Below are 114,603 nucleotides of genomic sequence, written 5' to 3'. Positions count from 1 at the left end.
TCGGGCAACACGGCGTAGCCTGCGGTTGCATTGAAGCGGACATCCAAAACTAGTCTTTGCAATTTCCGAGATGCGGGATGATTTCAACGGACAAAGCAATCATTTGCATTAGCCAATTACTCAGACAATTCGCGACGCAAACCAATTATCCCGTGACATTAGATAACTTGCCCACGCAGGATTTTGAAATCCAAGCCGGACGTCGTTCGCCACTTGGGTTCTAATGTCCTCGACTTGCGCCAGTACGTCTGGCAGCGCTTCTGTAATTCTCTTAACCGCCACTTTGAGGTTCAAAAGATCTTCCGCCGCCAACTGGCCAATTCTTATCGAAACTTGGCGCAGCGTCTCATCGAAACCGTCGCCTTGCAAATTGGATGCTCGCCACAGGTCGAAATCTAGCACTTCCTGCATCCGGGCTTTGCCAAATGTATCTTGCAGCGTATGCCGTTCCGCAGGGGCAAAACCCAGCCGACGTTGAACTGCGTCGCTCGCTGGGTTCAATTTTGGCCATACACGCGTGTAGATCCCATCGGCGTCAGAGGTTTCGAAAACGTGTCCACATAGTATTCGGGATGAATCGCTTGATACCCCTTTCCCCCAATAGGAACGAGCGACTGCAACAAAAGTCACCACAGTATTATGGGGCAATCCCGGCGCAACAAATACGCCACGAATTCCTACAAATTGGTTATCGCTGGCTTCGTCCCGGACGGTCCACAGACCAATGTGTGGGGCATTGTTGGCGCTCCGCACTCCATCGACGGCAAGAGTGTCGATCCAAGCATCGGTTGCCGCCAGTGCACCTTTTCGCGAAGAGACGTTGTGAACGAGAGTTTTGGCGACCTCTGCGTCCCCAAATATGTACTCTGCCACATCTGATCGATCCGATACCATACTCGGCCGCAATCGGTATCCAGAACGATTGAGATTAGCTTCCAACTTGCCGCCCTTTCTCTGCGCAAGCATCTTGCAAGAAATCGGGTCGGGTCAAGGATCGTTATCGAAAACCATGCTTCTCGAATGGGCCGCTTCCGGGCTCAGAACGGTCATCTGACGTTTGCAGTAGCACATTGAGCCGGTTCTGGCGACTTCAAGGTCTGCTCGGCGGGCAATCGGCCTTACAAATTTTGATTAGCTGCCAGGTGAAAACGATCATATGCGCGGCTCAGGTGTCCTTGGATGCCGAAGCCTCCTCGTCGAGCCTTGGCCCGACGGACTCAAGCCAACTAATAAATGCAGCGACTGCCGGCCGAGGCTTCCATGGCGGCGTGACTATGAAATATCGAGACATGTTAGTGACTGTGATGGGGGCAATTTTCAGCGTTCCAGCCTCGATCTGAGCGCGTACGTCAATTTCGGATTCAACCACAAGCCCCATACCTTCCTCCGCTGCGCGGATTTCGAGAGACGGGTCGCCAATCTCCAAAGTTTTGATGGCGCTCGTGTCGATACCGGATTCTTTTAGTGCTTCGCGTTCCCAGAGACTGCCGCTCGGGATCAGCCAAGGAACTTCATCCCAATTGGTTGCGGGATTATCGACAAGCGAAGGTGCAGCAAAGGCCCGGGTTGGGCTTTCTATCAACAGCCGACACTTTAAGTCTGGCCAGTTTCCGGCACCTGCCCGGATGGCGAGATCGAAGCCTTCCGCGACAAGGTCGATAGCCTCGTCCGTCGGGGCGAACGAGATTTCGATTCTTGGAGCCTTACTCCAAAATTCCGCGATCTTTGGAAATATAACCGCCTCGGCAAAATATGCCGTTGTAGTCACGCGCACAGGTCGGTTCCTATTTTTTTCTTGAAGAGTTTCGATCCCTTCAGCGATTGCGGCAAATCCATTCGCCAAAGCCTTCGCAAGTTCTTGCCCCTCAGACGTCAGACTCACACCTCGCGCAGAGCGCTCAAGCAATTGCATACCAATGAACTCTTCCAGTGCACGGACCTGTTGCGCTACGGCCGCATGAGTTACATTGAGCGATCGTGCCGCTGCTGAAAAGCTCTTTGCCCGCGCTGCAGCCTCGAACGCCCTAAGCGCGGTTAAGGATGGCAGCTTTGTCCAGTCTAGTGTCATGCTGAAAGATCACCTTTCATCCCAATAGTATTTCTGACTCTCAGAATTACCGAAATATTACCATACTCCAATTGTAAATCACCCATTGATGGAGAAATTCGATGTTTTCCCCAAACACAGACCTGTTACGTGCCATTTCAATGTACGATGCCAACGGTCGCCCGCGCCCTAGCCATTTCCCGAGTTACAGAGTGCCATCGGAGAAGCAATGCACGGGGCAGCGGCGTAGCCTTGCATCTCTGTTTCAGTACTTTCTAACTTGGACTCGGCCGCGACACACGCACATAGAGGCCGGTCATCGGTGACACTGTGGAGCTACTGTCCTTGTCTCCGACATGGTCGTGATCGGAGCACCTTCACTGGTGGAAGGCCGAGATCTGCGTGACCCGGCCTCTTTAACGAAGTTGCCCTGGTTGCAGGAACTGGGCACCAACGAGGCGGCTGACTGGTTCACCTATCATGGGGTCGTACCTCCCGAGCCATTGACGATAAATCACATGCCTGGGAACCTGATCATGACCGCGGTTCGCCGAGGTTACGGGATCACGTATTCTGCCAGAGCTTTTTTTGAGGACGATCTGTCATCTGGTCGGATGATTGAATTGTTCTCTGAGCCACTCTTCGGCGTCTACTACATCCAGACTCAAGCAGTATTTCAGCGTCCTGAGGCTAAGGTGTTCGTCAAGTGGCTTAAATCTCAATCACAAGTCGTATCGACGCATACGTCCGAAAACTGACCACGTTCCGGAAGTGTCGCAAACTTTTTGTCTAGATTGACGAGCACGCAGGTTCCGACGTTTGTTCTCAGCGTAACCAAATCGCTGGGACATAGAGTGTTGACGACATCCTACTTCATCGCGCGGGTCACAGCTTGATCAATATCAATATGATCACGCTGTCACTCGTTTTTAGTTGGAAGAAAGTGTTCCCTGAAACCTGCTGCGGGCAGATTTTTTCGAGACCGTAAATTCCCAAACCAGCGGGATCGCCGAGTCCGGGGCAAGTGCCGATCGATCGCTTGTTTTGTCTAATCCGGCTTGCAGGCGGTCATGATGTAGGCCGTCGTCGGGAAGATCGCCTTGCCCGAAGGCGTGGCGTATTTCGAAAGTTTCACATCGGATTCGATCAGAACTTCTGCGATTTTTTCTTCACTGAGATGTATATCAAACAGCGGCAGCCAACCCCGTAGTTCGACTTCCACCATTGTCCGGGTGCTGGGAAAGGTTGCCTGCTCGCTTTTGGTTTCAAAGGCAATGTCATCGAAGCCCACTTGCGACAAGATGTTCGCGACTTCGTCGGGGTTGCCCAAATTGAATGGCAGCCTCACAGAATTTGCTGCCTCTGGTGATACGTGTGCCCCCAACACAGCGACGATGTCTCGATACGCAGGATTCTGATCGATAGAGTGCCAGATCGCCACCCCCAGCCTGCCGCCCGGTTTGGTCACCCGGTACATTTCGCGTGTCGCTTTCCGCAGGTCCTGAAAAAACATCATTCCAAATTGAGAGATCACGCAATCAAACGAGTCATCCGCGAAGGGCAGCTCTTCGGCACTGCCCAGAACCCACTCGATATTGGGTTCAACTTCTCTTGCCGCTGCAATCATGCCGGGTGCAGGATCAAGTCCGACCACGCGACCAGTATGTCCAGAACACTCGCGTGCTGCTCGCGTCAACACGCCTGTACCACACGCAACATCCAAAACGTGCGCACCTTCGCGTATTCTTGCGCCGCCAGTCAAATGGTCGCACCACGGTGCAAATAGCGCTGGCACAAACAGAGCTTCGTATCCACGACCCGCTTGGAGTTCTTCTTGTGTTACTTCGGCAGCCATTTGCGCTACTCCACAAATTCGTAGTGTTTGATTGATCTGGATTCGACCAATTCGGCTTCTGAAGGATCCACATGCGGCGATTGGTAATCATCGCCTACAAACGCCTTGAGAGAAGCGAGATCTTTCCAGATCATCACGAAACTGAATTCTCCTGGACTGTCAGCCCGCGCTGCGCCCGGAAGGACCTGCACGATCCCTTCGGTTCCCCGCATCAATGGTATGGCCGTGTTGTGGAAGAAGTCACCGAACTCCTCCTCTTTGCCTTCTTTCGCTGTGACTTGAAATATCCGCATGATCATAAAAGCCCCTCCGATTGGTAGGGTTGCTGCCTGCATGATGACCTCAAGAATACCTCATATCACATCACTAGCCCTTTGTCGTTTTGACTCATTACCAACTGTCATCAATAAACAGAACCAGTACCGAACCTGTCCTGAAACAGACCAATGGCTCAAGACCCTTGGACGGAAGCTACGCGACTCAAACGACCAGCCCTGCTAGATTGAGCCCTTCACGTAGTATTTCGATCGGGTCTTTCGGCATGTCACGTGCGCGGAAAGGGGCCAGTGGGTCTTTGATTGCTTCAGGAAACTCTTTTCTTAGTTCATTGATCAGGTTTCTCGCTGCGTCCAGTTCGCCGTTTAACGCCAAAGCCGCGGCAGTGTATGCCATGTTCATGAGGCGACGTGCACCACCCCTACCGGCTATTTCGGCCAATGCTTCATCGTAGTCGCCCCGCACGATTGCATGCAGGTGAAAGGCGTTGCCATATCCGGGATGAAGCTGAGGATTGAGTTCCCGCGCCCGAGTGATCCAGGTTTCACCAGCCTCCCATTCTCCCGAATATGCCAGAAAGATCCCCAAATCGGCGAGAATCCAGGAGTCGTTTGGATGAGATCGATTGCGCGTTGCGCGTAATTTCGGAAGATATCTGTGCTCTCACCAACCCTACGGATGTGGATCGCCAGTGCGTAATACGCATCCGGGTTGTCCCGGTCAGCCTCAAGTGCCTTATTGGCGGCCCGCCGCGCCCGCTCCGACCAGTCCGGCTGCGTATCCAATTGGCGCTTCTTGGACTCCAAATAATTGTAGGCGAGCCGTAACCAAGCCAGTGAATAATCAGGTTCCTCCTCAACCGTGCGGAGCTTCATGGCCAACGCATCCCCATCACGGGCGAAGCGGGGATCGGATATGTGCTTGACGATGGCTATGACATGCCGCCCCTGATGCTCACGGCAGATGAGTTGGAGGCTGCGGCCCTTGGTGCGCATGGGTGGCCTCTGAGGCAGACCCCTCGCTCGCTCGGGCTGCGCGTGATCTTGTGTCAAAGCTCTCCTCGGTCATCCCGAAAGAGCTTCGCCCTGTCGTGCCGGACGGAAGCACAAAGCCCATCCAAACGCGCGCTAGGGTGAACCAGCCAACACGCGAGCACCTAAGGGTTCTGTAAGGGCAAGCCTTTGCTGACTTTGAAACAAACCACCATACGCTGCAGTGACGGACGTAATAGAATCGATTCACTGCGCATTCAGAGTCAACTCAAACATCCCGGAGAAAAACCCGTTGGAATCTTCGAGTACCATCTGTGACTTTTGCGCTGCTATACAGTTTAGCACCGCACTTGATGCGCAAGAGAATTTTTTGCGAACGTTTTAGAAAGGCGACGGATGCACCGTATTTCCAAGGTTAAGATTCAGAACTTCAAGTCCATTCAAGAAGTCGAGCTGCTGCTTGCAGCCTATACGCCTCTAATCGGCTACAACAACGCCGGGAAAACAAATATCCTGCAAGCGTTATCATGGGTGATCAAGAAATCGGCTCTACAATCATCGGATTTTCTCGACCCCGGATTACCACTTGTTGTAACGGCCGAGATTACGGGCATCGACGCTGATTTGCTCGATGCTTTGGAAGACAATCATCGGAATAGGATCGAACCGCACGTAATAGACGGGACGATTTCGCTGCGCCGAACACAACCACAACCAAATGTGCCGGTTGGGCAGATCCGTCTGGAAGTAAGGAAGATGGAAGATGGCCAAGAAACATGGATCGTTAATCCAACGGGAATAGACCAAGCCATTGCGAGGATTTTTCCCGATCCGATATTCATCGGCGCGATGGAGAACACGACAGAGGACGTTGGGAAGTTTGCTTCAGGTACGACAATTGGGAAATTAATCAAAGAAATCATCGGGCCTGTCGCCGAACGAAACGCAGGTCCAGTCACAGATGCTCTCGCACAAGTCGCTTCGCGGCTATCTGCCGACGGTGACGAGAAGGATGAGACACTAGTTGAACTCGACACACAAATTCAAAATGAACTTGGCCGTTTTTTCCCCGGGGTCGTCGCCAAAACTCACATCCAAACGCCTGAATTCTCGGATTTTTTGAGAAACGCGACTATCAAGATCTATGACGAGCAATTTGATCCAGAGACCGGTCGGGACGCATCATCTTTCGGGCACGGAGCGCAACGTTCTGTTCAAATCGCCCTAATCAAGTGTTTGTCCGAGATCCGAAGGCAGGCAGCGGCCAATGAGGCGCGGACAACCTTGCTGTTAATAGATGAACCCGAGTTATACCTGCACCCTCAGGCCATTGAGATGGTGCGTGCATCGCTGAGCCGCCTCTCTGCGGAGAGCTATCAGGTCGCTCTTTCGACCCACTCGGCCAATATGATCGCAAGAGCAGATGCACCAAACGCTCTCTTGATCCGTCGAACAGCGGCGGATGGTACGATATGCTTTCCCAGGATGGTAGACGCCGTTCACGACGCCATAGCCGGAGCGGAGCACCAATCGGCAACTCTTTTCGCGCTCTCTAACTCAACCCAGCTACTTTTTTCCGAGAAGGTAGTCCTAGCAGAAGGCAAAACCGAACAGACGCTGCTTCCAGAGCTGTTTCAGCATGAAGCAGGTTGCTCACTTGAAGAAGACAAATTGGGCTTGGTCTCGCTCGGAAGTTCAAGCGATGTGCCTAAAGCGCTGCCCGTACTTGCTGCGATGGGAATTCCTACAAAGGCTGTCGTCGATCTTGATTTCGCGTTTAGACCCGCCATCCAGCACGGTTTGATCACCGACACCAACGCGGCTGTTCAGGGGTGCATTGCGGTGCTCACGCGCCTGCAAGGCGAAGGAAGAATCGACTTGGCAGAGGACGGTTTTCCCAAAAAATTTGGCGACGTCTCGACTGCCAAGGCATACGAGATTATGGCTGCGGAGGCAGACGCTCGTGGGCACATCGATGCCATCCATGAACACTTGAAGGCCCAAGGCATCTGGGTTTGGACGGATGGCACGATTGAAACTCATTTGGGCTTGGAAGGTAAAACAGCGTCTGTTCATAGCAGCTTCTTGTCGTCGTACCCAACCGAAGCGTTTCGCGACGGCCTGCCCAACTATGGAAACGTACAAGCTATGTTGGCATGGCTCAGACAGTAGGCCATCGAAGCGCATTGCTATGCGGAGAAAGCAGTTTCTGCAATTTAGAGGAAGGGTACTTTAGAAACGATGTTTAAGTTCATTCACACTGCGGATGTTCACCTAGACTCGCCCCTCAAGACTCTGGCGATGCGCGATCCTGATCTTGCTCAGCTTGTTGGTGGTGCTACCCGAAGAGCATTCGAGCGGATCATTGATATCTGCATCGAGGAAAGCGCCGATGCCCTAATCATCGCAGGCGATTTATACGACGGTGACCTCCGAAGCATGAAGACGGCCGCATTCCTTGGACGTCAAATGCGCCGATTGGACGAGGCTGGCATTCGCGTCTTCATGATCCGGGGAAATCACGACTCCGAATCCACGATCACGCGCTACTTGGATCTCCCTTCAAATGTTCACGTCTTTACCGGGCACGGAGGGGTCGAGGAGATTCCCGATGCGGGTGTCGCAATCCACGGCGTTAGCTTTGCACGTCGTCATGCACCGGATAGCCTTTTGCCAAAGTACAGGCCTCCGGTTGACGGGCTTATCAATATTGGGCTGATGCATACGAGCCTCGCTGGTGCATCAGGGCATGATGAATACGCCCCGTGTGCGCTTAACGAACTTAGTAGTCACGGCTTCGATTATTGGGCACTGGGCCACGTCCACGCACGACAAGTGCATTCGGAGAACCCTTATGTCGTCATGCCCGGCATTCCGCAGGGTCGGGACATTGGAGAAGCTGGTCCAAAGACGGTGACTGCGGTGGAGATTTCTGGCGGCGAGCTCAGTGTGAGCGAACGCAATGTATCCATCGCCGAGTTCGAACGCGTGAACCTTGATCTATCTGGCACCGATAGCTGGCAGGGTATACTTCAGACACTTCGAGCTGCGCTCAAGAATGCGCGCAATTCTGCTCTCTCGGAATATGTCATCTGCCGCTTGGAGCTTTCCGGAAACTCGAACCTTGGCTGGCGGCTCCATCGTGACGTCGATCTGCTTTTGGCTGAAGCGAAGGATGCAGCGGATCAGGTTGGCGGAATTTGGATCGAGAAAATCGAAATCAAGGTCGCTTCACCTGTTGCTAGTGCTGAAGATGCCGACCCGGTAGACGAGCTAGCGTTGCTCATGAAAGAGGTCGCATGGGACAGTGCATTTCGGTCGGAAGCCACATCCCACCTTGAGCAAGTCGTTCGCGCCCTGCCTGCGGAGCTGCGTGATCGCTTCGGTTCGGATCAGAATGGCACGAAGGGCGTTCTTGATCGCCTGCTTGAAGCAGGAGCAGCGGACGTCGTCGCTTCGCTGAAAAGCGGCCAGAGCCAAAAGGAGGCTTCGTGATGCGGCTGCGCAAGCTCAATTTAACACGCTATGGACGCTTCACAGATTTCTCGATTGATCTCGGAGATCGGCCTAAGAATGGATCCGATCTGCATATCATTTTCGGCGAAAACGAGGCCGGTAAGTCGACAGCCTTCAATGGCTATCTCGACCTTCTGTTCGGTATTGAAGACCGGAGCAAATACAACTTCCTCCACGATTACAGCGCCCTTCGTGTGGGCGCCGTTCTCGAGATTGACGGCCAAGACGTCGAGCTCTCGCGCATTAAACGACGGGACGGAAATCTTTTGGATGGAGCGGACAACGGGGTCGATCCAACCCTATTGTCAGCAACTTTGCACGGTTTGTCCCGCGATGCGTATCGCACGATGTTTTCATTGAATGACGAGACGCTTGTACAAGGCGGCGAAGAAATTCTGGCAAGTCGTGGTGATCTTGGTCGTCTGCTCTTTGCAGCAACTGCTGGGCTCGGTGATCTAAGCGATGGCCTCGACGCGTTGCGTGAAAAGGCTGCCAAGTTCTACATGCCTCGGTCGCGATCGAGCGAACTGAAGTCCTTGAAGGACGAACTCAGTATTATGGACGAGCGCCGCCGCACGTTGGACATCCATGCCAGTGGCTTCGAGGCTCTCGTTGAAAGTCGTCGGCAAGCGGAGGAAGCCTATCAGGTCGCACGGGACAGTCGCGACAATCTCCGGGCGGAGCAAATCCGGTTGTCCGCGTTGAAAGATGCCTTCGCAATCCGTGATGGTCTTCTCAGACTGGAAGAACAGCTCCAGCCCATTACCCACTTGCCTGACGCTCCTGCGGGATGGTCAGCGGAAGTAGGTGCTCTCAAGGAAGAGCTTGCGGCAGCCATGGCAAAAAAGGGAGACGCCGAGGCCGATATCAAGGCTGCGGATGATCGACTTGAAGCCCTGGTACCTGACCCCGAGATTGATTCTGTGCGCGCCGAAATCACTTCGCTGGAGATACCTGCAGCCCGTGCTCGCACAGCACAGGAAGACCTGCCAAAACGGCGGGAAGAGCTCCAAAAGGTTGACGCCAAGCTCGACGAAATTCGCGCCCGACTGGGCGCGATGGAAGACAGCGATCTGACTACCCTAATTGTCCCGGACGACCGGCTCGCGCGGTTGGATGAACTTTCCGCCCGAGAAGCCGCTTTGGCTCAAAGAGTGGCGTCCGCCCGAGACGAAGTGAGCGCGGCTGAGGATGCCCTCCAGTCTGCGGTCGAAGACCTCGAGGCTGCACCTGCCCAGAGCGCGGAAATGGCCTCGCTGACCTCCCTGCTCGACCAGTTCAACCAAGACAATCCCGAACAACGCGAGCAGCATGCCGCGGAGGCGCTTGAACGCTTGAGCAAATCGATAGAGCGGGATCTCAAAAGGTTGGCTCCTTGGTCAGCGACAGAAGCAGACCTCGCACCAGCGTCATTGCCCGATGCCCAACAAACTGATCGCTGGTCCAGAACCGCGCTCGAACTGGCGCAGAAATTGAGGGAGTTGGAAGATCGTAGGGCGCAACTTCAAGAAACACGCGCCCGAAATGTGAACATCGTGTCTGCTCTTTCTTCGCAGAGTGATGGCATAGCTGATGCCGAGGCAAAGCGTGTGCGTGTTCTGCGCGATAAGGCTTGGGCTTCGCATCGATCCCGCCTGGATGACGCTTCGGCAGACGTCTTTGAAGTCGCGCTTGGAGAAGACGACCGAGTTCGTGACGATCGTCTAGCTGCGGCAGACCGGCTGGCTGAACTTCGATCAGCAGAAATCGAGATTACAGCAACTGATGCAAGCCTCGAGACCGTCGCAGCCAAGATGAAAGAAACCCAGGACGACCTATTTGCGCTCCGCAAAGAAATGGCGCCGGTTCTCTCCGAGGCTGGCTTGCCGACAGAATACCCCGCTGAGGACCTGCCGGGTTGGGTCGAGCGGGCTGAGGCATTGCTAGACGTTGTCGCCGAGGCGGACGCTCAGCGATCGGCACGGGAACGCGCCGCTGCAGATTGCGAGGTCACCAAAACCGCGCTCATTGAGGCGCTGACGGCCCTAGGTGAAAGATCCCCTGATGCTCCGACCCTTCGACAGCTTCAGGCACGGTCGAACAACCTGAAAGACCGCGCAATCGAAGACGCGGCAAAGCGCTCGGCGGCTGAAAAAGCTGTGGCGGCGGCGAAGGCGCAAAAACGACAGCGGGACCGAGCCCTTTCAAACGAAGAACAGGCATTTGCCAATTGGCAGAGCGAGTGGACAGATGCGCTGGAAGGACTCTGGTTGACCGAGCGCAACACAACACAGGTCCGCGCGCTCCTTGATCCGCTTCGCGGTCTGGCGACGCAAGCCAGCAAACGCGTCGAACTCGTGGCGCGCGTCGAGGCTATGGAGCGTGATCGCGCCGCCTTCAAGGACGCCGTAGACCGGCTTTCTGTCAGGCTCGAGGTTGCCTCGGAGCAGAACCCGGCATCGACGTATGCTGAGCTTAAGACGAGGTTGAAGGCAGCTGACGATGCGAACACGGCCTTGCAGGCAGCGGAAGAGGCTCGCCTGATCGCTGAAGAAAGATTTGCAAAAGCGGACGTGGAACTCTCGCGTGTAGAGACACGGCTAAAGCAAATGGCTGGACACTTTCCAGAGATCGAGACCATCACAAATCTCGACGAACTGGCAGATGTACTTAACCGATCGCAGCAGAGAACCGATTTGGCTAAGACCGTGGAAGAAAAGCAACGCGATCTCTTCGAACGCCTGGGCGCTGAATCCAGAAAGGACGCGGATGAACTGCTCGACGCAGAAAATCGCAACGACGTTGATAGTGGTCTAGCTGAAATCGACAGTGATCTTTCAGAAGCCGAAGGTGAGCTTGAAGACCGGATTGGTGGGCGGCGTGATGCAATAAGAGCGATCGAGGAAGTCGGTGGAGACGCGGCCGTTGCGCTTCTTGAAGAAGAGCGCCGGAGCGTCTTGATCGAGATTGCGGAGAAAGCCGATCGGGCGCTCTCTCTCCAGCTTGGGGTAATGGCAGCCGATCGTGCCCTTGCGGTTTACCGTGATCGCCATCGTTCAGAATTGCTGGCGCATACAGCCGATGCATTTCGTACTATCACTCGTGGGGAGTTCCATGATCTCACAACACATCCAGACAGAAATGGTGATCGTCTGATTGCTCTGCGATCCAACGGTGGGGGGTCCCTAGGGGCTGATGAGATGTCAAAGGGGACGCGTTTCCAGCTCTATCTTGCCTTGCGTCTCGCCGGATACCGTCGGTTCTGCGACGTCGCAGGCCCGCTTCCATTCATCGGCGATGACGTAATGGAAACCTTCGATGATCGGCGTGCGGCAGCGACACTCGGTCTTTTGAGCGAAATTGCGCAAGACGGGCAGGCTCTCTACTTCACCCACCATGAGCATCTCTGCGAGATTGGGAAGAAGGTTTGCGGCGACAAGGTAACAATCCACGAGATCCCCAAGTTGCAATTCGTCAGCGGCGCAGCTTGATTGGCAAGAAAATGTCATCGCAACCACTAGTTGGAGACAACAAGTACTTAGCCGGAGCTTCTTAAATGCTTCGCACCTCCTCTGTCGGACTCGGTCAACAGTCGGTTGTACTCTACAGATCTCTAGCCGGTCGAAGACAACCGATCTTCGGAAATGCTGGCCGAGCCTAGCAGAACGAATTTCAATGCATTTTCTGGTTGGCTGCTCTTGAACCTCAAGCGGCAACGCAATGTTGGGGGCGATAGAGCGGATTTGGCAAGGTGCAATGTCTGCTTACGCCGAGGTTACGTTTTCTGCGCGCGTGTGCAGCGAAGGTCCGGAATCCGCCGTCTGTGCAGAAGCTAGAGGTCGAATAACAAAACAGGTTCGGTTGCTTGCCCCCTACCCCGCTCGCTATATACCACCAGTATTCAAACCCTGGTTTCAGTAATCCGCGCCTTGGCGGGTATCCCAGAGACGCAGAATTTCTATCTGGGTGGGCATTACACGATAGATCAGCGTGAATGGGGTTCGCGGCACTGAAAGCTCCCGTATGTCTTGGCGTGTGTCACTTGAGTGACCTGCATAAGGGTTGGCTGCAAGAGTAAGCTGAATGGCTTTGAGCTGAGCTCGTGCCCTTTCGCTGCCTTCAGGAAAAACTGACGTGAAGTAGTAACGGAACCATTGAATGTCCCGGGCCGTATCTTCGAGAAATACTATCTTCATTGGCTATTGGATTGCCCGCTTGCTACCGGAGCCGAAAGTTCATTCTCGGTATCCCAGCTGTCTATCCAGGCATTCATTTCGTCTGCCGTGATGAACTTGCCTTGGTCTGCTTTTTCAACAGCCGCATCAATGGCTGCACGTTTAGCGGCTTTGGATTCTAACATCATTCTAATTGCCCGTACGGCGAGTTGTGCAGGCGGTCGATCTTCGATTGCAGCTTCCCGTTCCAGGGTCTTTCTCAGGTCTTCATCGAGACGGATTGAATATGGGCTGGTACTCATCGCAATCACCTGTTTCCGTATTGTAGTACAATGTAATACATTGCCATTATATTCACAATAGACCGATGGCATGTACTGCACCTATTGTTCTGAACTCATGAGCGTGAGGAGATATCATGGGTATGGCCTGCACTTCCGCGGACTTTTGAACTATGCGCCAACAATGTGGTTGGTTGCATATCTCCCCGATCGATTTTCGAGATCAGTGAGATCAAATAAGCTTGGTGAGATTTTATGTTCTCAGCTCGTTGAAAGATATATCCAAGCACCATGAAACGGAGAGCTGGGCCATGTGTCGATTTCATAGCATACCAGGTCTGACCAAATCGTAAGTACTCGGCGATATCGTCCATAAGCCGGTCACAATGTGACTGATCCCGGGCAAGGCGAAGTTCCGAGCACAAACGTGGAAAGCTGCGCTCCATTTGATCTGGAGAAACTTGAACCTGAGAATGTTTTCCTTTCTTAACTATCGGATTCAAAGAGTCCTCTTTGTGCCCCTCAATTTTATGGTCATAGGCCCTCATTTTTTCGGTATGAGCCGGTGTTATCTCTGAGATTTCCACAGAGATTTCAGCCAGAAGTTTCCGGAGGACACGCGCATCCGGCTTGCGGCGCAGCGCATTGCGCACGGAGGTCATCAAATCTGTGATAGAGCCATCGTCTGCTACAAGCTCTTTCAGACGAGCCAGAGCGGCCGATACCTTGTCGCGGAGTAACGTGAATTCGAGAACGCGGTCAGCATGCTTCTGGGCTTCCTGGAGGAACTCAGCATGCCTTTCAGACAATGGCATCAGGGAAAGACCGGTCGCTGTGACCACCCTGCCCTGTCGGTCTCGGCGTGCCCAACGTTTACCATTTGAGCTCATTACGCGTCGGACAATCCCAAGCTTGGCCAGAGTCGAGATATGACGTTCAACAGTTGGAACGCTGACATGGGCTCGTTTGGCAATCGCGGCGTTGGATGCGAAGCAGATATGCTCATCATCCTGATCGACTGAAATCTGATCTCCTTGCAAAAAGGAAATCATTGCTCTTAGGACGTTGAGAGAAGTGGACTTCAGCCCAAGCGACTCTCTCGCCTCTTCAACGGCTCGAAGAAGAATCCATTTCTTGGGCGTATAAGTCCCCTGCCCTGTCGCGCTCGACAAGGTTGCTCCTGACGGAGCCATTGCTGTCACTGTTTTCATGAGTTTATGTCAGCAGACAAAAAATACCCGTTCGCTCAGGAGCGTTTTTTCTTGTATGGCGATTCGGGGACTGCTAGATTCTAGGTGTCTAATCTAAGAATTGCGCTTAGCGCAGCGGCCCTCGAAGCTCCGGTTTCGGGGGTTTTTCTTTGCTTGCCTTCCTCCTTTCTGCTCGTCCTCAGTTATTTTGCTTGTTGTTTACAGCTGTAAATTCGGCGTGTGTTCTCTTGATGATTTTCGTCAGATTTTTGTCCAACCACTCAGCAAAATCCGCGTTCGAACCTGTCTTTCTAACTGACAATGTAAGAGACCCGCTGCCGGACTTGATAGTCACGCCATCAATGGGGCTGGTTTCACCAACGCCGTCCTTTTGTCGGGCACCACGTTTTGCGGCCGCTTTAAGTAGGGTTTCCAGCCGGTCATCTGAGGAAACCGATGGCTCGACGGCTTGAAGCAAGTCCGTTGCGTCGTCAATTGTCAGCTTGCCTGCCAAGAAGTGCTCAGCAAGTGCAGTCCACTTCGGGCGGCCTGACTTTGGAGCTGCGCCGATCATTTCTCCGACCTCAAAAGGAACGTTTTGCGTGACCTTAGTAAGGTGGGACAATCCTGATGCTGACAGGTTCAGAACTCGTTTCACCGTGGCTGTATCATGCCCAGCGGTCTGAATTGCTTCCGCAAAGCGAGCTTTTTCGTAGAAGGACAGGTTGCGCCTCGCTGCGTTTTCAAGGCCTTTGGCAAGGAGCGCCGACGCATCGTCGATATCTTGAACATTGGCGCGAACTTTGATTTTGAGCTCACGACATGCTTTGAGCCTTCTCCTCCCATAAATCGCCTCGTAACGACCTTCGGTTTTCGACTTCCGAACGAGGATGGGTACTTGTTGACCGCCGTCTTGGATGCTCGATTTCAAACTCTCAAAGCTGTCGTCATCTTCATCAGGGTTTACAGCTGTAAACTCACCAAGCCGATCAATCGGTCCCCAATCGTCTATGAGAGATGGGTCAATTTCCCTAATTGCGGCAAGGGATCCTTGAAGCGCACCGAGAGCAGGGGCGTTGGCTCTTACCGGTCTGTCTGCGGTCTTAGATCCGGAACGTGCAATCGTGCTCGCTATACCCGACATTTCTTGAAGAGATTTTCTAGCCATTAGCTACGTCCCCATGCTTGGTGGATCATTTGCTCTACCTCAGAGCCGATCGCATCCATTGAGTTCTTTGCCCGGTCATAGGTTGCGCGTGTCATTTCCGAACGCACAACCTCGTAGATCGACTGCTTGAGCATTGTTGCGTCACTGATCGCAGTGCTCTTCAGAGCCGTTGCTGACATAACGCGGTCCTGAAACAGTGCTCGCATGAATGAAGCCAGCTGTTGAGATGGAACGTCTGTTGGCTCGTCACGTGTTATAAGGAACTTGAAGCTGTCGTATTCGAGAGTGGCGCCGGCGTCTTCAATGACAGCCATATAAGCACCAGCAAGTTCGAGAAATTGAGCTGTCGAAGACACGTCCAACATAGAAGGTGTTAAGGGCACGAGCAAAGAACTGGCGGCAGCCATCCCCGCGATGGTTAGGAACCCGAGTTGTGGTGGACTATCAATAAGAACAAGGTCAAAATCGTCTTCCACTTGGGCCAGAGCATTCCGTATTCTCGTAAAAAACGGATGGTCAGGGTTAGAGTGGACGGCGGATTCCGTCTCAAATTCAGAAAGAACAAGCCGTGACGGTGCCACAGACAATCCGGGGAAATATGTCGGAAGCACGACATCTGCCATATTAACCGGGTCTTCATAGCGAATGGCATCGTATATAGTTAGCCCATCGAACTCGATTTCAGGGCTGATGCCGCACATGGATGTAAGCGAGCCTTGGGGGTCTAGGTCAACGGCCAGCACACGGTATCCGCGAAGCGCGAAAAAATGAGCCAGATGAATTGTTGTAGTGCTTTTGCTGCTACCGCCTTTGAAGTTCATCAACTGCCAGACTTGAAGTTTCTCTCCTTCCGTCCGGCGAGGGATGTAGCGTCCTTGTTTGCGCGAGGTCTTCTCAAGCGTTTCACGTGCTTCCCAAAGCTCTTGCGCAGTATAGTAACGTCGACCGCTTCGCACGTCTTTTGGTTCAGGAATTGTACCTTCTGAGTGGACCTTGCGCATGAATTGACCCGAGACGCCCAAAAGTTCGGCCGCTTCTGGTGCTGCGAATGTGCGTAGTGATTTTGTGTTGTCAGGTGCAAAGGCAGCAAGAAGATGCTCTCGGATAGCCGAGTTCAATCTCTCGGAAATTTCCGTGGCGAGTGCCGATGGTCGATCTGCCGTAAGTGGTGTCACGGGAATCATGTAGTTGCCTCAAATTAAAGAATGTGGTCATTTTCGCGCCACTTGAGACAAACAGCCGTGATTCACTGCCCTAAGTCAAGAATTTTCGCCTATATTGTGGGCTGCGCTGACCGGCAGACTACATGCGCTTTGTATCAGAGCAGGGTGGTTTACAGTTGTAAACCCGGTAGAAGAGAATTGTGGGCTCTCAAATCAGAGGTGGATCTTCCGCAAATCAATCAGGCATGCGCGTGAAACTTCTCTAAATGCTCCGCTTTGAGTGGAGCATGTCCTGCCGAAGGCTGTGTCATGAATGAGCGAGGTGCGTTGTAAGAAGGGTATCAGGGAAGGGTAGGGGGTTAGTTGAGCTGATTGGTTGAATCACACCCCAACAAATCCGCAGCCGGGTTCTGGGCGATATCGACGCCGTCATAGCATTTCTGAGCCAGTGCGATAGGTGCAAACCGGTCTTGAGCGGTGCGCCGTCCTGCGCGGCTTGGGTCAGGAAGCCCGAGCGCAGCCAAAGCGGTGAGGCATAATCCTTCGGTAGTCCTGTCACCTTCAGTCGGTGTTTGACGATCTGGGCTATGGCGCCCGGGTTGAGGTGGCGTTTCCATATCCAGCCAGATTTCGAGACCGTGTGAAACAGGGGGCTGTCCTCGACCTGACCCACTTCGATCCAACGCGCCAGCGGCCTAGCTGCGCGACCTTTGCGCACCAACCGTGAAGCCTCGCCCTTTTGGGTGGCCTCGACTACCAGCGGCGACAGCAAAATTAGGTCATTCTCGTCGAATTCCTTCAGCGACACATCCTCCAAAAAAATCCCGCCGATCACCGAACGCTGCCATCTACCCGAGGTCAGCCCAGTAACAGGATGATCTGGTCACGGCTGTCCCGGCACGAACCTTGAATGGTGACCATCTGTTGTTCGAGAATATCACGGGTAATCGGATGGGCGGTGTTCGGGGCAAGGAGGTCGGCCCTGTGTTTGGAATTTGCGAAAGCGTAGGGGTGATGGTTAACCCTGCCACGGCGGTGAGCACTTATTTGCTCTGTCAGGCCGGCAATAAGAACGGTTTGATTAAACTACCGGGTGTGGAAACTTCAATTGTTGAACAAGTACCTTCGTTGGCATATATTGCCAATCAGGAGGTTCATGCCATGGTAACCCGCAATGTCGTACTTACAGAAACGCAGGATCAACTGGTGCAGAATCTGGTTGCATCTGGTCGCTATCAGAACGCCAGTGAAGCGTTGCGCGCCGGTCTTCGTCTTCTGGAGCGGGAAGAGGCGGGACTGGTGTCTCTCAGACAAGGCCTGCAGGAGGGCGTAGCCCAGGCTCAGGCAGGAGATCTGGCAGAAGGCGGCGGTCCGGATGCGATCCGTCGTGCCTTTGCAAGGGCACGAACCAAAGCGTGACCAAACCCTTTCGACTGACACGCCATGCTGAAGCCAGCCTGGTGGAAATTGCCCGATGGACCATCGACAAGTTTGGACGGCATCAAGCCGATCTTTATGAACAAGAACTGATAGCGCGCTGTCAGGCCATCACGGAGGGCAGGGCGGCCAGCCGCAGCTGTTCTATATTGGTAGAGGAGGCAGCTGATCTCAGATATGTACGGGCGGGAGAGCACTTCCTAGTCTACCTGGATCAGCCTGACGCGGTGATCATAGTCGATATCCTGCATTCCCGCTGCGACCTACCGCGACATGTTTCCGCGCTGGCCACGTTAACGGATGCGACAGGAAACAAGACATAGGCACAGCAGCCGGAGTTTCCCTCAAGCTGGGAATTCTTTAAGTAGGCAGTATGTGCTCACCCCAATAGATCAGTCGCCGGGTTATCCGCGATGTCCACATCGTCGTAATACTTTTGCGCCTGGGCCATCGAGCGGTGCAACGAGAGGCGCATTGCGGCTTGGATTGGGGCACCGTCCAGGGCCGCCTGGGTCAGGAAGCCCGAGCGCAGCCCGTGCGGCGACGCAAAATCCTCTGGCAGGCCCGCCAGTTTCAATCGGTGTCTGATGATCTGGTAGATCGCATCCGGGGACAGGCGGCGCTTCAACACTCGATCGGCTTTTGAGACCGGTCGAAACAGCGCTCCATCCGTGATCTGCCCGACCTCGATCCAATGCACCAACGCCTGTGCGGCGCGGCCCTTCAGCACCAGCCGCGGCGTTTCACCTTTGGTTGTCGTCTTGGTCTCCAGCAGTGAAATCCAAACCAGTCCTTTCTCGTCGAACTCTTTGAGAGAGACATCCTCGCGCATCAGAGCAGTGATCTCGGAACGCCGCCGTCCGCCCGAAGCCCAACCCAGCATCAAGATGGCGCGGTCGCGGCAATCCCGCCGGGACCCCCGACAGGTGGCCAACAACTGTTCCAGCACGTCCCGCGTTATCGGGTGTTGCGATTTCGGAGCCGGTGGCCGGGCCGCAGCTCGCCGCGCCTTGGCGCGGGCCTGCTTCACCTGCGGCGCACCGAAAGGGCTGGTCAGGTTCTTCATTCGATGAAAGGCCAACCAGGAGGCGATGCGCCGGTCCAGCGTCGAAGGGGCAGGGCAGGCGAGGGATTTGCGCAGCCCCTGCGCAATCAGCACCTCCGCGGTTTGACGCGCAATATCCTCATCGGGCGCATCACCCAGATCGCGGGCGTGATCGAGAATGAAGGCGAGGGCGGTGGCCTCAGATTCGGGCCAGCCCAACGTGGCGCTGAACCGGGCAGCCTTCCAGGCGGTGATATAGAGCAGGTCGCGTTCATAGGCCCGCAGCGTATTGGCAGGCGTGCCACGGATGTAAAGATCGGTGAGCGCCTCCTGATCGGCCTCGGAGAGGGCAGGGGTTGACGCGGGAAGATAAGGGGCAGGGGCTGTCATGGCAGCTATTCTGAGCCCATTTCCCGGGAAAATCAAATACTCCTGATAAGGGATACTTATCGGGTGTAATAGTGATTTGGGAATGCGCCCTGAATAACGCTTAAAAACTGAAATTAATGCGTATAGTGTGGGTTAATGGATTGTAATAGTGCAAAATTTAGGGGTTGTGTCGCAAACTTTTACCGGCGTGTTGCGGTTCCGTTGCGAAGTTTCGATTGGAAGAAGTGAACGCGCTGTAGCAGCAGGTTTAGGAGGCAAGTTCTACGAACTGACGAAACGGACAGAGTCCAGTTGTGAGTTGACCTTTGCGGATCATGTGCGCCACTTCAATTCCGTCCAACGTTGTTGCTGCTGAGGCGAAAGCCTTGAACCCCAGCATTGGCCGGATGCGTCTCTTGATGAAACGATGGTCCTGTTCGACGATGTTATTGAGGTACTTCCGCCTCACCATCTCGATCGGGATCGGACAACCAAAGCCCTTGAGCATTTTGTTGATCGCCTTAATGCCGGCAGTATTGGCGCCACTTTTGTCGATGACGATCTTTCGCGGAATCCCGTTGACCTCCAGCATCCTGGCGAAGAACTTTGTAGCAGCCGGTTTGTTTCGACGTTGTGAGAGCATGAAATCGAGAGTTTTGCCGTGTTTATCGACCGCCCGGTAGAGGTAAACCCATGATCCCTTTACTTTAATATAGGTTTCGTCCATTCGCCAGGAGCGGTCGCATGGTCCTTTGCGCCTACGCGCTGCTTCAGCAATGGCGCCAGAGTACCGTGCCACCCAACGATTTAGCGTGGTGTGGTCCACCGAAACACCTCGCTCCGCCATGATCTCTTCCAGATCGCGGTAGGAAACACCGTATCGAACGTAGAAGAATACTGCGAATAGGATCACATCTTTCGGATACTGTGCGCCTTTGAAGGAAATCATGAGCTGGCTTTCGACTTGGTATGACCGACAGTCATTCACTCGTTAATTCCGAAAGCGTCAATGGCCAAAAGTTTGCAACGGAACCGATCTGGAATGACGCCTTTCACTTTGTTCATTTTGCGTGTCCGAATACTGAAGATAATCCCATTCCGAACACGGCGGTCAACAAAATGTGGCTTGCCGTGGGAATTAGAGAGATAGGCTTCAGACGCGCCATCGGCGTATGCCTCAGCCGATAAAAGATCAGACATGTTACCGCTCATTTTTTGAGCGATGGATCACGCAACCAGACCGAGATCAAAGCGTCCTGATCCTAGCTAAGAAAGTCAGGTCCCGCGTCTTTAGCCTTTTGCAAATGAAGCTTCATCGCTTCAGCTGCTTTTTTGTATTCGCGTGCAGCTAGGCGATCCAAGATTGCAATATGTTCTTCACAAGATTCTTTGAGCCGCCCAGTGTTTACCAACGAGTTGTATTCCAGAAGCCTACGCAGTCGGTTTTGTTGCTTGATGGACTGTATGATAAACCGGTTATGCGAACAGGACGCGATGAAATTGTGAAAATCTTCATCCAGCCGAAAAAGGTTTGCAGCATTCAGGTTTCTTTCATCGGCATCTAGCGTTCTGTAGTGTCTTTCACGAAGAATTTCAGCGGATGAATTTTCAAACACAAATTCGGAACTGCAAATCGCCTCGGGTTCCAGTATCATTCTGAAATCATAGCTTTCGTCATGCGCTTTTGACGAGTTCAATGTCGGTTCAAACTGCCAGCCGTAACCGGGTAACCGGGAAATTACTCCATCGTCAGAGAGATTGTTCAGAATGCGTTGAGCGGTCAGCCGTCCCAGACTGTACTTATTGCGAATTTCACCTTCTGAAACTTCTTTGCTAATGTTCCCTTCAAACCAGTCTTTCGCAATGATCTCCTTTACCTGTTCGTCATCCGTTTTGGGCAAATCTTCAAGCAGGGTGGTACAATCTTCTTTCCTTGCGGAAACAAAGAACCCGCGGTTGGTTCGCTTTTCCACCAGCCCCAGTTTCCGAAGATAATCCAATGCAGCCCTCAACGGTGTTCGAGAAACCGCAAACTCTTTTGAAAGCTCGACCTCTCGAAGATGGTCGCCGTAATTCAAGGAGCCTTCATGAATACGCCTGACAATCTTGCGTGCAAGTCGTAGCTGTAGATCGCTGGTGGAACTGTCGATTATCATATACGTGTTTTCTTTTTTGAATTTCACCGTCAATATAACAATTTTTGATGCGTTTTTGAAAGCTGTACGTCACCTTTATGTATGTTTGATTAAGGCAGGCGCCCTCGGAAACAGCAGCGGCAATCCGGGTCGCTGCAGTCTATAAGTATTAGCTCGAATTCGCGGGCTTCCAAGCAGAACAACCCGTAGAGAGTTCAGTTGATATTGCTTCGGCTGCCCAGCTTATTCAATCAGGCCGCTGGCCTGCTGTAAACGCTGGGTATAGGGGTGACTTGCACGGCGATACAGTCGGGCCCTGTCGCATTTTTCCATGATTTCACCGTGATAAAGAACCACGATTTGATCACAAACATATCTGGTGGCGGCAAGGTCATGGGAAATGAAAAGTGCTGAAAACCCCACGCTTTTCTGCAGTTCCTTCAGAAGGTTCAAGATTTGAGCCTGAACGGACACATCGAGCGCGCTGACCGCCTCGTCGAAGAGGATAAACTTTGGATCTGTGATAAGGGCACGCGCGATGGAGACACGTTGTCGTTGTCCCCCGGAAAGCTCGTTGGGAAAACGATCGCCGACACCGCTGGCCAATCCGACACGTTCCAACATTTGATCTACTTGCATGCGCAAGTCACCACCCGATGGGTTGCGGTTTATTCTTAAGGGTTCTGCCACGGAAGTCGCAACTTTCAGTGCAGGGTTGAGTGACATTCTGGGGTTCTGCAAAACTGCCGCGAACTGTCCTCTGAGTTGCGCTCTGCTCAACTGGCTGAATGATTTTCCGCAAAACTCGATAGATCCGGATGTCAAAGGTTGCAGGCCTAGGCAGGCACGCCCCAATGTCGTTTTCCCAGAGCCGGACTCGCCAACCACGCCGACGATTTCACCGGGATGTATGTCCAGGCTGACATCCTTTAGCGCATTGACTGTAGCGGGCGCCCAGGGCGGGCCCGAGCGAAATTCAACACAGGAATCTTTTATGGAAATGACGTTGCTCATGATCTTTGTCCTTGCTGAACATTGCCAGCCTGAAAACAAGCGACCCATCCATTTTGGGTATCCCGCAGAGGCGGGATATCACCAAGGCACTTTTCCGCGCAAAAGGCACACCGATCGGCAAAGGCACATGTGCGGTCTCTGGAAATCGAAAGCGGTGGGGCGCCCTTAAGGCTTTCCAGAACGCCGTCCTCACCTTCGTGACCAGGTTCTGAGTTCAATAGCGCTTTGGCATATGGATGTTGCGGGGCGTCCATGAACAGCGCGGCCGGTGCGATTTCTACGAACCGTCCGGCATACATTACACCGATACGATCGCAATATCGTGCAATCACAGGGATATCGTGGCTGATGATGATCATCGCGGCACCGATTTCCGTACACCATGTCGTCAGCAGATCCATGACATTTCGGCGTACTGATGCGTCCAGGGCAGCGGTCGGTTCATCCGCAATCAACAGTTTCGGTTTTCGTATGAGAGCCATCGCGATGACGGCCCGTTGCGCCATGCCGCCAGACAGTTGGTGCGGGTAGCTTGCCAACACCCGGCGATGGTCTTCAAGCCCGACATGCGCCAGCGCGTTGACAGACTGTTCATGCCAATCGGAACTGCCATACAAGCGCCGAAACTGCCGACCAATTGTTTTTGTTGGGTCCAAGACACTCATCGGGTCCTGAAAAACATGTGCGATACTTGTCGCGCGATAGCTTTGCAGCGCCTTGCCGGAAAGCGACAGAACATCCTGCCCGTCAAGTTGCACCTTGCCCGTTTCAATCTGCCCAGCAGGACCCAGCAGCTTGCCAAGAACCGACGAGAAGGTGGATTTGCCACAGCCGCTTTCGCCGACAATTCCGAACACTTCCCCGCGGTTCATAGACAAAGACACGTTTAAAAGCGCGGTAACCGTGTCAGCTTTGGTTTTGTAGGAAACAGTCAGGTTTTCGATATCAAGCAGATCGGTCATCATTAATCCTCAAGGCTGCGTGCACGGACAGGATCGAAGAAGACTCGCAACCCTTCCCCAATGAGGTTGACGCTCCAGATGGCGAGGACGAGGAAGATGGCAGGGCCAAACACCAGCCATGGCGCGATGGTGATGTAAACGCTCCCTTCGCGCAAGAGCGAACCGAGCGAGGCGGCGGGTGGCTGAGACCCCAACCCAAGGAAGCTGAGCGCACTTTCCACGAGCATTCCGACAGAGATCGAATAGGCGACCTGAGTCACGACCGGAACGGCAATGTTAGGAAGGATGTGAAACAGCAATTGCCGGGCTGGAGAAGCGCCAGCCAGCTTCGCAATGATCACAAAGTCGGCCCCGGTGATCTCCATGGCGGCTGCTCGCACAACCCGGACCATGGGAGGAAGGGTCACGAGGATGATCGCACAGATAGCCGCCAACTCACCGGGGCCGACAATAGCCGTGATGAGCAAGCCCATCAGAACGGCGGGGAAAGAAAAGACAATATCAGAAAAGCGACTGATGATTTCATCCAGCACCTTTCCGGAATAGGCTGAGATCAGGCCGATCACCACCCCGACGAGCGACGAGCACAGGACCGCAGTGGTCGACAAGAGGATGGTTACCTGAATGCCTTGAAAAATACGGGACAATACGTTGCGGCCAAGGTTGTCAGATCCAAACAGAAGATCGCGCGATGGCGGTGACAGGCGCGGGTAGGCGGCCACTTTGTCCGGAGGGTCCAGGGGAAGGAGCGGGGCCAGAAGCGCGAGCAGTAAAAGACTGACAAGAAGGATAGATGCAAATCCTGCCAGTTTGTCCGCACGGTGGTATTCCAACCAGTGATGAGTCAGTGAACGAAGTGTCATTTGTCACCCTCTGCGCAGGCGCGGATCAATCAACCCGTAGGCGATATCCGCAGACATGTTGATGAATACAACAGCACAGGCGATAACCAGCACGGTGGCCTGAACGATGGGATAGTCCCGATTTAGCAATCCTTGGACCAGGAAACGCCCAATACCAGGAACCGAGTAGATGTATTCGACGATAATTGCGCCGCCGATTAAGTAAGCCAGATAGATCGAAAGCGTCGTCACTAGCGGGTTTGAGATATTGCGCAGAATATGTCCTTGCACGATATCTCTGGGCGCTTCACCTCGGGCCAGGGCGGCCATGATATAGTCTTTCGACAAAACGTTGATAACAGCATTCCGTGTTGTCGAGATAAACAGGCCGATGCCTACCGCTGAAAGTGTGAGTGCTGGCAAAGCAACCGACTTGATATGGCCAGACGGATCTTCGCTGAAGGGCACCCACTGGCCCACGGTCAGCCCAAGTGAATAGCGCGAGAATAGGAAAAGGAAGAAGCTCGCGATCACGAAATCTGGCACGCTCATGATGAAACTGCCAAGGACGCGGCTGATGCCCGAAACAGCTGGCCGACGGTGTGCCAGACCGGACCACAACCCAAGTGGGATGCCGATCAGGGCAGAGGTAATGGTGGCCAGAATTGCCAGCTCGATGGTCACTGGCACGCGTTGTGCGAAACTGTCGACAATCGGATGTTGTGTGATCAGCGAGTTTCCCAGATCTCCGGTAGAAAGCGCACCCAGCCATTTGACATATTGGATCGGCAGGGGGCGATCGAGGCCGAATTTTTCGGCAATTTGTTGGCGCAGCTCCTCGGGGCCACGAGGGGCCAATACGTCTTCAAAGCTTCCGGGCAACATATGAATGGCCAGGAAGATGAACATTGACACTCCCAGCAGGGTCAGCAGTGCACTGCCGACCTTGAAAACGACGAATTTGAGAAGCTGCGTCATTTGATTCAGTTCAGCTCGAATGTTTCGACATTGCGCAGCGTGTGGACATAACCCTCAAGATGCGCGAGCTTCGCGTTCAACTTGTCCTTGCGATAGGCAATTGTATCCTGACGCGTCACAAGTGGAATGACGTTGGCTGTCTCGTCGATCATGGCACAAAGATCCTGCAGAACCGCGCCACGGGCCTCTCCTCCGGTTTGATATGCGGCGTCGATCAGTGCGTTCAATTCATCGTTGTTCTCAACGTGCCCGGCAGTGAACCCGGCGACGCCCGGATTCCACCAAAGCGTGGAAATTGCTGGGTCTGCATAACCTGCATACCAAGATATCATCGCTTCGAATTGGCTTGGATTGTCAATCCAGGCGCGCTGTACCCAGATACCTTCGTCGACAACAGCAATATTTGCCGTCAAACCGATTTGGGCCACACCCTGCGCGATGACCTGCGCCATTTGAATATCCGCGGGAATATTGCGTACAAGCAGTTCAAAGCTCAGCCCGTCATGACCGGATTCCTCAACCAGTTTCCTGGCTCGATCAAGATCTTGCCTGAAGTTAGGCAGTTGATCCGTGTCACACACGCCGTAGGCCGGGGCCATAACGGCCGTTGGTTGTCCGGCGCCACCCAAGGCAATATTGGCGATCAAATCGCGGTCGAGAGTCAGTGCAACGGCTTGGCGCAGTCTGACGTCTCGGAATGGTGATTGATCCCAAACCGCATTGAGACCCAGAAAATAGTAATTTGTGACGTCTTCAACATTCACCTCAACATTGTCGATGCCACGCAGTAAGAGCGGTGCGTCTGGGCTGGCTTCGAAACTGGCGATATCGACGGAACCGTCACGCAATTGGGCGATCCGGGTTGTATCGCTAGGCACGATCTTGACCACGATACGGTCAATCTTTGGCAACCCTTCCTGATAGTAGTGAGGATTACGTTCCAATTCCCAATTGTCGTCTTGCACATGAGAGACCACACGGTAGGGCCCGCTGCCCAGCATCTCTTTGGAAACATCCAGTTCACCGCTTTCAACCCGTGACATCGGCAGGATCGATGTCATCGTTGCGGCAAGTGCAGCGATCAAAGGTGTGTGCGGCTCCTGCAGGGTGACTCGGACATGATTGTCCCCAACAGCTTCGACATCCGCAATTCGACCCATTGGGCGAACCCACCATGATCCTGTCGCCGGGTCTTGCACGCGCTTCAGGCTTCCAACCACGTCAGCGACAGTGAGATCTGATCCATCAGAGAATTTCACACCTGATCTGATGGTGAAAAGGTAACTGGTATCGGATTCCTGTTCCCAGCTTTCTGCGATCGCTGGAATCGGCTGAAGGTTTTCATCGACGTCGATCAGGCTGTCATATACCAGATGCAGCATTTGCCATGAGGATCCAAGGATAGACGTATGCGGATCAAGCATGGTGGTTTCCAGCGGCTTCGCCCATATCAGGGTTGATGTGTCTTGTGCCTGAGCCCCGAACGGCAGATTCGAAGCAGCGATCGCTGCGGCACCCGTTGTTGCGATCTTTCGAAGGAAGCTGCGCCTTGTGATCGCAGATTTGTGGTCCTTCGCTTCGGGGTTCTGGAGCAATTGGTCAAAGTTCATGAGTGCCTCCCTTTGGCATGTTTATGTTATCTCAGTTTTTTGACGAGGTTGCGCGCATCAGAAATGATCGCTTCTTGGTGTGGTTGCAGGCCTTGCCCACCAAAGGCGGCGACATATTCATCGAACGGATCGGTGATGTTTGTGCGAATGCCCGAAAGGGTCTCCATCACGGCAAGGCCGCAATAGGGCGCTAGGGCACGCGAATACCCCCCTTCATGCAACATCGCAATTTTGCCCTGACAAAGATCGTCCGCGCAATCCATCAGCTGCTGCGTCATGGATGTGTAGACACTGCTGTGAAGCATTTGTCGCGCCAGAGGGTCGAGCCCGCAGGCGTCAAAACCACTGCAGACAACAATTAATTGCGGCTTATAGGCACTAAGGGCGGGAATAACGACCTGTTCAAATGCAGCTTCGTAGGCACCCCGCCCCGAGCCCGGTGGCAGGGGAAGGTTAACGTTGTAGCCGTCCCCGCGGCCCTCGCCTGTTGCCGACATTGGACCGGACTCAAGCGGGAACAGATTGTCCTGATGCAGAGAAATCGTAAGCACTGATGGGTCATCATAAAAGATCTCCTCGGCGCCGTTACCGTGATGGGCATCCCAATCCACGATAGCGATGCGGTCCAGCTGATGTTTTTGCTGCATCTCCCGAATGGCAATTGATGCATTCGCGAAAATGCAAAACCCCATCGCCTCGTCCGGGCGGGCGTGATGTCCCGGCGGGCGCACCAGCGCGTAGCCATTTTTGACCTGCCCATTCAACACCGCATCCATGATTGAAATTGCGCCACCGGTCGAGATGCGTGCGATGTCGAAGCCTTGATTGCCGATAAACGTATTCAGCCCGACTTCTCCACCGCCAGAACAGCTCTTTTCCCGGATACGCTCAATATATTGCTGGGGATGTACACGCGCGATTTGCGAAACATCAGCCGGTTCCGGCTTTAGCAGGGTGAGTTGATCAATCAGCCCGCTGACATCAAGCAGGTTGCGAATACGGCGCTTGGTTTCCGGCTCTTCCGCGTGTCGATCCGGTTGCACTTCCAGACCCGCCGGGACAAAGGAACTGACATTCCCCGCATCGTGCCACATGCATATTTCATGATAGACCAAACCGGTCGCCATCGGCTTTTCTCCTAAACTTCCGAGTTAGTCAGGAAGTGTAGAGAGCGTAATGGACAGAGGTTATGATCAGAGTCTCATAGATCTTGTTCAAGACTCTCCGATGACCCGGAACGGCGTTCACAAGTGTTTTCGAACGGCATATTGAACATCGCTGGGGCTGAGCCCATAGGCTGCTTTGAATGATCTAGAGAAATGAGAATGGTCGAGAAAACCCACTTTGTAAGCAACTTCGCTGACCGTGTTTCCAATCGCTTCGGACGAGCGCAGCATTTCGTAAGAGTGCGCCAATCGAGTGTTACGCACTGTCGTTCCAAACGTCAGGTTGTAATTGCTGAACACGCGATGCAGATGTGAAATGGATATTCCAAGTTTGTCTGCAGTCTGACGTGCCGACAAGTCAGAGTTCATATAGTTCTGTTCGATGTAGCCGATGAGACGGACGAGCAGGCCATCCAGCCCGGCAGATCCTTCGATTTTTGCTTGCATACGTTCCGTACGCAGCAACAGGAGAATAAGTTCAAGCACCTGTCGGCGGAGATCCTGACAAAGGACTTCCCGTGATGCGATAGGCACCGCACCAATTGAACGCATTACTGATGCAACCATGGGAAACAAGACGGGATCGCTGTTAAAGGCCCGCGCGCAATGCAGGTGTGCAAGCTTATATCGGTCTTCAACGTCAGTTACGGGCAGATGCAGGGTAATGGCCCGGCTGGCACTTACACAAGACAACTCATAGGGTTCACCAGAACGCAGCATGACGTATTGCCCGGGACTCAACGACCCACAACGCGCCAGTTGATTGAAGAACATCTCGCCTTCGGTGACGAAAACGAAAACGAAATATTCGACCGTATCCCGGCCAATATCTGAGCGTGAGCGAAAGCCTTTTGCCGGGGTACTGCGAAACCTGGATATGTTGACATCCGAGAGGTTGACGACCTCGATCTTTGCATCGAGCGCCTGATGTTTGTCCTCCAATATGTCCAGCGTGTAATAGGCTTCGGACATTGAACTGCGCCATTCTTCCATGCGTGACGCCTGAGCAAACTCAGAAGACTGATAGACCAGATCAGCGTAAATGGGCAAAGGCTCCATACGCGTATCCCCCAATTCCGCCCGACCTGCGGGCATTGTTGGTCAACGATACACTCAACCCACCTATTGGCAAAGCTTCCTGAAGCCCGGCCTTTTCCCAGCGCATCTAGGGCATTTCGAATGGAACCGGATCGTTGAACCGTTTCAGGACGTTTTCTGTCATCTTTGCGATCTCGTTGTCATACGAGTTCCACGCCATGGAACCCGGCCAGGCAATTGAGCCAACCGAGAAAACGGCGCCACCCCCCGGCGTCTCAAAAAACGTCAGGTCTGATCTGATAATATCGCATTGTGTGCCAGACCAATCCGGAGTCGGGTCCAGAAGGTCCTCAGGCGTCATCAGGTAAATGTCAGTATGGCGCGTTGACGATGCCAGAACCAGCGCGTGATCGGGCGTACCCTGATCCGCGTCGGCACGATCAACCTCAAGCCCGGCTGCGCCGCCGCCTGCCAGTCCGAAGTCTCCGATCACCGGCCTGTCGATCCCCTCAAAGACAAACTCCGCACGCGGGTTTTTCGCCTCGGGGCTGACAACATAAGGCTCGGAAATGTCAAAGCCCTGCGAGGTCATGCCAACACCGCAAAGGTGGTTGGGCGGGCGGCCATTGCGGCGCCAGAGGCCGCCATATTCACCGGTAAATGCGTGATAGAACTGGCCATGGCCCGGTTCCCAGGGGCGAATGCCGGCCTCGGATCTGCGGCACTCCATGATGCCGGGCATATCTTCGTTGAAGCTGACGACCCAATAGAATCCGTTGCCGCCCAGATACATCAGCCTGCCACCGCGATCGGTGAAGCTTTGCAGGCCACTGACCATGTTGGCGGTATAGTATTCAGGATGGCTGCCGGTCAGGATCACGTTATAGCGTTCCAAAAGGCGCAATCCTTCGGCGTGAACGTCCTCATCCGTGATGACATCATAATCCTGACCGATATGGTCCAGCCAACCCAAGATATGCGTATCCGCATTGAACTGCCAAATGTTCGAGCCAAGACCACCAAGGAAAGATTTCACCTTGGGCTGCATGTCAACGATGGGCCGCAGCCGAGAGGTATGGAACACGCCGCTGCTGTCGTTATGGGTTTCGTAAACCGAGAAGCCGATTTCCGGGTTGTCCTGCAGGAACATATGATGCCGGTCCAGTTCGACCGCGCGACCCATGCCAATCTCAGTGCCGGGCACGTCCATTCCTAGCCGGTGGTTGGCATAGGCCATATAGCTGCATGTGGGGAACAGGAAGGCGACGGTATTGCCCGATGCTTTGTTGCGCGGTGGCCGGACAGTGAAAACACAGTAATAAGCGGAGTCCTCATCCCCATCGGGAACAAGACGCACGGCATAGACGCCGCTTTTCAGATCGTCCGGGATAGTCAGAGAGAAATCGACACTCCAACCCGCATCATACATGTCGGTGGCATGGAAATGGATGGCCGAATAAAGCTCGGGGCGCTTGTTCCAGTCCAGTTCCTGACCTTTCCACAACCAACCGGTCATGGCGCGTGTTGGCGCGTTGTGGATTGTTCCGTCCAGCCTGTAGGGCGAGACATCGCAGATCGTCATGGTCTTCATCTTGCGAGAGAAGTCCCACGCTGCGATCAGGTTTCGCTGGCGTTCCAACTGCTGGAAGTCAGCCAGAAGATTCATAAGCCGGGCAGGGTCGATGACATCGCCGAAAATTGCGGGACGGTCGATCTTACCTTCGAAGAAAGCCGTCAGTTCGCCATTTGCGTCGCGATTTGCAGCGATCACACATTCGTCGCTGGTCAGGCCATGCGGCCCTTTCAGAACAGCTGTCTGAGTGTCGGGGTCAGCGGGCAGGCTGGCGGAATCGCGATCGGTCAATAGCGAAAGGGTCAGGTGATTGGTGCGACTGTCATAGCTTAGGCAAACCAGATGCCATTGATCCGGTGCCACCAGTTTTTCCGATCGCAACACAACCTGTTCGGATGAGGCAATTTCACCGGTCAGATGTCCGTCCGCATCGATGACCATTGAGGCCAGACCGGGCAGAGAGATAACGCAACGTCGTGCGCCCTGCGTCAGCGTTGGTTTGATAACCGCTGCAAGTGTGAAATCGGTCAGTTTTTTGAAGATACCTTGCCCGAGAACGATTACACAGGATCCTGGCTTGAAGGGCTTTGCAATGGCTTCTCTTTCGCCACCCAGATCAACCGGGATCAGCTCATCCTTGTATCCGGGACCTTCTGGGTTTGTATCACCTTGGATGATGCGGCGGAAATCAGCGGCATATTTCTTTGCGCCAAATGACGACACCATGACATCAAGGCTTTCGCCCGGGGCGACGGTGAGATGATTTGTGTATCCGACAATAGGTAGCATGGTTTAGTCCGTTCAGGCGTTGGAATTGAGCAGTTGATCCAGGTCGTGACCTGTCAGATCTTTCCATCGCCGCTTGAAGATATTGCGTTCCGCGTCGATCAAATCCGTGAATTCAGCGCCGTCAATGAGTTCAACTTTGCTCCCGCGTGCATTGGGTAGCTTGCCAAGTTGCCAGAGTGCGTAACGTTCCTTTACGACCAGTACATACTTGAAATCCCAGTATGTGCCTCGCATCCGGTTGAGGACACGTTGCAATCCGGGGCTGTGATAACCAATCGGTTCAGCCATGAATTCCCGGGCGAACTGAAGGTCGGTGTCTGCGATTTTGTATCTGGCCATGAGCTAAGTCACATTTTGAAAAAAGCTGAGGCGCAATACGCCCCAGCAGTTCAGGGAGAGTTTATTGAGTTTTGATGCGATCCCAAGAGCGGGTATAGACCCTGAGGTCGCGGCCAAGATCGTCAAAGATCTGCAGCTTTTCCCGAACTTCTACCGGCGGGTTAACGGCCGGATGTCCTTTAAGCTCTTCGGGCAGCAGTTCAATCGCAGCAGTGTTCACCGACCCATTCGTCAGTCGTTCTGTGTTCATTGCCGAGATTTCGGGCCGCATCATGAATTGCAGGAACAGCTTAGCGTTATCCGGGTTGGGTGCCGATGCCAGAAGACAAATGTCTTCCTGGTACATGGTGGCGCCTTCTTCTGGAATTATAAAGCCAAGGAGATCCGGATTCTGGTTCGCATTCAGGACCGCACCGACATACCAGTGCGACGCTGCCATATCCCCGGAGGTAACCAGCGGGATAACGTCATAACGAAACGCACCGATATTTGGCTTTTGCTCCAATATGAACTGTTCCGCCGCTTTCACTTCGTCAGCATCGGTCGAGTTGACCGAAGCGCCGTTCATGATCAGGCCGACGCCGATGGTTTCACGCAGGTCATCCAGCATGGTGACTTTGCCCGGATTGGCTGCCGCATAGTCAAAGAACTGCTGCCACGAGGTCAGCTCGGGGATCAGTTCCTTGTTATAGAAGATACCCACGGCACCCCACGCATAGGGAAGGCAATATTCTGCGGTGGGATCTTCTTTGGAGCGGATGGAACCGGGATCGATATTCTCGAAACCGGGCATTTGATTTACACCGGTCGGCTGCAACAGACCAATTTTTTGCATGATGTCATGCATATGGACCGAGGGCCAAATCAGGTCATATCCGGTTGCGCCTGCTTGGATGCGCGCCAACATCTCTTCGTTGGTTGAATAGGTGTCGAGAGTAACTTCGACATCATATTCCTCACTGAACCTCTCGATGATTTCCGGGTTGATATATTCCCCCCAGTTATACAGGCTCAGTTCGCCTTCTGCTGATGCGACAGAGCTCAATCCCAGGCTTGCTGCTGATGCAAGCAAAATAGTTTTGATCTTACTCATCGTGGACATGGTCAAATCCTCCTCTGTTTTACCTTGTCGTTTTAGATTGGTGTTAGTTTTTCCGGCTGCGCAAATACAGCCCCACTGCGGCAACGATGAACGAGAACGCCAGCAACAGTACCGCTAACGCGTTGATCTGTGGACGAAGCCCACGGCGCATCATCGCCAGAATAAACAGCGGCAATGTCTGAGAACCGACACCCGCGATGAAATATGTGATAACGACATCATCGAGCGAGATGATGAAGGCCAGAAGGAAGCCGCCGATAACACCGGGCATGATTTGTGGCAGCGTGACTCTCCAAAAAGTCGTGATTGGCCCAGCACCCAGGTCAGCAGAGGCCTGTTCAAGGCTGGTATCCATTCCGGCAAGCCGCGCGCTGACAACCACGAAAACATAGCTGGAAAGGAATGTCGTGTGGCCAATGATGACGGTTAGCAGACTGAGATGGAAACCAGCACCGACGAAGAAGATCAGCAGCGCAATTCCCAGAACAATGTCCGGCACGATCATCGGCAACACCAGAAGTGCTTGATAAAAGCGTTTCCCGACGAACTTGTATCGGGCGAGAGCAATAGCTGTCGAGGTGCCGATGATTGTCGAGATCGTACTGGCCGTCAAGGCAACAATCGCGCTGTGTTTCACAACTTCGAAAATACGTTCTGGCGATTCCGTGAATGCGGCATCAAAGGATGATTGGGAGCTGGCTCCGCCGAAAATCGTCAGATACCAGTCAAGTGTGAAGTCTTCCCAGACAGCCATGTTGATTGCGTTCGAGTTGAACGAGTAGAAAAAGATCAGACCCAGAGGAAGGTACAGGAAGGCCAGAAAGAAAACTCCGTATCCTTTGAATACCTTGCCCCAGATGGGATGACTGAGAATTTTGTCCAACATCAGCTTACCCCTTGCTCTTCAGCTTTGTTCTGACGGCTGATCTGGTAGACAACCAGTATCACCACTGCGGCCATGATCAGCAGCGCCAGTGCCGCGCCGAATGGCCAGTCTCGCGATTGAAGGAACGACCTTTCAATCAGGTTACCTGTCATCTGCACTTTCGAACCGCCCAGGAAAGATGGCACGATGAAGTTACCAAGTGCGGGGATGAACACGATGACGCAACCGCCGATGATACCTGGGGCGGTTAGGGGCAAGATAACGCGGCGGAACGTCTGCAACGCATTTGCCCCAAGATCCTGCGATGCACGCACCAGCGAATAGTCCAGCTTTTCGACATTCGCGTAGATCGGCAGGAACATGAAAGGCGTTAGAATATAGACCATGCCGATAATCACCGAGAAGTTGGTGAAAAGCATATCCAATGGTTCTGCGATTATGCCCATTGACTGCAGGAGTGTATTGAAGAAGCCCGAAGGGCGCAGCAGCAGCAACCAAGCATAGATGCGCACCAGCATGTTCGCAAAGAAAGGCAACGTAATCAGGAACAGAGCAAGATTCTTTTTTGTACCTTGCATCCGGCTGACCCAGAACGCTGCAGGGTAGCAAAGCACGAAAGTTCCCATAACTGTAAGCACTGCGATCTTGACCGAGTTCAGAAAAATCTGGAGGTAGATCGGTTCGAATACTTCGTAATCATTCAGCGGCCAGCCGATGATCCGGCCGTAGTTGTATGGATACCATTTCCATTCGACACCGCCGTAAAGACCAGGTTCGAGAAAGCTGTAAACCATCATGATACCCAGTGGGATCAGGAAGAAGATCCCAAGCATTAGCGTAAAGGGCGCAAGTAAGAGAACCAGATTACGGCGACGGCGTTTGGCGATTGCTCCTTCGTCCAGCATATTAGCCTCCTGCACTTTCGATCAGGTGTGCGGCATTCGGCGAATAATAGAGGGTAATTTCGGTGCCGTTTTCAAAATGCTCGTTCTCACCACCTTTGCTGTGGCGATGGTGAACAATCGCGGTCCGGCCCTTTCCGACATCAACGTGCAAGTGCATATCGGAGCCGACGAACACACTTTCTACGACTGTGCCAGTAATCGATTGATTGTCTTCCGCAGCGCCTACAGGAGCCAATGTCAGATGCTCCGGGCGAAGCGTCATGCTGGCTTGTTCACCGGCCTTAAAGCGATCGGATTTCGCGGTTAGCTCCCTGCCATTTCCGGTCCGTAGAGTGACATAGCCATCGTCAGCCCTTACAATCTTGCCAGAGAATATGTTGCTGGTTCCCACGAAGTTTGCGACGAACTCATTCCAGGGTTCGTCGTATATCTCAGCAGGTGCACCAAGCTGTTGAAGCTTTCCATTTGCCACAACGGCAATTCGATCAGACATTGCCAAAGCTTCTTCCTGATCGTGCGTAACGAAGATAAAGGTAACGCCAACCGAGTGCTGAAGGTTCTTTAGCTCGATCTGCATGTTTTCCCGCATCTTGCGATCCAGAGCGGAAAGCGGTTCATCCAGAAGAAGGACTTTCGGCTTCAGAACGAGCGAACGCGCGAGCGCGACCCGCTGCTGTTGGCCACCGGACAATTGACTTGGTTGACGCGCCCCAAATCCCGTCAGCCCGACCATATCCAGGGCCTCTCCGACGCGCCTGCCGCGCTCGGCTTTGTCAACTCCTGCGACAACCATCCCGTAGGCGACGTTGTCCGCAACGCTTAGATGCGGGAACAGCGCATAGTTTTGAAACACTGTATTGAAAGGCCTCCGATGGGCGGGCACCCCTTTTAAGCTCTGACCTTGCAGCGTAATTTCACCTTCATCGATATCTTCAAACCCAGCGATGCACTTTAGCAACGTCGTCTTGCCGCAGCCGGATGGGCCGAGCAGTGTAAGAAACTCGTTGTTGCGGATATCGATCGAGACATCGTCCAACGCCTTTATCACGCCACCTTCAGGCGTGTGGAACGACTTAAATGCCGACTCGATTTTCAGAAAGCTATCCACAAAGTTCCTCCCTATATGAATGGCTTTTGTATTTAACTAAACATAAAAAACATTGTCAAGATACAATCCGGCTGGTACCGGTTGACACTGAGAGACACACCACAAGATGACGGGAAACCAAAGTGTTAAGAAAACGCGCTCGAGATTTTGGCCTGCAATTCCCGGGTGAACCCGGACCTAAAAATGACATCTGTGATGTTAAAGGGGTGTTGGTAGGTCAAACGACGCTAAATTCTGGCACGAGCACTGCGGAGTCGCCGGTGATGCGCTCGGGAGTAACCGCGATCCTTCCGTTTGGTTATTCAAACCCACTACAGCTTGCCCCGGCGGGTGTATTTTCATTAAACGGTAATGGCGAAATGACCGGTGCGCATTGGATTCGCGATGCCGGACATTTCGGCGGTCCGATCTGCCTGACCAATACGCACAGTGTTGGAATCGTTCACCACGCGGTGATTCGATGGATGATTTCTCAGTACAAAAATGACTTCGATACTGAACACCTGTGGGCAATGCCCGTAATCGCCGAGACCTATGATGGTGTTCTAAACGACATCAACGGGCAGCACGTTACAGAAAATCATGCTCTGGCGGCTTTGGAATCTGCATGTGCTGATGGTGTGCAAGAGGGCAATGCTGGCGGCGGTACCGGTATGATTTGTTACGAATTCAAGGGCGGCACCGGTACGTCATCCCGTGTCGTGACTATTGATGGACAGGCCTATACGATTGGGGTTCTGGTACAGGCAAATCATGGCATTCGTGACTGGTTGACCATTTTGGGTGAGCCGGTCGGGAAACGCTTTACCAATGATCGACTGTTCAATTCTGAACAGGGATCGATAATCGTGATAATCGCAACAGACCTGCCAATGCGGCCAGATCAACTGGAGCGTTTAGCACGCCGTGGTGCAATTGGCATCAGCCGCTCGGGAACTCCGGGGGGTAATAATTCTGGCGATATCTTTCTCGCTTTCTGCACCGCGAACGCCAAACCAATTCCGGGGAAAGGGCCCAGCTTTCAAAGCTTGGTTCACATTTCAGATGATGATCTGGATGCAGTTTATCTGGCTGCAGTTGAGGCAACGGATGAATCCATTATCAATGCAATGTTTGCTGCCGAGGATCTGGAATGCTTCAAACCCTCGGGCAGTATGTGCAAAGCCATCGATAAGGATGCCGTTGTAGAGATACTGACAAAAGTCGGCAAATGTTCTCAAGGCTTCTGAAAACCGCTAAAAAACCTGACAAATGGTTGATCAGGTTTTATTCGCTCGGTTTTCGATCAGGTCTTCGACCACCGACGGATCGGCGAGGGTCGACGTGTCGCCCAGCGATCCAAAGTCGTTCTCGGCGATCTTGCGCAGGATACGGCGCATAATCTTGCCCGAACGGGTCTTGGGCAGGCCAGGGGCCCACTGGATCACGTCCGGCGATGCAATCGGGCCGATTTCCGTGCGGACCCAGGTGCGCAGTTCTTTCAGAAGATCATCCGAAGGCTCACGATCATTCATCAAGGTGACATAACAATAGATGCCTTGCCCCTTGATCTCGTGCGGATAGCCCACAACGGCAGCCTCGGCCACGGCGGCATGCGCCACCAGCGCGCTTTCCACCTCGGCCGTGCCCATGCGGTGGCCCGAGACGTTGATCACGTCATCGACACGCCCGGTGATCCAGTAATCGCCGTCCTCGTCCCGGCGGCAGCCGTCACCGGTGAAGTAATACCCTTTGTAATCCGAGAAATAGGTCTTCTCGAACCGCTCATGATCACCCCAGACGGTGCGCATCTGGCCGGGCCAGCTGTCCTTGATGCACAGCACGCCCTCAACCCCGTTGCCGTCGATCTCAACACCCGATTGCGGGTCCAGAACCACAGGCTCGATGCCAAAGAACGGTTTCATCGCCGAGCCGGGCTTGGTCGCATGCGCTCCGGGCAGGGGGGTCATCAGATGGCCACCGGTTTCGGTCTGCCACCAGGTATCGACGATGGGGCAACGCCCGCCGCCAACAACCTCGTTGTACCAGTGCCAGGCCTCGGGGTTGATCGGCTCGCCCACCGTGCCCAGCACCCTGAGATCGCTCAGGTCGCATTTCTCGACATATTCATTGCCCTGACCCATCAGGGCGCGGATCGCGGTCGGAGCCGTATAGAACTGGTTCACCTTGTGCTTTTCGCAGACTTGCCAAAACCGGCTGGCATCCGGGTAGGTCGGCACGCCTTCGAACATCAGCGTGGTCGCGCCATTGGCCAGCGGGCCATAGACGATATAACTGTGGCCCGTGACCCAGCCCACATCCGCCGTGCACCAATAGATGTCGCCTTCATGGTAATCAAAGGTGATCTCATGGGTCATCGCGGCATAAACCAGATAGCCACCGGTGGTGTGCACCACGCCCTTGGGCTGCCCGGTTGAGCCCGAGGTGTAGAGGATGAACAGAGGGTCCTCGGCGCTCATCTCGGCCGGGGCGCAGTATTCATCCGCCTCCAGCGCCATTTCATTGTAATCGTAATCGCGCCCGTCGATCCATGTGGTCTGCCCGCCGGTGCGCTTGACCACCAGACACTTCACGGTGTCCTTGCAATGCAGCAGCGCCGCATCGGCGTTGGATTTCAGCGCCGTCTTGCGGCCACCGCGCGGGGCTTCGTCTGCGGTAATGACAACTTTCGCATCGCAACCGTTGACCCGAGCCGCCAGGGCATCGGGTGAAAACCCTGCAAAGACGATGGAATGGATCGCACCGATCCGGGCGCAGGCCAGCATGGCATAGGCCGCCTCGGGGATCATCGGCATATAGATCACTACCCGGTCGCCCTTGCGCACGCCCATGGATTCCAGAATGTTGGCCATCCGGCAGGTGCGGCGATGCAGCTCAGCATAGGAAATGTGCTGGGCGTCGTCGTTCGGATCATCCGGCTCCCAGATGATTGCGGTCTGATCGCCCCGCGTCTCAAGATGGCGGTCCAGACAATTGGCCGAAACGTTCAGCGTACCATTGGCATACCAATTGATGCCGACATTCCCGAAGTTGTAGTTGACGTCCTTGACCTGCGTATAGGGCTTGATCCAGTCGACCCGCTTGCCTTGCTCATCCCAGAATGTCTCGGGGTCGTTAATCGAGGCCGCATACATGTCGGCATATTTCGCGGCATCAACGTGGGCACGTGCGACGGTTTCAGCGGATGGCGGGTACACCTTGGCGTCTGACATATTAAGCCACCCCCCCTTATGGTTGTTGACGGAAATGATAGGATTTCAACCGGGTAAGATGTTCATAGGTGTGAGATGACAATGAGCACCCTCGGCCGGTGTCTTTTACCCCAGTCCAGGCCAACCCCGGATCAAGGTAATCGCAGCGATTGGCAAAACAGGTCCCGGTTTCAAGCCGTTCCGAGATTGTTTCGGCTACAGCCATGTCTGATGTCCAGATCGAAGTGGTCAGGCCAAAATCGCTGTCATTCATCAACGCAATAGCCTCGTCATCACCGCTGACCTTCATGATGCCAACAACCGGACCAAAGCTTTCTTCGGTCATCACCCGCATCTCATGAGTCACGTCAACCAGAACCTGAGGCGCAAGATAAGGTGTCCCAGGCTTGTCTGTCGGGAATTCAGCCGGATCGATCAAAGCGCGGGCGCCAGCGGCGACGGCCTCTTCGACCTGACCGCGAACAAAATCGGCTGCACCGGTTTTTACAACCGGACCCAAGTTTGTTGCCGGATCAGTGGGATCACCCAGTTGATATGCCTTTACTACGGCCACGGCCTTCTCAACAAAAGCGTCATAAACATCTTCGTGCACATAGATCCGCTCAATGCCGCAGCAGCTTTGGCCAGAGTTGAAGAAGGCCCCATCAACAAGGGATTCCGCAGCAAATTCGACGTTGGCGTCGGCGCGAACATAGGCGGGATCTTTGCCGCCCAATTCCAGATCAATGCCCGAGAAGTTCCCGGCATTTGTTTGCTGCAGGTATCGCCCGATGCCAACTGAGCCTGTAAAGACGATATGATCGTGGTGGCCTTCGCTGATCAGCGTGGCTGTATCATCATTTGTTGTCAGAACCAGCTGGAACACATCGTCGGGCAGACCGGCAGCTTTGAAAGCTTCGGCAAACCGTTCGCCGCAAACCAGGGTCTGCGCGGAATGTTTCAAAACGACCGCATTGCCCGCGGCAAGGGCAGGGAAGATTGCATTGGTGGCGGTCAGGAATGGAAAGTTCCAGGGGGCGATCACAAAAACCGTCCCCAGCGCCTCGCGGCGGATAGTCCGCAATGCCAGCCCATTTTGCGGCAGTTCGTCCTGAGCCAGCGCCTGAGGGGCAATGTCGATCATATGACGGGCGCGTTCTTCCAACCCGCCGATTTCACCTGCGCCCTGACTGACAGGACGACCCATTTGCCAGGCGAGTTCTGGCGCTATATCGGCCTTTTCTGACACCAAGTGATCGACGGCCTTATGCAAAAGCGCGCAGCGATCCTTGAGCGACATTGAGGCCCAATTTGTTTGAGCCTTTTCGGCGTTGCGAAAAATCTCTCGGGCATCCTCAATAGAGGTTGCAGGGCGTTCAGCGTAAACGCTCCCGTCAACAGGAGAGATACATTGAATAACGTTCGACATCCCGGTCTCCGCAGATTGGCAATTTGAGTTTTGGTGTGTTTGTCAGAGCACTTCGAAGTAGCGGCGCAATTCCCAATCGGTGACGGCACGACCATATTGTCGGGCTTCGAAGATACGTGAATCCGAAAAGTGGGTGACGAAGGCATCGCCAAATAGATCCCGCGCTGCTTCTGACTGCCCAAACAGGATACCTGCACTTTCCAGATTTGTTGGCAATTGCCGTTCAATCGGAACATCTTCTTCATAGGCGTTTCCGACGGATTCTTTGCCCGGCTCAACCTTTTCTTGGATGCCCAGCAGACCAGATCCGATGGCCGCCGCCATTGATAGATAGGGGTTCACGTCAGAGCCCGGTGTGCGATATTCAAGCCGATGTGATTTTTCTGAACCCGGGATCACCCGGATACCGACTGTCCGGTTATCAACGCCCCACGTTGCAGAGGTGGGCGCCCAATAGCCCGGCGTCAGGCGCGAATAGCTGTTGATATTCGGAGCAATCATCGCAGCGAATTCACGCAAATATTTGCATTGGCCACCCAGAAAATGACGCATCGTCTGGCTCATCTGGTGTGGGCCTTCAGGATCGTAGAATTTTGGTACCCCATCCAGCGACCATAGAGACATGTGGGTGTGGCCACTTTGCCCTGACAGGTGCTGGTTCCACTTGGCCATGAAGGTTGCCATCAGGCCGCGTTTCTGGGCCAGTATCTTCATAAACGCTTTGAAAACCGAGGCTTTGTCGGCCATAGCCAGCGCATCATCTACGGCGATCGCCGTTTCAACCACACCGGGGCCCGTTTCGGCGTGCAGGCCTTCAAGCTCTATGCCGATGGAGTCAAAGGTTTCGAGAATATCATGATACAAATCTTCGAAGACGATTGACCGGATTGCGGAATAGCTGAAGTTACCCGGTGACAGGGTTTGCAGATTCTGAAATTTCTTCTCTTCCAGACTGTCCGGTGTTTCCTGAAACATGAAGAATTCGAATTCCATCGCGGCTTTGGCAGAGAAACCCATCTCTTCAGCGCGTTTCAGGACACGTCTGAGAACGCCACGGGGGCAAATCGCCTCGCTGCGCCCGCTGAACTCGCTGGAGAAGAAGATCGTGTCATTCTCAAATGGCAGGATCATTCCGCTATCGGGTAGTATCCGCAGACTGGCGTCGGGAAATCCTGTGTGCCATCCGGTAAATTTAGAGTTGTCGTAAAGCTCGTCCGAAACATCCCAGCCAAGAACGGCATCGCAAAAACCATACCCGTCGTCGAGCGCCGACAAGAATTTGCCTTTGGCAATGTACTTGCCCCGAAAAACGCCATCTACATCGAAAAACCCGACCTTTACATGTTTCGGGTTATTCTCATTGATAAAGTTCCGTACATCTTCGATGCTTTTCAGATCGAGTTTTTGCCCCGGCATGTGATTGTCCTAACCTCTTTGGATATACGTCTCGGCGTATTCGTTGAGCGCGTTGGCAATCAGCGATGCCCAGTTCAACACACCCACACCATCCCTTAGCAAGTCGTTGCGGACCTCGATCATGGTGTATGGAATGCTTTTTACTTCGGCTTGCACACGTATCGTGTGATCCACCGCGTCGGCAGGCGAATACGGCTGGTTGTCACCGACGACATAGACGGTGTTTCTTTGAAACCAGTCGATCAGAAACTTGGACATCGCAGATTGCTGGTTATATATCATGCCAATGTGCCAGGGCCTTTGGTTGCCCCTAACAGTTTCATTGAAGCTGTGGATCGCCACATAGCCAAATTGCTCGGCTTTACGGCGACGCAGCTCAATCAGCGATGTTAGTTCGTCATGAAATGGCCGGTAGATCGCCTGTTCCCTGCAGCGTTTGTCAAATGCCGTTAAATCGACGTTTCCTTTGACTAAGCTACCATCCGCATCAGTGACAAATGCACCTTCGTGATCCACCGCCCGGTTGCAATCATAAACCAGACGAGAATAGTTCTGCAGGATGGCGGGGCAATCGAGACTGCTGGCGACAAGTTCCGTGAGTTGTGCTGCGCCAATGTCCCAAGCGATATGCCGGCTTAGCTCGGCCTCAGTGAGACCGAGCGTTTCCAGGGCTTTTGGGATAAGATTTCCCGCATGTTCGCACCCAAATACGAACGGACCATTTCCGGAAGGATTGAATAATTTCACCGGAGAAGGTTCTGTTGCGCTTAACACTTGGTTTGCCCCCTGGAGGATTGTTGCGAGTTCCTATGAACCAATCGTGCTGATCACCGAGCGACATCAGCAAAAACCTCAGCCATGGTTTCTTCGAGTGTGTCAAAGACCTGGTCGATTTCTTCTTCGGTGATTGTAAACGGAGGGCCGAGAACGATGGCAGCACCCAATGGGCGACATATAAGGCCTTTTTCCAACGCCTTATTGGCAATGCGTTCTGAAATTTGGAGTTCGGATGGCAGCGCCTCCTTAGTCTTCTTATCGGCAACAAGCTCCACGGCACCCATCAGTCCTACCCCTCGTGCTTCGCCTGCATATTTGTGCTCGGCCAATTTGTGCAGGCGCTCCATAAACCGCGGGCTGACCTTGTTCACGTTGTCAAGTAGACCTTCAGTTTCCAGAATCTCTAGAGATTTGAGTGCTACCGCGCTACCCAATGGGTTGCCACCGGCAGTGAAGCCGTGTGGAAACTCTTCGGCAGCTTCTGAGACGCGTATCAGCTTTTCGCTGAACTCACCGCTAAGAATGATAGCGCCCATGGGGAAATAGCCTGCGGTAATGCATTTTGATGCGACTATGGCGTCGGGTTCCATATTGTACTTCACACTGCCCCACATCGCACCGGTGCGACCAAAGCCACAAATGACCTCATCGGCGATCAATGGGATGTCATATTTGCGCAAAATTGGGCGGATGGCTTCAAAGTAGCCTTCGGACGGAGGAATGACCCCTCCCGCACCCTGAACAGGCTCCGCAAACATGCCTGCGATGGTGTCCGGGCCTTCCTTGATGATCAGCTCTTCCAGATTGCGCGCCAGGCGTTGGGAAAACTCGATCTCGGACTCGCCGTCCTGACCAAAACGCCAGTAGTGGGGACAATCTGCGTGCAGGAAGCCCGGCAATGGCAATCCAAATTCTTCGTTGTAGGCCTTTCCGGTCATCGAAGCGGTTGCCACTGTTACGCCGTGATACGCGTTCAGTCGAGTAATGATTTTACGGCGCTGCGGCTGCCCGTTCCGGCGATGCAACATCCAAAGCATCTTAACCATTGTGTCATTGGCTTCCGAACCGGAGTTCGTGTAGTAAACCTTGCCCTCATCAAAGGGCGACACTTCGACCAGTTTTTCGGACAGAGCAACTGTCGTGTCGGCGATGCGACCGAAAAACGCGTGATAGCCAGGGAATTTCTTTGCCTGTTCGCACAGAGTATCGATCAACCCCTGATGGTTAAAGCCCGCGACATTGTTCCACAAACCGGAATTCGCGTCGATATAGCTTTTGCCATGCACATCAAATACGCGAATGCCTTCACCATGAGTGAGCACAACCGGCCCGTTTGTGTTCAACGTGTTGAGATCGGTAAACCCATGAAAGACGCTTTCACGGTCTCTTTCTTCCCAGGAGTTCTTGGAATGTTTGTTCATGATTTCGATTCCCTCACTTTGTATTTAAGACTACATGAAAAACATTTTGGCGTAAACCCCGAATATTGAGTGCGTGTTCGATATCTGAACATTGGTCTCGTTAAGAACAATTAGTTCTCTATCCTCGACCGTCGGTCGTTTACGACATTTCACCAAAGTAATAACTTTGCCGCCACATTCGCGGATCAGCACAGTGTTCGACCCTTGCAACCGCTATGATGTTGCCCGGATTGTATGCGATGATTTACGGCGCAGTGACGCATCTGTCCCATTACGGACCTGTCCATTTCAGCAAATGGATCGAACCATCAAATCTTGTGATCGGGCACACTGGATTTCAGGTTTTGTCCGCTTTGGCTGTCGAATAAGTGACATTTGTCCAATGCGACAGTGAAATCCATTTGCTCGCCAGAGTTTACCGGGCGTGGATTGAACATGACGGACTGCACTTGATTTCCGCCGAGATCAGAAAACAATGTCGCTTCAGAGCCCAGATCTTCTGACAAAGCGACCTGCATTGGCACCGTGCTGCTGGGGCCTTCAACGGGCAGACCGTGACCAGAAGGCGATATCGCGTCGGGGCGAATGCCCAACTTGAGCTCTCGACCTGCCGTAAGCTTACGCGAGAACGTTGCAGGTGCAGAAATCTCTACACCGCCCGGCAAGGCCAGCATCGGATCGCCATCACGGCTCGTCACCCTGGCATTGATCAAGTTCATCGGAGGCGACCCGATGAATGTGGCAACGAAAGTGTTCACCGGATTTTCGAAAACGTCGCGTGGGGTTCCGACCTGTTCGATATGCCCATCTTTCATGATCACGATCCGGTCGGCCAAGGTCATCGCCTCAATCTGATCATGCGTGACGTAGATGATGGTATTGCCAACCCTTTGGTGCAATTTCTTGATCTCGATCCGCATCTGAGTTCGCAATTTTGCGTCAAGGTTTGAAAGCGGCTCGTCGAACAAATAAACGTCCGGATGCCGAACGATGGCGCGGCCCATCGCAACACGCTGGCGCTGACCGCCAGACAGCTGCCCTGGCTTGCGTGAGAGATACTCGGTCAGGCCCAATATTTCTGCAGCGTCCCCAACCCGGCGGGTGATCTCTGCCTTTGGTGTGCCCGAGATTTTCAGACTGAAGCCCAGGTTTCCGGCCACGGTCATGTGCGGGTAAAGCGCGTAGTCCTGAAACACCATTGCGATATTGCGTTCGCGTGGGGGCATTTCGTTGACGACTTGGTCACCGATCATCAAAGAGCCGTCGGTAATTTCTTCCAGGCCTGCGATCATGCGCAGTGTGGTGGACTTTCCGCAGCCGGAGGGGCCGACAAATACGACGAATTCCTTGTCTTCGATCTCCAGATCAATGCCATGGACCACTTGGGTTTTGCCATAAGCCTTGACGATTTTTTCGAGTGCAACGCGTGCCATGGAATTTAGTCCTTGTCTTGTTCTGCGAGCTCAAGCCAGACCGGTAAATGATCCGATCCGCGAGCGGATTCATCTATATGCATGTGCCGGATGCGATGACGCAGGGATGCGCCGACAAGAATGTGGTCAATCCGGCGCGTGTCGAAATGGGCGGTTTTGCCAGTATTTTCGTCATGGCCCAGCCAGACCCAGGGGTCGATAAAACCGTCAAGTGTCTGGACGCGGCCCCCCTCCATCGATTTCGGCCCCACAAAAATATCGTAGACAGGTGTTTCCACACCGCTGTTCAGATCGCCCATCAGGATGACATCTGTTGGCATCGGTGGGGGCGGCGCGTCATTCTGCCAATGGGTGTCGATCAAATCAGGATCGCCGCACCATGCGCCCCCTTCGCCCGGAGCGGCGAGAATGCGATCCCGCACGAACCTTGCCTGGGTGACTGCAAATTCCGGCGACCAATAGAACAAATGGGTGTTGTACAGCCGCAGTGCCCCGCCCGGCGCGTCGATCACAGCCTCAAGCAGCGCGGCCTGCACGGCGTGACGAGTGATGGAGCCCATCTTGGGCAGAGGGTAGGTGCGCGTGGACAGGACTGGATAGCGCGACAGGATCATCTCGCCATGTTGGCGGCGGCGATTGAACAGCTTGCCGTTTGAATCGCGATAGCTGCCATCCGTATCCTGCCCGGCACCGTAGACCCAATAATAATCGCACAGCAATTCGGCGAGCTCGGCTGCCTGATCAACTTCACCGCCGCGTTTGAAGAACCGATCCACCTCTTGCAGACCGATGATATCGGCCCCCTCAAGCTCGCGCGCGATGCGTGGCAGGTCCAGATGGTCGTCAATCCCGACACCGTAGCGGATATTGTAGCTGACCAGTTTCATGATCGTTTCAGTCTTTCTTTTGGACCCAGCGAACCGCGCAGCACAAGTTCGCATCCCAGCGACACTGTTCTTGGGGTATCAACGGCACATTCAAGGCGGCTGATCGTCAATTCTGCCAAAGCACGGGCGACGGCCTCGACCGGCTGCGCGACGGCGGTGATGCCGGGGGTGGTTAACGAGAAAAAGTCGGGGTCATCGAAAGACACCACATCCATCTGTTGACCAGGTGCAACCCCCGCTTCGCGCATATATTCCAACCCGCCGGTGGCAAGCACATAGCTGCTGTAGAAGATCGCGCTTGGCGGGTTGGCCATCTCGTTGAGCACGCGAGTGGCCGCATGCCCGTTGCTGCGGCTCCAATCCTGCTGCCAGATCAGGTCTTCGCGTACAGGAAGCCCGGCGGCATTCAGGGCATCGAAATACCCCTCAAGCCGGTTTTTTGCTGTGCTTTCATAAAGATCACCCGTGACAAAGCCGATATCGGTGTGGCCGAACTCGATCATTCGGCTGATGGCATTGCGCGTTCCGGCACGGTCGTTGACGATGACGCGATCCGCGGTGACTTGTGGCAAATCGTTGTTGAAAAGCGTGATCGGTAGGCCGCGGGATATCTGATGGTCCACTTCGGTCTGGATGCTTTCGGTGCAAGACAACAGTAGCGCATCGATCCTGCGCGAGGCCGCCGCCTCCAGCGCTTCGGCCATGGCTATAGGTTGATGCCCATGGTGGAATGTCAAAAGCGAATATCCGTGTGGTTGAAGGGCATCAACCAGCACTGATAAAATTGCTGCGTTGAATTCGTCAAACACCGGCACAAGTAACCCTATGGATTTGGTCCGCTCGGTTTTCATCGCGCGGGCCAGCACGTTTGCGCGATAACCAAGATCTGCAATCGCAGCTTCGACACGTGATCGATTGGCTTCGCGGATGTTTTGGCCATTGAGAAACCTTGAAACAGTTCCAACGGCGACATCAGCTTTTTTTGCGACATCTAATATGGTCGGGTTGCGTTGAGTCATGTCAAATCACCTGTTCGATTGCCCAGACTGTATGACAAGCGCTGTGTGAATGTGAAACCGGGGCAGGTTTATCGTCAGCTTTTGGCTGTCGCTGTTGTATTGCCATGGTATGGTTTGCCCGGTGTAAGCGCAGGTGACCTCGGTCGGCGCAGCGCTGGTGCGCACCCATGCGGTTGCCCCATCGATCTCAGGAGCATCTTCTATAATTTCGATCGGGCGTGTGTGGCCATCATTATAGGCCATCCCAGATCCCCGCATTTGTGTCGGTGCATAGAGAACATGCAATACCTGACGGTCATGGACAGGTTGTGACATAAGAGACATGCGGGTGGCCGATGGCAGATCCGAGCCCATCATCCGGTCGGAATAGACCCGGTTCAACATGCCGCGTACCAGATATTTGTATAGCACTTGCCCGGTTGACCCATACAGCCGGAACAGCGGGTACGCGCAGTGAACCACGTTGCCCTTTTGCAGAATCGCCGGGCCTAAATCGGTGGCTCCGGGATCCTCGGGTGTATGCAGGTGAGAGCAGAAACGGTCCCAGCTGCGATTGAAGTACGATGGGCGGACAGTTGCCAGTATGTCGGCATCTGTTGCGCTTAGCGCTAGCGGCTTTTCATACATCACAATCGAAGCGTCCGGCAGCTCCGGATCAAGCCTTTCAGCGGCCTTCAGATAACTCGGGTCAAACTTGATGTCAGGGGCAAGCCTAGCGCCTATATCCAGCGTTAACGTGTCACCTTTCGGGTTGAGAGTTGATTGCCCGGTGGCCAGAACCGCGCCCCCGTTGGCGGTGAATTGTGCCAGTGACGCGGCAAAAGCTTTGCCGGGCCTGATGTCATCCGGCAGGATTGCCAGCCGGTATTTTGACAGGTCTGCATCACTTTCAATTACGTCAAAGGGGATTTGCAGCTCCAGCATCATCCGCGCGGCGGCGGCGTCGCTGGGCGATGTCCGATGACCCAGATGGCTGGACAGACCTCCGCTTTGTGCCTCGACCGAGACGAGAGCAACCTCAGCCTGATACTCTGCCGCGCGGGCATAAGGCTCAAGTGTCCTTACACGCTCATAGGCGGGGCGGATCAGTTCATAGGTGGCCGGGTCCATTGTGCCGCTGGGATGCAGCTGATCACCGATGGAACAATGCGCGCCCATTGCGATCATCTGGCAGCATTCGAATATCAGGGCCTCGGGGCGTTTGAATCCGCCAAACTCACCCCAATGCGTGTGAAAGCGTCCGGTCATACCCAACATCGGCAGGCCTAGCCCGTCGGCGTAACGGGCCGTGGCCGGAAAATGATCATATCCCCAGCCACCGGTTGGCAGGCTTTCCAGTTCAAGCTGTCCGTAGTGCTGGTAACGCTCTTTCTGGCCTTTGAAGATATGCCCGGAGTTGTAGAAAATCCGAACATCAGGGAACGCGCTGTTGATCTCGGTCGAGAAACGCTCAAAGAACGCCATCAGAACCGCCTTGTCATTTGACTTCCGGTCGGAGGCTTCACTGGGATCGAGGCCTTTGTCGCGCATAGCCTCCAGGCATGCGTTGCAAACACATTCATAGGATCCAAGGATGTCCATGAAGAGCGCCGGCGGTGCGTAGGCAGCGCAAACCTCACGGGCCATTGCGATCACGTAGTCAACATAGCCCGAATGGTTCAGGCACAAAGTATGCCAGGTGGGCGTGAGTTGGTTCATCGCGCTGGGTTCTGTGCCCGGATAATTGGTCGCCTTATTTTGAGCCTGCATGACACGCCATTCCGGATGCTCACGCGCGCTCAGCTCATCCCATTGAACAGTCAGATAAATCGGCGTTTCGATGTCGGCGGAGCGACAGGCCTGCACCATCTCACCCAACAGGTCGGGCCGCTCCAGATGGGGATGCGCTTTGCCGGTTTTGGTGGGGTAATAGGCCCAGCCATGATGGCAGCGCGCAAACAGCGTCACGGAATCGACCGCGCCGTCTTTCAGCACTTTCACAAACTGGTCGGGATCAAAATCAGCCCCGACACCTTCGATATGTTCTGAAGTGTGGAAATCCAGATGAATTTGGCGAAAGCGAAAATTCTGGGGCACGTTTTTGGGCATTCGTATTGTTATCCTTTTGCGCCACTGCGGTTTTTGCCGTCAGCCGAGAAATATTTCTGGAACAGCAGAAAGATGACGAGTGGGAGAATCGAGGTGATGATCGTTGCCACGGCACGCTGGTCCCAGTTTGGCTCATAAGCACCGGATATCGTTGAAAGCAGTACAGGAAGCGTCGCGTTTTCCCGCAGGAAGAGCATGGGGATCAGCAGTGCGTTCCAAGTCCACATGAATTGCAGGATTCCAACGGCGGCCATCGCTGTGAGCGTGTTGGGCAGAACGATGTAGAAATAAGTTCGCAGGTGCCCGCAGCCGTCCACTTGCGCAGCGTCGATCAGAGAGCGGGGAAAGCTGCCAAGAAAGTTTTTCACTAGCAGGACAGACCATGCAAAGGACAGCCCGACGAAAGGGATCACGACCGAGGTATAGCTGTCGATCAACCCTAGCTCTCGCCACAGCTTGAACAGCGGAATGATCACGACTTGTGTAGGAACGACAAAGGCGTTCACCAGGATCAGCAGCAGAACACGGCTGAATGGAAACTTCAGATAGTGGAACGCATAGGCGGCGGCCGGTGCGAATAACACGGGCAGTATGGTCGCAAAGCCTGCGATCAGCAGAGAATTGAGGAAGGCACGACCCAGCGGATAGGTCGTCCAGACCTCGACCCAGGCATCGAGGGTGAAAGTGAAAGGATCCAGTACCCACCATCCGGCGGTTATCTCGCCTTCGGGGCGAATTGACATCATGATAATGCCTGCCAGCGGGATCAGCCAGAGCGCGGCGACGGTGCCCATGATCAGGATAGGCAATTTGGGTGTCTTGCGGATCATCGTGCCTCCGAGCTCCGTTTCAGGATCAACGGCAATGAGCAGATCATGATCGCCAGCAGCAGCACGATGGTGCTGGCCGCGCCATAGCCTTGTTTGAAGTAGACCACTGTCTCTTGGTACATGAAGTAACCGACGGTCTCGGTCGCCCGGATTGGGCCGCCTGCGGTTAGAATTTGGATCATGTCGAACGCCTTGAGGCTGTTCAGCAGGTTGATGAAAATCGCGATGCTCACGCCGGGCAGGCTGAGCGGGATCATGATGTAACGCACGATTTGCCAGTTGGTTGCGCCGTCCACATAGGCCGCTTCGATCTGACTTCGCGGGATGGCCTGAATGGCTGCAAAGCAGGTTAGCAGCGGCAGGCCGGCCTGCGTCCAGACATAAGCCGCGATTACGCCCCAAAGCGCCGTGTCGGGATCGCCCAGCCAGGGGTTTGCCCAGCTATCCAGACCCACGGCTCGCAAGATACCGTTCAGCAGACCAAATTCAGGTTGAAGAATGCCCAGCCACATCAGACCGCTTGCGGTTTCAGAGATGCCATAGGCCGCAAAAATCACGATGCGAAAAGGTGCTGTCGCTTTTGGGGCAAGCCCGGACATCAGGGCAAATGACCAGCCGATGCCAACCGAGATGAATGTACAGGACAATGTCCATGTCAACGTCACCTTCAGGGCGTTGTGAAAATTGGGATCAGCGAACAGTTTGATATAGTTGTCCAGCCCGGCAGGTTTGGGGCGACCCAACCCTGTCCAGTCCAGAAAGCTGACGCGGAAGGTCTCGATCAGCGGGTAAAGCACACCTACCGCAAAGAAGAATAGCGTTGGTGCAAGCAGCGCAAACGCGACCCAATCCTGCCGCTTGAGCGAGCGGGATGATACCCTTTTGACCAGCCCCGCAAAGGGGCCGGTCTGGGTCTGTCGGGAGGAGAAGTTAGACCCGCTTTCCATGTTCAGTAGACTTCGTTTGCCTTGGCTTCCAGGGTCGCCGTCACCTCATCAATGGTGGCATCTGAAGGGTCCTGCAGGAATTTCTGCAAGCCGACCCGGAATTCGCCACTCAACTCGGCGGGCAGCAGGTCATCCAAAACAAAGAAAACGTCCGAGCTTTGCAGCAGGCCGGCATATTTGGCAACTACCGGGTCATATTTGGAGAGATCGGCATTTGCGCTGGGTGTGGCCTGACCATATTCCGCGATAATCTCGGATCCTTCGGCGCTCAGGACATAATCGATGAACATCTCGGCAGCCTCGGGATTGTTGGCAGCATCCATGACGACAAGGTTCTTGCCATCGACGCTCATGGCATCGGCATTGGCTTTTTCAATGGTCGGAAACTGGACGAAGTCATAGTCTGTACCGGCTGTAAGCGCGTATTCATTCGTTGCCCGACTGTTGACCCAAGTGCCAATCAACATGTACCCGGCTTTGCCATCTTTCAGCACGGCGTCGGCCGCATCGTCCCAATGCGTGGACAGCATGGTTTCGGCATCGGCACAGCAATTGGCTTCAAGCATCGCGCGCAAATTGCGGAACGTTTGCTTGACCGGCTCATCCGTCCATTTTGCTTCGTGACGTGCCAGTTTACCGGCAAAGTCAGTGCCTGCTGTTTTCAGCAGCGCATTCTCAAACCATTCGGTCTGGGCCCAGCTGCGTGCACCGATATAGACAGGCAGGTCGCCCGCTTCGCTAAGCGGCTTGAACGACGCCAGGAAACCATCCCATTCGGTTGGAACCGGATCTATACCCGCCGCAGCCATAGTGTCATTACGATACCAAAGGCCCGACCGGTTGCACGCAATGAAGTAGGCGCCATAGGTGCTGCCATCATGCTCACTCAAGCGGCGCCAACTGTCGTTCAGCGCGTCTGACCAACCGTATTGCTCCCAGGCTTCGTCCAGCGGGCGCAGCAGACCATTGTCGACCATTTCCTTTTCAAGCGACGGCCAGGTGTTGATCAGAATGTCGAATTGCTCTCCGGCCAACAGGGCCGTACGGATACCACCGCGCGCATCGTCGCCACCCGCAGCGGGGTTGATATCCTTCACGTCGATGTCGGGATGTTTCGCTTCGAAGCCTTCTTCCAGTTTGAGGATCATCTCGCGCTCGGAGCCCCCGAGCCAGTTAAAGATCACCAACTCCTGATCGGCGGCAATAGCGCTTCCGCTCGTCATCATGCCCATGGTTATTGCGAGTATAGACGTCTTTGAGAGTAGTTTCATCACATCCTCCAAAATGAAACGTTTCGAGTTCTAGTTGTTAGTAAACAGTTCATATAATGCATTTCAAGAAAAAACTTTTCATAAAGACAGTAACGTTTCATTTGTTGTGCAACTTCCCAGTGGCATTTCAATCGCCATACTACATTAAGACCAACAGGTCCCAACTTACCGGCTGTGGGGCCAGTTGAAACGTGGCTGAAAGACAGGATTTGAAGGATTGAAATACCTTAAGCACCCGGACCGATATTTGGCGCGATCTGAACCGGCGGATATTGAAATAGCCGGGCGTGTAGCGCCCATAAGCAAATGAAACAGGATTGATCAATGATTATCATCAAAGGCAAAACCCCCTTTTGATACGCTTTTGTTTCAACGCTTTTTTGGCCTTGGTTGACAGAAAGCCCCTATCCCTGGATGACATCCTGTCGCTGCACGCCCAGCCCTTCGATGCTAAGTTCAATCTTGTCTCCGGGTTTTAGATAGGTCTGCGGGTTTTGACCCATACCGACGCCAGGGGGTGTCCCTGTTGAAATCACGTCCCCGGGTTGCAGTGACATAAACTGCGATAGGTGTGAGATCACCGTAGCAACACCAAAATGCATCGTTTTGGTCGACCCATCCTGATAGCGGTGCCCGTTCACCTCAAGATACATGGGCAAGTTCTGTGGGTCAGGTACTTCGTCTCGTGTCACCAGCCAAGGGCCGATTGGGCCGAATGTGTCCGCGGACTTTCCTTTGACCCATTGGCCTGAGCGGTGCAGTTGGAAATCGCGCTCTGACAAATCGTTTACAACACAGTACCCGGCGACGTGTTCCATGGCTTCGGCCTCAGAGACGTATTTAGCCTCTTTACCGATGACGACACCCAGCTCCACCTCCCAGTCGGTTTTGACCGATCCGCGCGGGATTTCGACCGTGTCATTGGGGCCAACGATGGCAGAAGTCGCCTTAAAGAAAATCACCGGCTCAGCAGGTAGTTCCATACCGCTTTCCGCAGCGTGATCGGCGTAGTTCAGACCGACGCAGATGAGTTTGCCGACATTGCTAACGCATGGGCCGATGCGCGGATCTCCATCTACCACCGGCAGGCTGTCCACATCTGTTGCTTGCAATTTTTCAAGAACGGCGTCGCCGAGAGTTTCGCCCGCGATGTCATCAACCACTCCGGAAAGGTCACGAACTGAGCCATCCGATGCCAAGATACCGGGTTTTTCAGCACCTTTGGGGCCATAACGTAGTAGTTTCATTGTAAAGTCCTTCCTGTTCAGACCGTCCAGCCGCCATCTATGGCAAACGGCTGACCCGAAGTGTATTTGCTGGCATCACTGGCCAAATACAGAGCCAGTTCTGCGATCTCTTCCGCAGTACCAATTCGGCCCATCGGCTGACGGGCAATGAAATCGGTCATTGCCTGTTCGTAATCTCCTGTGGCGCGCAGCCTGTCATGCAGACTGGGGCTGTCGACTGTGCCGGGACAAATCGCGTTGCACCGAATGCCCTGGGTTACGAAATCGGCAGCCACCGACTTGGTCAGGCCAATTACCGCTGCTTTTGATGCGCAATAGGCAAATCGGTTGGGCACACCTTTCATGGATGATGCGACCGACGACATGTTGATGATTGACCCACCACCTGCTTCTAGCATTCCTGGAAGGGTCAGGCGGATCAGTCTGAACATGGCTTTGACATTAAGGTCGAAGCTGAAATCCCAATCCTTTTCGCGGCACTCAAGGATTGAACCCCCTGCAACATAGCCCGCACAGTTAAACAGAATGTCGAGCTTTGGCAGGTCGGCCGCAGCAGCTGTCACTGCCTCATTGTCCGTTGCGTCCAGCTTGAGCGGCTCGATACCCGCGATACCGCCCAATTCTGCAAGCGAAGCATCGTTGATATCGCTGGCGATCACGCGTGCGCCTTCGGTGGCAAACAATTCGGCGGTTGCACGGCCAATACCTTGGCCAGCTGCTGTGATCAGAGCGGTCTTACCTGCAAGCCGGTTGGATGGTTTGAATGTCGTCATTGGTAGCCTCAAAATTTCTCGGGCAGTAAGTCTGTTGGGATGTCCTGATAACAAACTGGTCGCAGGAAACGGCGTATCGACAATGTTCCCACGGATGTTGCGCCAAAGTTAGTTGATGCGGGGTAGGGGCCGCCGTGAACCATGCTGTCACACACTTCGACGCCGGTTGGGAAGCCGTTGGCCAATAGGCGCCCCGCCTTTCGTTCAAGCAGAGGAAGCAGCGCCTGAGCCTCGGGTTTGTCGCCAGCGTCCAGATGTAGTGTGCAGGTCAGCTGCCCTTCGATGGTCCGCGCGATCTGTTGCATCTGAGAGCTGTCGTTCACGCGTACGATAATGCCCATTGGTCCGAAAACCTCTTTCTGCAGCTTGCGGTCGGCCAGCCAGTTTTCGCCGGAGACTGCGAACAGGTACGGCGCGGCATCGCGCGTCTCGCAAACGGTGCCCATGATCTTGGAAACACCTTTACCGGCGGCGACGCGCGAAACGCCGCCGCGATACGCTGCCGCAATTCCAGCGGTTAGCATTGTCTGTTCAGCTACCGCGGATAGGCCGCTCTCAGCCGCCGCCTGAAATGCATCGGCTTCGGGTCCGTCAATGATCACGGCAATGCCGGGATTGGTGCAGAACTGACCCGCGCCCATGGTAAGCGAAGCTGACCAGCCCGCGCCGATCTCCGCCCCGCGCGCGGCAGCGGCTTGCGGCAAGATAAACATGGGGTTGACCGAGCCCAGCTCACCAAAAAACGGAATAGGTTCATCCCGCTGCGCGCACAGGTCATACAGGGCGCGGCCGCCCGCCAGGCTGCCGGTAAAGCCCACCGCCCTGACCAGTGGATGCTGCACCAGCCGCGTGCCCACGTCCCGTTTGCCGCCTTGTACTAGGGAAAACACACCTGGATGTGTGTCGGTCGCCTTGATGGCCGCGTCGATTGCTTGGGCGACAATTTCGCCAGTGCCGGGATGGGCAGAATGGCCTTTGACAACAATGGGGCATCCTGCGGCCAGTGCCGCGGCGGTATCGCCCCCCGCAACCGAGAAGGCCAGCGGAAAGTTTGACGCGCCGAACACCGCAACAGGACCCAGCGGGCGCTGGATCATGCGCAGGTCGGGGCGGGGCAAGGGTGCGCGATCCGGCATCGCCGGGTCATGGCGCATGTCCAGATAATCACCCGCTTCGATGTGATTGGCGAAAAGGCGTAGCTGGCCAACGGTGCGACCGCGTTCCCCCTGAAGGCGCGCCTGGGGCAAGCCAGTTTCCTGAGTGCCGATCTCGGTGATGGCATCTCCACGTGCGTCAATCTCATCTGCGATCTTGCGCAGAAGCGCCGCGCGCTCGGCGCGCGAGGACCATCCAAAAGTGGCAAACGCCGCCTCAGCCGATTGCACTGCGCTATCGACCAATGCCGCCGTCCCGACAGAAAAATCATGGCTTGGTCCATGCGCGGGTTCGGATGCAAAAGTCGCATCTGCGCCGACCCATTTGCCAGCGATCAGGTGTTTTCCAGTCAACATACTCGTTCTCTCTTACAGAAGGCCGCGATGGGCGAGGTTTCGCATCAAGTGTGACGCCCCGAAGGTCCATTCGGGGCATTCCGTTGAAAGGCGCACGGTGTTCGTCAGCGCCCCAAGCTGAGTGTTGGCGATGGTGACGACGTCGCCAAGTTTGTGCGTGAACCCGCCGCCAGGGGTATCCCGGTCCTGAGTTGGGGCGAAGAGCGTGCCGAGAAACAGCATCAGCCCGTCAGGATATTGGTGGTGGCGTCCGATTGTCTGCTTCACAAGATCTGCAGGATCGCGGCTGATCTGGGACATGAACGAGCTGCCGTTCAGCACAAACCCATCCGGTCCGGTGACGGTCAGTGTCAGTTCAGCCTGACGCACATCATCCAGCGTGAACCCATCGTCGAACAACCGGATCATTGGCCCGATCGCGCAGGAGGCGTTGTTGTCCTTGGCTTTGCTTAGCAACAACGCCGAACGCCCTTCGACATCGCGCAGGTTCACATCATTGCCCAGCGTTGCGCCCTTGATCTCGCCCTTTGAGGTAACGGCCAGAACAACTTCGGGTTCAGGGTTGTTCCAGGTCGAAACGGGGTGCAGCCCGATATCCGCGTCGAACCCGACTGATGACAGGACCTGCGCCTTTGAAAACACTTCGGCGTCGGGGCCGATCCCGACTTCCAGATACTGGCTCCAGAGACCTTCAGCGATCAGCGCTTCTTTAACCTCTGCGGCTGCGTCCGAGCCCGGTACGATGTTCCAGAGGCTGTCTCCGATACGGTCCCCGATGCGCGCCCGGATCGCGTCGGCTTTGGCAGGATCGCCAGCGGCCTGTTCTTCGATCACGCGCTCAACCATGGAGCCGGCAAATGTGACACCGCAGGCCTTAACCACCTGCAGGTCGCAAGGTGCGAGCCATTGGTGGTCGGCGTGCAAGGGGCCGATATCTTCACCTTGGGCGTTGCGTACATAATCCGCTGCGTCGTCGCGTTCGAGAATGTCCCGGACGGTTGGTGCCGTTTTCGACGTAATATCGACAACCTGCCCGTTGCGCAGGGTTACCACGCTGGGTCCGACGTCAGCACGCTCAATACGGCCGAGCCACAGTCCGTTTGAGTCCAATGTAGGTATGGTCATTTCAGTCCCTGAGTCTATAGGCGCGGGCGGCATTCCCACCCATGATCGCCTGGCGTTCTGCGTTGCTTAGTTGGCTCAGCAGCGTGTCGGTGGTTTCACACCAACGCTCGTAGCTGCTAGCCAAGGTGCAAACCGGCCAATCGCTGCCCCAGATCAGACGCGACGGACCGAAAGTGTTCAGCAGGTGATCCACATAGGGGCGTAGGTCTTCGGTCGTCCAGTCTGCTGCGGCTTCCGTCACAAGACCGGACAGCTTACACCATGCGCTGCTATCTCGGGACAAGGCCGCCATGTTGTCAGACCAATCACCGAAGATCCCGTCTTTGATCAATGGTTTCGATCCATGATCTATGACCACACGCATATCAGGATGGCGCTCAAGAAGTTGTCTGAGCGGGCCCAGATGTTGCGGCAAGGTTAACGCATCGAATGTCAGGTCGTGCTGTTGGGTCGCCTCGAACGCCGGTTGCAGCGTCTCACCAAGCATCCACAAAGGATCGGCGATGTTCTGTATCATCGGGCGGAGACCGACCAGTGCTGGGTGCGCGGCCAACGCAGCAATCTGCGCGCCAATATCATTAGCTTCAAAATCAACCCAGCCGACAACACCTTTGATGAATGCATTCTGGTCGGCCAGCGAGAGCATGTATTCGGTCTCAGGCACGGTGGGTGCCGCTTGGACAAGGACCGTGCCATCGATCCCGGCAGCCTTTAGCAGGGGCATTAGATCGTCCGGGGTGAAATCCCGGTAGATCGTGTCCAGATCGGGCGTCAGCCAGCCATAGTCGCCACGCGCCAAAGCCCAGAAATGCTGATGCGCGTCGATCCTCATCCGAGCACGCCCTTTTTCAAGATGATATTGCCATAAAGCCTGCGTTCGCCTGTCTGAATGATGGCAAAAGCGTTGGCCGCACGGTCGTAGAACGCAAACCGTTCCAAGCCTTGAACCTTGGTTGGATTGTCGGCGGTCATGTCGATGATACGCTGAAAATCCGCGACTGCTTCTGGAATCGCTTCCGGGTCACCGACAACTTGCATGGTCAATGCCGGATCGGGTACGAAGGTGTCCAGCGGCATCACGGACAACACAGCTTGCAACGCTTCACTGGCCGAAGACCCATCCGCCCGGATGCAGTCTGGCCCGCTACTGGAGCCCGGGAAATTCGCGTCTGCGATGACGATCTCGTCACCATGGCCCATGGCCCTCAGGGCATAAAGCAACCCCGGCGACAGTATTGGGTCGATGTTACGCAGCATCGGCGGCCTCGCTTGGCAGAGGCGCGTCCTGTCGGATTAGACCTTCGGATCGCAGATCCGACCACAGACCCGGAGGAATGTCGCGCTCCATTAATGCCGCATTGGATTGGACTTCTGCTGCGTTGACGGCCCCTGGCACCACTGTTTTGACGCACGGATGACCCAGCACAAATTGCAGCGCTGCGGCGATCAGCGGAGTATCGTGCGCCGCGCAAACCGCTTCGATCTTACGGACCCGGTCCAGAATGTCTTCCGGCGCGTCTGCATAATTGTACTTGGCGCCGGGCACAGCTCCGGTGGCGAGAATGCCTGAATTGTAAGGCCCCCCAAGGATGATCCCGACATCGCGCTGCTCACAGAGTGGCAGGAAACTGTCGAGCGCTTCCTGCTCCAGCAGCGTATAGCGTCCGGCCAGCAGGAACCCGTCAAAGTCGCCCAACCCAAGCAGCTTTTCGCAGACCTGCCATTCGTTTACGCCCGCGCCAATTGCGGCGATTTCACCCGCATCGCGCAATTCGGTCAGAGCCTTGTACCCCCCGCCGTCAAAAAGCTCGCGCACCTTGGCGTCCGAAACCTCTTGGCTGCCTTGACTGAAGACACAGACATCGTGGACCAGAAGAATGTCAGAGTTCGCCACACCGATCCTGTCGCGGCTGGCCTCGTAAGATCGCATCACCCCGTCATAGGTATAGTCGAAGACGATTCTTTTCTGCGGTACATCGACGAAGGCTTCGGGGGTCACCTCATGCGGTTCGCAATCCAGCAACAGGCGACCAATCTTGGTCGAAAGCTGAATGTTCTCGCGACCGAACCGATCGATCGCCTGCCCAAACCGATGCTCTGACCGGCCAAGCCCGTATTGCGGCGCGGTGTCGAAAAAACGGATGCCTGCGTCATAGGCGGCTTGCAATGCAGCCTGCGCGTCCTCGTCCGAGACTTTGCGGTATAGATTGCCCAACGGCGCCCCGCCGAACCCCATGCGGGTCAGGGGAACGGGCCGTGTGGTCCGGTTGTTCAGTAATTCTGTCTGGGAAACGGTCATCCTGCCTCGCTATTCAGCTGTGGGGTGAGGTTGAACAAATCGGGGTTTTGCTGTTCCAACTGTTCGATGCGCGGCATCAACTGCCCAAGGTGGGTACTCATAGCGTCCTGCGCAGCCTGTTCGTTGCGATTGCTGATTGCCTCGAAAATGGCCCTGTGCTCCGCCAATGTTTCAGCGATCCGGCCAGGGGTGGGCAGCAACAGCATGCGGGCGCGGCTGACTTGTAGTGAAACGGTCTGGGCGACATCCGCGAGGCGTCGAAAGCCGGTGAACTCCATCAGCAGGCCGTGGAATTCTTCGTCTGCCTGATAGAAGCCCGCGATGTCTTCATCCTCGATCAACAGCTCTTGCAGGCGCATGTTGCGGCTCAACCGCTTGCGCTGATCGTCGGTCAGATCGCGCGCGACTTTGGCAACGGTTGCAAGCTCAAGCGCTTCGCGCAGGAAAACGCCTTCGCGGATTTCATCCATCGAGAAATAGGATACGCGGGTGCCGGATTGCGGCACCACATCGACCAGCCCTTCAGAGGCCAATCGCGCGATCGCGTCTGCAACAGGCGCGCGTGATACGCCCAATCGTTCGCACACAGGAGCTTTCCGGAGGTTTGCTCCGGGAGGGAAATCAAGCGAGAGAATCGCCTGCTTCAGGGAGTGGTGAACCCGTTGTGTCAGCGGCCCTTCGATCGTCGTGATCTCAGGCAGCAGCGCGGCATTAATATCTTGGTGTTTGTTCATGTTTGGCTACTTAGCATTCTAACATGTTAGTTGACAAGTGTGGGTTCTGGATTTAGCAACATTGGTCAAGCAAGCGGGGAAGAGATGCAAGCAAACGGTGGCATAGATGTTTTGGAAAAGGCGACGCGCGACGTCGTGAAGCTTAATCCACAGGACAATATCGTCATTGCTCTGCGAGACTTGCAGGCGGGCGAACAACCGGCACATGTACCGGTGCCCCTGGCTGCGCCTGTTACCCGCGGTCACAAAATTGCGGTGTCATCAATCCAAATTGGCGAAAACGTTGTTCGTTATGGTCAGATCATCGGGCAAGCCAAAAGCGATATCGCGCCGGGTGAACATATCCACGTGCACAACCTCGTTATGGGCGCGCATCAACAAGACTATGCGCATGCCAGCGCCAACGCCCCGCTGCCTGCTCTGACTGAAGAGTGGACATTCGATGGATACCATCGCACCGACGGAAAGGTGGGCACCCGAAACTACATCGGTATTCTGACCACAGTGAACTGCTCGGGTTCTGTGGCGCGTTTTATCGCCGAAGCGGCGGAAAAATCCGGTCTGTTAGACAGTTTTCCCAATGTCGACGGCGTGGTGCCGATTGTGCATGGGACCGGTTGCGGAATGTCCGGCAGGGATGAGGGGTATGCCACCCTGTTCCGGACGCTGGCCGGGTATGCGCAGCATCCTAATTTCGGGGGTATCCTGCTGATTGGCCTGGGGTGTGAGGTCATGCAGGTGGCGGACCTTGTCGGCGGGCGATCAATCCGCGCTGACGGTGCCTTGCGCTATATGACCATTCAGAACGAGGGTGGAACCCGGCGTACCATCGAACGGGGGCTGGAAGAATTGCGCGGTATCGCTGAATTGGCCAATCAGGCCGAACGCGCTCCGTCTCCGATCAGTGCCATCACAGTGGGTATGCAATGTGGTGGCTCGGATGGATATTCGGGGATCACCGCAAACCCGGCCTTGGGATATGCCTCAGACTTGCTGGTGCGTCATGGCGGAACAACGATCCTGTCGGAGACCTCGGAAATCTACGGGGCAGAGCATCTGCTGACCCGGCGGGCTGAAACGGTCGAAGTTGGCGAAAAACTGATCGAACGCATACACTGGTGGGAGGATTACACTGCCCGCAACGGCGGTGAGATGGATAACAACCCAAGCCCCGGCAACAAGCGCGGCGGGTTGACTACTATTCTGGAAAAATCGCTGGGTGCTGTTGCCAAAGGAGGCACCGCGCCTCTTCGCGACGTCTACAAATTCGGTGAAATGGTCGATAAGCACGGGTTCGTTTTCATGGATAGCCCCGGGTTTGATCCTTGTTCGGTGACCGGACAAGTGGCCTCGGGCGCAAACCTGATCGTGTTTACCACCGGGCGCGGTTCGGTTTCGGGGTATCAGCCGACGCCCTGTATTAAGCTGGCCACCAATTCCGAGATGTATGCCCGCATGGCCGACGACATGGACCTGAACTGCGGTGACATCGTGACCAACGGGATCAGCATCGAGACAAAAGGCGAAGAGCTGTTTGAAATGCTCATCCGCGTCGCCTCGGGAGAAAAGACCAAAAGCGAGGAACTTGGCTTTGGGGGCGTTGAATTTGTCCCCTGGCAAATCGGCGCGGTGATGTGATCTGCATTCGACGAAAATGAAAGGGGCACTGCTGCAGCCCCAGTTTAGAATGTCCCCCGGCCTCACAATTTTCCGGCGTAAGTGAAATTATGTGCAACGTGCGCCTGCGGTCTTTTTAAAGACGAAGCAGTGCGTTTTAGCCGAATTCAGAGATACCTGATCCACACATTTTGATCCCGGTTGCACCCAAGTTCCTCGACCACCTCGTTTGCACTCAAGTTGAACTCTCTCGCGAGATCCGTGATCTGGACCTGCTGAAAGCTATCAGCGTTCCGAACCAGTCTGCCATCTTCAAAAGCGATAAACTCGTGAGACCTGCCACCCCAGCGGACGATCCCACCGCAGAGTCGCTGACTTTCCATTTTGACCAGTTCGGCCACAGGGTCGGCAAAGAAATCACTCCACTTAAGAAAACCGGTACTGACTGCCCGCGCAACCGCCTGTTCGATCGTCCGGCTTTTAAGCTTGGTGGTGATCGAAGCAGTCAGCGCATCAACGGTTCGCGAAGCGTGCCCCAATTGCCTAGCAATGACAGACGGTATCAAACCCGACGCGAGCATTTTCAACACATCCAACTCATCACCAGAGAGGGAATCCGAGGGAAAGTTGAATACGGTTTCAATGACATCGAGGGCAAGCAGATGCAGGACCTGCGCTTCATGGCGAAGAGCAGGGAGTATTCTCACGACCAAGGCGTCCCATTCAGGACGCGGCGCATTGGACGTGACGGTAAACACGCCGCGCTCGCCAAAAGGGTTGATCACTGGAATTGAAAGACCGTTCTGTCCCACGCCGAACTTTCTGGCGGCGTCGAATAGCGGCGCGTGTTCACGCTGTTCATCAAATACTGCCCAGTCGATTGGTGCGATCATGTTGGCTCCAAACCGAATGAGAGGATCGGCTATGACCAGGTCGTTGTCGACGTAATGCCTGACCCATTCAGCGGGGAATGTGGTGCAGCCGTGGACCACGTTGTGATGCTTGTCGATATGGGCGTAGGATGCGTTTTCAAATCCAAACCTTTGGCAAATTTCCTGGAGGCGTGCCTCCCCCGATTGCCTGAAATCCAGTTCAGAACTGCCAATATCTGCGATTTTCATAGATTGTCTTTCTGTCTCGCGTTGCCGTCGAGACCGATTAGCAACCTAAAGCTGAACAAACCACTCGGGAATTCCCGTAGCCAATCACAGATTTGAATACTGTTCTGTTCAGGATGCGGCAACAGAGCGGAAACCCGCTGATGAGACGCGTGAATTTGAGAAGCCGGCGACGTACGCACCTCCAAACTAATATAAGTTCCCACGGTCCTCGCGAAGCCCATCTTCCTCCTCCCGCGCCCTTCGCGCCAAAAGCCCCATGAAACTGGAAATCAGGTTCAGTTCACCTCGTTCATCGGCCTTAACCATGCCCCGGAGATATCCTCCCGGATTAACCACCGGCGGCAGTTTAGGGTCACTCAGCCTCGCATCCGTGATCAACCCAGCCAGGATTGCGCCCATGACACCCAGACGATCAATCGCCATATGCCAAGCGGAGACATTGGTGCCAATTTCCGAAAGCCGGGACCAAACGCCGGTTTCAATCGCATAGAGGGTAGGGTTGAAACTCTGGGCGCCGCTTCCAGCGATATCGATATGCATACGAAGCTCGGGAGATGCCAGGTCATACAGGATGCGGTTATTCACCCGAGGCAGTTTTTGGGACTTGTGAGGTACCATATCAGTCGGATGATTGCTTTCTAAGCAATGCGCAGGGCCGTCAGGCCCGGAGCCCGAACAATTTGGGTCCGAGGCTTTAGCCGAGGGCATTGAAATCTCGGCATCGGCGTTACAGGACAGAATTTTTTCTTCAATTTGATCTTGTATATGGGACCCGAAACAAGCTTCGGGTTCACCCGAAATTTCACCGGGTTGAGCAACCAGCTCTTCGATCCTTTTCCAAAGGCCATTAGCCTCCTGAACATGTATCCTGAGCTGCTCCAACGACATGTATTTCAGCTTGTCAGAACGCGGCCAAGTATCAAATTTGGCCAACAATTCGTCAGCGCCGACAGGTGGGCAGGGGAGTGAGACAAGAACCGCCAGGCTGTGCTTCACATATCGATAAAGCCGTGATCGATCACCGCGCAGCTCATCATGTTCTTTCTTTTCGGCCTTGCTTCGCACCTCCGCGTCGAGCATCTCGGATATGAGGTCCAGGGCAGGGGACAGGAACAGTCCAAGCCCCTTGCGCCTACACCGTGCCCCGTTTGCGCCAAGCCTGCGTTCGATCAATCCAATGGCTTCCAGATCGCGTTCGTGATTGTGGATTGTCCGATCTGTCACGCCACGCCCGGCGATCAGTGTTTCCTGACGCGCGTAGCAAAAAGGTTCCTGGGACAGATCGCGAAACGCACATGGCGAGATCATGTCGATGATGATCTCAAAGGTGCGAATACACTGGGCGGATGCGCCTCTGATCTGGGCGTAGCACACACAAAGCTGCCGAAACCGGTCACGGTTCCAGCCCTCGGGAAGGCCGTTATGGAAGCGTATATTTTTGTGATGATGGGCGGATGAGATGTGCCGAAAGCTCATGGTTTCGACCTCACCTGGCAAAGGTCAGTATTGGCATCGCGGCTTAGCGGGGCAGGGTATTCGGTATGGTTCAGGGGTCTCATGGTCTGCTTCTCATTGGGGAAGCAAGGCGGCTCGAACCTCAGCGAAAAGACAGAGAAAAACCGTTCGCACAGATGCGTTTATCCTTGTCAGTAATTTGGGAACTTCCTATAAATCAGGTGATCAAACTTGACTTAAGAAGATCCCCGCTGAGGCCCCGCCTTGCGGGGTTTTTTTGTTTCTGGGGCTAGGTTATTCCTCCGGGCCAAACGGCCTGGTTTAAAAATACGGCTGGCGATTTTGGTGGCATAGCCAGGAGCAACGCGTTGTGCCGCAGGTAAACACGTCAGTATCGAATGAGTTCATAATCACTGAACCCGAATATGTCGGTCCACTCGACACCAACGCCGCGGAAGTAGCTGGGAGGCTCACAGCGATTGCCAAGGGGCAGCCAGGCTGGGATTGGCGCAGGAGCGCGATCGGACCAGTGAAAGCTCGCGTTGTCGTCATATGTGCCAACCACAAAATCAAGCGAGCGCTCACAATCGCCCTCTCGCGAACGACGGCGATAGCTGTAGTGGCGCACATCCCAAACCCTGATGGACCTGACAACGTCGAAATCGGGTGAGGAATGATCGACGCTGATCGGAGTGGCTTGAAAGCTATCGCCGGACTGGCCATGAAATGCCTGGATCGCTTCTGTTGAGATCGCAGCATCTACCAGCAATGGCTCTGTCGTATCGTCAGATGGAAGCTCTGGAATAGGGCTGGCACTGTTGCGCTTGATGGCGCCCAGCCTTTCCATGGGGCTCAAGCCTAAGAAGCTCTCTGAAGCTTTCATTGGACAGCGCCAGAGTTGGAGCGGCGGTTCGACCGGGTAGGGTGTGATGCGCCGAATGAACTCCCCCTTGGCTGCGACGCAATCAGTCGAACTTGGCCAACCCCCGGCGAGGCAAAGGAATATGGCACAGTCAATTGGATAGGCACTGGCCTGCGTGGCCGGCAGTGCAGCGAGTGCAACTGCAAGGGCCTTCGCGCGGCTTTGAATTCTGGGCTTTGAGTGGTTCATGATAGTCTCTCCTGCTTGCGAATCGCCTAAGCAATATCCGGCCAATATATTTCTGACAATCCAATATCGTATATTGGCGTACTTTCTTATATTGACGTAGATTGTGTTTTAGTCCACAACTTTTGGATGTAGAAGACGGCCCATAGGGGGTCGTCATGGCGGACAACAAGAGACAATACACTGTGGTAACCATCGAGATGGTCCGGGGCCTGAAAGAAGATCAGGTTCCCTTTACATGCCGCTACGAATTTATCGGACTCGCTTCCCTTGGACGACCTAAGTACCACTGCATTTACAGCTCGCCGAACTATGTCGGAGCCTTGTGCAAGTCGAAGATCTCTCGAGCGGGCGCTGAGCCCAGAGAGTTCGATCTTTGGCCGGGGCTTTTTAAGCATCACCAGGAATTTGGCGACGGGCGCATTCTCTGCGTCAAATCAGATTACACGATCGAGTCGATTACCCCAGAGGGTCTCGAAGCAGCTCAGGCCCTGGACGCGAAATCCAAAACCTGATCGGTCACGTTCGAGAACTCGGCACATCAAAATACTGGGGCAGGGCACATGAAACGGCTCTTGTTTCTCAGTGCTCCACTCGCGTCTTTGTTCATTGCTGCGGTTTGGATTGAACCATCAAAACAAACAAAGACCCTTAGCGCGTCCGAGGTGATTGCCATTGATGGTGACACGATCGACCACGGCGACGACCGCTACCGGCTCGTTGGCTTCGATACGCCTGAGACCTACCGGCCGCAATGCCGTGCGGAAATGACTCTGGGATTGAAAGCGAAAGCAAGGCTGACAGAGATCATCAAAACGGCGGGCCAGATAGAGTTGTTCATCCAACCAGATCTGGACGTGCATGACCGCTTCCTGGCGGTTGGGCGTGTGGCTGGGCAGGACGTCGGGACCATCCTGATTTCCGAGGGTCTCGCGCGCCCATACTCTGGCGGTAAACGCAGGTCTTGGTGTGGTTAAAAGAAAGGATCACACAACAGTTTATGACAATAAAGCAATCTCACTAAGCAATAAGCGGTCCTGTCGATTGCGCCAACAACCGACAGGACAAGAAACGCCCCAAATCCATCCGGGCATTCCTCCAACATCAAGAGAGAACTGTACTATGGTAAAAACAGTAACCCTAGATGCCGATCCTAGATTGGACAGCGCCGCGCCAGAGTCAATGGGTGCGGACCCAGACAACGTGCCTGAGCTTTCGGCCGCACAGCACTGACCGGCCACAGCGCAGAGCAGGACATCCCGACATATCAGCCAAACCTTCCGGCTGATTGATCTGAGCTGAAAGCAGGCTTTCTACGAAGCCCGCGAAGGGCTCAGTGCTGTGTTCCGGCATCCAGCTTCCTGCTGCTCAGATTCCGAACCTCATAATAGTTATTATGTAAACTTTACTGACCCATTTTTGAAAGGCGGAAAGGCGATCACAGTGGCCACTGACACTCCAAAAAACTCCGAAATTGGCCCCGGTTTTCTTCGCGAAGCGCTCTCTTCGATGCAAGTGGTGTTACGCCGAAGAGAGAATGCGACCAGGTGGGGATGGAACTGCACCCGGCACACAACCGCCACTGACTATGAAGCAGGTGCGGTATCTCCAACGCTACTCGAGTCAAACCATTCAAAACAATGTGAAATCAATTCAGATAACATTAATGTCATTTTGACACTTAGGAAGTTTCGCCGGTTCTCAGTCTCGTTTCTCGTGCTGTGGGTCACGACGATGAACCCCGCTTTTTCCCAGGTCATCGAATACGAACCCGATGGCAGCGTGTTTCTGAACGGTGCGCGGGCAGAAATCGTTGATGGCGTGGTTAAACCAATACGGATGCGGGAATACGAGCTGGACGAACAGGCGCAACCGCCCAAAGCCAAGCCACAGGAAAAGATCGAGATTGCGGGCAAGGCACCGCGGCCTCGCAAAGCCTCTGGTGGCTGGTCGCAGGAACGGATCGTCAAGGAAATCCATGCAGCGGCGGAACGGCATGACGTTCCGACCGAATTGTTCATGGCACTGGTCTGGCAGGAAAGCCGGTATCGGGCTGATGCCCTGTCGCCCAAGGGTGCCATCGGTTTCGCGCAGCTCATGCCGGGAACGGCAAAAGACCTGGGCGTGGACCCAAGGAACCCTGCTGAAAATCTCGACGGTGGCGCTCGCTATTTGGCAGCGCAGTACCGTGAGTTTGGAGACTGGAAACTGGCGCTTGCTGCCTACAACGCCGGTCCCCATAGCGTCGTCCAGTATGGCGGCATCCCCCCCTTCACCGAAACCCGCGACTACGTGCGGATCATCCTAAGCAAAGTGAGTAAAGAACTATGAAAAGACCCCCCATGAAACGGCACCACTTCATCCAACAAGTGGCATTCTTTGCGCTGACAATGACCATCGTCAGCGCAGCACCGGCCTCCGCTGGCTGGCTGCAGGATGCCATTGGCGATTTCATCAACGAGACACTGGCCGACTCGAAGGTCGTAGGCGTGAGCCTTGCAGCAGTTGGCTTCATCTGGGGCTGTCTGGCCTACGTGTTCGGCTGGGGTTCGCTGAAAGGCCCCGTGATCGCAATCGTCGTCGGTGCAGTTATCGGCCTCGCTGACACCTTCATCGGAGCCTGATTCATGGCGCGCCGCAATACGGTCTTTCGCGGCCTGAGCCGCCCCGCAGAATGGGGCGGCCTGCCCGTGATCTATCTCTTGGTGATCGCGGGTATGACCATGCTTGCGTTCTTCTCGTTCGGAGTAGCGCCAGCAATCATTGCGGGCTTTGTTTTCTATACCGGGCTGCGCCTCTTTTACGAATGGGAACCGGCATTCTTCCGCATCCTGTCCGTGACGCTCTCCAAGACACCACGCACCAAAAACCGTCAGCACCACGGGGGAGATTTCTATAGTGCCTAAGCCTGCTTCAAAGGATCTGTTTACCCTCGCTCGCTCGTTGCTTGAGCCGAGCTGGCGTAAGGATGAAATGCACCTCTTTCAGATGTTGCCATATGGCTATGTCGTGGACGATGAGGTCATTTCCACACGTAACGGCGGACTGATCGCCGCTGCCGAAATTACCGGAATCAACGCAAACACTCTGGACGAAAACGAATTCGAGTTTTTGGCCGAGCGTTTTGAACGTGTATTGCGGACCACTCCAATTGAGGTCGCATTCTACGTTCATCGAGTGACCGTGCCCGCTGAGACAGGGCATGTCATCACGGACACAACCGGCTTTGCTGGTGCTGTGGCTGAAGCCATGCGGTCAGCCTCGCTCGATGCAGAGTTGAAAGAACGCAAGATCATCATCAGCGCCATTCTCCAAAAGCGGCAGGATGAGCGGGCAAGACAGATGTTCGGCATGTCGTCTGGAACGATAGACGAGGAACGCTGCGAAATGATGGAACAGCTCGATGGTGTGTTCACCACACTGGCGGGCACGCTGGGTGAGGCCCGTGTTAGCCGGCTGAAGCTCAGCGATGGGCGTTGGCTGGGCTACTATGGAATGCTGCTGAACGGGCGCTATCAGTCAATCGTTCATACGAACATTGCTGAACCAATTGCCTTCAACATGCCGCAAGAGGACGTGCTGTTTCAGGGCAAGACCGGCAAACTGGTCACGGGCGACGATCTGGAACGCGCCATCCGTGTCTATTCCCTGAAGAACTACCCGATGGTGTCGTTCCCCGGTATTTTCGACGGGCTGGACCTGCCGGTTGATGTCGTGATTTCGCAATCTTTCCTGCCGATCAGCCGTTCACAGGCGCAAGAAATGGAACGCCGCAAATCGGGTCAGATGCGCTCGGCTGGTGACAAAGCGAAGTCGCTGGAAGAGGACTTGTCCATCCTGGCCGATGGCATTGCTTCGGGCACCATGTCACTCGGCAAGCACCACCTGTCGATCTGCGTGTTTGGGACAGAGGAAGATCTGAAAACCGCTGAAAAGCATATCATCGGTGAAATTCAGATTTCGGGTGGCACGGTGAAACGCGAAGTGATGTCGGCGCGGACGGTGTATTTCGCGCAGCACCCCGGCAATTTCGCGTTCCGTGCCCGTGAAGAACTGATAACAGATCAGAACTTTGCGGACATGGTAGCGTTTCACATGCGGCCAAAGGGTCTGCCTGAGAACAAGCTGCCTTGGCCTGGACCTCTGGCGACGTTCCCCACCACGCATGGCGACAGCTACGATGTTTCGTTGCACCTGCCCAAGACCAGCTCAGACGCTGAAAACCTTCCTTCCGGCCATACCATCGTTCTGGGTCCAAACGGGTCAGGTAAGACCGTGATTGCGATGTTGCTGGCGACATGCGCTGTCGCTCAGGGCGCGCGGATCATTGCGTTTGACAAAGACCGGGCAATGGAAGCTCCGATGCGGGCACTCGGCGCACAATACACTCGCGTTCGGGTTGGCGAACCCACTGGCATGAACCCGTTTCAAACGGAAACGGATGAAGCGGGGCAAAGCTGGCTGGCAAATTGGGTCACGGCTTTGATGAGCTATGACGAAAAGCTGACCGCCGAACAGAAAGACGAGATCACTCAAGCCTGCCAAGCCAACGCGACCCTGCCCCCACAGCTTCAGAACTTCGATTCACTGGTGGATCGGTTCAGAGCTTTTGATGACGGCAAAAACCTGTTCAAGCGAGCAAGTGAATGGGCCGGTGACGGGCGGTTGTCGTGGATGTTTGGCGAAGGTGGTTCAGATCCGTTTGCGTCTGGCGACCGGCATCTTGTGTTCGACATTTCCGAGGTTCTGGATGACGAGTTGGTCCGGTTGGCGTGGATCAGCTACGTCATGCGCCAGATCGAGCGCCGGTGTGCCTCAAAGGTGCCGACTGTCTTCGTCATTGATGAGGCATGGGTGATCGCTGGCAATCCCTACGGCGCGGACATCCTCAAAAACGCTTACACCACATATCGGAAACTGAACGTCATGATGATGATGATGACGCAGATCCCCGATCACCTCCTGTCATCGGCAGCCAGTAAGTCGATCCTGGAAAACACCAGCACGCAGCTCTTGTTCCCATCCCGATCCGGCAATGAAGCGGACTACCGGGCAATCGGTTTGAACGATGCAGAGCTGGGCGCATTGCGGGCGCATTTTGGCGACCGTGTGATGCTTATGAAAAAGGGTGATGAGAGTGTCTGGCTCGATGTCGATGTCGGCGCACTCGGCCCCTTGCTTCGTGTTCTGAGTGGATCAGACGGCAAGTCTTTCCCTGATCCTGAATGGCGTCAAAACCCCAACTTCTGGAAGGAAATCACATGAAATCTCGCCTTATCCTCGCCCTCGTTGTTCTGGCCGCTGTTGCCGCCTGCACCAACACCTATTCGGGCTATCGCAGCAAATGCGCCTGCGACTTTGAGCGCATGACCCCCCCTGAAAACATGGAGCTTGTTTAATGAACGTCCTGAAAACCCTTCGCACCACTGCAACCGTCACCGTTCTGGCCGCCCTGCCCGTCATGGCGTCGGCCCAGGGTGTTCCGACCATCGACGCCACAGCCATTACACAAGACGCCGCCAACTCGGCAAAGGAAGTTGCTGAAATGGTTCGCCAGTATGAGCAATTGTTGCAGCAGTATGAAAAGCTCGAACAGCAGCGCGCCATGCTGGAAAACTCCTTTAAAGCCATTACTGGCTTGACTGACCTGGACGAGTTCAACAGCCGCAGCTTTCTGAAACTGGCAACCGCAGCCGACACCTTCGGTTATGCGCTTGATGCGGCAGAGGGTGGTATCTCCGGCCTGCCCGATGTCGCTGCGCAGGCGATGGAACGCCGCTCCATCAATCTGGGTTTGGGCGACGGCATCCTGTCTGAGTTCAACGGCTCGGACGTACCAGCTCGTCGCATCCTCTCAGAACGTGGTGGTGCTGGCCTGATGGCGTCTGCTCTGGGTGAGAACGGTTACGACATGGCCGGTCAGCTTGCAGAAGATGCGGAAGATCTGCGCAGTGAAATCGGCCAACAGGAAGATCTGAAGGAGGCCATCGACTACAATACGGCGGTTTTGATGAAACTCCTGCAAGTTGAAATTGAAATCTTGCGCGCAACCTCGGCTAATGCTGTAGCGACTGGCACGGATCTGGCTGCAAACGCAGCGGATCTAAAGACGCTTAGCAATTACGCAAGAGGAGAATCCCAATGAAAAGCCGCACAACATTCGCCCTGACCACACTGACGGCGGCGCTTTTAGCGTCGTCGGCCAGTGCTGAGGCCAGACTGCCGTTTCCCCCCAATGTTGATTGGACATTCGGGGAATATCGGACCTGTCTTGGTTACTCGGGCGTCCGAGCGTTCAAAAAGCCTTTGAAGGAATACGGGGTTGAACAACTGGAAAACGCTGGTCAGGGCGCAGATCAACAGTATGTCGTCGGCAACTGGACCGATGCCATTCTGAATGAGCAAGTGATTGCTGCACATGAATTTGCCATTGAGCAATGCCGCCTGCGCAAAGCCGATGAAGCATTCAGCACTGAATGCCCGCTCGGGAACCTTAGCCGCGAAGCTGCAATCGAGTTGGCGGGCGCGGACCAGGACGGTTTCTGGTCGAAGCCATCCAGCGAACTCAAAACGCTCAAAGACGCGCAGCAAGAACGCTTGGAAGCGCTGCGCCCTGTAATTGAGGAGGCTTGTGGGCCGTGATTCAGGATTTCGTCAGCTCGATTGAAACAGCAATCAGCAACTTTTCTCAGCAAGCATACACCAGCCTGGCGGCGGATCTCGCATCCGCCCTCTGGGCAATTGCTGCGCTGATCTTCGTGGCGATGCTGATCAACGGCGTACTTCAGATCAGAGAAATAGGGTTCGGTGGTTATATCGGCTGGATCATTCGGGCGACGATAATCATCGGAATGGCCTCAAGCTGGTCCTTTTTTCAGCCAATCTATCAAGGCGTTCAAACCTTGCCGGACAGCATTGCTGGGGCGCTCACTGGCACCACAAATGTATGGCAGGCGCTCGATGAGATTGCGCTTCAATGCTTTATTATGGGTCAAACAGCCATCGAGAACGCCACGTGGGGCTTAAGTATTACAGGCGCGATCTTGTGGGTTGTCGGGGCAGTGATTGTCGCCTTTGGAACTGGCATGGCGCTGATTGCAAAAGGCGGTTTAGCGGTTCTTCTCGGACTAGCGCCCGTGTTCATCGCAACGCTGCTCAGTTCGGCAACAGCAAACATCTTTGCGGCCTGGGCAAAAACGACCGTGGGCCTCGTCATGGTGATTGTAGTGTTGACCGGGATTGTCTCGCTGATCCAAGCGCTTTTCGCTTCGGAACTTGGTTCCTTGTCTGATGTAAATGACATGGAAGCCAGCGGACGTTTTCTTGCAATCTGCATCGTGGCTATCGTGATGCTCACGCAGATCCCGTCGCTCGCGGGCGGAATGTCGGGTGCAATCGTGTCGGCATCCTCGGGTCTCGCCGTGGCAACCGGCGCTGTCGCTGCCGTAAGAAGTGCGTTGGGCACTGCAAGCGACGGCGCAAGGGGGGCAGTAGCCGGTGGGAAAACTGCAGCCGCGATGGCCTCCGCAGCCCGAGACGGCACCGGCGTACGAGACAGCGCGTCTCGTGCGATGCAAGCGCGCCGGGACATTGCGCACAGATCTCGCAACCAGGATGGCGCGGCTCGCCAAAGCTACGCCGCTGATCGCTATCGGCAGAGCATAAAAGCTGCCCGTGAGAAACCAACGAAACCATCATAATCCGAGGCAATGAGCAAATGTCACATGTGACAGATCACGAAAAAGAACTCTTTCTGGGCGCTCGACGCGATGCCTTTAAATGGCAGGTGTTTGGTGCTGTCGGTATGGCAATGGGTGTAGCCTCGATGGTCGGTTGGGCATTGATCCTGCCATTGAAGGAAATTCGCGCGGTTCCCTTCTCTATTGACCCGGATTCAAAGCTGCCGGTTCTGCTGACAGAGAAAGTCCAGGAACTGGAACCATCCGAAGCGATGGCCTTCCGTGAAGTTGCAAATTACGTGCGCGACCGGGAAACCTATGACGTCCAGGACAACAACGAGCGCCTGAAATCGGTGCTGCGTCGTTCTGATGAACTGGCCGAAACGTCTTACCGGGATCTTTGGGACGGTTCGAACGATAACCATCCGGACGAGATTTATACGCCCAAGACAAAGGTGCAGACCGAAGTTCTCGGTGTGTCGCCCGTCAATGACGAGACGGTCCAGGTTGAGATCCGCAAGTCGCTGGTTGTTCCGAACCAACCAACCGCCTCGGCCCGGTACGTGGTCACAGTGACCTACGGGTTTGAAGAAAAAATCGTGACGTCGATGGATGAGCTTCTGGAAAATCCATTCGGCTTCGTGGTCACCAACTACCGCGTAGACGCAATGGGAGACATCTGATGCAGCGTAGGATCAAAACACTCACAACCGCCGCTGCAGTCTTGGCACTCGCTACGCCCCTGCTCGCTGAAGTCACACCGACGCCAGACGGAAAGAACGCGGATCACCGCATCACGCATTTCCATTACGTCGAGAACCAGGTGTATCGCATCCCTGTGGGTGAACGCCTGATTACCTATGTTCACTTTCCGCAGGGCGAAACCGTCCGCAGCATTGGTGCGGGCGACACTGAAAGTTTTCAGATCACCCGCCTGCAGGAAGGTCGCGTTATTGCGTTCAAGCCGGAAATCCTGAACTCGGATTCAAACCTGACCGTCCTAACCAATCGCGGGACATACAACTTCTATCTGGTTCCGGCCGAGAGTGCCGCCGAACGCAAACGCGTACCGTTTCGGGTCACGTTCTATTCGAACAACAACGGCGGGACCACAACGCGCCGTGGCACGGTTGCCCGGAGTGAGCCGAAACCGACAGGCCGGTTTGTGAACCAAAACTACTCGCGTTCTGGCAAAGCTGACTTCGCGCCCACTGCAGTGTGGGATGATGGCGTTCACACCTATATGCAGATCCCGCAGGATGCGGAGTTGCCGGGTATCTTCCGCGTCCTGCCTGATGGCCGCGAGCTGACGGTGAACACCACAGTCAAAGAGCGCGGCATTATCCAGGTGCAGGGCCTTTCCGATCTCTGGACGCTGCGCATCGAGGACGACTCTATTTGCGTTCGGAACGATGGCGACAATTACCAAGAGGCAGGCGCTCGCGGTCAAACTGGTAGACCGATCACCTCGCAAACGGTCAAACCGGGGGGCAGCAAGTAATGAACCGCGAAAACACAATTGCGGCACGTGCGGCGGCTGAACAGCCACCACTACGTGTCCGAAAGAAATTTGAGCCCAAAAAACTCATTGGCGTTGCGCTCGCCGGTGCCGTGTTCTTAGGTTTCGTGTGGTTTGTGATGGGCGATGACGCCAAGAACGGCCGCGCAGGTGTCCGCGTCGATGCTCTGCAACAAAGCGGTGGGGAACGCTATGGCCTGCTTACGGCACGGGGGCCGGTCGTGGACGAGCCAGAACCAGACGCATTGCCCGAGGCCATAGCTGTGGCGACACCCGAAACAGCGCCAGTGCAGGTCGATGCCGAAGGGTTGAAACAAGCCCTGAACAGTATCGACCAGCTCAATGGTCGGATCTCCAACCTGCAAGGCGAACTGACCGACGCCAAGATTGCCCTGTCTGAGAAGGACAGTGAAATCGCGACGGTCACTCTGAATTATGAGCGGCTGCAGGTCAGCTTTGATGAGCGGGAAAAGAAATTTCAGACAGAGCTTGCCCAAGCAGTTGCTGATGCCGAGGCACGGGCACTCGCCAGTATGAGTCATCTGCAAACCCAAGGTCTGACCGAGGACGAACGGCGCAGGCTCGAAGAACTCAAGCGGATGCGCGAGCGCCAGAACCAGTCGGACGGCATTGTGTTCGATGAAAACCCATATGGCAGAAACTAATGGAGCTGACGATGAACAGAACAGCACTCTCCCTCGCCCTGGTCACGTTGGCCTCAAGTGCAATGGCTCAGGAACAGAATTACCAGCCCATCAACAGCGGGTCGCAGCCGATCATTTTCCAGCCCGTGCAACCGGCACCGCAGCCTGTGCAGGTTCAGCCGGAAAGCACTCGCCTGCCTGAAGAACAGCGCGGCTATCAGGAAAACCCCAACACGACATGGCAAAACAATCTGGTCGAAGAATATCCGCCCATCGTGGGGGCCTCGATCATTGACGACCCGTCGCGCACGCTGACTCAGGGCACGGTTTTGACCGCTGTGTTTGGTGGTGCGGTAAGTTCAGAGCTGCCGGGTAGCGTGGTGGCAACAATCACGCGCGGCGTCTATTCGATGGACGGAACGAGACTGCTCTTGCCACGCGGATCTAAACTCTATGGCGAATACCGCGCTGATACAAAACTGGCGCAAACGCGGATCGCCGTCGTTTGGAGCCGGGTAATCACACCGGATGGTTTGTCTGCGCAAATCGGTTCAGCCGGGACGGATGGTCAGGGCCGGTCTGGCGCAACCGGACGTGTCGATACGCATTTCGGTGAACGGTTTGGTTCTGCCGCGTTGCTCTCGATCATCGGGATCGCGCCGGTCGCGCTGGTGGCCGACAACGACAGCAGCAATTCGGTACAAACGGATCTGGCAACACAGGTCGGATCAAACTTGCAGAATGCCACAGCAGCGGCACTGGAAGATTACTTGCGGATTACGCCAACTATCTACGTGGATCAGGGAAGCCGTATCAACGCCATCCTGCAGCGTGACGTGGTGTTCGACAACTTCTGAGACAGACCCTTTGAGGCGGCCGTATCGTCGGCCCTTCCGGCCGCTCCCCGCACAATTGAATGCGTTAGCGGCCTTTTGACGCGAATTCAGCACTTTTTGGAATCAATGAATCTTATGTGGGTGCGTTCGCGTTCGAGGCAATGCCGAGAGGCAGCGAAGGCAACCTCCACTGTTCCAAAAAGTGCTCTGCCAAGGATAAAAATATGAGCGGGCGAAACGGCAACGGCCTATTGGAATACTACACCGGCAAGATCGAGCATCTGTTGCATGACGAAAAGCTGAGCGAGATTTCCTTGAACCCAGATGGAACGGTCTGGGTTGAGGAAATGGGCACTACCCACATGACCAAGACAGACATCACTCTGACCAAGGATGATGTTGGCAATATCGGGCGGTGTGTGGCTGGGTTCAGCGACGTGACTTTCGGAGAAAAAAAGCCAATTGCAACGGCCAATGTCCCGACAAAAGAGGGCAAAGCTCGGGTGCAGGTTGTTATCCCACCTGCGACAACCGGCGTGGGGTCCGTTGCGATCCGCCTGCTCCGCGTGAAAAGCGTTGACCTGGGCGCGTTCAGCTTCGCCAGCCAAAAGGCCGCATTGGCAGAAAACAACGATCACAGCGCGCTTGAGAATGCACGGGCGGCTCTCGCAGCGGGCACGATGGGCTTTGACGAGCTGGCCGACCTGTCGATGCAAAGCAAATGGAACGTGATTGTTGCGGGTGGCACATCGTCGGGCAAAACCACCGTTCTGAATGCGATGTTGAAACGCGTCGATCCAGGCGAACGGATCGTGACGATAGAGGAAGTGGCAGAGCTGGACATCGAGCAACCAAACTTCGTGGGCTTGCTCGCTGATCGTTCAGAAGAAAATGGGCCTCGATCCCCGACAAAGCTGCTGGAATCGGCGCTGCGGTTACGGCCTGACCGCCTCGTCTGCGGTGAAATCAGGGGCGATGACGCGAACATGTTTCTGGAACTGGTGAACACCGGCCACGATGGATCTGTCTGCACCATGCACGCAAATTCGCCCGTCGATGCCATTGGACGCATGAGCAAAATGGTGCGGCGCGGATCTCCGACTGTCCAAAAGTCAGAGGTGGTTGATGACATCAGAGCCACCATTCACATGATCGTTCACATGAAGAAAATCGGAGACGAGCGGAAGGTCAACGGCGTGATTTTCCCGCCCTTGATGACCGCTGACCAACTTATCTGAAGGAGAAATAGAATGAAAAAATTTGAGTATCGCAATGTCTTGATGCGGGTAGAGGAAAAAGCAAGCGTGAAGTTTGCGGAGCTTGGGCAAGACGGTTGGGAAATGGTCGGCGTCGTGCCTGCTGAGTTTGGCATCGTGTGCTTTTTCAAGCGTGAGCTGACGGATGGCTGAGTTTCAGGATCTCCCAAAAGGCAAGAAGGTAGCGATAGCCGGCACAATGGGCTTTATCGCTACTTCGGCCTGTGCGGTGTTGGTAGTCGGTCTGGTTATCGAATACCTCAACACGAAAGGCTTCCGGGGGCTGGACATCTGGGCGATACCGGAAAAGTTCATGGCACGGCCAGCAGAAGAACAACAGGTCATCGGGCTTGTGGCTGTTGTGGCCGTCTGCGTTCTGACATTTGCGTTTGTGGCCGCTGCTCTGCGCGGCCCTTCGACCAAATACGGGGATGCCGTTTTTGCGAAAGCGCCTCAGCTCGTAACAGAAGGATACGCGGCACCGCTGAAGCTAAAATCTAAGCTGGACAGTGAAATCGTCTTTGCCAAGTTCGGGCCTCCAAAAGAGAAAAACGCGATTTTCTATAAGCCCGGTCCAAGCGTACAGAAACCACATGCGATGTTTATAGCTCCGTCTGGCTCGGGTAAAACAAGCGGCTTTGTGATCCCCAACATTCTGCGTTTCAACGGCTCCTGCGTTGTTCTGGACATCAAAGGCGAGATATTCCAAGCGACCGGCGCACGGCGGGCAGCAATGGGGGATGAGGTCTTTGTTTTCGACCCTGAGAACCCAGAAAAAAGCCACAGCTATAACCCGCTGAGGCGCGCAGCTCGCGCAGACAATCTGGATCGGCGTTGGGAAGAAGTAATTCAGGTCGCAACGCAGATGTTCGACACGCCCAGCTCGTCCGCTCAGGGCTTTTTGGGCGGCGTTGAAGGCATGTTCTGCGCAATGGCGATGTTGGCAATCAAGCGGAACCGTCCGTACATTTCCGAGATCCTGCGCCTGGTCAAAACGACCAAGCAAAAGGATTACGAAAAGATGGCCGAAGAAGTGGGCTATGCCCGGGCAGCAGATGAGTTCCTGAATCTAGCAGCCGAAGAATCCAAAATCCTCCGGTCAACGATTTCGGTTATGAACAACTCCGGCCTTCAGCTCTGGCGCAACCCGTCTGTGGCAAGAGCGACGCAGGGCAATGACATCAACTTTGAAGATCTGCGTCGGCGCCCCACCTCGATCTATTTTTCTGTGCCGGGGAAAAAGGTCAAAGAGTTCCGGACACTCATTCGCCTGTTTTTCCTCGATCTGGTGAACACAATCGAAACCGTTGAGCCGGGCGAAGATGAGCCGTTCAAGGTTTTGATGCTGCTCGATGAGTTCCAGCGCCTCGGCCACTTAGAGCGCGTTGTGGAAGCCTATGACACCATGCGATCGTTCGGTGGCAGGCTCGTGGTGATTTCGCAAACACTGTCACGTCTTCAGGACATTTATGGGCACGAGGGCGTGCGGGCGATGCTGGCAAACGCCGGGACGCAAATGTTTGCGGCATCTGAGGATTCAGAGGTACGCGAACACGTGTCCAGGTCCATCGGCGACAAAACAGTAATGAGCAAATCGAAGTCTCGGGCGCTCGGCAAAATGGAAATGGGCAGCATATCGGAACGCGAGGAAGGCATTCGCCTTCTCCGGCCCGAGCACGTTGGTCGTCTGCCGGAAAACGAGGTTGTACTGATCCGCGAAGGCAAGATGCCGGTAATTGCAAACAAGATCCGATATTTCGAAGATCCTTATTTCATGCAGTTCCTTGGGGGTGACACTCCGAAGATCAAAGGCACACACCTCGATCTCGCTTTAGAGCAAGCCAGGGACACGGCAAAGGCGCTGGCTGAAGCTAAACCGGCCCCTGCCCCGGTGAAAGACGTATCGGAAAAAGATCAGGAACTTCAGGCGGCTTTTGATGCGCAGCGCACCGTTGCGAAACGAAAGAGCAGGTCCGCAAAAGACATGGCGGTGGAGAAAATGAGAGCCAAACGGCCTGAAAGTAGCACCTCCGCTTGACGGGGGTGCTGTTTAAGTAAATCTGCGTTTAACCATGTTTGTGAGAACATAGCGGTCTAACTATCAGAAGGTTTTTTCAGATGAGATTGATACTCGCGATTTTGCTGCCGTTTGTGGTGTTCTTCACGATCAGACGCCCATTTCAGGGCTTTTTCTGCCTGCTCCTGCAATTGACGCTCATTGGCTGGATTCCAGCCGCTATTTGGGCTGTGTACTCGCTGAGCCAGTACAACACAGACAAGAAGATCAAAGCCGCGACTAAGGATAGGGCATAGAAATGGATGAAATCCGAGCTGGATCGGCTAAAGGGGTCAAGTGCGGCTGAGTGTTAAATCCCCCTTTAGGCGATTTCTTGGCAAAGCCGTCTTTCGCGCACGGCGCAGCGGATTCAACGAAAGAGCCCAACCCGGTCATCGGAAATTTGTGCTGCGAGCGCGCGCAGCAAAAGTTTTGCCACAGGTGTTTGGCCCAACTGGCCCGAGCGTGCATATTTGGGCGTTATGAGGAACAATAGCGGAACGCAGTTCAGCTTGACGGCAACCTGATCTCTACTCAATTTTCCCTTTCGGTTGGAGGGTATTGTATTGGAACGAGAATTTCTGGCTGTCTGGAGTCTGTCTTACGCTGATCTTGAGTTCGTAAACGGCTATCGGCACGCAATGCGGATTGGGTTGGCTGCCCAGTTAGCGCACTTTCGGCGCTTCGGGTATTTCCCAAAGCGACTGAAGGACCTTCCATCAGAATCATTGGATTATCTCGCTGAACAGCTTGGTGAGGATGTCGCGCATGTGTCGAACTATGACATCGGTAGTGACACGGCGCGCCGCCACCGGTTGGAGATTCTACGCTTTCTCGATATCCGCCGCGCCAATGACCGGGATCGCGCCAAACTGCGCGAAGCACTTGCATCACAGGTTTCGACTTCGGGTCCCTCCATAGAAGATCTGGTTCAATTTGGCTATGAATGGGCCTTGGGCCAATCGGTGTTCATCCCATCCCGAAAGATCATGGAACGCCTGGTGCGATCCGCGCAGTATAATTTTCAGGAAGAACTGCTGGCGCATGTATCCAGCCGGTTGTCATCGCAAACCATTGCAGCACTGGAAGCCAGCTTGGCCGACCCACGCGGCGATCATGGCTTTCAAAGCCTGAAAGACGATGTTGGCGCAGCCTCGCTGGACAATGTGCTCGATGCAGCTGACCGCCTCGCCTTTATTCAAGGTCTCAGTCTGCCTTTCGATGTGGTCGATGGAGTTGATCCAGCTTGGGCAAAGATACTGAGCCGCCGGGTTGAGGGGGAAACTGCTTCAGAGATGCGGCGGCATAGCCAGGAAAAGCGCCTGGGATTGTTGGCGATCTACCTGATGTCGCGCAGATCGCAATTGATCGATGGTCTTGTCGATCTGCTGATTGATGTTGTTCATCGCATCGGCACACGGTCCAAACGCAAAGTTATCAGCAAGATTGCTGCCGACATCGAAAAGGTCCACGGCAAGGAACGGTTGCTGGTGGACATTGCGACAGCGGCGATGATGGCCCCGAACGGCAAAGTCTCTGATGTGATCTTTCCAATCGCGGGCGCGGCCAAGCTGAAAGCTATCATCGACGAACACAGGGCCAAAGGAACACTGGATGTTCGGATTCAGACTGTGATGCGGGGTTCCTATGCCAGCCACTATCGCCGGATGCTGCCGTCCTTGTTATCCGTTTTGCGGTTCCGTTCAAATAACGACATCTGGCGACCGATCCTGGATGCCTTGGATCTGATCATCCGACTGAACGAAGAAGGGCGGCGCTATGTGCCAGTCTCACTGGCACCGGACGGTTCAATCCCGCGTAAATGGCAGGAAACCGTGATCGACAAGCGCGGTCGGCTGAATGTCATTTCTTATGAGCTCTGTGTCCTGACCCAGTTACGGGATCGTATCAGGTCAAAAGAGATCTGGGTCGAAGGGGCTGATCGTTATCGCAACCCGGACGATGATCTGCCGAAGGATTTTCCAGAGAAGCGCGACGTATACTATGCTGGTCTGAAGCTCACCCAGGATGCGCGGGAATTTTCCCGATCTGTTCGGGAACAGTTGGAGTATGAGTTGCGCCAACTCAACGCCTCGCTGCCCAGCAATGACAAGGCGCGCCTGCGCTGGTCTGGCGACAACCGCATTAGCATTACACCTTTCACCCCGGCACCAGAACCAAAAGGATTGATCGGCCTTAAATCAGAGATTAGTCGACGGTGGCCCATGACCGGGCTGCTGGATGCGCTGAAGGAAACCGCGCTGGACACAGGCTTTCTGGGAGCATTTGAAACGTCGGCCAGCCGGGAAGCACTGCCGCGTAATATTCGGGATCAACGCCTGCTGCTTTGCCTCTACGGCCTGGGCACCAATGCCGGTTTGAAACGTGTAGCTGCTGGCACGCCGGAAATCAGCTATGATGAGCTGTTGCATATCCGTCGCCGCTACGTCGATCCCGCGTCTCTTCGGGCAGCGGCGGCCAAGGTTGCAGATGCCACGTTGGCGGTTCGCAATCCGTCAGTTTGGGGCAATGCGGGAACCGCCTGCGCGGCGGATTCCACCAAGTTCGGAGCCTGGGATCGCAATCTGATGACCGAATGGCACGCACGCTATGGCGGGCGCGGTGTCATGATCTATTGGCATGTAGAACGGCAGGCAACTTGTATTTATTCCCAGCTGAAACGCTGCTCATCATCCGAAGTGGCCGCGATGATCGAAGGGGTTCTGCGCCATTGCACCGACATGGAGATCCAGCGCCAGTATGTTGATAGCCACGGCCAAAGTGCCATCGGCTTCGCCTTCTGTCATCTTCTTGGATTCGAACTGGCCCCGCGTCTGAAGGCCATCGCCCGACAAAAGCTGGCCTTACCGAATTCCGCAATGCGGGGACAACTGCCCAACCTGCTACCGATCCTGTCCGGCACTGTTGACTGGGCCGAGATCGAAAGACAGTACGACGAAATGGTCAAATACGCTTCGGCCATGCAGCACGGCACGGCCGATCCGGAAGCCATCCTGCGTCGTTTCGCCCGCGCTGATGTGATGCATCCAACTTACAAGGCTCTCGCTGAGCTCGGGCGAGCGATCAAGACCATCTTTCTATGTCGTTATCTTCGATCCGAGGATTTCCGCCGCGAGATTCATGAAGGGCTGAATGTGGTGGAGAACTGGAACAGCGCCAATGGTTTCGTGTTCTTTGGCAAAGGCGGCGAGATTTCCAGCAACCGGATTGCCGATCAGGAAATCTCCGCCCATGCTTTGCATCTGCTTCAGGCATCCCTTGTCTATGTGAACACGCGCATGGTGCAATCCGTGTTGTCAGAACCGGGATGGGCAACCCGCCTGTCTGAGCGGGATTACCACGGTCTCACGCCACTGATCTATTCCCACATCAATCCCTATGGCCGGTTCGATGTTGACCTACACAAGCGGATCGACTTCGGAGCAATGGCCGCCTGATCCGTGCGTCACAAAAGGGTACACCCGCAGGAGACAGGGTGATGTGGCACGCCAAGATGTCACAAATGAGTAGTCAACAGCATATTGTTACATTATCAGAGTGGGAACCACCCTAATGTGACAATTTGCTATGCCCAAGATTGGATATGCTCGCGTCAGCTCATCAAGCCAGGATCTTGATATCCAGAAAGCCACGCTGAGAGCAGCAGGCTGTGAGATCGTTCGATCCGAAACAGTCTCTGGTGCTTCCCGTGATGACCGTTCTGAATTGGCTACAGTGATAGAATTTCTGCGCGAAGGGGATGAGCTGGTTGTGCATCGCCTAGATCGCCTCGGTCGTTCCACGCGTGACGTGCTGAACTTGGTATATGAGCTGGACGCCAAGGGCGCATCACTTCGTGTTCTTGAACCGGACGTAACCACCGCCGGAGATATGGGTCGCATGGTCATCACCGTTCTCGGTATGGTCGCCGATATGGAGCTGAAGTTTATCCGCGACCGTCAGCGTGCTGGGATCGACACCGCCAAAGGTAAAGGTGTCTACAAGGGGCGGCGGAAATCCGTAGATGATGAGGAAATCCGGCGATTGGCGAGCGAGGGCACCGCAAAAGCCCAGATCGCGCGTGAACTAGGGATTTCAAGAATGACCGTATACCGGGCGCTTGCTGATACAGACGTCTGAACCAGCCCTTCGCGTTTCGCGCGGTGGAAGTCTTCGGATCGAAGATACCGGCCAAGGAAGTTGGATTTGACGCAAGAGTTATACGATGCGGCAAACGAGATTTCGGAAGGGGTCAACTTGAGCGACAAAACCGTGTTCCTTCAGGGTGATTCAACAGACCTTTCTTTTCCCGACAGCCATTTCGATGGTGCGGTTCCAGTTCACGTCGCTATGAACGTCCCGGAAAAGGCTACGGTCTATGCCGAGGCGCGACGTTTTCTCAAATCCGGCGCAAGGTTTAGAATTTATGACATTTTGCAGGGAGAAGGCGGTGAGTTTTGTATCCGGCACCTTAGGCTTCAGAACCTTCGATCAGTCATCTCGCGACACCCGAGGAAATGTCCACGCATCTATTGGCCGCTGGTTTCAAAATTCTGAGTGAAGCGGACTGAACTTTGGAAAGTCACAGCTGGCTCAAGGAAAGAGCCGAAGCACCGAAGTCTGACAAACGACTTCTGGTGACGATCCAGCTATTGTTCGGAGCCGTTCGCGGGGAAATGACAAAGAACCAACTCCGGGGCTTCATGAATGCCGGATGCTAACCTGTTCCTTAATTTGTGAAGCCTAATCAACCGTTTCCGCATTGTCCGTTTCTCAGAAACTGAAAAACCTGCTGGTGAATATCCTGCGTGGATGGCTCCTGCATAGCAAGACATTGATCCACGTGGTCATTGCGTCCACGCTTCAATGGCGTAGTCTCTTTTCACCCGAATTGGCGTAGTTGTCCCATGATAGACAATCATCAAAGCCTGCCCCAAGAGTCCGCCGATAGAATAACAAAACCCTTCGCACGCTTCCTAGAGATCCAAGCGGCCGCGAGTGGGCTCCTGTTCCTGGCTGTTCTGCTGGCTTTGGCGCTGGCAAACTCGCCTTGGCAAGAAGGCTTCCTGGGCTTCTGGAAGACCCCAATTGGCCTGACATTCGGTTCGTTCGATTTCACCCGCTCGCTGCGACACTGGATCAACGACGGGCTGATGACCCTCTTCTTTTTCGTGCTTTCTCTGGAGCTCAAGCGCGAGATCGTACTGGGCGAATTGCAAAACCCGCGACAGGCCGCCCTGCCGTTCGCGGGCGCTTTGGGCGGCATGGTGGTGCCGGTCGCGCTCTATCATTTGTTGATGTCCGGGCAGCCCGGGGCGCACGGTTGGGGAACCGTGATGGCAACCGATACGGCGTTCGTGATTGGGTGCCTGGCGCTTTTCGGAAGGCGAATCCCGTCCACCTTGCGTCTGTTCCTTCTTTCTCTGGCCATTTTTGACGATATCGGCGCAATTCTCGTAGTCGCCTTCGGTTACGGGGAAGCGTTGAACTGGTCGGCGCTCGGTTTGGGTCTGCTGGGAATTGGTATCGTCGCAGGCGCCTCGCGCGTCGGGATCAGAAGTGTCCCGGTTTACTTTCTTCTCGGTGCGGCAGTCTGGCTATGCATCGACGCCTCCGGCGTTCACGCGACCATCGCAGGGGTCATTCTGGGCCTTATGACGCCGACGCGCATATGGGTAAGCGATGCCCGGCTGCATGCAATCCTTGGGCGCCTACGCGCCGTTCCGGCCGGCGATCGGCAGCAGGGAGATACCGCAACCCGCCATAACCTGCGTCAAGCAAGCAGAGCGGTCACGGAGGCACTCTCGCCAGTCGAACGGCTCGAGACAATGCTGCACCCTTGGGTCGGCTTTGCAATCATGCCGATCTTCGCGCTGGCAAATGCCGGCATCACGGTTCAGGGTGCCGATTTCGAACAACCGGTCTCCTTGGCGATAATTGTCGGCCTGGTGTTAGGAAAACCGATCGGCGTCTTCGGGTTCAGCTGGCTAGCTGTCCGATTGGGCCTGGCAGTGTTAGCGCCGGGCCTGTCGGGGCCGTTAATTCTGGCCGGCTCGTTTCTAACTGGTATCGGTTTCACGATGTCGCTGTTCATAGCGGGTTTGGCCTTCGATCCGGCGACGCTGAATGCCGCAAAGCTTGGAATTCTCTCAGGATCAGCTATTGCCGCAACGGTCGGGATCCTCATGCTGCTCCTGCTGACAATTCATGCAGCGCGCGCAAAATGCGCTACAAGTACCGCAGATCAAGACCGGATACCCTAGAATGGGAAGAATACCGGGATCACCCCGACCACGGCTGCGCCGACGATAAGATTCATCGGAACGCCGATCCTGAGGAAGTCGGAAAACCTGTAGTTCCCTGCGCCATATACCAATGTGTTGGTCTGATAGCCGACCGGAGTGGCGAAACTTGCACTTGCGCCAAACATCACAGCGACGACGAACGGCTTTGCGTCGACACCGAGTTGTTCCGCAACACCGATCGCGAGAGGTGTAACGACGACGGCAACGGCGTTGTTGGTAACCGCCTCGGTGAGCGCCGAAGACAGTATGTAGATCGCAGCGAGCGTAACAATTAGGGGCAACTCTACGAGAGTCGGCACCAATGTCTCCACGATCAGGTTGACAGCTCCTGCATTCTGCATACCGCTTCCGACGATTAGCATGGAAAAGATCAGCACAAGGACGCTGGCGTCGATGGACGCCCAGGCTTCGCCGCTGTCGATGCACCGGAGCACGAGGATGGCAGCGACCGCGACAAGGGCAAGCACGCTGATCTCGGCGAACCCGGCTGCGGCGAGCGCCACAACCGCGAAAAGCGCGAACAGAGCTAGCGGCGCTTTCCCGCGGCGGAAGGCGCGCCCCCCGGCATCTGTGATCGCGGCAAGATCGCCCGCCTCGGTCATTCGGGCAAAGCCTTCAGGCGTTCCTTCCAAAAGCAGTGTATCGGCGGGGCGCAAAAGCGCCGTCGACAGGTCGGGTCCAAGCACTTCCCCATGTCGGTGGGCGCCAAGAACACGCATGCCGTATCGGTGCCCCATGGCAAGCTGGGCAATGCGCACTCCGCGGCTTCGGCGTGAAAGCGTCACGATAGCTTCGGCGACAATCAGCTCCGAGGTGTTTTCGGCCGCTGGCCCCTGGCGCAACCCGACTTCGATCCCTTCAAGTTTCCTGAGGGTGAGCAGTTCTGATGTCGCAACCTTGGCAATGATCCTGTCGCCCGGTTCGAGTATGTGTTCACTCAATCCCTCTCTCTTGACTCCAGACCGCGCACGGATGCCGACGATTTCAACACCTCTTCGGCTGAGGGCGGCGATTTCATGAATCGTTCGACCAATATTCGGGTAGTCCTCTTGCGGGCGTACCTCGGTCAAAAAAGTCGCTTTATCGTCGCCGCCCTGTTCCGCAATATCCTTTCGGTCCGGCAGTAGGACAGGTCCAAGCAGGAGAAGCGCCACACCGCCTGTGGCCGCGGCCACCAGACCGACCGGTGTGATCTCGAAAATTGAAAACGGTTCCAAGCCAGACGCCTGGGAAACGCCGTCCACCAGAAGGTTGGTCGACGTGCCGATCAGAGTACACGTCCCGCCCAGGACGGACATGTAGGATAGCGGAATCAACAGGCGTGTCGCAGCAAAGCCCAGGCTCTGCGCCAAACGAATGGCCACCGGTATGAGGACGATGACGACCGGCGTGTTGTTAATCAGACCCGAGGCGACTAGCGTCGCGATGAGAAACGCCGCTATACCGGCGACCGGGCGCTTGCTCCCTGCGGCGACAACCTTGTTCGCAAGTGCGTCGAGAAACCCGGTTCGGACCAGCGCGCCGCTGATTACGAACATCGCGGCGATCGTTATGGGTGCAGGGTTCGAAAACACTGCCAGAACTTCATTCGTGGGGACAAACCCCAATACGACAAACAGCGCGGCGGCCCCCGCAGCGGTTACGTCCGGTTCGAAGCGCTCGGAAAGAAATGCTGCGAACAGAAGGATGACAATTGCGAGCGCAAGATAGGGTTCATAGTCGGCCATGAGCTCAATCTGTCCGCCCTCCTTCATTCATACCTTTGCCGCTGACGATATGCCGGTCGCAGCATCCACCTTCCTGAATAGAGCGACAACTGAATAATCAGCCCAATTGTCCCGACAATACTGGCTCAGAAAGAAACCCTACTGGCGCAGATGTGGCCGTCCGTGGAGCAACAAATGTCCTATTGAGGTGCTCCCAGTTTCCTATCCAACGCACCAATTCACTGACCAGTGGCAATATTACGCAAGGCTCAGGTGGGAAGTGCCCGGGCCTCTGCAAACGACAGCAATCTGCGGCTTTTCTCATCCCAAAGGTGCAGTCGCGCGCAGCGGAAGCTTTCCCAAAGCGTAATGCGTCTGGTCTGTGCCAGGACGTCGTGATCCTTGACCACGTCGTGTAAACGGTAAAACGGGATGCGGCTGGCCAGGTGATGCACATGGTGGACTCCGATGTTCCCGGTGATCCAGCGCAGGATGCCGGGCAGAGCGTAGTGCGAACTGCCGTGAAGGGACGCGTCCCGGATGTTCCAGTCTTCCTCGTGCCGCCAGCTGGTTTCCTCAAACTGATGCTGCACGTAGAAAAACCACATGCCGGCTATTGCGGCCAGAAGCATCGTCGGCAGGAAGACGAACAGCATTACCTCCCAACCGCCCAGCAAGACAATCACTGTCAGAGTGAGGCCTATGGCAACATTTGTCGCCATCGCACTCAACCAGTAGCGCCAGCCGGACCGCATCAGGTGTACTGGCAGCCGGTTGTGCAGGAAGAACGTGTAGAACGGCACCACCCCGAACAGGAAAACCGGATGGCGTAACAGGCGGTAAAGCGTACGACCGGGCCATCCCTTCCCGCGGTACTCCCTGACTGTCAGCACCGGCAGGTCTCCGATGCCCCGCCGGTCCAGGTTTCCGCTCGTGGCGTGGTGGATCGCGTGGGTCTTGCGCCAGACGTCGTAGGGTGTCAGCGTGATAACGCCGATCACGCGACCGATCCAATCGCACAGACGCCGGTCGCGGAACAGGGAACCATGCCCGCAGTCGTGCTGGATTATGAACAGCCGGAGCAGGAAGGCTGCATTCGCCAACGCGAGAGCCAGTGCCAACGCGGTGCTGATCGAGAGCACCCACCAGGCAACCGCCCATATTGCCACGAAAGGCGCGAGCGTGACCGTCAGTTCGAAAATACTGCGAGAGGGGATTGGCTGCCGGTACTTCATCAGGGTTCGTGTCCAGTCTGATGCGGTCAGCCGCGCCTCTTCCTGTCTTGGACCGGTTACACCGGAGGGGTATCCCGCGCTGGGTGCCCCGCCCGTGACGGGCAAGGGTCCTGGCTGGACCCGCGCTTGCCGCGCGGTCGAGGCAGATCCGGCAGTCTGCATGTCGGTTTGGATGCTACCGTCTTGGTGGCCCATGCTACCCGGCATGTCCTGCTGGTCGGGCTGTTGGCCCCGTGCGTTATTCGAGTTGGACGAAAACGGCATGGGCGATATCTATCTCGCTGAAATTATGTGTCATCCCGGCGGCCTCCGAACGGAGTTCCCGCTAGCAATGATCCGGTTGATGAGAACCGCCACGGACCGATGCGCCTCTATCTCTCCATCAGTTACAGCCGCGGTTTCATGCGTCTTTGCAGCATCGCGAAGGATACCCATGATCTCACGTTCTGCGAGAAGCTTGTGATCGTTCATCGCCAGCAGCATCGACTCGCAGATTGCGAGGGCCGCCATTCCCGAGAAGTCCTGTTCGCTACGCATTTTGTGACTTCCTTCCAGGTAACGGTTAAAGTAACGCGCGACCGGGCGGCCTCGCTTATCACAAGCATCTTCGCAGAAAAAAGGCTATGTTGGGCTAACCGAAAGCAGTCTCTGCACGATTGCGCCTGGAGCTTTTCCGGCTTGTGAGGCCCCGATGACGGATATCTTTGAAAGCCCGCTGACACGGAAGCTGCAAGTTTTCGTCGCCTTGTCTGACGATGAATTGGACGTTTTGAAGCGTTTGCATCTGCGCCGCCGTTCCTTCACCGCGGGGCGTGATCTTGTGCATCAGGGGCAGTCGGATCAGGCCGCTTACATTCTGGCCGCTGGTTGGGTGTGTTCCTACAAGCTTCAGCCGGATGGAACCCGACAGATCGTAGACTTCCAGATACCAGGGGATTTTCTTGGATTGCGCAGCGTCCTTCTGCGCACCTCCGACCACAGTTTCGAACCGGTCACGGACATTCAGGCGGTGGAGGTTCTGGGGGGCGACCTTCTGGAAGCATTCGAGAAAACGCCTCGCCTGGCGGCAGCCGTTCTCTGGGCAGCATCACGGGACGAAGCCATGGTCGTCGAACACCTCGTTGGGGTTGGCCGACGCGCCGCAGATTCGCGCATGGCGCATTTCTTCTTGGAACTGGCGGAACGGCTGAGGTTGGTCGGAATGGGGAGCAAGAAAGGATTTGCTTGCCCTTTGACGCAGTACCATCTTGCTGATGCACTCGGCTTAAGCGCCATCCATGTGAACCGTGTTTTGAGGCAGCTTCGCGAAAAACGGCTGCTGACCTTTCAGGACGGCCGCGTGACGTTCGACGACTATGACGGATTGGTGGCCATTTCAGGTTTCGATACGGCGTATCTGGATCAGACCGGCCCACTTTTGAAATGAAGGAGGCCGCCCTTCGCTAAACTTGGGCGGCCTGATTTTCTTCTAAGACGAGATAAGTCAGTAATAAGACGAGATAAGTCAGATAATCTCTTCTGCAGCCGCGTTGAGTTCCCTGTCCGTCTCGTCGTAGTTATTCGCCTCGTGCGCTTTCTCGGCAGCCTGGTAGTGTTCCAGCGCCCGATCCTTTCTGGGACCGGCAGGTGCTTTGTCACAAGCTGCTTTGACCGAGGTCATCTTCTCGGTGACATTGGTTTGTTCAGGCGTCATTAGAATGTCCTTTCCTGGACATTCCGAGAATAGGAAACGCTGGGCAATGCGGCTCGTTTCAAGAACCGCACGCTTCACGCGCTTCTATTTTGCTCGGAAATGAGTGCCGCCGGAGATTCGGCAGGCACGAAGCCATGTACTCATCTTCTCCGCCCCGCAATACTGACGCAGGTTAGCTTGGGATAAAGCCACACCGCGTGGGTAATGATCTGAGGGGGAAATCGGTGACGCTTGTAGCTGATGGATGTTGAATTCATCGATGTCACCTACGTCCAAATCATATCATCGGCAACCGAACGACGGTTAACGTGACGACACCGTTCAGACCTACCGGATTTTCATAATTTCTTGGGGTCAGACTTGACCTGTTCCGGGCCGATGAAGGCAGGTTTGAGTTTGGGTTCGACTTCTGAGTCTTCAGCAGCCTTCGAATTCAGCAACGCTGCCGCTCTGATCGTCAGATCCTTGAAAGACATGCTTTTTCCTTTGATTGCCAACAAGTATTTCGAACTCGCGATGGAACATAAAATTCACTTGTGGCTAGTGCACATATAGGTGTTGGAGACCCGATTTACTATGGGCTACCAAGAGATCGGTTCCTCTATCGTGATTTGATGCTGCCTCAATTTGAGCTCATCGGCCTATATCACCGTTGGATGCACACGATCCGGTTCTATCACAGCTCCGTTCCAAGTTGTTTCACTGACAAAGACCTTTTCGACATCGGTCGCGTTCATCGCCCTCATGAGCGCACCGTAGTTCAACTGACACCTGATTTCGGCCCCAACCTGCAAAGCGCATTTGGAGGTTTCAGTGACAGTGTGATCACTCGTCGCGCCGACAAATGTGATGTCCGTAGGAAAGCTCAGCCCGCCAACATTCGTGTCCTGCAGCCCGACAGCAAGAACCGAACGGGACTTGCTGGAACTATCCTGCACAAGACGCAACGCCAAAAGAGCCGGATCAATCAGACGCAAGGGAAAGGGCCTTGTCTTGAACTTTGTTTCGATCACCTCGACCACAAGAGTGAACGCATCTGTATGAAGCCCATCTATCTGCTCGCCGGAAACGGGATCGGTGCCCAACAGGATCGCCTCGCCCAGGCGCAGTTCGTTGATACGCCCCTTTGTCGGTAGATCCAAAGCCCAAGGTAAATTGGCGGAACTGCCTCCTGATACGGTCTCAAGAAATGGGCCGCAAGCGCCCTCGATTTCGTATGCGAGCGTCGTTACGACATCCATTGCATCAGCGTTCGGAGCAATGTTGCCCAGGCAGGCGAAGTTGGCACCAATACCTTTGAGAGCTACGCCAGGCATCTTCATCACCAATGTCGCGATACGCTCAAGATCTTCTGGCATTATCCCATCGCGCATATCTCCCATCTCAATCATCAAGATAACGCCATGCACCTCGCCATTGCGTAGCGCGACTGCGGAAAGTTCCGCGATAACGTCAATCTCTGTATTGTAACTGGTTTCACAGGTCTCGATGATTTGATCGATTTCGCTCAGCAAAGGAGAGCGGATCATGGATATTGGGCAGATGATGCCGGCGCAACGCATGCGCTTTACGTTCGCGACCCGGGCATCGGCCAACTGGGAAACGCCGCTTTCTAGCATGGCATGGGCGACGGCTGGGTCACCGCAAACAGCCTTTGTCACGCCTGTCACACTGATCCCGTGCGAAGCAAGACGGTCCACCAGAAAGCGCGTATTCTGGCGGATCTTGCACAAGTCGATTTCGATCCGCGGCGTCGTCATTCGGCAACCACACGCGGCAATGGCCGCAACTGGGGATAGGCAGAAAGAACCAACTCTGCCAAGTGCGCCGCTGGTCGGAGCAGAGCGTCAGTCACTGGGAGACAGAAGTTGCGTGAAAAGCCCCTGATGGCTGTTTCCACCTCGGTGTTCGTCATTCCTTCATGATTGAGCGTGACACCAATCACTTTCGTTTTGGCGAAAGCTTCGATAAGTTTTATCTCGAGGCGCGGATCGGGCATCGGCATGTTGGGAAAATCGCAACGGTGGGTCCGTTTGGGGGCGTGTTGCAGAATGACGGCGTGTGGCTGGCTACCGCGAAGAATGAATGCTGATGTGCAGAAAGCCGGATGGCTGAGCGCGCCTTGGCCTTCAATTAGGATGACATCTGGTTGTTCCTTTTCGGATGCCGCAACAATGACACGCTCAAGCTCGCCACAGCAGAACTGAGGCGGCACTGCATCCAAGGCAATACCATACTTGGCTCCCTGCATCACGCCGGTCTGACCGGTTCCGACCAAAACCGTCTTGATCCCCCGTTCATTCAGGGCATTCGCCAGCAAAGTTGCCGTGGTCCGCTTTCCGATTGCGCAATCAGTGCCCAACACAGCGATACGGATCGCTTCAACATCTGCAACGCAGCCGTCAAACAGACGCATGTTCTTGCTAGGTTGCGGCTTCCGAATGTCCCGAATGGTAACACATCCAAACTGGGCGGCTGAGCCAATTTCGAGATCGTCGCCGAGATATTCGTGTAGCCCACTGACGATATTCATGCCTGACGAAATCGCGTCCAGAACAACGCCTCTGTCTGCCGTGGACAATGTACCACTGGACGGTGCCATTCCATAGATCAGAGTGTCTGGGGCTACCGCTTCGTGAGCGATGGCCGCGCTAAGATCGCCATGCACTGGAATGCCGTTGTCGATACCATCGAGAACCTCGCCGCTGTCACGCCCTTCTAGAGTGCTGTCAATTACTGACAGAACACGAAAGACCTGCGAAAACCGGACTAGACCGTTTGCAGTCTTGCCGTCAGTCTTGCCGAAATTCCCTTCACAATAGACGGTGGCGGTTGGAGCGTCATAAGAGATTATCTTAGGAGGGTTATCTGGACAAATTGAGAGTTCCATCGGCGGCGCCTGTGCTGCTCTTGCGACCGGTCTCTTCATTTGCGCTAAATGATCTTCCGTTTTCATGTCTGTTCCTTTCTATGTCGAGCCAAACCCGGGACAATGAAGCCACCAGGGTCAACGAAGTGACGCCTGATTTGGGATCAGCAGGGTTCGCGTTAGTTGTTCAGAACGCAAACGCCCTTTGATCGCTGGAAATTTCGGTGGCACTCCCAGCGGTTTCCGGCCCTGTCCAAGTGGGCGTTGGCCGGTAAGTCTATGAAAACGCATCCACTGGCAGTTTCCGCATACCCGCGGTCACATTTCCAACCTTGTCCATGGGAGGCATCGTCAAAGTAAGCGTTCTCGGGAACAATAACCGGTTCACAAGCGCCAACTCGCTGGAAGTACCCGCGCTCGCATGTCCAGGGTTGCCCATAAGACGATCCATTCAGAAAGGCATTGGCTGGTACCATGATTGGGGCACATATCTCACCTTCGGCCCGATAGCCCCGATTGCAAACCCAAACATCACCATAAGACTCGCCCGACAGGTACCCGTTGTCAGGTACTGCAACTTCCAGGCAAGTCTCGTCAATTTTCACGTAGCCGCGCAGGCACCGCCAACTTTTTCCTGAAGAGGCGAGATATCCGCCTTCGGGTACGGGTACTTCGACACAAGCCAGGCCATTTTCTTCTAGAAATCCATGCAAACAATCCCAGCCCCTGCCATAGGTCCTGTTTGTTGCGTAAGCATTCTGAGGGACTATAATGGCGACGCAAAGGTCGTCTTCGATCCGGTAGGATCGGTCGCATTCCCATCCGTCCCCGTAACTCCTGGAGTGTGCATTCTCAGGCATGAGGGCGTCTGCAGATTGTGCGAACACAGGGAATGCGAATGACGCGAAGATACCAGCCAGAATGTACATTCTTACCGAAAGCCGTTCTGACGGTTTCTTTTTGGGCAATTTTCTAGGTGTCATAACTGGCTCCCTTCTGACCTAATGGCATCGGCTTTTATTCTTGGGTTTCAGTTGCCCTGTTAAGGTCCTGTTGGGTGCGCCACGACTCAGGCCGTTCGTCTCGTAGTGGTGGCACGTCTTCGTTCTCGATAGTTTGGATAGGGTGTCCCGTCAGTTCCGCTGATTGAACGGCCATCGTCATCACAAAAGACAGCTTCTGCAGCGCCATTTCAGCCAACGGTTTTGGTGTGGCATGTTTCATCCCTTTTCCACCGTGTTTTCCGCGCGTTCCGGCGGCTTGTCGACGTCAAGGCTGGCAAGACAAGCTTGAGCGATGTCACGGTCCGGAACATCCGTGCCCGGAATGGTTGCCCAGCCTGTCTCCATGACGGCATCGCGGCGTTTGTAGGTTGTGGCTTTTCGAATAGTGTCAATATGTGCAACCCGATCCGGATCCACGCGTGCCATATCGAGGCAGACCGGCACCATCGCCGCTATGACTTGGTTTCGAGCCATCGCCGTCGCTCTGGTATCTGCGGTTCCGCCAGTCACCCAACCGCCCCATGAAAATCCAACCACACCGACAAAGACCGCACCGATCACGGCCCCATAGATGCTAGGTTTCAGCCATTCAGGAGTGTTCATTTCGAATCCTCCAGCGGAGAAAGCGCCGCCTCGCTATCATTTTTCAGTCTGGGTCAATGCGCCGGTCCCGGCGCAGCGCCGTTTCTAGGTCTTTCTCGGTAATTGGACGCTGTTCGGTGCGACCAATCTGGCTCCCTTTCCCATGGACGACCAAGTAGGTCGCAGTCCGGCGAAAGGCCTCAAAGCTGAGGCTTTGCAAAAGCTCTTCTTCGACGACGATTTCATATTCGCCTGCGGCCAGCTCGTCCGAGTAGCCCGGCAATACAAACGCATTGGCAAAAGTCACCATCGATCTCGACGATCGCGTGCTCATCCCCGACCTCCAGACTGTCTGCGGGTCTTTCCCGCGCCATTGTCACTCACCACCAGATTCCAGGGGCTACATGGTCGAACGAACTCCCTCCTTGTATCTCATGATCATTCGACGGGCGCTGACGCATGTTAGTCTCGGCCACCGGAATGCAATCTACCGAAGGCCCCTGGACCGCCAACTGGACTGACCTGTGTAAGGGCACCGCGACGAGCGATCGCGTAAAATTGGTTAAATCTGAAAATGCTCCACCTGTGTGCGTCCAGAACTTCGTTTTGCCCGGTGCGTACTGGTCAAGAGCTGACCGTCAATAAAAGAGGAGAATAAAGATGGCTGAAAACAAAGCACTGGGTACTCGCCCACCTGAATTCGAACGCTTTCTCTATGCACCTGTCGGCGAAGACCGGAACGGATATGTCGTGACGGTTCTCTCGGCGCTTGCACGTCTTGGCCTCGATCCCTGGAACGAAACCGCCGAACTCGTGAAGTTGCGGCGGGAAGAAGCCTGCGCGCGGCTTGAGATCCTCCTTTCGAAATTCAGGGACGTTCCCGAGCTAAAGCAGGACCACAATGCCGTCGCGCAGGAATTGAGCCTGTTGCTTCCGGAAAGCCCACGAGTAACTCCTCTGACGCGGGTGAGCTCGACAGTTGCCAATGGTCGCTTGGTGTCCAGCGGTGCAATCTGGACGATACTCGCGATCGTCTTCGTCCTGATACAAATGCTGTTCATCAATTCGCCAGGATCAGACGAATGACCTCTGCCCATCAAGCGCCCGTGGACCACCGGCGATCGATTGAGAGACCTGAGGTCACGTCGGCGATCGAAGACGCGTTCCTTTGGAGCCTTGAGGAGAGGTTCTGGACTAGTGGTCTAGATAGCGCGCGCGCGACGACTGCACAGAACGCCGTCATGATCTTTCCCTTTCCGCCCGGCATCCTTCAAGGCGAACAGGTCTGGGACCACTTGCAACGGAATACAGGCTGGCGATCTGTTGTGATGACCGACCGCAATACGACGCTTCGCGGCAGCATTGCAATGCTCGCGTATCGCGTTTCGGCCGAGAAGGCCGGCGTGCCGATCTATGAGGCACTCTGCGCGTCCACATATTTGCAAGATGAGGACAATTGGCTTAGGATTTCGCATCAGCAAACACCCGTGATCCCGACTGAGTTGCTCACCAAATTCGTTTGGTCCTGATCCGTCCAATCCGCGGGCTGAAACAAGGTTTGCAGATCGGCGACAGTTGATAGAGATGAAGAAAATAACTGCTGGTACGACCTGTGCAGGTTTTAAATGCCTTGTCATGCTCGAGCACCGGCGCAGTGCAATCTGTGGGCGTCGATCTCGCAGATTTCGGGCATGTCCTCCTCCTTTCCTGAAGGAGTGTGTTTGCATCGGGTCCAAAGCACCAGCCACTGCGCATTGTGAAAGGAAAAACCAATATGTTGATACTCGATTTCCTTTCGGTCTTTCTGATAGCTGCCCAAATATTGGCTTTGTACCTAATCGCCTCAGATTTGATGATGAACAACACGCCGGTCGTCATTGTCTTAATCCCGGTGGCCATTCGATTGGCGCGAAGCCTCATTTTTTGCCGCAACACGCCTGCTGATCCCGCAATCATACATGGCGGTTCTTGGAGGAACTTGCACACTTATCGGGAATACAACCAATTTGCTGGTTGATGGTGTGCCGCAGGCATCGGGAATCGAGCCCCTTTCAATTTTCGAAATTATTCCGGTCGGTTTGGTTGCGGCAGCCACGGGCGGTTTGGCATTACTCATGCTCGGGCCTTTTCTTTTGCCCGATCGCGGGGATATTGCACGACTGGGCGCAGACAATGAAACAGCCTTCTTCACAGAGCTTCGTCCGTGGGAGGATTATCTGGGCGTGGGTCAGCGCATGGGCGGAATTTTTGACCTGAACCGGCGAGGCATGGAGATCATTGGTGTCCGGTCGCGATCCGGGGTAAAGCGCGATCGCCTGAATGAGCACGTTCTCGAGCCAAGTGACAAGATCATTGCCAAGGTGACGACATCGGAACTCCTCACCCTCCGTAGGATCGAAAGTAGCGAAGTTAGTTTGCGTCAAGGACCAGTCCCCGAGACCGTCACCGACCTGATAGTCGCTGAGGCTATCGTTACCCTTTCCCGTCGAAGTCGTGGTGTGCGAATTTGCCCAACTCGCTATGGCATGCGCGTCATTGGCGCCCACCGGCACGGGGAAACAATTGGACCTGACTTGTCAACGGCACTCCTGCGTCCGGCTGATACGCTGCTTTTGGAGGGAACACTTGAAGGCTTTGCGCAGATGACCGAGGCTGGCGATCTCGCAGCGATCACGGATGCCGGAGGCCGCGCTTTCCGCCGCGAGAAAGCGCCGCTCGCTCTCCTGGCGCGGTGTGTGGTCGTGGTCCTTGCAGCCGCTAGGATAGCCGAGGTCAGTGTGCTTGCTCTCATCGCCATTGCGACCATCCTCGTATTGCGGTGCATCGACAGCAACGAGGCCTGGAGTTCCATCGACGCAGGTGTTCTTGTCCTGATCTTCTCAATGTTGATTGTGGGGATAGGTCTTCAAAACTCTGGGGCCGTTGGCCTGATCGTCAAAAGCGTAACCCCGGCACTAGACGGAATGCCTCCAATTGTAACGCTTGCTGCGGTCTACCTATTGTCCTTGGTGCTGACCGAAGCAGTCACCAATAACGCTGTTGCCGTCGTGGTGACCCCGTTCGCAATCGGCCCTGCCGAATAGTACGGCATTGACCTGCGGCCCTTTGTTGTTGCGGTGATACTTGGGGCGAGTACAAACTTTGCTACGCCTGTTGGCTACCAGACTAATACCTTGGCATAGTGTTTCAATGTCGTCGCCTTTTTGGACCTTCAGGCGCTTTGTCCCAAGCGGCCTTGACGGAGGCCATGTGCTTGACGGTGTGGTTTTCCAGACTCTGGTCTTCATCATTCATTGGAATGTCCTTTCCTGGACGGTCCGAGAATAAGAAGCACGAGACTCATACAGCCCTTTTGGGGAGCTCCATGTTCCCCGCGCCCCTCAGGTACTCAAAAAAAATGCCAACCAAATACACAGCGGACACATGTCACCTAACGGATTTCAGAGCGCCTTCGTACTGACGCAGGTTAGCCCGCTTGAGCCAGATAAAAGATCCGCGCAAGCATCAGAGCGCCCATGAGTGCAATCAGCATCCAATAAATCGGGATCTGCCTCTTCCCAAGGTTCGAGTTCTAGCCTTGCAAGGGCCGAAAGTACCGTAACAGCATTGCCCTTCCGATCCTCACCAACGAAAGCTAGCAAAAACCGATCGAACTCAGGGCTATGCGGGTAAAGAATGCCACCTGCGGGCATCACCATTTCCTCCTTTTCAGTGCTTTCGGACCTTGGGAGCGAACGTGCCGACTGACCGGGGCCTCCTCTGGCAAGATCAAAATGTTTCGGATTATTTCGATCATACCCGCATCGCTTGGAGCACGCGCTGACGCAGATCAGCCGGTGTCCAAACCTCTAGAGTCAAGCATCAGGGCAGCTCCAAGGTTCGCCGGCACTGCCCAGGGCCCAGCGGCGCTAACATGGGTCAGCGCGCATCGCCCGGTTCTGGGATAATGTATGATGACCGCAAATGCAGGCTACCTCTCTGCAATCAGGATACGGCAGCCCTTGCAGCGCGGAAGGCACGTATACATCGCGGAGACCGGGGATGGCGCTGCGTTCAATCAGATCCACCGTGACCTTCCCGCGCCCGTTTGCCCTATCCGGATATTCGGACGAGCTGCCTGCCGGTGAATACGAAGTATTGGTTGAGGAAGAACTTATCGAGACGCTGAGTTTCACGGAATACCGCAGAACAGCGATTTTCCTGACCATAAACGGCAAGGGGCGTTCGCTGGGCCGAACAGAAATGCGGCCAATTACCTGGACCGACCTGGAAACGGCACTTGGCCACGGCATTCAATGTGACACCTGAAGATAGCGAGGCGGCGCTTTGCCGCTGGAGGAACTACAATGAACACTCCCGAATGGCTTAAACCCGGCCTCTACGGTGCCGTCATCGGCGCGGTACTTGTTAGTGTAGCTGGATTTTCTTGGGGCGGCTGGGTAACCGGCCGAACCTCGAACGACAGGTCCGTGGCTATGGCCCGTGAACATGTTGCCACCGCATTGGTGCCTGTCTGTCTGGACATGGCCCGATCCGATCCGGAACGGGCTGCCAAGATGGCGGCGATCCGGGCAGCCTCTACCTTCCGGCAGCGAGAGGCCCTGATGGCGGCTGGCTGGGTGACGATACCAGGCACAGAGACCCCGAACCGGGACATCGCGCAAGCCTGCCTTGCAGCCCTTGACGTAAACAAGTCACCGGAGCGTCCGGAAAACACGATCAATGAAGGATGAGCAGCGCCATGTCACCACCTCTGCCTGAAACAACCGATCTTGAACGGCGCGTTCTAGCCCATGAACGGGTTCTCCAGTCGCTCATTGCTTACATGTCGCACACGGAACCGCGTTTTGTTGAGCACCTGAAGAAGCGTTTTGTTGAGCCGATGGCCATGGTGCGGCACGAGCATGACCACCGGAACGCGGATGACTACGCGGAGGAGTTTATTCGCGCCGTGATGGCCCTTGGAGAAACGCAATTGCCAAAGGCGGTGAGCTCCAGCGTACTCGTTAAGCCATTGCACCAACCGGAACAGAGACAAACATCGGCACACCCCTATTATCCAACCGCGCAAGCTGATCGTGTCCGTGTCAGAGAGAGGAATGGGATCTGGGAGGTCAAGGTGGATGGCGTATTCCACGGGGACTACCACGACAAGGGCATTGCTCTGGCAGCCGCAGCTTTGGCGCGCTTGTCGCTTTGATGAGAGGACTTCTCCTATGAACGAGCTAGTCAGAAAGTCAATTGCGGTTTTCGCCCGGCCTTTCAGTGTGCCTGACTTCGACGAGAGGCTTCCGGCAGGAGAGTATGACATTGAAACGGAACTGTGTTCACCGCCCGACCAGCTGCACCCGGAAGTCTGGAAAGCATCTGTAGCGGTGAGGCTGCATTCTCGGGCATCCCACCCCGGCCTGGCGAGAACCTTGACCGTTTCACTGGCCGACCTCGATGACGCCCTGGCAAAGGACAAGCTGACCGGAAAAGATCTGGCCGAAATTTTCCTCGAAGAAATGCTGGCAGACCCGATGGTTCGGCTGGTGATGGAGGCCGACGGTGTTTCCGAGATGCAGCTTCGGCATCTCTACGCGGGCGGGCGCGCATCTCAGGCGGACAAAGAGACATGGGATGCGGATACAACAGGTACATCGCCACAAGAAAACTCACAAATACAAGCTGCTGAGAACGAAGGAATGCCGACACAGAGGGAATAAGACACGTGGATCCACCCCGCCGACCGCCAAGGTCTGCGCCGAGTGCCGGTTCGCACGAGCAAGGGAGAAAACGATATGCCCGACCAGAACGGCGGCCCGGAAGACCGTGGGCCATGGCAAAGCAAACAGAAGAGCAATCCTCCCGAGATTGACGATCTTCTTCGTCAAGGCCGCGACCGCCTGAGCGGATTACTCCCTGAAGGGCGGCCGCCTCTGAGAGGGGTACTGGTTGCAGGAGCGATAGTCTTGGCGGCGGTTGCAGCCTGGTCTTCTTATTACACAGTCCCGAGCGACTCGGTCGCCGTTGTCCAGCGTTTCGGCAAATACATTGCTGAGGTTCCGCCTGGCCTGCATTTCAAATTCCCGTTTGGCATCGACGTTGCCACACTGGTGCCCGTGAAACGGCAACTGAAGCAGGAATTCGGATTCACCACACCGGGCAGGAGTGATCCCTTCCAAAGCCCGTCAGACGGCCGACGTGAAACCGAAATGGTTACGGGAGATCTGAACGCCGCGCTTGTGGAATGGGTGGTGCAGTACCGGATCTCGGACCCCCTGAAGTTCCTGTTCGAGGTACGCGAGCCAAGCGCGACTTTGCGTTACGTCTCTGAGTCGGTGATGCGCGAGGTCGTTGGAGACCGCACGGTTGACGAGGTCATCACCATCGGCCGGCAAGAGATCGAGAGCGAGGCACTTTTTAAGATGCAGGCTCTGTCCACGAAATACGCCATGGGCATCAGCATCGACCAGGTGCAGCTGAAAAACATCAACCCGCCGGGACCCGTTCAGGCGTCGTTTAATGAGGTCAACCAGGCCCAGCAGGAAAAGGAACGCCTGATCAATGAGGCGCGCCGCGAATATAACAAAGTCATTCCGCTGGCCGAGGGCGAGAAAGATCAGCGGATCCGCGAGGCCGACGGCTATCGCCTGAAACGCATCAACGAGGCGGAAGGCGACGCCGCGCGGTTCACCGCGCTTTTGGCCGAATACGTCAAGGCACCAGAGGTCACGAGGCGGCGGATATACATAGAGACACTGCAGGATGTTCTGCCCACAATCCTGTCAAAAATCATTGTTGAAGGATCGACTGCGAGCATCCTGCCGCTTTTGAACCTCGACAGGCTTCAGGAGGATCCGTCATGAGCATCAGACTGGGTCTCATTGCAGGGATTGCGGCTGCAGTTGGCGTGATTGCCTCCGGTTCCCTCTACACAGTTGGCGAAGTCGAACAGGCCATTATCACCCAATTCGGCAAACCCGTGGGAGAACCAGTTATAACGGCCGGTTTAAAGCTAAAGCTGCCCATCGTTCAGGAAGTCAACCGGATCGACCGCCGGGTTCTTGAGTGGGATGGCAATCCGTCCGACATGCCCACTAAGGACAAGCTCTACATTTCCGTCGATCTGTTCGCCCGCTGGAAAATCACCGACCCGTTGCAATATTTCCTGCGGCTGCGCGATGAGCGCAGCGCGCAATCCCGTCTGGACGATATTCTCGGCAGCGAAACCCGCAATGCCGTCGCAAAACACGAGTTGATAGAGATTATCCGGACTACGAAAGGCCGGATCCCGCTGCGGGACACGCTTCTAACCGATGAGGAGCGTGCGCAGGACATAGGTTCTCTGGTTCCTATCCAGAAAGGCCGCGCACTTGTGGAACAGGAGATTTTCGCAGCCGCCTCAGAGAAGGTTCGTGTATTTGGGATCGAGCTTCTCGATATCCGTTTCAAGCGGATCAATTACAATGAGAGTGTGCGTCCGAAGATCTATGACCGCATGATCTCCGAGCGTCGCCAGATCGCTGAACGTTTTCTTTCCGAAGGCAATGGCGAAGCCGCGCGAATTCGCGGCAACCGGGTTCGCGATCTGAACAAGATACAATCCGAAGCGTATCGCGCCGTCGAGGAAATCCGCGGCGTGGCTGACGCCTCGGCGGCTGCGATCTACGCAAAAGCCTACAACATCGACGCCCAAGCAGCCGAATTCTATGCGTTTACCCGGACAATGCAGGCCTACAAGGACATGATTTCAGGCGGAACGACGTTGGTCCTGACAACCGATAGCGAACTTTTCAGGTTTCTGAGAGGAATGGAGGCCGGAGAGCCGTCTGGGAGTACGTCTCCTCCCCCTCCCGGCCTGACGGCTGCGGCCGAACGCTGATGAATCGGAGGACAAAGAGATGACGGAAGAACCGGTGGGTTTAGACGAAACGCGAAGCGCCGAACGCCAGATTGCGACCGACACCCGTTGCCGCAAACGCGGCGTTTGGGAGCAGACGCCATCCACTCCATCCGCGTTTAATAGGTTCAAAGATTTGGGTTTTCGGCACGTGCATCCGCCGCAAACGCAAAAGTCCAGTTTGTCCGCGTCTTATCGGTTCGCATAGGGCACAACGAATGGCAACTGGTTTACATGTTCACTATTTGTTTTTCATGACGCCCAAATATGCACGCTCGGGTCGGTTGGGCCTGTTTGGAAGCTTTTCTGCTTCGCAGGAAGATAACCAGCCGTTCGTCGTGCGTCGCTTCACATTGCGTTCCTAATCCAAATGCTTCTCGATCAGGTAGGTCCCGTAAAATCGAGCCGGTGATCCTTGCAAAGAACCTCAACCGCGGCGTGCTACTTTGGTTTGGTATCTGTCGAGTTCTTTGATCAACGCCTGGCCGTTTGGAACATTCTCACGAGCCGAGAACTCATTCCAAATCTCGCCGAACGGCATGTCCTTGTACTCTTCGGTGACCGCAAAACGTTTCGAAAAGTCGAGGTCGTTCTCGGCAGTCTTCAATTCTTCCAATGGAAGCAACAAAGCACGAAGCAAAGCTTTTTGCATATTGCGTGTGCCAATGACCCATGCTGCTGTCCGACTGATCGTCGCGTCAAAGAAGTCCAACCCGATGTGTGTTCTGCCAAGCAGATCGGCACTAACCAGTTCCTGTGCCATTTGCAGGATATCGTCATTCAGAAGGATAACGTGATCGCTGTCCCACCTCATGGGGCGTGAAACGTGCAGCAGGATTTCGTCTAGCGAGAGAGCCACCGCGCTCAGTTTGTCGGCGATGTTTTCGGTCGGGTGGAAGTGACCCATATCGAGACAAAGAAGCGTGCCATTGCGTATCGCATAGCCCATATAAAATTCGTGGCTGCCCACGGTGCAGGCTTCGACACCAATCCCGAAAAGCTTGCTTTCGACGGCATCCAGCATCTGTGCTTTGTTCTGATGCGGTGCCAGCACGGCATCAAGCGAAGCTTCCAATCGAGCGCGGGCCGACATACGGTCGACCGGCATGTCTTTGTAACCGTCCGGCACCCAAATGTTGTTCACGCAAGGCGAGCCCAGAGTTGCGCCCATTTGTGCGGCGATGTCGCGCGAACGGCGGCCATGCTCAATCCAGAAATCGCGAATACCCTTGTCCGGATGGCTGAGTGTCAGATTATCGTCTGCCTTGGCATGGGCAAAGAAGGTCGGGTTGAAGTCCAGCCCGATGCCCTGATCCTTGGCCCAATCGACCCACGGCGCGAAGTGTCTGAATTCGATCTCGTCGCGGTCGGGGGTTTCATCCGTGTCCAGATACATCGCATGGAGGTTCAAACGATGTTTGCCAGGGATCATCGAATAGGCAAACTCCAGATCGGAGCGCAGTTCCTCTGGCGTGCGGGCGCGGCCCGGGTGGTTGCCGGTTGCCTGAATACCGCCTCCTGATGAGCCGGATTTCTGTTCGAACCCGACCACATCATCGCCTTGCCAGCAATGCATCGAGATCGGGATGGTTTTCAGGCGTTCCAGCGCTGCCTCGGTATCGACGCCCCAATCGGCGAAGGCGGCTTTTGCGGTCTCGTAGCTCATTTCCGCCTCCTAGCGCGTGAAGGCCTGGACGTTGCCGGCGTCCACATTGATGATGTTTCCCGTGGACTTGGCCGAGGTGTCGGCGGCAAAGAAATAGCAGGCCTCCGCGATGTCTTCGGGCAGGACCGAGCGCTTCAGCATGGAGCGCTGGCGATACATCTCTTCCAGCCCATCCTTGTCAGTGCCGTAGGTGTCTGCGCGCTGCACCAACCAATCGCCTTCCCAGATTTTCGATCCGCGCAGCACCGCGTCCGGATTCACGACATTGACGCGAATACCGGCCTCCGCCCCTTCCAGGGCGAGACAGCGGGCAAGGTGAATTTCGGAGGCCTTGGCGGTGCAATAGGCGGCGGCGTTGGGTGACGCAGCGAGGCCGTTCTTGGAGGCCACGAAGACCACAGAGCCGCCCATATCCTGCACCCGCATGATCTTGAAGGCTTCGCGGCTCACCAGGAAATAGCCCGTGGACAGGATGTCCATGTTCTTGTTCCAAAGAACCAGGGAGGTTTCTTCGATGGGTGCAGAGGAAGCGATACCGGCGTTCGAGACCAGAATATCGATCCCGCCGAATTCAACCGACGCCTCGACAAAGGCTGCCGCGACGGCGTCTTCGCTGGTGACGTTCATGGTGACGCAGCGGACGACGTCTTTGCTGTACCGGCTGGCGAGGTTGTCTTGAGTTGACGCCAAGCCCTCTTCGTTGATGTCTGCGAGGACAACGCAAGCACCTTCTTGCAGATACCGTTCCGCAGTCGCAGCGCCAATGCCGCCAGCGCCACCGGTGACTAGGGCCACCCGCCCGGCAAGCGACTTGGGTTTCGGCATGCGCTGTAGCTTGGCCTCTTCAAGAAGCCAGTATTCGATGTCAAAAGCTTCCTGTTCCGGCAGGCCCTGATATTCACTGACCGCCGAAGCACCGCGCATCACGTTAATCGCGTTGACGTAGAATTCGCCTGAGATGCGGGCCGTTGCCTTGTCCTTGGCAAAGGTGATCATGCCAACGCCAGGCACGAGATAAACAACCGCGTTCGGGTCGCGAAGCACCGGGCTGTCGTCATGTTTGCAGCGGTCGTAGTAGGCGGCATAGTCGTTGCGGTAGGCCTCGATCTGAGCCGGCAGCCCTTCCAAAACATCGTCGATATTTCCCGCTTCGGGGTCGAAGGGCACAACCAGCGGGCGGATTTTCGTGCGCAAGAAATGGTCTGGGCAGGATGTGCCGAGGGCCGCCAGCGGTTCCATGTCCTTGGCATTGACGAATTCCAGTACTGCGTCGCTGTCGTTAAAGTGACCAACCATGTGCTGATTACCCGACACGAAGCCGCGGATCGCGGGCATCAGCCGCGCAGCAATGGCGGCCCGTTCGTTGGGTGGCAGACTGTCATGGATCGCGCCACCGAAGGGTGCCACATCCTTGCTGCGCTCGCCCAGCCATTTGGTTGCGACGTTGATCACATCAATCGTCTGGTCGTAGCAGTCCTTGGCCGTGTCGGCCCAGGTGAACAACCCATGGCTTTCCAGCACGACGCCGTCGGCATCCGGGTTTTCAAGACAGAACTTTTCCAGCCACAATCCCAACTCGTAGCCCGGCTTTTTCCAAGGCAGCCAGCCGATGCGGTCTCCGAAAATCTCTCGAGTCAGTTCTTTCGAATTCTTCGACGCGGCAATGGCAATGATGGCGTCTGCGTGGACATGATCGACGTGTTTGCGTGGAACATAAGCGTGCAAAGGCGTGTCAATCGACGCGGCGCGCGGATTCAGCTTGAACGTGCAATGGGGCAGATAGCCGACCATTTCGTCTTCAAATTCAACACCACGATAAAGCGGTTTCAGAGCACGCAACTTATCCATGTAAAGCGTCGCAAACCCGTCCATCTTCATAGATCCGATGTCGCCGCCCGAGCCCTTGACCCACAGCACCTCGACCTCGTCGCCGGTGAGAGGGTCGGTCTCCACCACCTTGGCAGACGTATTTCCGCCGCCATAGTTGGTGACCCGCTTGTCGGAACCAAGAGTGTTCGAGCGATAGAGCAGAAGCTCCGATTCGCTTTTCCCTTCTGCGTCCGCATCACTCCAACGGCTTTCCAAAAGCTGGCTTTCCAATGATTTCAACATGTTTCCTCCCGGTTGGCGCGATGCGTCCATAGTCCTGACTTGCTGTAAGGTTGAGCCGTGCGGCCCAATTTGTCAATCAGTTTCGATCATTTTCAATCATGCTGCGCCGCAGAATGACGGATAATGACTGTTTTTGATTGACAGATGATGCGAATCTCGACACCGTAAGGCACTAAGGGAGGCTGGAATGCACGAAAAAGAACGCCATACGATTATCCTATCCGCGGTCGAAGAACGTCCCGTGGCAACAGTTGTCGAACTGTGCAATCTCACCGGTGCCTCCGAAGCCACCATCCGTCGCGACATCGCAACGCTGGACCAGCAAGGCCAGTTGCGGCGCGTGCGGGGCGGGGCCGAGGCATTGAGCCCGCCGCAGTTCGTGGGCCTGGCTGGGCGCCCCTTCTCCGTCAACGAAACCATGAGGATCGCGGAAAAGCAGGCCATCGCGGCGGCGGCTGTCGATCTTTGCGAGGATGGTGACGCGATCATTATCAACGGTGGCACGACGACGTTTCAAATGGTTCACCCATTGGCCAGTCGGCGGATGCAGGTCTTCACCAACTCGTTCCCGATTGCTGAACATCTGCTGAAGCATTCGAAGAACACAATTATGCTCTCGGGCGGCACGATCTACCGCGAACAAAACATCATCCTTTCGCCCTTCGACAATGACGTCACACGCAACTTCTGTGCGACGCGCATGTTCATGGGTGCCCAGGGGCTTGGGCCACTAGGCTTGATGGAGGCAGATCCGCTGTTGATCCAGGCCGAACAAAAACTGATCGGTCAGGCCGACGAGCTTGTCGTTCTGGCCGATAGCTCGAAATTCGAGCAACGCTCAAGCCTTGTTCTTTGCCCTTTGAACCGGATCACAACTGTTATCACCGATGACCAGATTTCTGACAAAGCGGCCGCCATGCTGGAGGCCGCAGAAGTGACGCTGATCGTTACCCAATCCGGGGGCGCTCAGAGAAACGTGGCCTCGTAGGGGGGCTTTCACCGCAAACGTACTTTAGGGAGGATTCCAATGAAACGTCGCACTTTTACCGCTCTCACCACGAGCCTCACGTTGGCTGCCAGCCTGTTTGGCTCAACCGCCATGGCACAGGACAACATGCGCATCGCGCTTGTCGTGAAGGCCCTTGGCATCGGTTTCTTTGAGGCCGCTGCAGAAGGCGCCGAAGAGGCCGCCAAAGAACTGGGTGGTGTCGAGATCATCTACACCGGCCCCACTGACACCACCGCCGAAGGCCAGATCGAGGTGATCAACTCGTTGATTGCGCAGGGCGTGGATGCCATTGCCGTGTCGGCCAACGATACCGACGCGCTGGTGCCGACGCTGAAGAAAGCGATGCAGCGTGGCATCACGGTAATTAGCTGGGACTCGGGCGTGGCGGAAGAAGGCCGCGCGGTGCACCTGAACCCGTCTTCTAACGCGCTGATCGGTAACATGATCATCAAACTGGCCGCAGATCATCTGCCAGATGGCGGTGACGTTGCCGTTCTTTCAGCCACCACGACCTCGACCAACCAGAACGTCTGGATCGAAGAAATGAACAAGGTGATGGGCAACTATCCCGGCATCAACGTTGTGGCGACGGTCTATGGCGACGACTTGGCCGACAAATCCTATCGCGAGGCCACGGGCCTGATGCAATCGTATCCCGATTTAGATGCCATCATCGCGCCGACCTCGGTTGGCATCGTTGCGGCGGCTCAGGCCGTGGTTGACGCTGGCAAAGTGGGTGAGGTCAACGTGACCGGTCTTGGTCTGCCGTCGGAGATGGCCGGTGCCATCGAGAACGGCGCGTCGAAGTCCTTCGCGATCTGGAACCCGATTGATCTGGGGTACTCGGCCACGATGATTGCGCACGCGTTGGCTTCAGGCAGCGCGAATGCCGAACCGGGTGCCGAGATCTCGATTGGCCGCGTTGGTACGATCACGCTGGACGAGACAAATTCCGCCGCAATGGCGGACCCGTTCATCTATGACGCTTCGAACATCGATCAGTTCAAGTCGATCTTCTAAGCACACCATTTCCTGCGCGGCCATTATTGCCGCGCAGGACATTTTCATTCCCGATAGCCGAGGCCTTCGATGCTGAAACAAGCCGAAATAGCGATAACGCCCGACAACACGGTCGAGGAAGTCGCTGTACTGGCCCTGAACGGGATCACAAAGACCTTTCCGGGCGTCAAAGCTCTTTCAGAGATTTCGCTTCGCCTCGTTCCCGGCAAAGTCACGGCCTTGGTTGGAGAGAACGGAGCGGGCAAGTCCACGGTCGTCAAAATTCTGACCGGCATCTATCAGCCCGATGGCGGCTCGATCCTTGTAGACGGAAAGCCAACCGCCTTTCCCGTACCGCAGGCCGCGTCCGACAATGGAGTCACGGCCATTCACCAAGAAACGGTGCTGTTTGACGAACTGTCCGTAGCCGAAAACATCTTCCTGGGCCACGCCCCGCGCGGGACCTTCGGGTTGATCGACCGGAAAAAGATGGCCGAGAAGGCACGCGAAATCCTGAGCGGCATCGGTGCGAACATCGATCCCGAACACAAGCTCAAGGACCTTGGCATCGCCAACAAGCACCTTGTGGCAGTTGCCCGAGCCCTGTCTATCGATGCGCGCGTGGTCATCATGGACGAGCCGACCGCAGCCCTTTCACACAAAGAGATTGAAGAACTATATGAGCTGGTCGAGGCCCTGAAGGCCCAGGGCAAGGCGATCCTGTTCATCAGCCACAAGTTCGATGAGATTTTCCGAATTGCAGACAACTACACAGTTTTTCGCGATGGCCAGTTGATCGGAGACGGTGCCATCGCGGATGTCAGTGAACCCGAGCTTGTCAAGATGATGGTGGGCCGGGATGTCAGTCAGATCTTTCCTGAGCGGGAGTCCAACTCGGGTGACACCGTCCTCAAGGTTGCTGGATATTCCCACCCGACAGAGTTCGAAGACATCGACTTCACCCTGCGGAGGGGCGAAATTCTCGGTTTCTACGGCCTTGTCGGCGCGGGTCGGTCAGAGTTCATGCAGGCTCTCTTCGGGATCACGCGCCCCTCGGCCGGAACTGTCGAGATCGACGGAAATCACGTGCAGATCAAATCCCCTGCCGATGCAGTCGACAGCGGCATCGTCTATGTGCCCGAGGATCGCGGCAAGCAAGGCGCCATCCTTGATCTGCCCATCTTCCAGAATGTCACACTCCCGTCGCTGGGACGCATCTCCAACAAAGGCTTTCTGAAGCTGGCCGAGGAATTCAAGCTGGCTCGCGAATACACCGAACGGCTGGACCTGCGCGCGGCGTCGCTGGACACCCATGTGGGCAACCTTTCGGGCGGTAACCAGCAGAAGGTCGTGATCGCCAAGTGGCTTGCGACCCAGCCCAAGGTCATCATCCTGGATGAACCCACGAAGGGCGTCGACATCGGATCAAAAGCCGCCGTGCATGAATTCATGGCCGAGCTCGCGGCTCAGGGCTTGGCGGTGATCATGGTCAGCTCGGAAATCCCCGAGGTTCTGGGCATGTCCGACCGCGTCATCGTCATGCGCGAAGGCCGGATGGTCGCGGAGCTGGCAAATGGCGATCTGCAACCCGAAACGCTTGTCCGCCACGCCGCCGGTATTTGAGGGAACGCCCATGCTGAAACGCCTTTTGACATCACGTGAAGCCCTTCTTGTCGGCGCGATCATACTTTTGTTGGTGCTGATTTCGTCCCGCTTCCCCGCCTTCGTGGCACCCGGCAACCTTGCCAACGTGTTCAACGATACTTCGCCGCTGATACTCTTGGCCATCGGCCAGATGATCGTCATCCTGACCAAATGCATCGACCTCAGTGTCGCCGCCAATCTGGCGCTGACGGGCATGGTCGTCTCGATGGTGAATGTCGCCGCACCCGGATTGCCGATTTTCGTGATCCTTGTGATCGCCGTGGGACTTGGCACCCTGATGGGCATGTTCAACGGTATTCTCGTGTGGAAGCTCGCCATCCCGCCCATCGTCGTGACGCTAGGCACCATGACCATTTTCCGGGGCATAATCTTCGTGATCTCGGACGGCAAATGGGTCAACAGCCACGAGATGAGCCCGGCATTCAAAGCTTTCCCGCGCACGGAAATCCTTGGCCTGCCGGTTTTGGGCTGGATCGCGATTGTCGCCGTCGTTGCCTTCACAATCGTCATGACGCGTACAACACTTGGCCGCGCCTTTTATGCAGCGGGCGGCAACCCGCACGCGGCCACCTATGCCGGGATCAACGTCGGCAAGACCCAATTCTGGGCATTCACGATCTCAGGCGCTCTGGCAGGATTGACCGGCTATCTCTGGGTCTCGCGCTTCGCCGTGTCCTACGTTGATATTGCAGGGGGCTTTGAATTGGACGTCGTGGCCGCCTGCGTCATTGGCGGTGTGTCTATCATGGGTGGCATCGGCACCATTGCGGGTGCGCTCTTGGGAGCCTTGTTCCTCGGCATCATCAAGAACGCCTTGCCGGTCGTCGACATCTCGCCCTTCTGGCAACTCGCCATCTCGGGCGGTGCCATCATCATCGCCGTGGCACTCAACGCACAGGCCAATCGCGAGAAAGGCCGGATCATCCTCAAACGCGCGGAGCATGCGACATGAGCACCACCGACCGTTTCGTCCCCGACCGTCTGCAATCGCCGCTGGAGCAACGGCTGAAGAGTTGGGAAACGCTGCTGCTTTTGGTTGCCATCGGCATCTTTGTCGCCAACAGCTTTGCATCGCCCTATTTCCTCAACGCCTGGAACCTGAGCGACGCCACCTTCAACTTCACCGAAAAGGCGATGATCGCCTTTGCGATGGCCCTGCTGATTATCTCCGGCGAGATTGACTTGTCGGTCGCTTCGATCATCGCCCTGGCTTCTACCGCCATGGGGGCCGCCGTTCAAATGGGTGTTGGCACGCCTGGGCTTGTGCTGATTGGGCTTGGCGTGGGCCTCATTTGCGGGGCCTTCAACGGCATGCTTGTCACACGCCTCGGCCTGCCTTCCATCGTTGTTACCATCGGTACAATGAGCCTTTTTCGCGGCATCAGCTTTATCGTTCTGGGTGACCAAGCCTACAAAGGTTATCCAGCTGACTTTTCCTGGTTCGGCCAAGGCTACGTCTGGTGGGTGATCTCATTCGAGTTCGTACTCTTTGCAATCATTGCGTTGATCTATGCGGTCCTTTTGCACAAGACGAATTTCGGTCGAGCGGTTTACGCAATTGGGAACAATGCAACCGGTGCGATGTTTTCGGGCATCCGTGTTCAGCGCGTGAAGTTCATCCTGTTTCTTTTGACTGGCCTGATGTCGGGAGTTGCCGCGATCTGCCTGACGTCTCGGCTTGGCTCGACGCGTCCCTCGATTGCCACAGGATGGGAGCTGGAGATCGTCACCATGGTGGTTCTCGGCGGCGTCAGCATTCTCGGCGGCTCGGGCACCATCATCGGCGTTGTCATCGCGGCCTTCGTGATGGGTCTCGTGACCTTCGGGCTGGGACTATTGAACGTGCCGGGCATCGTGATGTCCATCGTCATTGGGGCGCTCTTGATCGGCGTCATCGCCCTGCCGCGCCTCTGGTCCATGTGGCGGACGCGGTGATGGAGAAGTTGGCCTTCAAGATGAAGCTTAATCCTGGCTGTCGCGCGGAATACATCAGGCGCCACGACGAGATATGGCCGGAACTGTACGACCTGTTGAAGGACGCGGGCGTCGGCGACTATTCGATCCATCTCGACCCCGACACGAACATCCTTTTCGGCGTGCTGTGGCGCAAGGTCGGGCACACCATGGACGATTTGCCGAGCGATCCCGTGATGAAAAAGTGGTGGGCGCATATGGCGGACATCATGGAGACGCATCCAGACAACGAGCCGGTCGCCACGCCGCTTGAAACTGTCTTCCATATGCCATGACAGGCCACGTCGCGGTTATAGACATCGGCAAAACCAACGCAAAACTTGTGCTGGTCGACCGCGAAACGCTGACTGAAGTCGCTGTCATTACGCGCCCCAATACCGTCCTGACTGGCCCGCCCTGGCCGCATTTCGATGTGGAGGGGCATTGGGCGTTTCTGCTGGAGGGTCTGCGCAACTCTCACGCCGCGCATGGCATCGACGCTATTTCCGTTACAACGCACGGCGCTTGTGCTGCCCTTATCGACAGCAACGGAAACTTGGCCGCTCCGATCCTGGATTACGAGTTTGCCGGTCCGGATGAACTGGCGGACGACTACGACGCCATCCGCCCTCCCTTTGCGGAAACCGGGTCTCCTAAACTGGCGGGCGGTCTGAACATTGGCGCGCAATTGTACTGGCAGTTTCAAATGGACCCGGAATTGAAGGACCGGACACACCAGATCGTCACCTACCCGCAATTCTGGGGCGCGCGGCTGACCGGTGTGACTGCTACAGATGTCACCTCGCTTGGATGCCACACCGATCTTTGGAACCCGGCCGAGGGTGCATTCTCGTCGTTGGTCGAGGCGCTTGGTATCACCGAAAAGATGGCCCCTGTGCGGAAGCCTTCCGATCTCCTCGGGCCAATCCTGCCGCATATTGTCGATGCAACGGGCCTGCCGCCCGAAACCCCGGTCTATTGCGGCATCCACGATTCCAACGCGTCGCTTCTGCCCTATGTCTTGGCCGAAACACCCCCATTCAGTGTCGTGTCGACCGGAACCTGGGTGATTGCGATGTCAATTGGTGGGCATAATACCACGCTCGATCCAGATCTCGACACCCTGATCAATGTGACGGCCCTCGGACGTCCAGCGCCCTCAGCGCGATTCATGGGGGGACGGGAGCATGATGTTGCAACCGGAGGAGACTCCCCCAGCCCAACTCCACAGGATCTGGGACATATCGTTTCTAACCAGATTATGCTGATGCCAGCCGTTGTGCCGGAGACCGGACCCTTCAAGGGTCAAAACGCGCGATGGATTGGCGTCGAGCCTGAAATTGGAACTGGCAAGCGCGGTGCGGCAGTGGCCCTTTATCTGGCGCTTGTGACAGCTGAATGCCTTTCCAACATTGGGCACGAAGGAAGTATCATCGTCGAAGGCCCTTTCGCGGGAAATCAAACCTATCTCGACATACTTAGAATTGTGACGGGTTCGGATGTGCGTCGATCACTCGGTTCCACAGGGACAAGTGCCGGTGCCGCTCTCCTCGTAGATGGAGCAACCACCCCACCACCGGTTGAAGTCAACCCGATGTCGATCAGCGACAAGACTTCTGCGGAACTCCTCGGCTACGCCGCTCAATGGCTTCAGATCGTGAAAGCGTGAAAACATCGCATTTGATGTTGAAGGTCCGTAATATTGAAACGCGCCTCGTCGGCACAACAGTCTTGCTGCGCTTGCGAACAATTGCTGCACGAGCAGTGGCTGTAGATGCGCAAGGCAGCTTCGTCCCGCCCACCTACCATCCGATACTGGAATTTGAACGCCCGGAATGTGCGGTTTTCGGCCTGTCGCGCATGCGAAAGACCGAAGCTCGCTAAACGGCAGGTGTGGGCTCTTCTTACCATTACGGGCTTGTTGCAGAGAATGGCGGAATCGAGCCCAAATCTACCGATGCTGCAGCTAGTTCGAATGGGCGTGATGAGCACAGAACGGACGTCCCCGGGTTTGATCACTCCTCCTGCCGACTCTTGAGAAGAGGCAATTATACACACGCATAAGCCACCTATGGATTTACATCTAAGAAGCTTTCGTTGGAACGAAGGTCACTAAATTCGAGCCTGGCTTCAACTCTCCACCTGTAAACAATTGTACATGATATAAAATTCTTTTCAGTTTTTTGCTATTAGGCCTGTCTGTACAAATCATCGCTACAAACAAGGCGAATTTTGGCTTGGAGCGTTTCTCTGCCCCTGTTTCGCCGATGACAAGGAGGAAAGAAATGTTC

General features: G+C 55.2%; 112 protein-coding genes. 47 read left to right on the top strand and 65 right to left on the bottom strand.

Translation table 11 applies throughout. The features are described from left to right. Positions 1-120: 120 nt before the first annotated feature. Positions 121-939 (bottom strand): GNAT family N-acetyltransferase, encoded by an 819-nt coding sequence (locus tag AC2FLD_RS17800; RefSeq protein WP_496671667.1) that lies wholly within the window; start codon positions 937-939, stop codon positions 121-123. Between the two features lie 226 nt (positions 940-1,165). Next, on the bottom strand, positions 1,166-2,068 hold the full coding sequence (locus tag AC2FLD_RS17795; protein WP_496671670.1) for a LysR substrate-binding domain-containing protein: 903 nt from the start codon (positions 2,066-2,068) through the stop codon (positions 1,166-1,168). A 335-nt stretch (positions 2,069-2,403) separates the two neighbouring features. Between AC2FLD_RS17795 and AC2FLD_RS17790 the strand changes: the two genes are divergently transcribed. Further along, positions 2,404-2,805, top strand: coding sequence for a LysR substrate-binding domain-containing protein (locus AC2FLD_RS17790; RefSeq protein WP_496671672.1), 402 nt, complete (start codon positions 2,404-2,406; stop codon positions 2,803-2,805). Between the two features lie 290 nt (positions 2,806-3,095). Here AC2FLD_RS17790 and AC2FLD_RS17785 read toward each other — a convergent pair whose 3' ends face one another. The 4 genes from AC2FLD_RS17785 to AC2FLD_RS17770 all read right to left on the bottom strand — a co-directional run bounded on the left by AC2FLD_RS17785 (position 3,096) and on the right by AC2FLD_RS17770 (position 5,173). After that, entirely contained in the window at positions 3,096-3,902 is an 807-nt protein-coding gene (locus AC2FLD_RS17785) for a methyltransferase domain-containing protein (RefSeq protein WP_496671675.1), read from the bottom strand. 5 nt (positions 3,903-3,907) lie between these two features. Then, complete coding sequence (locus AC2FLD_RS17780; RefSeq protein WP_496671890.1) at positions 3,908-4,201, bottom strand: putative quinol monooxygenase; 294 nt, start codon at positions 4,199-4,201, stop codon at positions 3,908-3,910. Between the two features lie 181 nt (positions 4,202-4,382). After that, positions 4,383-4,580, bottom strand: coding sequence for a hypothetical protein (locus AC2FLD_RS17775; RefSeq protein ID WP_496671678.1), 198 nt, complete (start codon positions 4,578-4,580; stop codon positions 4,383-4,385). A 26-nt stretch (positions 4,581-4,606) separates the two neighbouring features. Beyond that, positions 4,607-5,173 (bottom strand): tetratricopeptide repeat protein, encoded by a 567-nt coding sequence (locus AC2FLD_RS17770; RefSeq protein ID WP_496671681.1) that lies wholly within the window; start codon positions 5,171-5,173, stop codon positions 4,607-4,609. Between the two features lie 393 nt (positions 5,174-5,566). Here AC2FLD_RS17770 and AC2FLD_RS17765 point away from each other — a divergent pair, with 393 nt between their 5' ends. The 3 genes from AC2FLD_RS17765 (at position 5,567) to AC2FLD_RS17755 (ending at position 12,156) form a co-directional block, all read left to right on the top strand. Continuing rightward, positions 5,567-7,342 carry an ATP-dependent nuclease gene (locus tag AC2FLD_RS17765; protein WP_496671684.1) on the top strand — a complete coding sequence of 592 codons (1,776 nt, stop codon included), beginning with the start codon at positions 5,567-5,569 and terminating at the stop codon, positions 7,340-7,342. 69 nt (positions 7,343-7,411) lie between these two features. Continuing rightward, positions 7,412-8,665: a metallophosphoesterase family protein gene (locus AC2FLD_RS17760; protein WP_496671686.1), complete on the top strand. Its 1,254-nt coding sequence runs from the start codon at positions 7,412-7,414 to the stop codon at positions 8,663-8,665. Beyond that, positions 8,665-12,156: an ATP-binding protein gene (locus tag AC2FLD_RS17755; RefSeq protein ID WP_496671689.1), complete on the top strand. Its 3,492-nt coding sequence runs from the start codon at positions 8,665-8,667 to the stop codon at positions 12,154-12,156. The genes AC2FLD_RS17760 and AC2FLD_RS17755 overlap by 1 nt, the downstream gene beginning before the upstream one ends. Positions 12,157-12,579: 423 nt before the next feature. Here AC2FLD_RS17755 and AC2FLD_RS17750 read toward each other — a convergent pair whose 3' ends face one another. From AC2FLD_RS17750 to AC2FLD_RS17725, 6 genes are all read right to left on the bottom strand, one after another. Beyond that, on the bottom strand, positions 12,580-12,861 hold the full coding sequence (locus AC2FLD_RS17750) for a type II toxin-antitoxin system RelE/ParE family toxin (RefSeq protein ID WP_496671692.1): 282 nt from the start codon (positions 12,859-12,861) through the stop codon (positions 12,580-12,582). After that, positions 12,858-13,214 (bottom strand): CopG family ribbon-helix-helix protein, encoded by a 357-nt coding sequence (locus AC2FLD_RS17745; protein WP_496671694.1) that lies wholly within the window; start codon positions 13,212-13,214, stop codon positions 12,858-12,860. Before AC2FLD_RS17745 ends, AC2FLD_RS17750 begins: the two co-directional genes overlap by 4 nt. A 23-nt stretch (positions 13,215-13,237) precedes the next feature. Then, entirely contained in the window at positions 13,238-14,332 is a 1,095-nt protein-coding gene (locus tag AC2FLD_RS17740) for a helix-turn-helix domain-containing protein (protein ID WP_496671697.1), read from the bottom strand. Positions 14,333-14,510: 178 nt separating this feature from the next. Continuing rightward, complete coding sequence (gene repB / locus AC2FLD_RS17735) at positions 14,511-15,479, bottom strand: plasmid partitioning protein RepB (protein WP_496671700.1); 969 nt, start codon at positions 15,477-15,479, stop codon at positions 14,511-14,513. Continuing rightward, on the bottom strand, positions 15,479-16,663 hold the full coding sequence (gene repA, locus AC2FLD_RS17730) for a plasmid partitioning protein RepA (protein WP_037317392.1): 1,185 nt from the start codon (positions 16,661-16,663) through the stop codon (positions 15,479-15,481). The genes repB and repA overlap by 1 nt, the downstream gene beginning before the upstream one ends. A 286-nt stretch (positions 16,664-16,949) precedes the next feature. Then, on the bottom strand, positions 16,950-17,477 hold the full coding sequence (locus AC2FLD_RS17725; protein WP_496671703.1) for a site-specific integrase: 528 nt from the start codon (positions 17,475-17,477) through the stop codon (positions 16,950-16,952). 326 nt (positions 17,478-17,803) lie between these two features. Between AC2FLD_RS17725 and AC2FLD_RS17720 the strand changes: the two genes are divergently transcribed. After that, complete coding sequence (locus tag AC2FLD_RS17720) at positions 17,804-18,061, top strand: type II toxin-antitoxin system ParD family antitoxin (protein WP_496671893.1); 258 nt, start codon at positions 17,804-17,806, stop codon at positions 18,059-18,061. Further along, on the top strand, positions 18,058-18,402 hold the full coding sequence (locus AC2FLD_RS17715; RefSeq protein ID WP_496671705.1) for a type II toxin-antitoxin system RelE/ParE family toxin: 345 nt from the start codon (positions 18,058-18,060) through the stop codon (positions 18,400-18,402). The genes AC2FLD_RS17720 and AC2FLD_RS17715 overlap by 4 nt, the downstream gene beginning before the upstream one ends. 56 nt (positions 18,403-18,458) lie before the next feature. Here the strand turns inward: AC2FLD_RS17715 and AC2FLD_RS17710 are convergent, their stop codons facing one another. The 17 genes from AC2FLD_RS17710 to AC2FLD_RS17630 form a co-directional block, all read right to left on the bottom strand. After that, the gene (locus tag AC2FLD_RS17710) at positions 18,459-19,514 is read right to left on the bottom strand and encodes a tyrosine-type recombinase/integrase (protein WP_496671708.1); all 1,056 of its coding nucleotides are present in this window, start codon (positions 19,512-19,514) and stop codon (positions 18,459-18,461) included. Positions 19,515-19,761: 247 nt separating this feature from the next. Further along, positions 19,762-20,442, bottom strand: a complete 681-nt coding sequence (locus AC2FLD_RS17705) for an IS6 family transposase (RefSeq protein ID WP_496671711.1) — start codon at positions 20,440-20,442, stop codon at positions 19,762-19,764. Between the two features lie 35 nt (positions 20,443-20,477). Then, a complete protein-coding gene (locus AC2FLD_RS17700) occupies positions 20,478-20,693 on the bottom strand; it encodes a hypothetical protein (protein ID WP_496671713.1) in 216 nt (71 codons plus the stop codon). 62 nt (positions 20,694-20,755) lie between these two features. Next, positions 20,756-21,676 carry a GntR family transcriptional regulator gene (locus AC2FLD_RS17695; RefSeq protein WP_496671896.1) on the bottom strand — a complete coding sequence of 307 codons (921 nt, stop codon included), beginning with the start codon at positions 21,674-21,676 and terminating at the stop codon, positions 20,756-20,758. Positions 21,677-21,871: 195 nt separating this feature from the next. Beyond that, on the bottom strand, positions 21,872-22,642 hold the full coding sequence (locus AC2FLD_RS17690; RefSeq protein ID WP_496671716.1) for an ABC transporter ATP-binding protein: 771 nt from the start codon (positions 22,640-22,642) through the stop codon (positions 21,872-21,874). Beyond that, complete coding sequence (locus tag AC2FLD_RS17685) at positions 22,639-23,604, bottom strand: ABC transporter ATP-binding protein (RefSeq protein ID WP_496671719.1); 966 nt, start codon at positions 23,602-23,604, stop codon at positions 22,639-22,641. The genes AC2FLD_RS17690 and AC2FLD_RS17685 overlap by 4 nt, the downstream gene beginning before the upstream one ends. A 2-nt stretch (positions 23,605-23,606) precedes the next feature. Next, positions 23,607-24,467: an ABC transporter permease gene (locus AC2FLD_RS17680; protein WP_496671722.1), complete on the bottom strand. Its 861-nt coding sequence runs from the start codon at positions 24,465-24,467 to the stop codon at positions 23,607-23,609. A gap of 3 nt (positions 24,468-24,470) precedes the next feature. Beyond that, on the bottom strand, positions 24,471-25,424 hold the full coding sequence (locus AC2FLD_RS17675) for an ABC transporter permease (protein ID WP_496671725.1): 954 nt from the start codon (positions 25,422-25,424) through the stop codon (positions 24,471-24,473). Positions 25,425-25,429: 5 nt separating this feature from the next. Next, positions 25,430-27,034: an ABC transporter substrate-binding protein gene (locus tag AC2FLD_RS17670; RefSeq protein WP_496671728.1), complete on the bottom strand. Its 1,605-nt coding sequence runs from the start codon at positions 27,032-27,034 to the stop codon at positions 25,430-25,432. Positions 27,035-27,060: 26 nt separating this feature from the next. Beyond that, a complete protein-coding gene (locus AC2FLD_RS17665; RefSeq protein WP_496671731.1) occupies positions 27,061-28,161 on the bottom strand; it encodes a class II histone deacetylase in 1,101 nt (366 codons plus the stop codon). Between the two features lie 117 nt (positions 28,162-28,278). Then, complete coding sequence (locus tag AC2FLD_RS17660) at positions 28,279-29,193, bottom strand: helix-turn-helix domain-containing protein (RefSeq protein WP_496671734.1); 915 nt, start codon at positions 29,191-29,193, stop codon at positions 28,279-28,281. 172 nt (positions 29,194-29,365) lie between these two features. Then, on the bottom strand, positions 29,366-31,600 hold the full coding sequence (locus AC2FLD_RS17655; protein WP_496671736.1) for a N,N-dimethylformamidase beta subunit family domain-containing protein: 2,235 nt from the start codon (positions 31,598-31,600) through the stop codon (positions 29,366-29,368). Between the two features lie 12 nt (positions 31,601-31,612). Beyond that, positions 31,613-31,939: a N,N-dimethylformamidase alpha subunit family protein gene (locus AC2FLD_RS17650; RefSeq protein ID WP_496671739.1), complete on the bottom strand. Its 327-nt coding sequence runs from the start codon at positions 31,937-31,939 to the stop codon at positions 31,613-31,615. Between the two features lie 61 nt (positions 31,940-32,000). Then, positions 32,001-33,041 carry an ABC transporter substrate-binding protein gene (locus AC2FLD_RS17645; RefSeq protein WP_496671741.1) on the bottom strand — a complete coding sequence of 347 codons (1,041 nt, stop codon included), beginning with the start codon at positions 33,039-33,041 and terminating at the stop codon, positions 32,001-32,003. Between the two features lie 43 nt (positions 33,042-33,084). Continuing rightward, a complete protein-coding gene (locus AC2FLD_RS17640; protein ID WP_496671743.1) occupies positions 33,085-33,927 on the bottom strand; it encodes an ABC transporter permease in 843 nt (280 codons plus the stop codon). Then, complete coding sequence (locus tag AC2FLD_RS17635) at positions 33,927-34,832, bottom strand: ABC transporter permease (RefSeq protein ID WP_496671746.1); 906 nt, start codon at positions 34,830-34,832, stop codon at positions 33,927-33,929. Before AC2FLD_RS17635 ends, AC2FLD_RS17640 begins: the two co-directional genes overlap by 1 nt. Position 34,833: 1 nt before the next feature. Beyond that, on the bottom strand, positions 34,834-35,940 hold the full coding sequence (locus AC2FLD_RS17630) for an ABC transporter ATP-binding protein (protein ID WP_496671749.1): 1,107 nt from the start codon (positions 35,938-35,940) through the stop codon (positions 34,834-34,836). 122 nt (positions 35,941-36,062) lie between these two features. On the opposite strand from AC2FLD_RS17630, the gene AC2FLD_RS17625 reads away from it, so the two are divergent. After that, positions 36,063-37,169, top strand: coding sequence for a DmpA family aminopeptidase (locus AC2FLD_RS17625; RefSeq protein ID WP_496671751.1), 1,107 nt, complete (start codon positions 36,063-36,065; stop codon positions 37,167-37,169). 30 nt (positions 37,170-37,199) lie between these two features. Here AC2FLD_RS17625 and acs read toward each other — a convergent pair whose 3' ends face one another. From acs to AC2FLD_RS17525, 20 genes are all read right to left on the bottom strand, one after another. Next, positions 37,200-39,152 carry an acetate--CoA ligase gene (acs, locus tag AC2FLD_RS17620; RefSeq protein WP_496671754.1) on the bottom strand — a complete coding sequence of 651 codons (1,953 nt, stop codon included), beginning with the start codon at positions 39,150-39,152 and terminating at the stop codon, positions 37,200-37,202. Positions 39,153-39,168: 16 nt separating this feature from the next. Beyond that, positions 39,169-40,560 carry an aldehyde dehydrogenase family protein gene (locus tag AC2FLD_RS17615; protein ID WP_496671757.1) on the bottom strand — a complete coding sequence of 464 codons (1,392 nt, stop codon included), beginning with the start codon at positions 40,558-40,560 and terminating at the stop codon, positions 39,169-39,171. Between the two features lie 42 nt (positions 40,561-40,602). Beyond that, the gene (locus AC2FLD_RS17610) at positions 40,603-41,976 is read right to left on the bottom strand and encodes a glutamine synthetase family protein (RefSeq protein ID WP_496671760.1); all 1,374 of its coding nucleotides are present in this window, start codon (positions 41,974-41,976) and stop codon (positions 40,603-40,605) included. A 9-nt stretch (positions 41,977-41,985) separates the two neighbouring features. Next, entirely contained in the window at positions 41,986-42,750 is a 765-nt protein-coding gene (locus tag AC2FLD_RS17605; RefSeq protein WP_496671763.1) for an N-formylglutamate amidohydrolase, read from the bottom strand. Between the two features lie 53 nt (positions 42,751-42,803). After that, positions 42,804-44,174: an aminotransferase gene (locus tag AC2FLD_RS17600; RefSeq protein WP_496671765.1), complete on the bottom strand. Its 1,371-nt coding sequence runs from the start codon at positions 44,172-44,174 to the stop codon at positions 42,804-42,806. 308 nt (positions 44,175-44,482) lie between these two features. Then, positions 44,483-45,607 carry an ABC transporter ATP-binding protein gene (locus AC2FLD_RS17595; RefSeq protein ID WP_496671767.1) on the bottom strand — a complete coding sequence of 375 codons (1,125 nt, stop codon included), beginning with the start codon at positions 45,605-45,607 and terminating at the stop codon, positions 44,483-44,485. 5 nt (positions 45,608-45,612) lie between these two features. Continuing rightward, positions 45,613-46,494: an endonuclease/exonuclease/phosphatase family protein gene (locus AC2FLD_RS17590; protein WP_496671768.1), complete on the bottom strand. Its 882-nt coding sequence runs from the start codon at positions 46,492-46,494 to the stop codon at positions 45,613-45,615. After that, the gene (locus tag AC2FLD_RS17585; protein WP_496671771.1) at positions 46,491-47,513 is read right to left on the bottom strand and encodes a LacI family DNA-binding transcriptional regulator; all 1,023 of its coding nucleotides are present in this window, start codon (positions 47,511-47,513) and stop codon (positions 46,491-46,493) included. Before AC2FLD_RS17585 ends, AC2FLD_RS17590 begins: the two co-directional genes overlap by 4 nt. Positions 47,514-47,519: 6 nt before the next feature. Next, positions 47,520-49,601 (bottom strand): alpha-amylase family protein, encoded by a 2,082-nt coding sequence (locus tag AC2FLD_RS17580; protein WP_496671774.1) that lies wholly within the window; start codon positions 49,599-49,601, stop codon positions 47,520-47,522. Positions 49,602-49,609: 8 nt separating this feature from the next. Then, positions 49,610-50,431, bottom strand: a complete 822-nt coding sequence (locus tag AC2FLD_RS17575) for a carbohydrate ABC transporter permease (protein ID WP_496671777.1) — start codon at positions 50,429-50,431, stop codon at positions 49,610-49,612. Next, positions 50,428-51,378, bottom strand: coding sequence for a carbohydrate ABC transporter permease (locus tag AC2FLD_RS17570; protein WP_496671780.1), 951 nt, complete (start codon positions 51,376-51,378; stop codon positions 50,428-50,430). Before AC2FLD_RS17570 ends, AC2FLD_RS17575 begins: the two co-directional genes overlap by 4 nt. Positions 51,379-51,380: 2 nt before the next feature. Continuing rightward, positions 51,381-52,649 (bottom strand): ABC transporter substrate-binding protein, encoded by a 1,269-nt coding sequence (locus AC2FLD_RS17565; protein ID WP_496671782.1) that lies wholly within the window; start codon positions 52,647-52,649, stop codon positions 51,381-51,383. 404 nt (positions 52,650-53,053) lie between these two features. Next, entirely contained in the window at positions 53,054-53,896 is an 843-nt protein-coding gene (locus AC2FLD_RS17560; RefSeq protein ID WP_496671784.1) for a fumarylacetoacetate hydrolase family protein, read from the bottom strand. Between the two features lie 17 nt (positions 53,897-53,913). Beyond that, a complete protein-coding gene (locus AC2FLD_RS17555) occupies positions 53,914-54,669 on the bottom strand; it encodes an SDR family oxidoreductase (RefSeq protein WP_496671787.1) in 756 nt (251 codons plus the stop codon). Between the two features lie 8 nt (positions 54,670-54,677). Beyond that, positions 54,678-56,180: an aldehyde dehydrogenase (NADP(+)) gene (locus AC2FLD_RS17550; protein ID WP_496671789.1), complete on the bottom strand. Its 1,503-nt coding sequence runs from the start codon at positions 56,178-56,180 to the stop codon at positions 54,678-54,680. A 12-nt stretch (positions 56,181-56,192) separates the two neighbouring features. Beyond that, the gene (locus tag AC2FLD_RS17545) at positions 56,193-57,305 is read right to left on the bottom strand and encodes a fumarylacetoacetate hydrolase family protein (protein WP_496671791.1); all 1,113 of its coding nucleotides are present in this window, start codon (positions 57,303-57,305) and stop codon (positions 56,193-56,195) included. Position 57,306: 1 nt separating this feature from the next. After that, the gene (locus AC2FLD_RS17540; RefSeq protein WP_496671793.1) at positions 57,307-58,137 is read right to left on the bottom strand and encodes an amidohydrolase family protein; all 831 of its coding nucleotides are present in this window, start codon (positions 58,135-58,137) and stop codon (positions 57,307-57,309) included. After that, complete coding sequence (locus AC2FLD_RS17535) at positions 58,134-58,562, bottom strand: RbsD/FucU family protein (RefSeq protein WP_496671796.1); 429 nt, start codon at positions 58,560-58,562, stop codon at positions 58,134-58,136. Before AC2FLD_RS17535 ends, AC2FLD_RS17540 begins: the two co-directional genes overlap by 4 nt. Beyond that, positions 58,552-59,604, bottom strand: coding sequence for an aldo/keto reductase (locus AC2FLD_RS17530; RefSeq protein WP_496671798.1), 1,053 nt, complete (start codon positions 59,602-59,604; stop codon positions 58,552-58,554). The genes AC2FLD_RS17535 and AC2FLD_RS17530 overlap by 11 nt, the downstream gene beginning before the upstream one ends. After that, positions 59,601-60,338 carry a GntR family transcriptional regulator gene (locus AC2FLD_RS17525; RefSeq protein ID WP_496671801.1) on the bottom strand — a complete coding sequence of 246 codons (738 nt, stop codon included), beginning with the start codon at positions 60,336-60,338 and terminating at the stop codon, positions 59,601-59,603. The genes AC2FLD_RS17530 and AC2FLD_RS17525 overlap by 4 nt, the downstream gene beginning before the upstream one ends. Before the next feature lie 84 nt (positions 60,339-60,422). On the opposite strand from AC2FLD_RS17525, the gene AC2FLD_RS17520 reads away from it, so the two are divergent. Next, positions 60,423-61,976, top strand: coding sequence for a UxaA family hydrolase (locus AC2FLD_RS17520; RefSeq protein WP_496671803.1), 1,554 nt, complete (start codon positions 60,423-60,425; stop codon positions 61,974-61,976). A gap of 146 nt (positions 61,977-62,122) precedes the next feature. Here the strand turns inward: AC2FLD_RS17520 and AC2FLD_RS17515 are convergent, their stop codons facing one another. The 3 genes from AC2FLD_RS17515 to AC2FLD_RS17505 form a co-directional block, all read right to left on the bottom strand. Then, positions 62,123-63,076 (bottom strand): autoinducer binding domain-containing protein, encoded by a 954-nt coding sequence (locus tag AC2FLD_RS17515; protein ID WP_496671806.1) that lies wholly within the window; start codon positions 63,074-63,076, stop codon positions 62,123-62,125. A 186-nt stretch (positions 63,077-63,262) separates the two neighbouring features. Further along, positions 63,263-64,552: a helix-turn-helix domain-containing protein gene (locus AC2FLD_RS17510; protein ID WP_496671809.1), complete on the bottom strand. Its 1,290-nt coding sequence runs from the start codon at positions 64,550-64,552 to the stop codon at positions 63,263-63,265. A gap of 367 nt (positions 64,553-64,919) precedes the next feature. Next, on the bottom strand, positions 64,920-65,642 hold the full coding sequence (locus AC2FLD_RS17505; RefSeq protein WP_496671812.1) for a hypothetical protein: 723 nt from the start codon (positions 65,640-65,642) through the stop codon (positions 64,920-64,922). A gap of 155 nt (positions 65,643-65,797) precedes the next feature. Between AC2FLD_RS17505 and AC2FLD_RS17500 the strand changes: the two genes are divergently transcribed. The 22 genes from AC2FLD_RS17500 (at position 65,798) to nhaA (ending at position 85,892) form a co-directional block, all read left to right on the top strand. Beyond that, positions 65,798-66,154 (top strand): hypothetical protein, encoded by a 357-nt coding sequence (locus AC2FLD_RS17500; protein WP_142638830.1) that lies wholly within the window; start codon positions 65,798-65,800, stop codon positions 66,152-66,154. A gap of 48 nt (positions 66,155-66,202) precedes the next feature. Beyond that, on the top strand, positions 66,203-66,616 hold the full coding sequence (locus tag AC2FLD_RS17495) for a thermonuclease family protein (RefSeq protein WP_496671815.1): 414 nt from the start codon (positions 66,203-66,205) through the stop codon (positions 66,614-66,616). A 757-nt stretch (positions 66,617-67,373) separates the two neighbouring features. Further along, positions 67,374-67,970 carry a lytic transglycosylase domain-containing protein gene (locus AC2FLD_RS17490; protein WP_496671818.1) on the top strand — a complete coding sequence of 199 codons (597 nt, stop codon included), beginning with the start codon at positions 67,374-67,376 and terminating at the stop codon, positions 67,968-67,970. Beyond that, on the top strand, positions 67,967-68,263 hold the full coding sequence (locus AC2FLD_RS17485) for a hypothetical protein (protein ID WP_271951197.1): 297 nt from the start codon (positions 67,967-67,969) through the stop codon (positions 68,261-68,263). The genes AC2FLD_RS17490 and AC2FLD_RS17485 overlap by 4 nt, the downstream gene beginning before the upstream one ends. A gap of 3 nt (positions 68,264-68,266) precedes the next feature. Beyond that, positions 68,267-68,545, top strand: a complete 279-nt coding sequence (locus AC2FLD_RS17480; protein ID WP_496671821.1) for a VirB3 family type IV secretion system protein — start codon at positions 68,267-68,269, stop codon at positions 68,543-68,545. Further along, positions 68,538-70,904, top strand: coding sequence for a VirB4 family type IV secretion/conjugal transfer ATPase (locus AC2FLD_RS17475; protein ID WP_496671824.1), 2,367 nt, complete (start codon positions 68,538-68,540; stop codon positions 70,902-70,904). The genes AC2FLD_RS17480 and AC2FLD_RS17475 overlap by 8 nt, the downstream gene beginning before the upstream one ends. Next, positions 70,901-71,038 (top strand): hypothetical protein, encoded by a 138-nt coding sequence (locus AC2FLD_RS17470; protein WP_170642037.1) that lies wholly within the window; start codon positions 70,901-70,903, stop codon positions 71,036-71,038. Before AC2FLD_RS17475 ends, AC2FLD_RS17470 begins: the two co-directional genes overlap by 4 nt. Next, positions 71,038-71,784 carry a type IV secretion system protein gene (locus tag AC2FLD_RS17465; protein WP_496671827.1) on the top strand — a complete coding sequence of 249 codons (747 nt, stop codon included), beginning with the start codon at positions 71,038-71,040 and terminating at the stop codon, positions 71,782-71,784. The genes AC2FLD_RS17470 and AC2FLD_RS17465 overlap by 1 nt, the downstream gene beginning before the upstream one ends. Further along, positions 71,781-72,281 carry a hypothetical protein gene (locus AC2FLD_RS17460; protein WP_496671830.1) on the top strand — a complete coding sequence of 167 codons (501 nt, stop codon included), beginning with the start codon at positions 71,781-71,783 and terminating at the stop codon, positions 72,279-72,281. Before AC2FLD_RS17465 ends, AC2FLD_RS17460 begins: the two co-directional genes overlap by 4 nt. Then, positions 72,278-73,339, top strand: a complete 1,062-nt coding sequence (locus AC2FLD_RS17455) for a TrbL/VirB6 family protein (RefSeq protein WP_496671833.1) — start codon at positions 72,278-72,280, stop codon at positions 73,337-73,339. The genes AC2FLD_RS17460 and AC2FLD_RS17455 overlap by 4 nt, the downstream gene beginning before the upstream one ends. Before the next feature lie 17 nt (positions 73,340-73,356). Continuing rightward, complete coding sequence (locus AC2FLD_RS17450; protein WP_496671836.1) at positions 73,357-74,001, top strand: VirB8 family type IV secretion system protein; 645 nt, start codon at positions 73,357-73,359, stop codon at positions 73,999-74,001. After that, entirely contained in the window at positions 74,001-74,819 is an 819-nt protein-coding gene (locus AC2FLD_RS17445; protein WP_496671839.1) for a TrbG/VirB9 family P-type conjugative transfer protein, read from the top strand. Before AC2FLD_RS17450 ends, AC2FLD_RS17445 begins: the two co-directional genes overlap by 1 nt. Beyond that, positions 74,819-75,502 carry a hypothetical protein gene (locus AC2FLD_RS17440; protein ID WP_496671842.1) on the top strand — a complete coding sequence of 228 codons (684 nt, stop codon included), beginning with the start codon at positions 74,819-74,821 and terminating at the stop codon, positions 75,500-75,502. The genes AC2FLD_RS17445 and AC2FLD_RS17440 overlap by 1 nt, the downstream gene beginning before the upstream one ends. An 11-nt stretch (positions 75,503-75,513) precedes the next feature. Then, positions 75,514-76,338 (top strand): TraB/TrbI/VirB10 family type IV secretion system protein, encoded by an 825-nt coding sequence (locus tag AC2FLD_RS17435; protein WP_496671843.1) that lies wholly within the window; start codon positions 75,514-75,516, stop codon positions 76,336-76,338. 203 nt (positions 76,339-76,541) lie between these two features. Then, positions 76,542-77,555: an ATPase, T2SS/T4P/T4SS family gene (locus AC2FLD_RS17430; protein ID WP_496671846.1), complete on the top strand. Its 1,014-nt coding sequence runs from the start codon at positions 76,542-76,544 to the stop codon at positions 77,553-77,555. A gap of 12 nt (positions 77,556-77,567) precedes the next feature. Beyond that, complete coding sequence (locus AC2FLD_RS17425; protein WP_170591513.1) at positions 77,568-77,726, top strand: hypothetical protein; 159 nt, start codon at positions 77,568-77,570, stop codon at positions 77,724-77,726. Then, positions 77,719-79,611, top strand: coding sequence for a type IV secretory system conjugative DNA transfer family protein (locus tag AC2FLD_RS17420; protein WP_496671848.1), 1,893 nt, complete (start codon positions 77,719-77,721; stop codon positions 79,609-79,611). The genes AC2FLD_RS17425 and AC2FLD_RS17420 overlap by 8 nt, the downstream gene beginning before the upstream one ends. A gap of 80 nt (positions 79,612-79,691) precedes the next feature. Beyond that, entirely contained in the window at positions 79,692-79,886 is a 195-nt protein-coding gene (locus AC2FLD_RS17415; RefSeq protein ID WP_209251525.1) for a YqaE/Pmp3 family membrane protein, read from the top strand. 309 nt (positions 79,887-80,195) lie between these two features. Further along, positions 80,196-83,087 (top strand): Tn3 family transposase, encoded by a 2,892-nt coding sequence (locus tag AC2FLD_RS17410; RefSeq protein ID WP_496671851.1) that lies wholly within the window; start codon positions 80,196-80,198, stop codon positions 83,085-83,087. A gap of 130 nt (positions 83,088-83,217) precedes the next feature. Beyond that, positions 83,218-83,769 (top strand): recombinase family protein, encoded by a 552-nt coding sequence (locus AC2FLD_RS17405; protein WP_299665490.1) that lies wholly within the window; start codon positions 83,218-83,220, stop codon positions 83,767-83,769. Between the two features lie 66 nt (positions 83,770-83,835). Continuing rightward, on the top strand, positions 83,836-84,186 hold the full coding sequence (locus AC2FLD_RS17400; protein ID WP_367180567.1) for a class I SAM-dependent methyltransferase: 351 nt from the start codon (positions 83,836-83,838) through the stop codon (positions 84,184-84,186). Between the two features lie 350 nt (positions 84,187-84,536). Continuing rightward, complete coding sequence (gene nhaA, locus AC2FLD_RS17395; RefSeq protein ID WP_298854918.1) at positions 84,537-85,892, top strand: Na+/H+ antiporter NhaA; 1,356 nt, start codon at positions 84,537-84,539, stop codon at positions 85,890-85,892. On the opposite strand, the gene AC2FLD_RS17390 is transcribed toward nhaA, so the two are convergent. The 3 genes from AC2FLD_RS17390 to AC2FLD_RS17380 all read right to left on the bottom strand — a co-directional run bounded on the left by AC2FLD_RS17390 (position 85,889) and on the right by AC2FLD_RS17380 (position 89,412). After that, complete coding sequence (locus tag AC2FLD_RS17390) at positions 85,889-87,688, bottom strand: SLC13 family permease (protein WP_496803724.1); 1,800 nt, start codon at positions 87,686-87,688, stop codon at positions 85,889-85,891. The two genes, nhaA and AC2FLD_RS17390, sit on opposite strands and share 4 nt — an antisense overlap. 221 nt (positions 87,689-87,909) lie before the next feature. Continuing rightward, positions 87,910-88,875, bottom strand: coding sequence for a fatty acid desaturase (locus AC2FLD_RS17385; protein ID WP_233494643.1), 966 nt, complete (start codon positions 88,873-88,875; stop codon positions 87,910-87,912). 294 nt (positions 88,876-89,169) lie between these two features. Then, positions 89,170-89,412: a hypothetical protein gene (locus tag AC2FLD_RS17380; protein WP_282121138.1), complete on the bottom strand. Its 243-nt coding sequence runs from the start codon at positions 89,410-89,412 to the stop codon at positions 89,170-89,172. Between the two features lie 154 nt (positions 89,413-89,566). Here AC2FLD_RS17380 and AC2FLD_RS17375 point away from each other — a divergent pair, with 154 nt between their 5' ends. Then, entirely contained in the window at positions 89,567-90,301 is a 735-nt protein-coding gene (locus AC2FLD_RS17375; protein ID WP_298854924.1) for a Crp/Fnr family transcriptional regulator, read from the top strand. 78 nt (positions 90,302-90,379) lie between these two features. Here the strand turns inward: AC2FLD_RS17375 and AC2FLD_RS17370 are convergent, their stop codons facing one another. The 7 genes from AC2FLD_RS17370 to AC2FLD_RS17340 form a co-directional block, all read right to left on the bottom strand. Continuing rightward, the gene (locus tag AC2FLD_RS17370) at positions 90,380-90,568 is read right to left on the bottom strand and encodes a hypothetical protein (RefSeq protein WP_113788272.1); all 189 of its coding nucleotides are present in this window, start codon (positions 90,566-90,568) and stop codon (positions 90,380-90,382) included. A gap of 338 nt (positions 90,569-90,906) precedes the next feature. Next, on the bottom strand, positions 90,907-91,044 hold the full coding sequence (locus AC2FLD_RS17365) for a hypothetical protein (RefSeq protein WP_282121136.1): 138 nt from the start codon (positions 91,042-91,044) through the stop codon (positions 90,907-90,909). A gap of 165 nt (positions 91,045-91,209) precedes the next feature. Beyond that, positions 91,210-92,328 carry an alanine/ornithine racemase family PLP-dependent enzyme gene (locus AC2FLD_RS17360; protein WP_282170941.1) on the bottom strand — a complete coding sequence of 373 codons (1,119 nt, stop codon included), beginning with the start codon at positions 92,326-92,328 and terminating at the stop codon, positions 91,210-91,212. Further along, complete coding sequence (locus AC2FLD_RS17355) at positions 92,325-93,458, bottom strand: N-acetyltransferase DgcN family protein (RefSeq protein WP_233494631.1); 1,134 nt, start codon at positions 93,456-93,458, stop codon at positions 92,325-92,327. Before AC2FLD_RS17355 ends, AC2FLD_RS17360 begins: the two co-directional genes overlap by 4 nt. A gap of 996 nt (positions 93,459-94,454) precedes the next feature. Further along, positions 94,455-94,661, bottom strand: coding sequence for a hypothetical protein (locus tag AC2FLD_RS17350; protein ID WP_298854938.1), 207 nt, complete (start codon positions 94,659-94,661; stop codon positions 94,455-94,457). Continuing rightward, positions 94,658-95,044: a hypothetical protein gene (locus AC2FLD_RS17345; protein WP_496671854.1), complete on the bottom strand. Its 387-nt coding sequence runs from the start codon at positions 95,042-95,044 to the stop codon at positions 94,658-94,660. The genes AC2FLD_RS17350 and AC2FLD_RS17345 overlap by 4 nt, the downstream gene beginning before the upstream one ends. 43 nt (positions 95,045-95,087) lie before the next feature. After that, entirely contained in the window at positions 95,088-95,357 is a 270-nt protein-coding gene (locus AC2FLD_RS17340; protein WP_282170945.1) for a hypothetical protein, read from the bottom strand. 326 nt (positions 95,358-95,683) lie between these two features. Between AC2FLD_RS17340 and AC2FLD_RS17335 the strand changes: the two genes are divergently transcribed. From AC2FLD_RS17335 to hflC, 9 genes are all read left to right on the top strand, one after another. Continuing rightward, a complete protein-coding gene (locus AC2FLD_RS17335) occupies positions 95,684-96,109 on the top strand; it encodes a hypothetical protein (RefSeq protein WP_282121130.1) in 426 nt (141 codons plus the stop codon). Further along, positions 96,106-96,552 (top strand): hypothetical protein, encoded by a 447-nt coding sequence (locus AC2FLD_RS17330; protein WP_282121129.1) that lies wholly within the window; start codon positions 96,106-96,108, stop codon positions 96,550-96,552. The genes AC2FLD_RS17335 and AC2FLD_RS17330 overlap by 4 nt, the downstream gene beginning before the upstream one ends. Positions 96,553-96,981: 429 nt before the next feature. Continuing rightward, complete coding sequence (locus AC2FLD_RS17325) at positions 96,982-98,106, top strand: SLC13 family permease (protein WP_496671857.1); 1,125 nt, start codon at positions 96,982-96,984, stop codon at positions 98,104-98,106. A 958-nt stretch (positions 98,107-99,064) separates the two neighbouring features. Further along, positions 99,065-99,331: a hypothetical protein gene (locus AC2FLD_RS17320; RefSeq protein ID WP_299986032.1), complete on the top strand. Its 267-nt coding sequence runs from the start codon at positions 99,065-99,067 to the stop codon at positions 99,329-99,331. 38 nt (positions 99,332-99,369) lie between these two features. Further along, positions 99,370-99,756 (top strand): hypothetical protein, encoded by a 387-nt coding sequence (locus tag AC2FLD_RS17315; RefSeq protein ID WP_496671860.1) that lies wholly within the window; start codon positions 99,370-99,372, stop codon positions 99,754-99,756. Between the two features lie 8 nt (positions 99,757-99,764). Further along, complete coding sequence (locus tag AC2FLD_RS17310; protein WP_496671863.1) at positions 99,765-100,223, top strand: hypothetical protein; 459 nt, start codon at positions 99,765-99,767, stop codon at positions 100,221-100,223. 16 nt (positions 100,224-100,239) lie between these two features. Beyond that, positions 100,240-100,731: a hypothetical protein gene (locus AC2FLD_RS17305; RefSeq protein ID WP_282121196.1), complete on the top strand. Its 492-nt coding sequence runs from the start codon at positions 100,240-100,242 to the stop codon at positions 100,729-100,731. A 75-nt stretch (positions 100,732-100,806) separates the two neighbouring features. Next, positions 100,807-101,874: an FtsH protease activity modulator HflK gene (hflK, locus tag AC2FLD_RS17300; RefSeq protein ID WP_282121195.1), complete on the top strand. Its 1,068-nt coding sequence runs from the start codon at positions 100,807-100,809 to the stop codon at positions 101,872-101,874. Beyond that, entirely contained in the window at positions 101,871-102,890 is a 1,020-nt protein-coding gene (gene hflC, locus AC2FLD_RS17295; protein WP_010442286.1) for a protease modulator HflC, read from the top strand. The genes hflK and hflC overlap by 4 nt, the downstream gene beginning before the upstream one ends. Positions 102,891-103,335: 445 nt before the next feature. On the opposite strand, the gene AC2FLD_RS17290 is transcribed toward hflC, so the two are convergent. Both AC2FLD_RS17290 and AC2FLD_RS17285 read right to left on the bottom strand, forming a co-directional pair. After that, positions 103,336-104,574 carry an L-rhamnose isomerase gene (locus AC2FLD_RS17290; protein ID WP_496671865.1) on the bottom strand — a complete coding sequence of 413 codons (1,239 nt, stop codon included), beginning with the start codon at positions 104,572-104,574 and terminating at the stop codon, positions 103,336-103,338. A gap of 9 nt (positions 104,575-104,583) precedes the next feature. Further along, on the bottom strand, positions 104,584-106,686 hold the full coding sequence (locus tag AC2FLD_RS17285) for a bifunctional rhamnulose-1-phosphate aldolase/short-chain dehydrogenase (protein WP_496671868.1): 2,103 nt from the start codon (positions 106,684-106,686) through the stop codon (positions 104,584-104,586). 187 nt (positions 106,687-106,873) lie between these two features. Between AC2FLD_RS17285 and AC2FLD_RS17280 the strand changes: the two genes are divergently transcribed. From AC2FLD_RS17280 to AC2FLD_RS17250, 7 genes are all read left to right on the top strand, one after another. Further along, on the top strand, positions 106,874-107,674 hold the full coding sequence (locus tag AC2FLD_RS17280; protein WP_496671870.1) for a DeoR/GlpR family DNA-binding transcription regulator: 801 nt from the start codon (positions 106,874-106,876) through the stop codon (positions 107,672-107,674). Between the two features lie 39 nt (positions 107,675-107,713). Beyond that, a complete protein-coding gene (gene rhaS, locus AC2FLD_RS17275; protein WP_496671873.1) occupies positions 107,714-108,715 on the top strand; it encodes a rhamnose ABC transporter substrate-binding protein in 1,002 nt (333 codons plus the stop codon). Positions 108,716-108,784: 69 nt separating this feature from the next. Further along, the gene (locus tag AC2FLD_RS17270) at positions 108,785-110,317 is read left to right on the top strand and encodes a sugar ABC transporter ATP-binding protein (RefSeq protein ID WP_496671876.1); all 1,533 of its coding nucleotides are present in this window, start codon (positions 108,785-108,787) and stop codon (positions 110,315-110,317) included. Between the two features lie 10 nt (positions 110,318-110,327). Beyond that, positions 110,328-111,311, top strand: a complete 984-nt coding sequence (locus AC2FLD_RS17265) for an ABC transporter permease (protein ID WP_496671899.1) — start codon at positions 110,328-110,330, stop codon at positions 111,309-111,311. Then, positions 111,308-112,294: an ABC transporter permease gene (locus AC2FLD_RS17260; protein ID WP_496671879.1), complete on the top strand. Its 987-nt coding sequence runs from the start codon at positions 111,308-111,310 to the stop codon at positions 112,292-112,294. The genes AC2FLD_RS17265 and AC2FLD_RS17260 overlap by 4 nt, the downstream gene beginning before the upstream one ends. Further along, positions 112,294-112,608: an L-rhamnose mutarotase gene (rhaM, locus tag AC2FLD_RS17255; protein WP_496671881.1), complete on the top strand. Its 315-nt coding sequence runs from the start codon at positions 112,294-112,296 to the stop codon at positions 112,606-112,608. Before AC2FLD_RS17260 ends, rhaM begins: the two co-directional genes overlap by 1 nt. Beyond that, positions 112,605-113,981, top strand: coding sequence for an FGGY-family carbohydrate kinase (locus AC2FLD_RS17250; RefSeq protein ID WP_496671883.1), 1,377 nt, complete (start codon positions 112,605-112,607; stop codon positions 113,979-113,981). The genes rhaM and AC2FLD_RS17250 overlap by 4 nt, the downstream gene beginning before the upstream one ends. 414 nt (positions 113,982-114,395) lie before the next feature. Here AC2FLD_RS17250 and AC2FLD_RS17245 read toward each other — a convergent pair. After that, the coding region (locus AC2FLD_RS17245; RefSeq protein WP_496671886.1) for a hypothetical protein at positions 114,396-114,603 on the bottom strand (208 nt) is incomplete at its 5' end.

The organism is Ruegeria sp. CDSA021 (assembly GCF_059612325.1).
The sequence above is the reverse complement of the archived record's forward strand: the minus strand, read 5'-3'. Positions and strand labels throughout refer to the sequence as shown.

Excerpts from the sequence above, each read along its gene's own strand:
- AC2FLD_RS17795 (WP_496671670.1), bottom strand. The coding sequence starts at position 2,068 with ATGACACTAGACTGGACAAAGCTGCCATCCTTAACCGCGCTTAGGGCG.
- AC2FLD_RS17790 (WP_496671672.1), top strand. The coding sequence starts at position 2,404 with ATGGTCGTGATCGGAGCACCTTCACTGGTGGAAGGCCGAGATCTGCGT.
- AC2FLD_RS17785 (WP_496671675.1), bottom strand. The coding sequence starts at position 3,902 with ATGGCTGCCGAAGTAACACAAGAAGAACTCCAAGCGGGTCGTGGATAC.
- AC2FLD_RS17780 (WP_496671890.1), bottom strand. The coding sequence starts at position 4,201 with ATGATCATGCGGATATTTCAAGTCACAGCGAAAGAAGGCAAAGAGGAG.
- AC2FLD_RS17775 (WP_496671678.1), bottom strand. The coding sequence starts at position 4,580 with ATGAACATGGCATACACTGCCGCGGCTTTGGCGTTAAACGGCGAACTG.
- AC2FLD_RS17770 (WP_496671681.1), bottom strand. The coding sequence starts at position 5,173 with ATGCGCACCAAGGGCCGCAGCCTCCAACTCATCTGCCGTGAGCATCAG.
- AC2FLD_RS17765 (WP_496671684.1), top strand. The coding sequence starts at position 5,567 with ATGCACCGTATTTCCAAGGTTAAGATTCAGAACTTCAAGTCCATTCAA.
- AC2FLD_RS17760 (WP_496671686.1), top strand. The coding sequence starts at position 7,412 with ATGTTTAAGTTCATTCACACTGCGGATGTTCACCTAGACTCGCCCCTC.
- AC2FLD_RS17755 (WP_496671689.1), top strand. The coding sequence starts at position 8,665 with ATGCGGCTGCGCAAGCTCAATTTAACACGCTATGGACGCTTCACAGAT.
- AC2FLD_RS17750 (WP_496671692.1), bottom strand. The coding sequence starts at position 12,861 with ATGAAGATAGTATTTCTCGAAGATACGGCCCGGGACATTCAATGGTTC.
- AC2FLD_RS17745 (WP_496671694.1), bottom strand. The coding sequence starts at position 13,214 with ATGCCATCGGTCTATTGTGAATATAATGGCAATGTATTACATTGTACT.
- AC2FLD_RS17740 (WP_496671697.1), bottom strand. The coding sequence starts at position 14,332 with ATGAAAACAGTGACAGCAATGGCTCCGTCAGGAGCAACCTTGTCGAGC.
- repB (WP_496671700.1), bottom strand. The coding sequence starts at position 15,479 with ATGGCTAGAAAATCTCTTCAAGAAATGTCGGGTATAGCGAGCACGATT.
- repA (WP_037317392.1), bottom strand. The coding sequence starts at position 16,663 with ATGATTCCCGTGACACCACTTACGGCAGATCGACCATCGGCACTCGCC.
- AC2FLD_RS17720 (WP_496671893.1), top strand. The coding sequence starts at position 17,804 with ATGGTAACCCGCAATGTCGTACTTACAGAAACGCAGGATCAACTGGTG.
- AC2FLD_RS17710 (WP_496671708.1), bottom strand. The coding sequence starts at position 19,514 with ATGACAGCCCCTGCCCCTTATCTTCCCGCGTCAACCCCTGCCCTCTCC.
- AC2FLD_RS17705 (WP_496671711.1), bottom strand. The coding sequence starts at position 20,442 with ATGATTTCCTTCAAAGGCGCACAGTATCCGAAAGATGTGATCCTATTC.
- AC2FLD_RS17700 (WP_496671713.1), bottom strand. The coding sequence starts at position 20,693 with ATGTCTGATCTTTTATCGGCTGAGGCATACGCCGATGGCGCGTCTGAA.
- AC2FLD_RS17690 (WP_496671716.1), bottom strand. The coding sequence starts at position 22,642 with ATGAGCAACGTCATTTCCATAAAAGATTCCTGTGTTGAATTTCGCTCG.
- AC2FLD_RS17685 (WP_496671719.1), bottom strand. The coding sequence starts at position 23,604 with ATGACCGATCTGCTTGATATCGAAAACCTGACTGTTTCCTACAAAACC.
- AC2FLD_RS17680 (WP_496671722.1), bottom strand. The coding sequence starts at position 24,467 with ATGACACTTCGTTCACTGACTCATCACTGGTTGGAATACCACCGTGCG.
- AC2FLD_RS17675 (WP_496671725.1), bottom strand. The coding sequence starts at position 25,424 with ATGACGCAGCTTCTCAAATTCGTCGTTTTCAAGGTCGGCAGTGCACTG.
- AC2FLD_RS17670 (WP_496671728.1), bottom strand. The coding sequence starts at position 27,034 with ATGAACTTTGACCAATTGCTCCAGAACCCCGAAGCGAAGGACCACAAA.
- AC2FLD_RS17665 (WP_496671731.1), bottom strand. The coding sequence starts at position 28,161 with ATGGCGACCGGTTTGGTCTATCATGAAATATGCATGTGGCACGATGCG.
- AC2FLD_RS17660 (WP_496671734.1), bottom strand. The coding sequence starts at position 29,193 with ATGGAAGAATGGCGCAGTTCAATGTCCGAAGCCTATTACACGCTGGAC.
- AC2FLD_RS17655 (WP_496671736.1), bottom strand. The coding sequence starts at position 31,600 with ATGCTACCTATTGTCGGATACACAAATCATCTCACCGTCGCCCCGGGC.
- AC2FLD_RS17650 (WP_496671739.1), bottom strand. The coding sequence starts at position 31,939 with ATGGCCAGATACAAAATCGCAGACACCGACCTTCAGTTCGCCCGGGAA.
- AC2FLD_RS17645 (WP_496671741.1), bottom strand. The coding sequence starts at position 33,041 with ATGTCCACGATGAGTAAGATCAAAACTATTTTGCTTGCATCAGCAGCA.
- AC2FLD_RS17640 (WP_496671743.1), bottom strand. The coding sequence starts at position 33,927 with ATGTTGGACAAAATTCTCAGTCATCCCATCTGGGGCAAGGTATTCAAA.
- AC2FLD_RS17635 (WP_496671746.1), bottom strand. The coding sequence starts at position 34,832 with ATGCTGGACGAAGGAGCAATCGCCAAACGCCGTCGCCGTAATCTGGTT.
- acs (WP_496671754.1), bottom strand. The coding sequence starts at position 39,152 with ATGTCAGACGCCAAGGTGTACCCGCCATCCGCTGAAACCGTCGCACGT.
- AC2FLD_RS17615 (WP_496671757.1), bottom strand. The coding sequence starts at position 40,560 with ATGTCGAACGTTATTCAATGTATCTCTCCTGTTGACGGGAGCGTTTAC.
- AC2FLD_RS17610 (WP_496671760.1), bottom strand. The coding sequence starts at position 41,976 with ATGCCGGGGCAAAAACTCGATCTGAAAAGCATCGAAGATGTACGGAAC.
- AC2FLD_RS17600 (WP_496671765.1), bottom strand. The coding sequence starts at position 44,174 with ATGAACAAACATTCCAAGAACTCCTGGGAAGAAAGAGACCGTGAAAGC.
- AC2FLD_RS17595 (WP_496671767.1), bottom strand. The coding sequence starts at position 45,607 with ATGGCACGCGTTGCACTCGAAAAAATCGTCAAGGCTTATGGCAAAACC.
- AC2FLD_RS17590 (WP_496671768.1), bottom strand. The coding sequence starts at position 46,494 with ATGAAACTGGTCAGCTACAATATCCGCTACGGTGTCGGGATTGACGAC.
- AC2FLD_RS17585 (WP_496671771.1), bottom strand. The coding sequence starts at position 47,513 with ATGACTCAACGCAACCCGACCATATTAGATGTCGCAAAAAAAGCTGAT.
- AC2FLD_RS17580 (WP_496671774.1), bottom strand. The coding sequence starts at position 49,601 with ATGCCCAAAAACGTGCCCCAGAATTTTCGCTTTCGCCAAATTCATCTG.
- AC2FLD_RS17575 (WP_496671777.1), bottom strand. The coding sequence starts at position 50,431 with ATGATCCGCAAGACACCCAAATTGCCTATCCTGATCATGGGCACCGTC.
- AC2FLD_RS17570 (WP_496671780.1), bottom strand. The coding sequence starts at position 51,378 with ATGGAAAGCGGGTCTAACTTCTCCTCCCGACAGACCCAGACCGGCCCC.
- AC2FLD_RS17565 (WP_496671782.1), bottom strand. The coding sequence starts at position 52,649 with ATGAAACTACTCTCAAAGACGTCTATACTCGCAATAACCATGGGCATG.
- AC2FLD_RS17560 (WP_496671784.1), bottom strand. The coding sequence starts at position 53,896 with ATGAAACTACTACGTTATGGCCCCAAAGGTGCTGAAAAACCCGGTATC.
- AC2FLD_RS17555 (WP_496671787.1), bottom strand. The coding sequence starts at position 54,669 with ATGACGACATTCAAACCATCCAACCGGCTTGCAGGTAAGACCGCTCTG.
- AC2FLD_RS17550 (WP_496671789.1), bottom strand. The coding sequence starts at position 56,180 with ATGTTGACTGGAAAACACCTGATCGCTGGCAAATGGGTCGGCGCAGAT.
- AC2FLD_RS17545 (WP_496671791.1), bottom strand. The coding sequence starts at position 57,305 with ATGACCATACCTACATTGGACTCAAACGGACTGTGGCTCGGCCGTATT.
- AC2FLD_RS17540 (WP_496671793.1), bottom strand. The coding sequence starts at position 58,137 with ATGAGGATCGACGCGCATCAGCATTTCTGGGCTTTGGCGCGTGGCGAC.
- AC2FLD_RS17535 (WP_496671796.1), bottom strand. The coding sequence starts at position 58,562 with ATGCTGCGTAACATCGACCCAATACTGTCGCCGGGGTTGCTTTATGCC.
- AC2FLD_RS17530 (WP_496671798.1), bottom strand. The coding sequence starts at position 59,604 with ATGACCGTTTCCCAGACAGAATTACTGAACAACCGGACCACACGGCCC.
- AC2FLD_RS17525 (WP_496671801.1), bottom strand. The coding sequence starts at position 60,338 with ATGAACAAACACCAAGATATTAATGCCGCGCTGCTGCCTGAGATCACG.
- AC2FLD_RS17520 (WP_496671803.1), top strand. The coding sequence starts at position 60,423 with ATGCAAGCAAACGGTGGCATAGATGTTTTGGAAAAGGCGACGCGCGAC.
- AC2FLD_RS17515 (WP_496671806.1), bottom strand. The coding sequence starts at position 63,076 with ATGAAAATCGCAGATATTGGCAGTTCTGAACTGGATTTCAGGCAATCG.
- AC2FLD_RS17510 (WP_496671809.1), bottom strand. The coding sequence starts at position 64,552 with ATGAGCTTTCGGCACATCTCATCCGCCCATCATCACAAAAATATACGC.
- AC2FLD_RS17505 (WP_496671812.1), bottom strand. The coding sequence starts at position 65,642 with ATGAACCACTCAAAGCCCAGAATTCAAAGCCGCGCGAAGGCCCTTGCA.
- AC2FLD_RS17500 (WP_142638830.1), top strand. The coding sequence starts at position 65,798 with ATGGCGGACAACAAGAGACAATACACTGTGGTAACCATCGAGATGGTC.
- AC2FLD_RS17495 (WP_496671815.1), top strand. The coding sequence starts at position 66,203 with ATGAAACGGCTCTTGTTTCTCAGTGCTCCACTCGCGTCTTTGTTCATT.
- AC2FLD_RS17490 (WP_496671818.1), top strand. The coding sequence starts at position 67,374 with ATGAACCCCGCTTTTTCCCAGGTCATCGAATACGAACCCGATGGCAGC.
- AC2FLD_RS17485 (WP_271951197.1), top strand. The coding sequence starts at position 67,967 with ATGAAAAGACCCCCCATGAAACGGCACCACTTCATCCAACAAGTGGCA.
- AC2FLD_RS17480 (WP_496671821.1), top strand. The coding sequence starts at position 68,267 with ATGGCGCGCCGCAATACGGTCTTTCGCGGCCTGAGCCGCCCCGCAGAA.
- AC2FLD_RS17470 (WP_170642037.1), top strand. The coding sequence starts at position 70,901 with ATGAAATCTCGCCTTATCCTCGCCCTCGTTGTTCTGGCCGCTGTTGCC.
- AC2FLD_RS17465 (WP_496671827.1), top strand. The coding sequence starts at position 71,038 with ATGAACGTCCTGAAAACCCTTCGCACCACTGCAACCGTCACCGTTCTG.
- AC2FLD_RS17460 (WP_496671830.1), top strand. The coding sequence starts at position 71,781 with ATGAAAAGCCGCACAACATTCGCCCTGACCACACTGACGGCGGCGCTT.
- AC2FLD_RS17450 (WP_496671836.1), top strand. The coding sequence starts at position 73,357 with ATGTCACATGTGACAGATCACGAAAAAGAACTCTTTCTGGGCGCTCGA.
- AC2FLD_RS17445 (WP_496671839.1), top strand. The coding sequence starts at position 74,001 with ATGCAGCGTAGGATCAAAACACTCACAACCGCCGCTGCAGTCTTGGCA.
- AC2FLD_RS17440 (WP_496671842.1), top strand. The coding sequence starts at position 74,819 with ATGAACCGCGAAAACACAATTGCGGCACGTGCGGCGGCTGAACAGCCA.
- AC2FLD_RS17435 (WP_496671843.1), top strand. The coding sequence starts at position 75,514 with ATGAACAGAACAGCACTCTCCCTCGCCCTGGTCACGTTGGCCTCAAGT.
- AC2FLD_RS17430 (WP_496671846.1), top strand. The coding sequence starts at position 76,542 with ATGAGCGGGCGAAACGGCAACGGCCTATTGGAATACTACACCGGCAAG.
- AC2FLD_RS17425 (WP_170591513.1), top strand. The coding sequence starts at position 77,568 with ATGAAAAAATTTGAGTATCGCAATGTCTTGATGCGGGTAGAGGAAAAA.
- AC2FLD_RS17420 (WP_496671848.1), top strand. The coding sequence starts at position 77,719 with ATGGCTGAGTTTCAGGATCTCCCAAAAGGCAAGAAGGTAGCGATAGCC.
- AC2FLD_RS17415 (WP_209251525.1), top strand. The coding sequence starts at position 79,692 with ATGAGATTGATACTCGCGATTTTGCTGCCGTTTGTGGTGTTCTTCACG.
- AC2FLD_RS17405 (WP_299665490.1), top strand. The coding sequence starts at position 83,218 with ATGCCCAAGATTGGATATGCTCGCGTCAGCTCATCAAGCCAGGATCTT.
- nhaA (WP_298854918.1), top strand. The coding sequence starts at position 84,537 with ATGATAGACAATCATCAAAGCCTGCCCCAAGAGTCCGCCGATAGAATA.
- AC2FLD_RS17390 (WP_496803724.1), bottom strand. The coding sequence starts at position 87,688 with ATGAAGGAGGGCGGACAGATTGAGCTCATGGCCGACTATGAACCCTAT.
- AC2FLD_RS17385 (WP_233494643.1), bottom strand. The coding sequence starts at position 88,875 with ATGAAGTACCGGCAGCCAATCCCCTCTCGCAGTATTTTCGAACTGACG.
- AC2FLD_RS17380 (WP_282121138.1), bottom strand. The coding sequence starts at position 89,412 with ATGCGTAGCGAACAGGACTTCTCGGGAATGGCGGCCCTCGCAATCTGC.
- AC2FLD_RS17375 (WP_298854924.1), top strand. The coding sequence starts at position 89,567 with ATGACGGATATCTTTGAAAGCCCGCTGACACGGAAGCTGCAAGTTTTC.
- AC2FLD_RS17370 (WP_113788272.1), bottom strand. The coding sequence starts at position 90,568 with ATGACGCCTGAACAAACCAATGTCACCGAGAAGATGACCTCGGTCAAA.
- AC2FLD_RS17365 (WP_282121136.1), bottom strand. The coding sequence starts at position 91,044 with ATGTCTTTCAAGGATCTGACGATCAGAGCGGCAGCGTTGCTGAATTCG.
- AC2FLD_RS17360 (WP_282170941.1), bottom strand. The coding sequence starts at position 92,328 with ATGACGACGCCGCGGATCGAAATCGACTTGTGCAAGATCCGCCAGAAT.
- AC2FLD_RS17355 (WP_233494631.1), bottom strand. The coding sequence starts at position 93,458 with ATGGAACTCTCAATTTGTCCAGATAACCCTCCTAAGATAATCTCTTAT.
- AC2FLD_RS17350 (WP_298854938.1), bottom strand. The coding sequence starts at position 94,661 with ATGAAACATGCCACACCAAAACCGTTGGCTGAAATGGCGCTGCAGAAG.
- AC2FLD_RS17345 (WP_496671854.1), bottom strand. The coding sequence starts at position 95,044 with ATGAACACTCCTGAATGGCTGAAACCTAGCATCTATGGGGCCGTGATC.
- AC2FLD_RS17340 (WP_282170945.1), bottom strand. The coding sequence starts at position 95,357 with ATGAGCACGCGATCGTCGAGATCGATGGTGACTTTTGCCAATGCGTTT.
- AC2FLD_RS17335 (WP_282121130.1), top strand. The coding sequence starts at position 95,684 with ATGGCTGAAAACAAAGCACTGGGTACTCGCCCACCTGAATTCGAACGC.
- AC2FLD_RS17330 (WP_282121129.1), top strand. The coding sequence starts at position 96,106 with ATGACCTCTGCCCATCAAGCGCCCGTGGACCACCGGCGATCGATTGAG.
- AC2FLD_RS17325 (WP_496671857.1), top strand. The coding sequence starts at position 96,982 with ATGGCGGTTCTTGGAGGAACTTGCACACTTATCGGGAATACAACCAAT.
- AC2FLD_RS17320 (WP_299986032.1), top strand. The coding sequence starts at position 99,065 with ATGGCGCTGCGTTCAATCAGATCCACCGTGACCTTCCCGCGCCCGTTT.
- AC2FLD_RS17315 (WP_496671860.1), top strand. The coding sequence starts at position 99,370 with ATGAACACTCCCGAATGGCTTAAACCCGGCCTCTACGGTGCCGTCATC.
- AC2FLD_RS17310 (WP_496671863.1), top strand. The coding sequence starts at position 99,765 with ATGTCACCACCTCTGCCTGAAACAACCGATCTTGAACGGCGCGTTCTA.
- AC2FLD_RS17305 (WP_282121196.1), top strand. The coding sequence starts at position 100,240 with ATGAACGAGCTAGTCAGAAAGTCAATTGCGGTTTTCGCCCGGCCTTTC.
- hflK (WP_282121195.1), top strand. The coding sequence starts at position 100,807 with ATGCCCGACCAGAACGGCGGCCCGGAAGACCGTGGGCCATGGCAAAGC.
- hflC (WP_010442286.1), top strand. The coding sequence starts at position 101,871 with ATGAGCATCAGACTGGGTCTCATTGCAGGGATTGCGGCTGCAGTTGGC.
- AC2FLD_RS17290 (WP_496671865.1), bottom strand. The coding sequence starts at position 104,574 with ATGAGCTACGAGACCGCAAAAGCCGCCTTCGCCGATTGGGGCGTCGAT.
- AC2FLD_RS17285 (WP_496671868.1), bottom strand. The coding sequence starts at position 106,686 with ATGTTGAAATCATTGGAAAGCCAGCTTTTGGAAAGCCGTTGGAGTGAT.
- AC2FLD_RS17280 (WP_496671870.1), top strand. The coding sequence starts at position 106,874 with ATGCACGAAAAAGAACGCCATACGATTATCCTATCCGCGGTCGAAGAA.
- rhaS (WP_496671873.1), top strand. The coding sequence starts at position 107,714 with ATGAAACGTCGCACTTTTACCGCTCTCACCACGAGCCTCACGTTGGCT.
- AC2FLD_RS17270 (WP_496671876.1), top strand. The coding sequence starts at position 108,785 with ATGCTGAAACAAGCCGAAATAGCGATAACGCCCGACAACACGGTCGAG.
- AC2FLD_RS17265 (WP_496671899.1), top strand. The coding sequence starts at position 110,328 with ATGCTGAAACGCCTTTTGACATCACGTGAAGCCCTTCTTGTCGGCGCG.
- AC2FLD_RS17260 (WP_496671879.1), top strand. The coding sequence starts at position 111,308 with ATGAGCACCACCGACCGTTTCGTCCCCGACCGTCTGCAATCGCCGCTG.
- rhaM (WP_496671881.1), top strand. The coding sequence starts at position 112,294 with ATGGAGAAGTTGGCCTTCAAGATGAAGCTTAATCCTGGCTGTCGCGCG.
- AC2FLD_RS17250 (WP_496671883.1), top strand. The coding sequence starts at position 112,605 with ATGACAGGCCACGTCGCGGTTATAGACATCGGCAAAACCAACGCAAAA.